The organism is Sivoneniella epilithica UHCC 1019, assembly GCF_040830845.1.
In the GTDB taxonomy this organism is placed as follows: domain Bacteria; phylum Cyanobacteriota; class Cyanobacteriia; order Leptolyngbyales; family Leptolyngbyaceae; genus ULC077BIN1.
Genome location: NZ_JBFPDP010000016.1, coordinates 1 through 112076, shown reverse-complemented (window position 1 = coordinate 112076; position 112076 = coordinate 1). Strand labels below are relative to the sequence as shown.

Annotated in this window: 102 protein-coding genes, 2 tRNA genes and 1 pseudogene; 62 read left to right on the top strand and 43 right to left on the bottom strand. The window is 48.4% G+C overall.

Annotation, left to right across the window (positions count from 1 at the left end; all coding sequences use genetic code 11):
• Positions 1–43: 43 nt before the first annotated feature.
• From AB3R30_RS12260 to AB3R30_RS12230, 7 genes and pseudogenes are all read right to left on the bottom strand, one after another.
• Positions 44–163: a MerR family DNA-binding transcriptional regulator gene (locus AB3R30_RS12260; protein WP_458649472.1), complete on the bottom strand. Its 120-nt coding sequence runs from the start codon at positions 161–163 to the stop codon at positions 44–46.
• Between the two features lie 83 nt (positions 164–246).
• Positions 247–1188 (bottom strand): cupredoxin domain-containing protein, encoded by a 942-nt coding sequence (locus AB3R30_RS12255; protein ID WP_458649471.1) that lies wholly within the window; start codon positions 1186–1188, stop codon positions 247–249.
• A gap of 14 nt (positions 1189–1202) precedes the next feature.
• Positions 1203–3473, bottom strand: a complete 2271-nt coding sequence (locus tag AB3R30_RS12250; RefSeq protein ID WP_458649470.1) for a heavy metal translocating P-type ATPase — start codon at positions 3471–3473, stop codon at positions 1203–1205.
• 112 nt (positions 3474–3585) lie between these two features.
• Entirely contained in the window at positions 3586–4080 is a 495-nt protein-coding gene (locus tag AB3R30_RS12245) for a hypothetical protein (protein ID WP_458649469.1), read from the bottom strand.
• A 7-nt stretch (positions 4081–4087) separates the two neighbouring features.
• Positions 4088–4282 carry a heavy-metal-associated domain-containing protein gene (locus AB3R30_RS12240; RefSeq protein ID WP_458649468.1) on the bottom strand — a complete coding sequence of 65 codons (195 nt, stop codon included), beginning with the start codon at positions 4280–4282 and terminating at the stop codon, positions 4088–4090.
• Between the two features lie 256 nt (positions 4283–4538).
• Positions 4539–5027, bottom strand: a pseudogene (locus tag AB3R30_RS12235) (DUF305 domain-containing protein).
• 296 nt (positions 5028–5323) lie between these two features.
• Positions 5324–5677, bottom strand: coding sequence for a four-helix bundle copper-binding protein (locus AB3R30_RS12230; protein WP_458649467.1), 354 nt, complete (start codon positions 5675–5677; stop codon positions 5324–5326).
• A 390-nt stretch (positions 5678–6067) separates the two neighbouring features.
• On the opposite strand from AB3R30_RS12230, the gene AB3R30_RS12225 reads away from it, so the two are divergent.
• From AB3R30_RS12225 to AB3R30_RS12190, 8 genes are all read left to right on the top strand, one after another.
• Positions 6068–6793 carry a DUF305 domain-containing protein gene (locus tag AB3R30_RS12225; RefSeq protein ID WP_458649466.1) on the top strand — a complete coding sequence of 242 codons (726 nt, stop codon included), beginning with the start codon at positions 6068–6070 and terminating at the stop codon, positions 6791–6793.
• A gap of 155 nt (positions 6794–6948) precedes the next feature.
• Positions 6949–8619 (top strand): efflux RND transporter periplasmic adaptor subunit, encoded by a 1671-nt coding sequence (locus tag AB3R30_RS12220; RefSeq protein WP_458649465.1) that lies wholly within the window; start codon positions 6949–6951, stop codon positions 8617–8619.
• Positions 8620–8629: 10 nt separating this feature from the next.
• Positions 8630–11764: an efflux RND transporter permease subunit gene (locus tag AB3R30_RS12215; RefSeq protein ID WP_458649464.1), complete on the top strand. Its 3135-nt coding sequence runs from the start codon at positions 8630–8632 to the stop codon at positions 11762–11764.
• A gap of 32 nt (positions 11765–11796) precedes the next feature.
• Complete coding sequence (locus AB3R30_RS12210) at positions 11797–12285, top strand: hypothetical protein (RefSeq protein WP_458649463.1); 489 nt, start codon at positions 11797–11799, stop codon at positions 12283–12285.
• Positions 12286–12376: 91 nt separating this feature from the next.
• Complete coding sequence (locus tag AB3R30_RS12205) at positions 12377–12889, top strand: hypothetical protein (RefSeq protein ID WP_458649462.1); 513 nt, start codon at positions 12377–12379, stop codon at positions 12887–12889.
• A gap of 111 nt (positions 12890–13000) precedes the next feature.
• Positions 13001–13231, top strand: a complete 231-nt coding sequence (locus tag AB3R30_RS12200; RefSeq protein WP_458649461.1) for a hypothetical protein — start codon at positions 13001–13003, stop codon at positions 13229–13231.
• Positions 13232–13523: 292 nt separating this feature from the next.
• Positions 13524–13688, top strand: a complete 165-nt coding sequence (locus tag AB3R30_RS12195; RefSeq protein WP_458649460.1) for a hypothetical protein — start codon at positions 13524–13526, stop codon at positions 13686–13688.
• 141 nt (positions 13689–13829) lie between these two features.
• The gene (locus AB3R30_RS12190) at positions 13830–14462 is read left to right on the top strand and encodes a hypothetical protein (RefSeq protein WP_458649459.1); all 633 of its coding nucleotides are present in this window, start codon (positions 13830–13832) and stop codon (positions 14460–14462) included.
• A gap of 265 nt (positions 14463–14727) precedes the next feature.
• Here the strand turns inward: AB3R30_RS12190 and AB3R30_RS12185 are convergent, their stop codons facing one another.
• A complete protein-coding gene (locus AB3R30_RS12185; RefSeq protein ID WP_458649458.1) occupies positions 14728–14985 on the bottom strand; it encodes a hypothetical protein in 258 nt (85 codons plus the stop codon).
• A gap of 278 nt (positions 14986–15263) precedes the next feature.
• Between AB3R30_RS12185 and AB3R30_RS12180 the strand changes: the two genes are divergently transcribed.
• From AB3R30_RS12180 to rppB, 4 genes are all read left to right on the top strand, one after another.
• Positions 15264–15662, top strand: coding sequence for a hypothetical protein (locus tag AB3R30_RS12180; RefSeq protein ID WP_458649457.1), 399 nt, complete (start codon positions 15264–15266; stop codon positions 15660–15662).
• Positions 15663–15816: 154 nt separating this feature from the next.
• Positions 15817–16080, top strand: coding sequence for a hypothetical protein (locus tag AB3R30_RS12175; protein ID WP_458649456.1), 264 nt, complete (start codon positions 15817–15819; stop codon positions 16078–16080).
• A 243-nt stretch (positions 16081–16323) separates the two neighbouring features.
• On the top strand, positions 16324–17028 hold the full coding sequence (gene rppA / locus AB3R30_RS12170) for a two-component system response regulator RppA (RefSeq protein ID WP_458649455.1): 705 nt from the start codon (positions 16324–16326) through the stop codon (positions 17026–17028).
• The gene (rppB, locus tag AB3R30_RS12165) at positions 17015–18352 is read left to right on the top strand and encodes a two-component system sensor histidine kinase RppB (protein WP_458649454.1); all 1338 of its coding nucleotides are present in this window, start codon (positions 17015–17017) and stop codon (positions 18350–18352) included. Before rppA ends, rppB begins: the two co-directional genes overlap by 14 nt.
• Positions 18353–19095: 743 nt before the next feature.
• On the opposite strand, the gene AB3R30_RS12160 is transcribed toward rppB, so the two are convergent.
• Positions 19096–19257 carry a hypothetical protein gene (locus AB3R30_RS12160; RefSeq protein WP_458649453.1) on the bottom strand — a complete coding sequence of 54 codons (162 nt, stop codon included), beginning with the start codon at positions 19255–19257 and terminating at the stop codon, positions 19096–19098.
• 265 nt (positions 19258–19522) lie between these two features.
• Between AB3R30_RS12160 and AB3R30_RS12155 the strand changes: the two genes are divergently transcribed.
• Positions 19523–19723 carry a hypothetical protein gene (locus tag AB3R30_RS12155; protein WP_458649452.1) on the top strand — a complete coding sequence of 67 codons (201 nt, stop codon included), beginning with the start codon at positions 19523–19525 and terminating at the stop codon, positions 19721–19723.
• Positions 19724–19779: 56 nt separating this feature from the next.
• On the opposite strand, the gene AB3R30_RS12150 is transcribed toward AB3R30_RS12155, so the two are convergent.
• Positions 19780–20439 carry a hypothetical protein gene (locus tag AB3R30_RS12150; protein ID WP_458649451.1) on the bottom strand — a complete coding sequence of 220 codons (660 nt, stop codon included), beginning with the start codon at positions 20437–20439 and terminating at the stop codon, positions 19780–19782.
• A 400-nt stretch (positions 20440–20839) separates the two neighbouring features.
• On the opposite strand from AB3R30_RS12150, the gene AB3R30_RS12145 reads away from it, so the two are divergent.
• Together AB3R30_RS12145 and AB3R30_RS12140 are read left to right on the top strand one after the other, a co-directional pair.
• A complete protein-coding gene (locus tag AB3R30_RS12145) occupies positions 20840–23014 on the top strand; it encodes a hypothetical protein (RefSeq protein WP_458649450.1) in 2175 nt (724 codons plus the stop codon).
• 48 nt (positions 23015–23062) lie between these two features.
• A complete protein-coding gene (locus tag AB3R30_RS12140; RefSeq protein WP_458649449.1) occupies positions 23063–25480 on the top strand; it encodes a ShlB/FhaC/HecB family hemolysin secretion/activation protein in 2418 nt (805 codons plus the stop codon).
• 55 nt (positions 25481–25535) lie between these two features.
• On the opposite strand, the gene AB3R30_RS12135 is transcribed toward AB3R30_RS12140, so the two are convergent.
• Positions 25536–27464, bottom strand: coding sequence for an ATP-binding protein (locus tag AB3R30_RS12135; protein ID WP_458649448.1), 1929 nt, complete (start codon positions 27462–27464; stop codon positions 25536–25538).
• A gap of 528 nt (positions 27465–27992) precedes the next feature.
• On the opposite strand from AB3R30_RS12135, the gene thrB reads away from it, so the two are divergent.
• The 3 genes from thrB to AB3R30_RS12120 all read left to right on the top strand — a co-directional run bounded on the left by thrB (position 27993) and on the right by AB3R30_RS12120 (position 31054).
• Positions 27993–28919, top strand: a complete 927-nt coding sequence (thrB, locus tag AB3R30_RS12130; protein WP_458649447.1) for a homoserine kinase — start codon at positions 27993–27995, stop codon at positions 28917–28919.
• Between the two features lie 289 nt (positions 28920–29208).
• On the top strand, positions 29209–29943 hold the full coding sequence (locus AB3R30_RS12125; RefSeq protein ID WP_458649446.1) for a C40 family peptidase: 735 nt from the start codon (positions 29209–29211) through the stop codon (positions 29941–29943).
• Between the two features lie 103 nt (positions 29944–30046).
• The gene (locus tag AB3R30_RS12120) at positions 30047–31054 is read left to right on the top strand and encodes a glycosyltransferase family 2 protein (protein ID WP_458649445.1); all 1008 of its coding nucleotides are present in this window, start codon (positions 30047–30049) and stop codon (positions 31052–31054) included.
• A gap of 133 nt (positions 31055–31187) precedes the next feature.
• Here AB3R30_RS12120 and AB3R30_RS12115 read toward each other — a convergent pair whose 3' ends face one another.
• Positions 31188–31430: a hypothetical protein gene (locus AB3R30_RS12115; protein ID WP_458649444.1), complete on the bottom strand. Its 243-nt coding sequence runs from the start codon at positions 31428–31430 to the stop codon at positions 31188–31190.
• A 191-nt stretch (positions 31431–31621) separates the two neighbouring features.
• Here AB3R30_RS12115 and AB3R30_RS12110 point away from each other — a divergent pair, with 191 nt between their 5' ends.
• From AB3R30_RS12110 to dnaN, 10 genes are all read left to right on the top strand, one after another.
• Complete coding sequence (locus AB3R30_RS12110) at positions 31622–31972, top strand: hypothetical protein (protein WP_458649443.1); 351 nt, start codon at positions 31622–31624, stop codon at positions 31970–31972.
• Between the two features lie 8 nt (positions 31973–31980).
• Positions 31981–32454 carry an adenylate/guanylate cyclase domain-containing protein gene (locus tag AB3R30_RS12105; RefSeq protein ID WP_458649442.1) on the top strand — a complete coding sequence of 158 codons (474 nt, stop codon included), beginning with the start codon at positions 31981–31983 and terminating at the stop codon, positions 32452–32454.
• Between the two features lie 90 nt (positions 32455–32544).
• Positions 32545–33396, top strand: a complete 852-nt coding sequence (locus tag AB3R30_RS12100) for a FecR family protein (RefSeq protein ID WP_458649441.1) — start codon at positions 32545–32547, stop codon at positions 33394–33396.
• Entirely contained in the window at positions 33377–35029 is a 1653-nt protein-coding gene (locus tag AB3R30_RS12095) for a CHASE2 domain-containing protein (RefSeq protein WP_458649440.1), read from the top strand. The genes AB3R30_RS12100 and AB3R30_RS12095 overlap by 20 nt, the downstream gene beginning before the upstream one ends.
• 264 nt (positions 35030–35293) lie before the next feature.
• Positions 35294–36205, top strand: coding sequence for a GDSL-type esterase/lipase family protein (locus AB3R30_RS12090; RefSeq protein WP_458649439.1), 912 nt, complete (start codon positions 35294–35296; stop codon positions 36203–36205).
• A 44-nt stretch (positions 36206–36249) separates the two neighbouring features.
• Positions 36250–36930: a chromophore lyase CpcT/CpeT gene (locus tag AB3R30_RS12085; protein ID WP_458649438.1), complete on the top strand. Its 681-nt coding sequence runs from the start codon at positions 36250–36252 to the stop codon at positions 36928–36930.
• A gap of 184 nt (positions 36931–37114) precedes the next feature.
• On the top strand, positions 37115–38797 hold the full coding sequence (locus tag AB3R30_RS12080) for a SpoIIE family protein phosphatase (RefSeq protein ID WP_458649437.1): 1683 nt from the start codon (positions 37115–37117) through the stop codon (positions 38795–38797).
• 3 nt (positions 38798–38800) lie between these two features.
• The gene (locus tag AB3R30_RS12075; RefSeq protein WP_458649436.1) at positions 38801–39277 is read left to right on the top strand and encodes an ATP-binding protein; all 477 of its coding nucleotides are present in this window, start codon (positions 38801–38803) and stop codon (positions 39275–39277) included.
• Between the two features lie 418 nt (positions 39278–39695).
• Positions 39696–41117 carry a chromosomal replication initiator protein DnaA gene (gene dnaA, locus AB3R30_RS12070; RefSeq protein WP_458649435.1) on the top strand — a complete coding sequence of 474 codons (1422 nt, stop codon included), beginning with the start codon at positions 39696–39698 and terminating at the stop codon, positions 41115–41117.
• Positions 41118–41697: 580 nt separating this feature from the next.
• The gene (gene dnaN / locus AB3R30_RS12065; RefSeq protein ID WP_458649434.1) at positions 41698–42864 is read left to right on the top strand and encodes a DNA polymerase III subunit beta; all 1167 of its coding nucleotides are present in this window, start codon (positions 41698–41700) and stop codon (positions 42862–42864) included.
• A 50-nt stretch (positions 42865–42914) separates the two neighbouring features.
• Here dnaN and AB3R30_RS12060 read toward each other — a convergent pair whose 3' ends face one another.
• From AB3R30_RS12060 to AB3R30_RS12040, 5 genes are all read right to left on the bottom strand, one after another.
• Positions 42915–44495 carry a hypothetical protein gene (locus AB3R30_RS12060; protein WP_458649433.1) on the bottom strand — a complete coding sequence of 527 codons (1581 nt, stop codon included), beginning with the start codon at positions 44493–44495 and terminating at the stop codon, positions 42915–42917.
• 103 nt (positions 44496–44598) lie between these two features.
• Positions 44599–45924 carry a DNA cytosine methyltransferase gene (locus AB3R30_RS12055; protein WP_458649432.1) on the bottom strand — a complete coding sequence of 442 codons (1326 nt, stop codon included), beginning with the start codon at positions 45922–45924 and terminating at the stop codon, positions 44599–44601.
• Between the two features lie 409 nt (positions 45925–46333).
• Positions 46334–46924: a GNAT family N-acetyltransferase gene (locus AB3R30_RS12050; protein ID WP_458649431.1), complete on the bottom strand. Its 591-nt coding sequence runs from the start codon at positions 46922–46924 to the stop codon at positions 46334–46336.
• 29 nt (positions 46925–46953) lie between these two features.
• Positions 46954–47790 carry a PD-(D/E)XK nuclease family protein gene (locus AB3R30_RS12045; protein WP_458649430.1) on the bottom strand — a complete coding sequence of 279 codons (837 nt, stop codon included), beginning with the start codon at positions 47788–47790 and terminating at the stop codon, positions 46954–46956.
• Positions 47787–48365 carry a PAP/fibrillin family protein gene (locus AB3R30_RS12040; RefSeq protein WP_458649429.1) on the bottom strand — a complete coding sequence of 193 codons (579 nt, stop codon included), beginning with the start codon at positions 48363–48365 and terminating at the stop codon, positions 47787–47789. The genes AB3R30_RS12045 and AB3R30_RS12040 overlap by 4 nt, the downstream gene beginning before the upstream one ends.
• A gap of 211 nt (positions 48366–48576) precedes the next feature.
• Between AB3R30_RS12040 and AB3R30_RS12035 the strand changes: the two genes are divergently transcribed.
• The 4 genes from AB3R30_RS12035 to AB3R30_RS12020 all read left to right on the top strand — a co-directional run bounded on the left by AB3R30_RS12035 (position 48577) and on the right by AB3R30_RS12020 (position 51782).
• The gene (locus AB3R30_RS12035) at positions 48577–48816 is read left to right on the top strand and encodes a DUF3134 domain-containing protein (protein ID WP_458649428.1); all 240 of its coding nucleotides are present in this window, start codon (positions 48577–48579) and stop codon (positions 48814–48816) included.
• A gap of 118 nt (positions 48817–48934) precedes the next feature.
• On the top strand, positions 48935–50047 hold the full coding sequence (mraY, locus tag AB3R30_RS12030) for a phospho-N-acetylmuramoyl-pentapeptide-transferase (protein ID WP_458649427.1): 1113 nt from the start codon (positions 48935–48937) through the stop codon (positions 50045–50047).
• Between the two features lie 123 nt (positions 50048–50170).
• Positions 50171–50262 (top strand) — tRNA-Ser (locus AB3R30_RS12025).
• Positions 50263–50453: 191 nt separating this feature from the next.
• The gene (locus AB3R30_RS12020; protein ID WP_458649426.1) at positions 50454–51782 is read left to right on the top strand and encodes an ABC transporter substrate-binding protein; all 1329 of its coding nucleotides are present in this window, start codon (positions 50454–50456) and stop codon (positions 51780–51782) included.
• Between the two features lie 141 nt (positions 51783–51923).
• Here AB3R30_RS12020 and AB3R30_RS12015 read toward each other — a convergent pair whose 3' ends face one another.
• On the bottom strand, positions 51924–52862 hold the full coding sequence (locus AB3R30_RS12015; protein ID WP_458649425.1) for a serine hydrolase: 939 nt from the start codon (positions 52860–52862) through the stop codon (positions 51924–51926).
• A 92-nt stretch (positions 52863–52954) separates the two neighbouring features.
• Complete coding sequence (thrC, locus tag AB3R30_RS12010) at positions 52955–54109, bottom strand: threonine synthase (RefSeq protein WP_458649424.1); 1155 nt, start codon at positions 54107–54109, stop codon at positions 52955–52957.
• A gap of 179 nt (positions 54110–54288) precedes the next feature.
• Here thrC and AB3R30_RS12005 point away from each other — a divergent pair, with 179 nt between their 5' ends.
• The 4 genes from AB3R30_RS12005 to AB3R30_RS11990 all read left to right on the top strand — a co-directional run bounded on the left by AB3R30_RS12005 (position 54289) and on the right by AB3R30_RS11990 (position 59908).
• Positions 54289–54522: a hypothetical protein gene (locus tag AB3R30_RS12005; RefSeq protein WP_458649423.1), complete on the top strand. Its 234-nt coding sequence runs from the start codon at positions 54289–54291 to the stop codon at positions 54520–54522.
• 171 nt (positions 54523–54693) lie between these two features.
• The gene (locus AB3R30_RS12000; RefSeq protein ID WP_458649422.1) at positions 54694–55794 is read left to right on the top strand and encodes a low-complexity tail membrane protein; all 1101 of its coding nucleotides are present in this window, start codon (positions 54694–54696) and stop codon (positions 55792–55794) included.
• A 66-nt stretch (positions 55795–55860) separates the two neighbouring features.
• The gene (locus AB3R30_RS11995) at positions 55861–57963 is read left to right on the top strand and encodes a protein kinase domain-containing protein (RefSeq protein ID WP_458649421.1); all 2103 of its coding nucleotides are present in this window, start codon (positions 55861–55863) and stop codon (positions 57961–57963) included.
• A gap of 241 nt (positions 57964–58204) precedes the next feature.
• On the top strand, positions 58205–59908 hold the full coding sequence (locus AB3R30_RS11990; RefSeq protein ID WP_458649420.1) for a serine/threonine protein kinase: 1704 nt from the start codon (positions 58205–58207) through the stop codon (positions 59906–59908).
• Between the two features lie 152 nt (positions 59909–60060).
• Here AB3R30_RS11990 and AB3R30_RS11985 read toward each other — a convergent pair whose 3' ends face one another.
• On the bottom strand, positions 60061–60630 hold the full coding sequence (locus AB3R30_RS11985; RefSeq protein WP_458649419.1) for a DUF2721 domain-containing protein: 570 nt from the start codon (positions 60628–60630) through the stop codon (positions 60061–60063).
• Between the two features lie 217 nt (positions 60631–60847).
• Here AB3R30_RS11985 and murJ point away from each other — a divergent pair, with 217 nt between their 5' ends.
• A complete protein-coding gene (murJ, locus tag AB3R30_RS11980; protein WP_458649418.1) occupies positions 60848–62524 on the top strand; it encodes a murein biosynthesis integral membrane protein MurJ in 1677 nt (558 codons plus the stop codon).
• 8 nt (positions 62525–62532) lie between these two features.
• Here murJ and AB3R30_RS11975 read toward each other — a convergent pair whose 3' ends face one another.
• Complete coding sequence (locus tag AB3R30_RS11975) at positions 62533–62829, bottom strand: DUF3181 family protein (protein ID WP_458649417.1); 297 nt, start codon at positions 62827–62829, stop codon at positions 62533–62535.
• Between the two features lie 33 nt (positions 62830–62862).
• Complete coding sequence (locus AB3R30_RS11970; RefSeq protein ID WP_458649416.1) at positions 62863–63171, bottom strand: 2TM domain-containing protein; 309 nt, start codon at positions 63169–63171, stop codon at positions 62863–62865.
• A gap of 272 nt (positions 63172–63443) precedes the next feature.
• Here AB3R30_RS11970 and AB3R30_RS11965 point away from each other — a divergent pair, with 272 nt between their 5' ends.
• Positions 63444–63959, top strand: a complete 516-nt coding sequence (locus tag AB3R30_RS11965) for a hypothetical protein (protein ID WP_458649415.1) — start codon at positions 63444–63446, stop codon at positions 63957–63959.
• A gap of 11 nt (positions 63960–63970) precedes the next feature.
• Here AB3R30_RS11965 and AB3R30_RS11960 read toward each other — a convergent pair whose 3' ends face one another.
• From AB3R30_RS11960 to AB3R30_RS11930, 7 genes are all read right to left on the bottom strand, one after another.
• On the bottom strand, positions 63971–64330 hold the full coding sequence (locus tag AB3R30_RS11960) for a Spx/MgsR family RNA polymerase-binding regulatory protein (RefSeq protein WP_458649414.1): 360 nt from the start codon (positions 64328–64330) through the stop codon (positions 63971–63973).
• Between the two features lie 5 nt (positions 64331–64335).
• Complete coding sequence (locus tag AB3R30_RS11955; RefSeq protein WP_458649413.1) at positions 64336–65052, bottom strand: 2-phosphosulfolactate phosphatase; 717 nt, start codon at positions 65050–65052, stop codon at positions 64336–64338.
• On the bottom strand, positions 65049–67493 hold the full coding sequence (locus AB3R30_RS11950; RefSeq protein ID WP_458649412.1) for a ligase-associated DNA damage response DEXH box helicase: 2445 nt from the start codon (positions 67491–67493) through the stop codon (positions 65049–65051). The genes AB3R30_RS11955 and AB3R30_RS11950 overlap by 4 nt, the downstream gene beginning before the upstream one ends.
• Positions 67494–67593: 100 nt before the next feature.
• Entirely contained in the window at positions 67594–68673 is a 1080-nt protein-coding gene (gene fba, locus AB3R30_RS11945; RefSeq protein ID WP_458649411.1) for a class II fructose-bisphosphate aldolase, read from the bottom strand.
• Between the two features lie 328 nt (positions 68674–69001).
• On the bottom strand, positions 69002–70894 hold the full coding sequence (gene ftsH2, locus AB3R30_RS11940) for an ATP-dependent zinc metalloprotease FtsH2 (RefSeq protein ID WP_458649410.1): 1893 nt from the start codon (positions 70892–70894) through the stop codon (positions 69002–69004).
• Positions 70895–71157: 263 nt separating this feature from the next.
• On the bottom strand, positions 71158–74370 hold the full coding sequence (locus tag AB3R30_RS11935; RefSeq protein WP_458649409.1) for an amino acid permease: 3213 nt from the start codon (positions 74368–74370) through the stop codon (positions 71158–71160).
• Between the two features lie 305 nt (positions 74371–74675).
• Positions 74676–75626 (bottom strand): alpha/beta fold hydrolase, encoded by a 951-nt coding sequence (locus AB3R30_RS11930; protein ID WP_458649473.1) that lies wholly within the window; start codon positions 75624–75626, stop codon positions 74676–74678.
• Between the two features lie 119 nt (positions 75627–75745).
• Between AB3R30_RS11930 and AB3R30_RS11925 the strand changes: the two genes are divergently transcribed.
• Together AB3R30_RS11925 and AB3R30_RS11920 are read left to right on the top strand one after the other, a co-directional pair.
• Positions 75746–77386 carry an ATP-binding protein gene (locus tag AB3R30_RS11925; RefSeq protein ID WP_458649408.1) on the top strand — a complete coding sequence of 547 codons (1641 nt, stop codon included), beginning with the start codon at positions 75746–75748 and terminating at the stop codon, positions 77384–77386.
• Positions 77387–77819: 433 nt separating this feature from the next.
• Positions 77820–79781 carry an FAD-dependent oxidoreductase gene (locus tag AB3R30_RS11920; RefSeq protein ID WP_458649407.1) on the top strand — a complete coding sequence of 654 codons (1962 nt, stop codon included), beginning with the start codon at positions 77820–77822 and terminating at the stop codon, positions 79779–79781.
• A gap of 30 nt (positions 79782–79811) precedes the next feature.
• Here AB3R30_RS11920 and AB3R30_RS11915 read toward each other — a convergent pair whose 3' ends face one another.
• Positions 79812–80897, bottom strand: coding sequence for a glycosyltransferase family 4 protein (locus AB3R30_RS11915; RefSeq protein ID WP_458649406.1), 1086 nt, complete (start codon positions 80895–80897; stop codon positions 79812–79814).
• An 82-nt stretch (positions 80898–80979) separates the two neighbouring features.
• Positions 80980–82053, bottom strand: a complete 1074-nt coding sequence (locus AB3R30_RS11910; RefSeq protein WP_458649405.1) for a DMT family transporter — start codon at positions 82051–82053, stop codon at positions 80980–80982.
• Between the two features lie 108 nt (positions 82054–82161).
• On the opposite strand from AB3R30_RS11910, the gene sppA reads away from it, so the two are divergent.
• Positions 82162–83001, top strand: a complete 840-nt coding sequence (gene sppA, locus AB3R30_RS11905; protein WP_458649404.1) for a signal peptide peptidase SppA — start codon at positions 82162–82164, stop codon at positions 82999–83001.
• Positions 83002–83130: 129 nt separating this feature from the next.
• Positions 83131–83211: transfer RNA gene (locus tag AB3R30_RS11900), tRNA-Leu, on the top strand.
• Positions 83212–83283: 72 nt separating this feature from the next.
• Here AB3R30_RS11900 and petG read toward each other — a convergent pair.
• Positions 83284–83397, bottom strand: coding sequence for a cytochrome b6-f complex subunit V (gene petG / locus AB3R30_RS11895; RefSeq protein ID WP_171572052.1), 114 nt, complete (start codon positions 83395–83397; stop codon positions 83284–83286).
• A 270-nt stretch (positions 83398–83667) separates the two neighbouring features.
• On the opposite strand from petG, the gene AB3R30_RS11890 reads away from it, so the two are divergent.
• Genes AB3R30_RS11890 through AB3R30_RS11880 form a run of 3 tightly spaced genes read left to right on the top strand, consistent with a single transcriptional unit; the run spans position 83668 to position 85471 of the window.
• Positions 83668–84042 (top strand): c-type cytochrome, encoded by a 375-nt coding sequence (locus AB3R30_RS11890; RefSeq protein ID WP_458649403.1) that lies wholly within the window; start codon positions 83668–83670, stop codon positions 84040–84042.
• A 1-nt stretch (position 84043) separates the two neighbouring features.
• On the top strand, positions 84044–85222 hold the full coding sequence (locus tag AB3R30_RS11885; RefSeq protein WP_458649402.1) for an NAD(P)/FAD-dependent oxidoreductase: 1179 nt from the start codon (positions 84044–84046) through the stop codon (positions 85220–85222).
• A 30-nt stretch (positions 85223–85252) separates the two neighbouring features.
• Positions 85253–85471, top strand: coding sequence for a hypothetical protein (locus AB3R30_RS11880; protein WP_458649401.1), 219 nt, complete (start codon positions 85253–85255; stop codon positions 85469–85471).
• A 247-nt stretch (positions 85472–85718) separates the two neighbouring features.
• Here the strand turns inward: AB3R30_RS11880 and AB3R30_RS11875 are convergent, their stop codons facing one another.
• Positions 85719–87599, bottom strand: a complete 1881-nt coding sequence (locus AB3R30_RS11875) for an iron uptake porin (protein ID WP_458649400.1) — start codon at positions 87597–87599, stop codon at positions 85719–85721.
• A gap of 227 nt (positions 87600–87826) precedes the next feature.
• Here AB3R30_RS11875 and AB3R30_RS11870 point away from each other — a divergent pair, with 227 nt between their 5' ends.
• Together AB3R30_RS11870 and AB3R30_RS11865 are read left to right on the top strand one after the other, a co-directional pair.
• Positions 87827–87952 (top strand): hypothetical protein, encoded by a 126-nt coding sequence (locus AB3R30_RS11870; protein WP_458649399.1) that lies wholly within the window; start codon positions 87827–87829, stop codon positions 87950–87952.
• Positions 87953–88130: 178 nt separating this feature from the next.
• Positions 88131–88997, top strand: coding sequence for a methyltransferase domain-containing protein (locus tag AB3R30_RS11865; RefSeq protein WP_458649398.1), 867 nt, complete (start codon positions 88131–88133; stop codon positions 88995–88997).
• A gap of 44 nt (positions 88998–89041) precedes the next feature.
• Here AB3R30_RS11865 and AB3R30_RS11860 read toward each other — a convergent pair whose 3' ends face one another.
• Together AB3R30_RS11860 and thrS are read right to left on the bottom strand one after the other, a co-directional pair.
• On the bottom strand, positions 89042–89260 hold the full coding sequence (locus AB3R30_RS11860) for a type II toxin-antitoxin system HicB family antitoxin (protein ID WP_458649397.1): 219 nt from the start codon (positions 89258–89260) through the stop codon (positions 89042–89044).
• A gap of 13 nt (positions 89261–89273) precedes the next feature.
• On the bottom strand, positions 89274–91085 hold the full coding sequence (gene thrS, locus AB3R30_RS11855) for a threonine--tRNA ligase (protein ID WP_458649396.1): 1812 nt from the start codon (positions 91083–91085) through the stop codon (positions 89274–89276).
• Positions 91086–91464: 379 nt separating this feature from the next.
• Here thrS and AB3R30_RS11850 point away from each other — a divergent pair, with 379 nt between their 5' ends.
• The 3 genes from AB3R30_RS11850 to AB3R30_RS11840 all read left to right on the top strand — a co-directional run bounded on the left by AB3R30_RS11850 (position 91465) and on the right by AB3R30_RS11840 (position 93637).
• The gene (locus AB3R30_RS11850) at positions 91465–91809 is read left to right on the top strand and encodes a DUF2605 domain-containing protein (protein ID WP_458649395.1); all 345 of its coding nucleotides are present in this window, start codon (positions 91465–91467) and stop codon (positions 91807–91809) included.
• Positions 91810–91914: 105 nt separating this feature from the next.
• A complete protein-coding gene (locus tag AB3R30_RS11845) occupies positions 91915–92244 on the top strand; it encodes a DUF2973 domain-containing protein (RefSeq protein WP_458649394.1) in 330 nt (109 codons plus the stop codon).
• Positions 92245–92308: 64 nt separating this feature from the next.
• A complete protein-coding gene (locus AB3R30_RS11840; RefSeq protein WP_458649393.1) occupies positions 92309–93637 on the top strand; it encodes a YcjF family protein in 1329 nt (442 codons plus the stop codon).
• A gap of 136 nt (positions 93638–93773) precedes the next feature.
• Here the strand turns inward: AB3R30_RS11840 and AB3R30_RS11835 are convergent, their stop codons facing one another.
• Together AB3R30_RS11835 and AB3R30_RS11830 are read right to left on the bottom strand one after the other, a co-directional pair.
• On the bottom strand, positions 93774–94991 hold the full coding sequence (locus tag AB3R30_RS11835; RefSeq protein WP_458649392.1) for a homospermidine biosynthesis protein: 1218 nt from the start codon (positions 94989–94991) through the stop codon (positions 93774–93776).
• 511 nt (positions 94992–95502) lie between these two features.
• Positions 95503–95628, bottom strand: a complete 126-nt coding sequence (locus AB3R30_RS11830; protein WP_458649391.1) for a hypothetical protein — start codon at positions 95626–95628, stop codon at positions 95503–95505.
• Between the two features lie 261 nt (positions 95629–95889).
• On the opposite strand from AB3R30_RS11830, the gene cobO reads away from it, so the two are divergent.
• Both cobO and pyrR read left to right on the top strand, forming a co-directional pair.
• On the top strand, positions 95890–96546 hold the full coding sequence (gene cobO, locus AB3R30_RS11825; RefSeq protein ID WP_458649390.1) for a cob(I)yrinic acid a,c-diamide adenosyltransferase: 657 nt from the start codon (positions 95890–95892) through the stop codon (positions 96544–96546).
• Between the two features lie 76 nt (positions 96547–96622).
• A complete protein-coding gene (pyrR, locus tag AB3R30_RS11820; protein WP_458649389.1) occupies positions 96623–97159 on the top strand; it encodes a bifunctional pyr operon transcriptional regulator/uracil phosphoribosyltransferase PyrR in 537 nt (178 codons plus the stop codon).
• A gap of 26 nt (positions 97160–97185) precedes the next feature.
• Here pyrR and AB3R30_RS11815 read toward each other — a convergent pair whose 3' ends face one another.
• Positions 97186–97857, bottom strand: coding sequence for a response regulator (locus tag AB3R30_RS11815; protein WP_458649388.1), 672 nt, complete (start codon positions 97855–97857; stop codon positions 97186–97188).
• Between the two features lie 56 nt (positions 97858–97913).
• Positions 97914–99074, bottom strand: a complete 1161-nt coding sequence (locus tag AB3R30_RS11810) for a hybrid sensor histidine kinase/response regulator (protein ID WP_458649387.1) — start codon at positions 99072–99074, stop codon at positions 97914–97916.
• A 136-nt stretch (positions 99075–99210) separates the two neighbouring features.
• On the opposite strand from AB3R30_RS11810, the gene AB3R30_RS11805 reads away from it, so the two are divergent.
• The 5 genes from AB3R30_RS11805 to AB3R30_RS11785 all read left to right on the top strand — a co-directional run bounded on the left by AB3R30_RS11805 (position 99211) and on the right by AB3R30_RS11785 (position 102541).
• Positions 99211–99543: a ribbon-helix-helix domain-containing protein gene (locus AB3R30_RS11805; RefSeq protein ID WP_458649386.1), complete on the top strand. Its 333-nt coding sequence runs from the start codon at positions 99211–99213 to the stop codon at positions 99541–99543.
• 266 nt (positions 99544–99809) lie between these two features.
• The gene (locus tag AB3R30_RS11800; RefSeq protein WP_458649385.1) at positions 99810–100829 is read left to right on the top strand and encodes an ABC transporter ATP-binding protein; all 1020 of its coding nucleotides are present in this window, start codon (positions 99810–99812) and stop codon (positions 100827–100829) included.
• A 16-nt stretch (positions 100830–100845) separates the two neighbouring features.
• Positions 100846–101211 (top strand): papain fold toxin domain-containing protein, encoded by a 366-nt coding sequence (locus AB3R30_RS11795; RefSeq protein WP_458649384.1) that lies wholly within the window; start codon positions 100846–100848, stop codon positions 101209–101211.
• Between the two features lie 12 nt (positions 101212–101223).
• On the top strand, positions 101224–101634 hold the full coding sequence (locus tag AB3R30_RS11790) for a hypothetical protein (RefSeq protein ID WP_458649383.1): 411 nt from the start codon (positions 101224–101226) through the stop codon (positions 101632–101634).
• 31 nt (positions 101635–101665) lie between these two features.
• Complete coding sequence (locus tag AB3R30_RS11785) at positions 101666–102541, top strand: ABC transporter permease (protein WP_458649382.1); 876 nt, start codon at positions 101666–101668, stop codon at positions 102539–102541.
• A gap of 1 nt (position 102542) precedes the next feature.
• On the opposite strand, the gene AB3R30_RS11780 is transcribed toward AB3R30_RS11785, so the two are convergent.
• On the bottom strand, positions 102543–103049 hold the full coding sequence (locus AB3R30_RS11780; RefSeq protein WP_458649381.1) for an SH3 domain-containing protein: 507 nt from the start codon (positions 103047–103049) through the stop codon (positions 102543–102545).
• 154 nt (positions 103050–103203) lie between these two features.
• Positions 103204–104484 (bottom strand): S41 family peptidase, encoded by a 1281-nt coding sequence (locus AB3R30_RS11775; RefSeq protein ID WP_458649380.1) that lies wholly within the window; start codon positions 104482–104484, stop codon positions 103204–103206.
• A 55-nt stretch (positions 104485–104539) separates the two neighbouring features.
• Between AB3R30_RS11775 and AB3R30_RS11770 the strand changes: the two genes are divergently transcribed.
• Positions 104540–105628, top strand: coding sequence for a dipeptide epimerase (locus AB3R30_RS11770; RefSeq protein WP_458649379.1), 1089 nt, complete (start codon positions 104540–104542; stop codon positions 105626–105628).
• Between the two features lie 27 nt (positions 105629–105655).
• A complete protein-coding gene (locus tag AB3R30_RS11765; protein WP_458649378.1) occupies positions 105656–106702 on the top strand; it encodes a DUF1611 domain-containing protein in 1047 nt (348 codons plus the stop codon).
• A 153-nt stretch (positions 106703–106855) separates the two neighbouring features.
• Here the strand turns inward: AB3R30_RS11765 and AB3R30_RS11760 are convergent, their stop codons facing one another.
• Positions 106856–107341, bottom strand: a complete 486-nt coding sequence (locus tag AB3R30_RS11760; RefSeq protein WP_458649377.1) for a hypothetical protein — start codon at positions 107339–107341, stop codon at positions 106856–106858.
• Between the two features lie 632 nt (positions 107342–107973).
• Here AB3R30_RS11760 and AB3R30_RS11755 point away from each other — a divergent pair.
• The gene (locus AB3R30_RS11755) at positions 107974–108774 is read left to right on the top strand and encodes an FHA domain-containing protein (RefSeq protein WP_458649376.1); all 801 of its coding nucleotides are present in this window, start codon (positions 107974–107976) and stop codon (positions 108772–108774) included.
• A gap of 176 nt (positions 108775–108950) precedes the next feature.
• On the opposite strand, the gene recA is transcribed toward AB3R30_RS11755, so the two are convergent.
• The gene (gene recA / locus AB3R30_RS11750; RefSeq protein ID WP_458649375.1) at positions 108951–110048 is read right to left on the bottom strand and encodes a recombinase RecA; all 1098 of its coding nucleotides are present in this window, start codon (positions 110046–110048) and stop codon (positions 108951–108953) included.
• A 274-nt stretch (positions 110049–110322) separates the two neighbouring features.
• Here recA and xseA point away from each other — a divergent pair, with 274 nt between their 5' ends.
• Complete coding sequence (gene xseA, locus AB3R30_RS11745; protein WP_458649374.1) at positions 110323–111564, top strand: exodeoxyribonuclease VII large subunit; 1242 nt, start codon at positions 110323–110325, stop codon at positions 111562–111564.
• Between the two features lie 81 nt (positions 111565–111645).
• On the top strand, positions 111646–111933 hold the full coding sequence (xseB, locus tag AB3R30_RS11740) for an exodeoxyribonuclease VII small subunit (RefSeq protein WP_458649373.1): 288 nt from the start codon (positions 111646–111648) through the stop codon (positions 111931–111933).
• Positions 111934–112076: the final 143 nt, after the last annotated feature.

The following is a 112076-nucleotide window of genomic DNA, read 5'->3' as shown; positions in this document are numbered from 1 at the left end:
GCATGATTGGTTCAGAGGTAGCTGCCGCTCTATTCTCTCCCATCTATCCACCAAAATAAAGTTGACAGCCTACTAGTTCCTCGTAATACCGAATGGTTTTAATTGGTACACCACTTTTTTTCGCCACTGGACCAATCTGTTTAGGCTGTTCTTGAGCTAACATCGCTAACCTCCAACGTGCAATGCAACGGCTTACTCTTACTTTAGGGTCTCCAGTGAGGTGGAGAGTCAAGCAAACAAATATCGTTAAGAGTGAATGTGGGTCTGCGACTGAACATGATTCACAGAATAAATCTGCTGGCTTGGTCGCACTTCAATCACCCCATGATTCATTTTCATGCCGCACATGAATTCATATTCACCAGACTGCTCAGGCGTAAATTCTACTGTTGTGATCTGCTCAGGAGTGAGAGCCGTCTCGATACCAAACGCTGGAATCAATAGTTGGTCATAGCACTCACTAAGATTCTTGCGATCGAACTGTAACCGAACAGGTTTTCCGGCTTCAACAATTACACGCTTGGGTTGATACCCCTTTTCAACGGCGATCGCAGCTTCTTGAATGCCCTCTGGCGTTACCGTTGCTTGCACACTAGAGGGAGCAACTTCGGAATTAGCAGGTTGAGAAGTTGGTTCTGGATGTGCCGTTGTCGGTGCATCTGCCGCTTGAGCTTCAACGACTCCGCGAAACATATTCATGCCGCAGGAAAACTCGTAACGACCGGGTTTATCAGGGGTAAATTCAATCGGGGTGACTTGATTCAGCATCAACTCTTGAGCAATCCGAAAATCAGGAAACCGAACTTCCTCTAAGCAACTGCTGGGGTCTTTGCGATCGAAATTCAAGCGCACAGGTTGTCCCGTCTGCACCACAATATGACTCGGTTCGTACCCGCCATCCACGGTAACGGTAACTTCCTGAATGCCTCCCTGAGTAGTCGCTTGGCGAGACTTCGGTTTACTCAGCAAGAACCACCAGAGTTCTAAGCCAATCAGACCTAATCCCCCCAATGTGACAGCAACTTTGGTACTTAATGGTTGTTCGATTCGCTCAAACTGACCTGAGCCGGACGATCGTGGCATCGATTCCATTGAGTGTCCTGGCACCTCAGCGGCAATCGCGCCTGAAATTGCGCCCAGTAGGAAGCCGAACCCTGCCAATGTTCCCCAAAAAATGGTTTTCTTCATTGTGAAAAATCTCCTTAAGCGTGTACCTTGGGCTTGAAGTTTCTGAGCCGTAAAGCGTTAGTGACAACGGAAACTGAACTAAATGCCATCGCGGCTCCGGCAATAACTGGGCTGAGTAACCAACCGAAAATGGGATAGAGAATGCCTGCTGCAATTGGAATCCCTGCCACGTTGTAAATGAAGGCAAAGAAGAGATTCTGCCGAATGTTCCGCATGGTGGCGCGAGATAGTTGAATGGCGGTGACAATGCCATTTAAGTCACCTGAAATCAATGTAATGTCGCTAGCCGCGATCGCCACATCGGTGCCCGTGCCGATCGCAATGCCCACATCGGCTTGAGCTAGAGCCGGAGCATCATTGATCCCATCTCCCACCATCGCCACACTCTTGCCTTCCGCCTGAAGTGATGCGATCGTTTCGGCTTTCTGGTCGGGACGAACTTCTGCCAAAACTCGCTGGATGCCCACTTCACGGGCAATCACTTCAGCCGTGCGGCGATTATCTCCCGTCAGCATCACCACTTCTAAGCCCATGCGCTGTAGGGCACGAATCGCATCAACAGAAGCAGGCTTAACCGCATCCGCAATTCCCATAAGCCCCGCCGCTGTCCCGTCTACTGCAATCCAAACTGCCGTTCTACCAAGGTCTTCCAGCCGATTCCATTGGTCTTGCAAGGGGCTGGTATCAACTCCCAGTTCTACCATCCAGCGATGGGTGCCAATTTGTACCCAATGTATTTGCTGATGATCAGATACTTTTCCCTGCACACCACTGCCAGCGATCGCTTCAAACTGCTGAGCATCGGCGATCTCTACTCCTTGCGATCGCGCATATTGCACGACTGCTTCTGCCAACGGATGCTCTGAGTTCCGTTCAACCGATGCCGCGAGCCGCAATAGCTTTTGTTCGTTCTGATCGGCGGTGCCGTTGACTGTGATGTAATCCGTCACCGTCGGTTTTCCTTGGGTAATTGTGCCTGTTTTATCCAGCACAATGGTTTGCAGCTTGTGTGCCATTTCCAGGCTTTCGGCTCCTTTGATCAAGATGCCGTTTTCCGCCCCTTTGCCGGTGCCAACCATAATCGAGGTCGGTGTTGCCAAACCCAAGGCACAAGGACAAGCAATAATCAACACGCCCACCGTGGTAATTAGGGCGATCGTCACATTGCCCATGATGTTAAACCAGATGACAAAGGTGAGAATAGCGATCGCAATCACCACTGGCACAAACCAGCCCGTCACCTGGTCAGCAAGCCGTTGGATTGGAGCTTTCGAGCCTTGAGCTTGCTGCACCAGTTTGACAATCTGCGCCAGAAACGTATCCTTTCCCACTCGCGTCACCCGAAACGTAAAGCTACCCGTTTTGTTGATCGTGGCTCCAACCACTTCATCCCCAGGCTGCTTTTTCACGGGCACACTTTCCCCAGTCACCATCGCTTCATCAATGGTTGAAATGCCGTCCACAATCTCGCCATCAACAGGAATTTTTTCGCCTGGACGAACCAGGATCACATCGCCTAAAACAACGTCAGCAATGGGAATATCGACATCGCGACCCTCGCGGATGACTCGTGCCGTTTTTGCCTGCAACCCCATCAGTTTACGCATTGCTTCTGAGGTTTGTCCCTTTGCCCGGTTCTCAAACAATCGCCCTAGCAAAATTAATGCAATCACGATGGCAGCCACTTCAAAGTACACATCTGGGCTGAGACCTTGAGCAATGAACCACTGCGGGAAGAACGTCGGAAACAGTGAGTAAAGATAAGCAGCGCCCGTTCCCACTGCCACCAGCGTGTCCATTGTGGCAGTACGGCGTTTGAAGGCTTTCCAAGCGTTGATGAAAAACGAGCTGCCTGCCCAAAATAGCACTGGAGTCGTTAGCACCAGTTGCAACCAGGGATTGTGTAACCACATGGGGATGAACGGAATCGACAAGCCCGTCATCATCGGCAATGAACCGATTACCAGAATGGCACTAATGATGCCGCTCACCCAAACCTTCCGGGTTAATTTTCGCTCCTCAGTTTGTCGCGATCGCCGCTCGACATCATCTTCAGGAATAAGCACATCTTCTTGCATGGGTTGAGCCGCATAGCCTGCTGCATCCACCGCTTTCTGAATCGTGGCTATATCTGTTTGAGTAGAGTCGTAGGTCACACTCGCTTGCTCAGCCCCAAAGTTGACGTTTGCTTGAGTCACTCCTGGAACAGAACAAATTGCAGTCTCGATATTGTTTGCACAGGAAGCACAACTCATGCCTCGCAGTTTTAAGATCGTCGTGTCCATAAGATTTGTAGTGTCTATAGTGAAAAGTTAATTAAGGATGTAGTCCGATGCAGCGATCGCTGCTGAAACATCAAGAGCTTGAAGAGGAGTTTTCTAATCAATCCTGAATCAATCACAGTTGCTCTGAGCTTTTAGGATGGACGTGAGAAAGCTGACGTTGGACGAACCAAATTGTTAAGGGCGGCATCAGCAACCACATTGCGAATGGGACTAATCCAGTGCCCAAGAACGGAATTGTGGGCATGATCTCAGCGTATGCCCATCGATTAAGGGATCCAGTTGCCAAAGCTTCAAAAACAACTGTGATCACCACTCCTACAAACGTATAAATGATGATTTGTCTGCGGCTTGGTCGCCGCACCCATTGACGCGACTTTGCTAGAACTGCAACTACCCAAAAAGCAGTCAGCGAAATTCCCACATCTCCAACGGTCGCAAGGGTACAGTTTCTAGTGCGATCAAAGCAAGAGAACTCACTAGGAACTTGATAAAACGGCATTTGCTGAATTTCCCAAAAGAAAGATAAGAGAAATGAGAATATTGCCACATTCCATTCAGGAGAATTCAGCCAGCGCCAAGAGCCAATGATGTTCTGATAATTTGCCATAGGATTACTATTCCACGGTGTAACCTGCGGCAGCGATCGCCTCTTTGATCACGGCTTCAGATGCTTGAGTTTCGATATTGACAAGTTTGGTTTTCGGGTCGGCTTGCACGTTAGCACTAGAGTCAACTGCGGTCACTGCCTTGGTGATTGTCTCGCTACAAGCCGAACACGCCATATTAGGAACTGTGAATTGTAGTGTCATTGAATTAACCTGCTTCGTTTTGATAGGACTCAAAAAAGAACTTAACTTGTTCTAAAAGCTATTCTGAACTCTCTAGAAGACTGGAGAGTCAAGGGGGTTAATAAATCTTTCTACTCAGGATGAATGTTTTCATAACAGACGATCCCTCTTCGCTTTTCCTAACTTCAGCCAATTCGTTGACATCAGGAGTAAAACGAGAGAGGGACGAAGTTTAAAGCACCAAATTTAAATGGAAGTGACCTAGCGATCGCGTAAACTACTGTGTTCTAGCTTGTCGGCGGACTTGCTGAATTTGAGCAATCTCGTCAGTCTGACTTTTAATTGTCTCCTCTGCTAACCTGCGAGTTTCAGGATTGCTAGCACTGTTGACAACCATGCCAGCCATCATCGCTCCCATCCGATGGTGCCGCGTCATCTGCTGAAGAAACGCTTCATCGAAATTGGGTGAATTTTGAAGAGATTACTTCATCTCCTGAGTCATCATCGCTTGCTGCTGCATTGACATCATCCTGCCTTGTCCCATCCCACCTTGCATATTCATGCTCGACCTGGGAACTTGAGTACCATACAACTTCTGGTACAAGCTTTGAAATTCCTGGATCTCACGAGTTTGGTCTTGAGCAATGCGTTGAGCCAGTTGCTTTACTGCTGGACTTTTAGCTTTGCTGACTGCCATTTCAGCCATTTCTTTAGCTGCCTGATGGTGGGGAACAATCATTTCAATAAATGATTTATCGATCGCCATCTGGCTACCCATGTTCTGCTGCATTTGGGTTGAGGTGGCTGGGCGTTGTGTGGGTGCCTGACTACGATCGTTCGCAATCGCGCGATCGCTGATAACAACTGCCGATAAAGTACTACCAGTAAGCAAAGCAACCAGAGTATAGACTGCAAATTTTGTGTTCATAGGTTTCCGAGAACTGTCCGAACCATTACTGTGAAACATTGAATTTCCTTTAGATTGTTAGTGTGCGATCGCAAGTTACCAAGGAGGTAATGCAAATCGCACTACCCACTTGGCAGTTATGAGCTAGGGATGAATTACGCCATTGCCGATGCCATCTGGCGGCAGGATTCAGCACAGCGACGGCAGGCTTGAGCACACTTTTTGCAATGCTCGTGATCGTGCTTTTCACATTCAGCCGCACAGCGATCGCACGCTTCCGCACACACTGCACACAGTTGAGCATGAAGATCCGAGTTACGAGCCATGAACCGAGCGCAAATGTCGCAGGTATCGGCACAGTCGCGGCACAGTTTGATACACTGAGCCATCATCTGCACCATGTCACTGTCTAAACAAGCGGTCGCGCAGTTTTCGCACTCACGCAAACAGTCAAGACAGTTTTGAATGCAAGTTTCAAGCAGAGATTGATGAGATTGAGTAACTGTCATAATCTAGCTCCTAGTAATTTAACAACAAGAGAACCCATTGGCTCTCAGGCTTCACACTAAAGGGGCATTCAAATAATTGCCTCTATCCTCCGAAAGGAGGATAGTTCACACCTTGGAACGACAATGATTTCATTCTGATTTCATAACTGTGTGCTTTGTTTAGGAGCTGCTCAACGAAAGATGTGCAATTTCACCTACGGATATACATGAATTTCATCTTGATTTCATAACTGTGTGTAAGGCTGAAAAAGATTACTAACGATTCAACAGTTTCAGCCTTAGAGTTTTCTTTCTGTAGAGTTTATCGATCCATTGACTCTCCACCCAACTGGAGAACTCAAAATAGCAACAGATACCTTTTGTTCCTTCTATCTAAATTGCACCGAAGCTATGCCACTCAATTATTTTACAAAAACAGGTTTCCTTGCCCTAACGTTAGGAGCGATCGCCACGAGCAGCGTCCTGAATGCTTGCTCATCATCGGCTCAAAACCAAGCACAAACCCCCAGTGCAACAGCAACGGATGCTGGAACCAAGCAAATGGATCACAGCAACATGGGTGGGATGAATCATGGTGACAGGTCAAAAGGCGGCATGATGGATCACAGCATGATGGATTTAGGTCCGGCTGATGCCGAACTTGATTTGCGCTTTATCGACAGCATGATTCCGCACCACCAAGGTGCCGTTGTTATGGCGAGGGAAGTGTTGCAAAAATCGAAGCGTCCTGAACTTAAAAAGCTAGCCCAGGATATCATCAAGGCTCAGGAGAAAGAGATTAACCAAATGAAGCAGTGGCGAACTGTTTGGTATCCCAAAGCACCCAGCACCCCTGTGGCGTGGCACAAAGGGATGAACCACTCAATGGCGATGTCTGATGACCAAATCAAAGCCATGCGGATGGATATGGATTTGGGTGCAGCCGATGCCGACTTTGACAAACGGTTCATTGATGCCATGATTCCGCACCATGAAGGGGCTGTCGTAATGGCAAATGACGCATGGCAAAAATCAAAGCGTCCCGAAATTCAGAAGTTAGCTCAGGGCATCATTGGGTCGCAGAAAGATGAGATCGAGCAGATGCAGCAGTGGCGCAAGGCCTGGTATGGAAAATAAGGTCGATTAGCATTTCATCCAAGCTGTGAGCGAATCCCATCTTGGAAACTAGAACTAACGATGGCATGAAATTTCATGTTCATTTCATATCTGTTTGAGACACTAGTGTTTAGTGACATGTCAAGTGTTTCGTTATGTACTCAAAGGGCTAGCCGATGACTTCAACCCCTCAATCCCGTAAACATGCGATCGCCTCCCGCTATCTCTCTGGTACGTTCCTCACGCTGCTCCTGCTGACTCCAACAACCAGAGTTGTGGCACATGCTGGACATGGCGACGAGTTTCAAGGAGGTGGTCAAGCTCAATCGGCAGGATCAATTCAGGTTGATCCTGCTACAACAAAGCAATTAGGGCTAAAGGTCGAACCTGTGACTCGTCAACGGTTAGCTTTTGGAGTCAAAACCACTGGGCAGATTGAAACGCTACCCAATCAGCAAGTCGAAGTTACCACACCTGTAGGCGGGACAGTGATTCGACTGCTGGTGAAGCCTGGAGACTCAGTTCAAGCGGGACAACCCGTGGCAATGATGACCAGTCCAGAGTTGGCGGCACTACAGACAACCGCGTTAGACCGAAGAGCAGAAGCGGTTGGCAGTGTTCAACAAGGTCAAGCCGATTTGCGATTGGCGCAGCAAAACCTGACGCAGCAAAAGCGAATTGTTGCTACTGACATTCAGCAAGCTCGAACCGAAGCAAACTTTTCTCAGGAGCGCTATGACAAGGACAAAGTACTGCTGGAACGGGGAGCCATCTCTCGGCGGCAGTTTTTAGAATCTGAAAGCAAATTAGCCGAAGCAAGGGCGGCGCTTGCCAAAGCGGAAAGTGGCTTGCCGGTTGCGGAAGCGCAGGCACAACTCCAGCGTGCTCAATCGGCATTGGAAGTGGCGCGATCTCGCGTTGGGTTAAGTGGTCAAGCCTATGAAACCCGTTTACGACAACTCGGAGCCAACTCAAATGAGGACGGTACTATTACAATTACGTCTCCCATCTCTGGAGTGGTGGCAGATCGGGAAGCGACGAAAGGCGAGTCAGGTCAGGACGCAGGCAAGCGGATTATGACCATTGTCAACGGCAGCAGCGTTCAAGCTTCCGGCAACATCTTCGAGAGAAATCTGGAAAGCATTGCGGTAGGACAAAGCGTCCGAGTGAGAGCCAATGGAATGCCCAATCGCACCTTCAATGGACGAATTAATGTCGTGGGTGCAGTGGTGAACGGAGAAAGCCGTGTCGTTCCTGTAAAAGCGGAACTAGATAATTCAGGCGGACTTTTAAAGCCTGGAATGTTTGTGGAGTTAGAAGTGCTAACTGACCGTACACCCGCATCTGTACTAACCATTCCTAAGTCTGCACTGGTGACAACCAACGACAAAAAGCAGGTTGTCTTTGTACAAAATGGCAATGCATTTCAACCCACTGAGGTCACACTGGGTCGAGCATCCGGCAACTTCGTAGAGGTCAAGAGTGGGTTGTTTGATGGCGATATGATTGTGACCCAACGCGCTAACCAGTTGTACGCTCAATCACTACGGGGTGACAGCAAGCCAGCCGATGATCACGCAGAAACGAATTCTACAGCCGCTTCTAAACCACAGCCTGCAATTCCCTGGTGGGCAATAATTCCTGCGGGAGGAGCGATCGCGGCTGGAACCTTCGCGGCTGGAATGCTCTGGGCAAATCGTGGCAACCGCAAGGCGTTTGTTCCATCACCTCATGGTCACACACACCGTGAATCCTTTGATGATTTGAGCTTGACTCACGCTGATGCTCACACCTTGGTAACACCGCCCTCCTTAGAGTCAGCGTCCGATCGTCATCAACCGCGCTAGGTAAATCATCATGCTGAGTTCCATTATTCAATGGGCGATCGCCCGTCGCTGGCTGGTGATTTTGGGCGCAATGATCCTGACTATTTGGATCTTTCGCACTATCATCCAAATGCCGCTGGATGTATTTCCTGCGTTTGCACCACCCCAGGTCGAAATTCAAACGGAAGCACCAGGTTTGGCTCCAGAAGAAGTCGAGTCACTGGTGACGCTGCCGATTGAGAGCGCCATCAATGGCACACCGGGCATTTCGGCAGTCCGATCTTCCAGTGCGGCAAGTATTTCAGTCGTGCGCGTCGTGTTCAACTGGGGCACCGATATTTATCAGGCAAGACAGCTTGTGACAGAGCGGCTACAGTCGGCTCAAAGCAAACTGCCAGCCGGAGTTGAGACTCCACAAATTGCGCCGATTAGTTCGCCCATCGGCACGATCGTCACCTACGCCTTCACCTCCCAAATTACTGATTTAATGGATGTGCGGCGGATTGTCGATTGGCAAGTCACCAACCGCCTGCTAGCAGTGCCAGGAGTGACGCAAGTGATCGTGTTTGGCGGCGATGTCCGGCAGTATCAAGTGTTGGTCGCTCCCGAAAAACTTCAGGCGTTCAATGTCTCGCTGCAAGAGGTATCAGATGCAGTGGCGGCGGCAAACGTGAATGCACCGGGTGGTTATTTAATTACGCCTGACCGCGAAAAATTGATCCGAGGCATCGGGCGCATCGAAGATATTGAAGCCTTGAAGCAATCGGTGATTGTTGCCCGGAATGGCACGCCCGTTAGGATTACCGATGTAGCCGAGGTGAGAATTGGTGCAGCCGTGAAACGGGGGGATGCCAGCATCGACTCTCAAAAAGCGGTTGTGGCGGTCGTCAACAAACAGCCTCAAGCGGACACGCCCACCGTGACTCGTGCTGTGGAAACGGCAATGGCAGAAGTGAAAGCCGGACTACCAGAAGGGATTCAGGTGGCGACGACATTTCGCCAGGAAACTTATATCGATGCGTCAATCGAAAATGTGCGGGAAGCCCTCATCGAAGGCAGCATCATTGTTGCCCTGATCCTGATTCCGTTTTTGATGAATTGGCGCAATTTAGCCGTGTGTTTGGCAGCTTTACCACTGTCTCTGTTGGTTGGAGTGCTGGCGCTCAATTGGCTCGGACAAGGTTTAAACACCATGACTTTGGGCGGGTTGGCGGTGGCGATCGGGTCTGCGGTAGATGATGCGATCGTCGATGCCGAGAACGTGTATCGGTGCTTGCGGGAAAACAAGTATTCGCCGAACCCTAAACCCGTTCTAGACGTAGTGTTTGAGGGCTGTCAAGAAGTGCGCGATTCCGTATTTGGAGCGACGATCATTACGGTTGTCGTCTTCTCGCCCATCTTTGCGCTCACGGGTGTAGAAGGCAGTATTTTCATCCCAATGGGCTTGGGCTATCTAGCGGCGGTATTGGCTTCCAGCGTTGTTGCCCTGACCGTCACGCCTGCCCTCTGCGCGATTTTGCTGCCTTACGGTCGCCTGCCGGAACGAGAACCCTGGGTCGCTCGGTTCTTCAAAGGACTCTATTTACCGCTGCTGAACTTTTCGATGCGGCGATCGCTCGTTATTTTTGGCATTGCAGCCGCAAGTTTAGTCGCAGCGGCGATCGTGTTGCCCTCGTTTGGACGCATCTTTCTGCCAGAGTTTCAGGAACAGTCTTTGGTCAACACGTTGCTGCTTTACCCCGGCTCATCGTTGGAAGCGACCAACAGCGCTGCATCGGTGCTAGAACATAAGCTCAAAGATAACCCCAGTTTTCAAAGCGTTCAGGTGCGATCGGGTCGGGCGGCGGGTGATGCCGATGCCGCAGGCGTGAACCTTGCCCACCTAGATGTGGAATTGAGCGAGACGGGGATGAACGATCGCAAAGCCAGCGTGGAGTTGTTGCGCCAAGAATTTGCCAAAGTGCCGGGAGCAGCACCGAATGTGGGCGGCTTTATCTCTCACCGCATGGATGAAGTGTTGTCGGGAGTGAGAAGCGCGATCGCCGTCAAAATCTTCGGTCCTGAACTGGAGCAACTCCGTACTTTGGGACAGCAGGTAAATGATGCCATGCGATCGGTTGAGGGCATTGTCGATCTTCAACTTGAACCGCAAATTCCAGTCGAGCAGATTCAGATTCAATTCGATCGCGCTGCCGCTGCAAGGTACGGATTAACCATTGGTCAGTTGTCAGAAACGATTGAGACGGCGCTGAATGGGCGAGTGGTGTCGCAAGTGCTAGAGCAGCAGCAAACCTTTGATCTTGTAGTGTGGTTAAAACCAGAAGCCCGTCAAAGTTTAGACACGATTGGGAATCTTTTAGTCGATACGCCTAGTGGCAACAAGATCCCGTTAGCGCAGGTGGCAACGGTTCAAGACGGTACAGGTCCGAACACAATCAGCCGTGAAAATGTCTCTCGGTTGCTGGTGGTGGCTGCCAACGCGCAGGGGCGAGATTTGCGTTCAGTCGTGAATGATATTCAGACAAAGGTCAAGCAGCAAGTTCAAACTCCACCCGGTTATTACATTCAGTACGCCGGACAGTTTGAAGCCGAAGAACGCGCCAGCCAGAATATTCTGATTTTTAGCGCGATCGCCTTTGTTGTCATCACCATCATCATGTATCTCTCGGTGAAATCGATCGCGTCCACCATCATGATTATGATTAACCTACCGTTGGCATTGGTGGGTGGCGTGATTGCGGTAGCGCTCACCGGAGGAATTCTCTCGATCGCCTCGCTGGTAGGGTTTGTCACCCTATTTGGGGTTGCTACCCGAAACGGTTTATTGCTGGTGGATAACTACAACACCAAATTTGCCGCCGGAATGCCGTTGAAAGATCTGCTAATTCAAGGATCGATGGAACGCCTTAACGCGATTCTGATGACGGCGTTTACCTCTGCGTTAGGACTAGCACCCCTAGTCATCGCAGGTGGACCCGGAAAAGAACTACTGCAACCGTTATCAATCGTCGTGCTGGGTGGACTTTTCACCTCGACTGCCCTGACGCTGCTGATCTTACCTGCGTTCTATGCCAGATTCGGCAAGTACCTGTTTCCGAAGCGATCGATAGTTGAAAACGGTAAAGTCTCTCAACCAGAGAGGGAGCGAATTCACGGAAACGTTTAACAGTTTTTGTTCACTAACTAAGGAGAAAAATCATGCAATTTCTTAAAGCCAGTTCAGTTCTTTTCAGCCTGGTAGGAACCACATTGTTGATCACGACTGCGGGCAGCACTGGGGCAAATACCTGGGTAAGCAGCGTTAATGCTCAATCACCGCTGCAACGTATGGGCGAAACAGCGATCGCATCCAAGCCCAAAGGAGAAGGTCACGGTGGACAAGGCGGTCAAGTGATTGAATCTGGACCATACCACCTGGAACTGGTGACTGGGAAAGAAGCAAATGCCACTCACATTGACTTCTACTTGCAAAATGGCAGCAATCATCAAGCGATTTCCAATGCCAAAGTAACAGGTCAAGTGCAGATGCCGAATGGAACTCAAAAATCCCTCAACTTTAAGTACGATGCGTCTGGCAAGCACTACACTGCTATCCTTCCTGGTAAAGCCAGTGGAGCTTACAAGGTAACTGTCTTATCCGACATCAACGGTAAGAAAGTGAATGGGCGCTTCAGTTTTAGTCGATAACTCTCTAGCTAAGCGATCGCTCACTGTGCATCTCTACCTTGATATCGACTATCGACTTCTGTTTTGACTCAATTGACGTAAAGCAAATTTCATGAAATTCAACAAATCCAACGTAATCTTTTTGGCAAGCATTGGGCTTCTGTTCTTGGGCGCTTGCAGCAGTGGCGATCAGGCGAACAATCCAGCTAGTAGCCCTGCGGCTTCTGCACCAACTGAAATCCAGCCCTTAGTAACAACTTCTCCAGCCATGAGCGGAGACAAAATGGCATCTGAAAAGGCTGACTCTCATGGGGGACAAGGGGGGCAGGTGATTGAATCGGGTCCTTATCATCTGGAACTTGTAACCGGGAAGGAAGCAACCGGAACTCACATCGATTTTTTTCTACAAAAAGGCGATAACCATGAACCGATTCCCAACGCGAAGGTCACGGCTCAGGTTCAATTGCCCGATGGTAGCCAGAAGATCCTGGACATGAAGTACAGTGCAGACGATAAGCATTACACTGCAATCTTGCCTGGAACAGCCACAGGAGACTACAAGCTTGCCATCCTGTCGGACATCAGCGGCGAAAAAGTAAACGGACGCTTTAGCTTCTCACGATAGTGTTCTTGAGTTCAATTTCATCCTAATTTCATCTCTAAGCCTTAATCTGGAGGTAAGGCTGTCGGATCAATGTATTTGTCAGCCTGTTGGATCACCCTATTCGAGGTCAACATGAACAAGTTGAATGGAGTCAAGCTTTTTACGACTGGCGCGATCGCCTTCTTATCCATTTCAGCAATGGCAGTCAGCAATGCCAGCGCTCAAGAGAATCAGAAACCCGCTCCTCAAACTGAGCAGATGAGCGGCTGTAGTTGTTGCAAGAAAATGATGGAGAAAAAGAATGATGACATGAACAAAATGCCTGGAATGAATCCCTCAACCTCAACCCCAACAAGTAAGTAGTCAGAGCTAGTGCTTTATAGCTAACTACTTAAGAATTTCAGAGGTGTTACTACACTCAGATAACACCTCTGGATCTGATTATTAATGAATAAATTATAGATCTATTTTTTAAGTATTTCTCAAGTTTATTACTTCTAATAAGTTTTATTTTTAATGACTAATTTAGAGTTATTAGCGCAATTTCATTTCAGTTTCATTTTACCATCCTAATCTGGAGATAGAGCCATCCAATGAATGATGCTATGGCTCAACTTCTAATGCAACACCTTAATAGAAAAAGGATGCTTGAACAATGAAACCAGAAATGAAACTAGACGAAAAAATAATGTTTGCAGCATTTTTTGGGCTAGTTGCAGTCGGTGCCATTTTTGCTAAATCTGTGAGAATGTCCAAAACTATTGAATCGGATGCAGCACAGAATCATTCTACAACCGTGATGAGCAGTTCTAAGGGATAACATTCCATCCATCAGACATCTACAGTCCATAATGACTCTCATGGAGGGCACTCGCCAGGAAAACCATCGAACACATCTGCTGTTATCCAAGCTAAACTGACGACTTCAGACACATCTACGCTGAATAAGTCAACGCTTCTGATGATTGACGTTCAGGATTCAAAAGGGAAGGCGATCGCTCAATTCGACACCTTCCAAGAAAAGCTAATGCACTTGATTGTCGTCAGTGATGATCTGCAAATCTTTCAGCATCTGCATCCAACCTACAAAGGAAATGGACGTTTTGAAGTTACGACAACATTAACCCAGGCTGGCAACTACACACTGGTGAGTGACTTCAAGCCTGCTGGCAAGGAAGAAGAAGTTGCGATCTTAAAGACCCTCGTACCGGGAACATCTTCCGCTGCATCCGTAGTGGACTCAGCCAAAACAAAAACTATTGATACCACAAACGTTACATTAACCCTTTCTGAGCTAGCAGTTAAAGCCAAACAAGAAGTAACGCTGACGTTTGATTTGAAAGATTCAGTCAGCAATCAATCCATTTCAAACTTGCAACCCTACTTGGGCGAGGAGGGTCATTTAGTGATTCTCAAGCAGTCTGCTTCACTCACCCGTGCCGATTACGTTCATGCTCATGCGATGAAGGGAGCAGCCGATGGAAAAGTCGAGTTTATGACTGCATTTCCCCAACCTGGAAACTATAAGCTCTGGGGACAGTTCAATCGCAATGGCAAAATCGTCGTCGCTGATTTTTGGGTGAATGTTCTTTAGTTAGTCAAACCTGAAGAACTCCCTCAATTTTGGGGTGCCTGAGCATCAACTGGCATAGCAGAAGAGTTTAAGCGACCAATTTCGGCAGACTCGAATTTGAGCAGTCCCAGAAAATAGGGGTTTGAGCTTCCTTCAAATTTAGGGATTCTCCCAGAATTTGCAAGGGTTTGCACGGTTTCTTGCGATTTCTAACCACTCTTTTGGGGCTAAAAGCCTGCCCTGAAAGGGCTCGTTAGGTTTTTCAGGGACGACTAGTTATTGGTTTCTAGCTTAACCGCACATGCCGCAGTAGCATCGCCTTAATCGACACAACAACCGTGGAAACGCTCATCAAAATAGCGCCCATAGTAGGTGAAAGCAAAATCCCTAATGGCGCAGCAACACCAGCCGCTAGCGAATGCCTGTCTAACGTGCGCTCCAGGACTGAAAGAACGCTCCTGACATGGCTGCTCGTGATAGTGATGCCGCATTGCTCATATTTCCATTGAAGTAGATTTCGATCGCCATATGGGTAGCTTTGCACACTCCTATGAAATCAGGATGAAATTTTGAGGCGATCGCGCAGTTCTTTAAGCATTGCAATGAGTGAGTTGAATTAAACACTGTCAAACAATGCTCATTAATTTCTACTAACACTAGATTTAACTTAATTAAGTCATTTGAGTTAACAAGCCATTTTAGTTAATAATCGGAAACTGTTTGCAAACTGAAATTTCATCGGGTCTTCATCTCTATCTGACACGATAGTAAATATCAGATAAAACCTGATTAGCACTGAGAGTTTCATCAAGGAGAATCATCATGGGAAAAAAGAATTACTCATCAATCGATCCAAGGAGAACCGTTATGAAACGCAGCTTCTATACCGCTACATTGTCTCTTGCATTTCTCGCCGCAGTTCCTGCCATTCGAGCATATGCAAACTCTATAGAAACATCGGGCGGAGCAGTTAGAACGCATCTAGAAGCTCAATCTAAATTGAAAAATCCATCATTTCCTAAAGCGCAAGTCCCAACAAAAGCACCCGGCGATGAGGCACTTAATAAGAGAAACACTAAGTTAGAAAAAACAGATCAAGCAGACAAACCAGATTCAAAGTTGGATGATTCTTATCCAGCTTACTGCGAAACGCTTCCATCCTGGGTGAAGCCGGGAGATTTTGAGTACAACGAAGCCCTATACAAGTGCAAGTACGGCTAAATTCTCACCTGAGATTTTGCTAGTCGGTAAGCTCTTGCACGGCTGAATCAACAGATGAAAATCATCTTTCAACCTTACCTTCCATCAGTTTTTGCAAGAAGCTTACCCATGTTTGAAATCAATCTAAGAGTCTTCAAAGCCAAGGAATAAAATCATGAAGAAGCTAATCATTGCTGCTGCTTTCGTTCTAACATTCACATCTTTTGTTCCTGCTGCTAACGCAAATCAAAACAAGTGTAAAGGAGATGCGGCTCATGCAACTCCACCTGTCGTAAACCATCCGACTCATATTCGGAATGTGGTTTGGCGTAATACGAGAGCAATGTGTCTGCAACAACTTTCTAACAGTTCTAAAACTCCTGAGAAAGTCAGCCAACTAAAAACTTCTGATACTTCACAGTCAGCAAGCCTGCTATGAACCGTTCTAATTTTAGGTAAGCTTGTGGAACTGAAATCACCATAAAGCCTTGTATGAATGCAGTACAAGTAATTTCATCCAATCCGACCTATTTTTTCCCAAATCACGCTGTCTGAAGTCCTTTATTTGGGTGGCTTCAGACTTTCCTAATGTTGAATCGTGCTTGGTATTAGGAGGATGAATTTCATCTTGATTTCATTTTGAGGTGTCAAACTATGAAATGAGGAGATGGTTGAAACTTGCATGAAAATTTTGCTTGTGGAAGATGAGCCAGATTTAGGAGCCGCGATTCATCGAGTCCTACATCGGGAACGGTACATCGTGGATTGGGTACAGGATGGCACAGAGGCATGGCATTATCTCGATCGCTCTCAGGTTGAGTACAAGTTAGCCATCTTAGATTGGATGGTGCCGGGAACCACAGGGATTGAACTTTGTAAGCGATTGCGATCGCGTAACAATCCATTGCCCATTTTGATGCTGACCGCTCGCGATCGCATGGAGGATAAAGTCGCCGGACTCGATGCTGGAGCCGATGATTATCTAGTCAAGCCGTTTGGCATGGCAGAGTTACTGGCTCGGATTCGCGCCCTCCAACGGCGATCGCCCCAAATTCAGCCAGCGCAAATTCAGTCCGGCAACCTAGTTCTAGACTGTGGGACTCGCACAGTGTTCAACCGAACGCAGAGTCAAATTGACCAAAGTATTACGCTCACTGCCAAAGAATTTCAAACTCTGGAATATTTGATGAAACGCTGTGGGCAGGTAGTCACCAGTGAGCAACTGATGAACCAACTTTGGGAATCTGGGGCAGAACCAACCAGTAATGTGGTTGCCGCCCAGATTCGACTCCTACGACGTAAACTGGCAGAAACAGGATATGAAGGACTGATCGAAACTGTTCACGGCATGGGATACCGCTTTAAAGCACCAGATGCATCAGAATAAGCTATTCAATCAAACACGCGGACGATTGGCAGGCTGGTACGCCGGGGTCATGGGTGTGATTTTGAGTTTGAGTGGGTTAGTCACCTATCAAATGGTTGCTTATTCCCACTGGCATGCGGTGGAACAGGAGTTAGAGTCTGTTTCTGGCACATTACACGACAACCTGGAGTCAAAGCTAAGACAGCCTGGAAAACTCGAACCAAGTGTGGAAGCCGCCTTACCAGGTTTGTGTGCGGCAAATCAAAGTTGTATCAGCCAATCAGATAACGCTGGACGGCATATTTTAGGCATTGTGCAACAAAACGGCTACTACCTGCGTTTTTTGGAACAATCTGGGCAAGCGATCGCCCTATTAGGGCAATATCCCAATGAAGCTTCAGCAGACATCCAAGAAGGTTGGCAGACCGTGAAAGGGAGCGACGGCACTCGTTATCAGCAAATCTCCTTGTTGCTCAAAACAGCAGATGGAACATCGTGGGGATATATGCAAGTGGGGCGATCGCTCAAAGAATATGATGACCATCTCACAACGCTGCGGTGGCTGTTTTTGATTGGGTTGCCAGCAGGTATCGTCCTGGTCGGAGGAACGGGTTGGTGGCTGGCTGGAATGTCAATGAGACCAATTTATCAATCCTATGAGCGGATGCAACAATTTACAGCGGATGCTGCCCATGAATTACGCACTCCTGTAGCAGCCATTCGTGCAACAGTCGAAGCGGCACAAGACATACACCCACTCTCTGAAGCAGAAGTCCAAGATACGCTAGCGGTCGTTGCCCGCCAAAACAAACGATTGGCTCAGTTAGTTCAAGACTTGCTGTTGCTCTCGCGAATGGATCAACAAACGCATCCGATCAAGCACTCTGCCTGCTGTTTGAATGATCTTGTGGTTGACCTGGTTGAAGAGTTGTTTGTGTTAGAAATTGCCAAGGCGATTAAACTGACTCATCAAATTCGGGTGAACGAGCCGCTGTTTGTGATGGGGGACGAAGCTCAGTTGAGCCGTTTAATTTCTAACTTGATCACGAATGCGTTGCAATACACACCGGATGGAGGCAAAGTTACCGTCATTTTAGAGCGAGACGATCACCATGCTTTGATTCATGTTCAAGATACAGGAATTGGCATTGCTCCAGCAAATCAAACTCGAATTTTTGATCGGTTCTACCGAGTCAACAGCGATCGCTCCCGACATACAGGTGGCTCTGGACTAGGATTGGCAATTGCGAGGGCGATCGCTCGTTCCCATCAGGGCGATCTAAAGGTACAAAGCAGAGTCAACGAGGGAAGTACTTTTATAGTTCGATTACCGCTCAAAGATTAAGAAGTATTAATGACCGACTCTACACTCTCAAAATGCTAATTTAAAGCTTCATTCTCCCAAACATGCTAGTTCTAAATTATGCACTTTCAATGCAAGACTTTAGTTACTACACATTTCTGGGCTGAACAGTTCCTTGGACTAGAATTCACTATTTAGTAATTACAAACCTAGTGACGCATTTAACGAAGCACCAAACTTGGGCTTTAGCCCTTAAAGAACCTATGCCCTTTCAGTGAATAGTGGTTTAGTTTCTGTCAACTTTGCAAGTCGTTCGATCCTTTGCCAGATTGAGATAAAATTCTTCGAGATGCAAATCGTAATGGCTAAAGTTTATACCTAGAAGGGTTTAAAGAATAGAGGGTACTCGATTCGTAAGTAAGTATCCTTAAAAAGGTGCTTTAAGGGACAGTCCTAAGGACGGCTCTCAAATTTACTCCTTGCAAGTAACATATTTTGTGTAATTCCCCAATACCAAACATAGCTCTCAGAACTAAGCCTTGTAGTTATCTTTCACCAAAAGATACAACAATTGCCTGAAGCTTAAATTTGTGCAAGGTATATGTTTGCTGTTACAAATAAGCCTTATGAGGCAGGAGCGTTACTCTTTTGAATTCATGCCAAAAATAGCATATTTGCACAATTCAATTTGACCCAACTTGACCTAAAAGTAACCAAGTTTTTAGTATTGAGGTAAAGATTGGGGTAATTTTTTCAAATGCCATGATCGAGTTAGACTAAAACCTCTATGCAGAAGGAGTTTTGTAAAATGCTATTCTTCCTTCACACAGAGTAGGGCAAGCAATGGCTGTGCCATCCCGAAAGCCAAAGCGAATTCGATTAGGTGTGGGTTGCCCGACAGTTGATCCATATTTGCCGAATCGTACTAGCTGTGTTCCAGAAATCATTCTCCCCCTAAAAAAGTCCTAAAGCCCCTTCATTATGAAACTTGAAGCGATATTGACGGCAAGCAATTCAGCTTAGGCAGGAGTGGAACTGTCATGACGGAGCTAGGAGATTGTCCGTAAAGGTCTGTACTTATACTAAATCCCAATCTAATCCGTTCAGCAGTACCGTTTTGTGAAGCGCATAAGGCATTCAAGGTGAAGGCTTCGTTAGAGATCGGCTCTTCTCAAACTGAGCGATTAACTCTGTGCGTGAAAGTGATGGTAATTGCAACAACAGTTGAGCGCGATCGCGCTTGGGCAGTTGGACGATTTTGACAGCGATCGCAGCCAGTGGCATCTAATTCGCCAAATCGGACTTCCAGTAAATCAGCTATTTCTTCTTGTAGAGCTTCCTGCTTACATTCTTGTCTGCCTTTTTGAAGCGTTTGTTGTCACCATTGCTCGTATACGACATCTAAATTCATAATTAGCTCTTTTTTCTCCCTATTCGGATTTTGACAGCTTCGTAGATTTCCCCCAATGTCAGATTTCCGCAAGGAGTTCGCTGGCTTGCTCAGGATCTACTTTCGGTAATCGATTCGTAAGGTAGGCATCGGTTAAGCCGACAGCTTCGCCTAAGTTGGGGTCGATGCCGTCGAGTAGCTGGGGATTGATGGCAGTGATTTGCCAATCACGATCCCAGAAGATACGGTTCATCAGTCCTTCGATGATGTCTTTCCACATCTTCAAGTCGATTGAGTGAACGTGATGGATAATCGGTTCGTACTCATCACCTTCGTCCTCAAATTCAGACTCCTGCCAACCCTCAAGCAGATAGGCGGAAAAGGGTTGCCAAACTAGTTCGCGGTAGGCGTAGGTGAAGGGTTTTGGTTCTTCATCGGCTTCAAACTCTTCGCATTCAATTTCTTCCACAATTTGCATTCGGACGTAGGCAAAAGGAAAATAGGCAGCGGCTTCAAGAGTGTTGGTGAGGGCAGGAGCTTCTACGGTTGGGACAAGGAGAGGAGTTAGGGCGCGATGGAGGAGAAACACCTTCTGTTCAAAGCTTGCAGAGTCGAAGATGCGATCGTAGGTACAAAGGTTGAGTTCTACCTCTGCTTCGCTATATTGCTGCAGTTCGTCAAGGGCGAGTTGCATTGCCTCCAGGTAAAATTCTGCTTCGACTCCCTCAAGGGTTCGCACTCCCAGAATAGTGTTCCACCTCGATAAATTCTTTCGCAAGATCAATCTGTGTAGATCTTACGCTCCCAAACTTATCCAACATGACCTAAAAATACCCAAACTTTTAGGGATTGGGGGAAAATTGGGGGAATTTCTGAAATCGCAGCCTGAAACCTTTATGCAGCAAGCTGCGAGAGAGGACTGAAAATCCTCGTGTCACCGGTTCAAGTCCGGTTCCTGGCATTCAATCAAATCAAGCGAAAAGCTCTGAATTCAACCGATTTAGAGCTTTTTCATTTAATGCATCATTACTTGTAGCACTACCGACTACTGAAGGAGTTGCTCAAAATGGCAATATCTACATTCGGATGAGCAGCAATTTGCGTTACTAACTTCTGTCTAGTTCCAGAAAGCCTGACGGGTGCTTTACTCTACAGACAGCGATCGCACCGATGCCATGAAGAACGTTGTCGAGATTTTACTACGAACCTCTCTACGTCGATATCCAATGCCGACGCGGATTAGTGTGTTTGGCTACTTGGGGCGATATGCATGGCTGAAAGATGTGTTGGAAGAACTGCGCCCTGAGTTGTTTCCAGCCCCGCCTGAAGTTAGGGAGATTGCCAGCCATGAGGCGATCGCTGCCAAACCCAGCGCCACTATCCTGGGGATTTTGGATCGGTCTGAAATTTATGGGCGATTGGGACGCTACAAGGTAGAAACGTATTTGGGGCAACGAGGCAATGGGCATTTATTTGGGGCGATCGACCTTGCTTCTAAACGTCCGGTGACGGTCAAAGAATTTTGGTTGGCGGCTGATCGGTTTACTAAAACGGAGGCACTGCAACGACAAAGTGCTTTTCAACAATTGGCGGGGTTCCAGCTAGCCGATGGGCGATCGCAAGATTTTCGAGTGATGCAGCCGATTGAAGCCATTGCCGACACCGAATCTCAAGAGCTTTGTTTTTTAATCACCGATCGCCAAGATCAGTCTCCGTCATTGCGGCAATATCTCAAAGAACGGGGAATTTTGCCCCTGCCTCAAGTGCGGGAAGTGTTGAGCCAAATTCTGCAAACTCTCGATTTTTTGCATCAACAAAAGTTTAGTTTTTCGACCGGAGCGATTCAAAACGGTTTGGTTCACGGGAATCTCAGCCTGGATAGTGTGCTGTGGACAGAATCCCAAGCCCAGTTTTTCGTCTATCTCTGCGATTTGCGATTGTGGGAGCAATGTTTCGATCCTGCCGCGTTACCGGGGCAATCCACTCAAGTCACCCCCGATTTGCTTCAGCAGGATCTTGATGCTGTCGGGGAGATTGGAATTTCGTTGCTGCAAGGACTCGATCGCGATGCCACGATCGAGATTGAACCCCATCTGGCTCAAGTGCTGGAGTCTCTCCAAACTGCCAGGTTTGATAGTGCGGAAACGGCTCGGCGGCACCTGTTGAAGCTGGTTCCACCATCGCCTGATGCGATCGCACCGCTATCAACCAGCAGCGCTCAGCCCACTGCTTCCCAGACATTACCGCTGCTTGGTTTATCACTTTTAGCGTTGCTGATTGGGGCTTGGGCACTGCTGTCGCAAGGGCGATCCACGGAATCGCGATCGCTTGCCTCGCCCCCAGTGTCAACGTGCTGCTTGGCAGAAGTCAGCGCCATGCCAGCAGGCTCATTTACCTATACCGGAGTGAAAGACGGAACTTGGTGGTTTGTGCTGCAACAGCGCAATTTAGTCCAACGCGGTCAGGGGCTGAAGGAGGCTCTGGCATTCGCGCAGCCGAAACTTCAGCTACAGTTTGCGCCCGTGGCTCAGATGGATCAGGTGTTGGCGCAGGTGCGATCTGGTGCCGCAGATTTTGCCGTATTGCCACTGCTTGAGGATCTGCCCAAAGACATGATGGCGGAGACTATTGCCTATGACGGTTTGGCGGTGGTGGTGGCTTTTAGCTATGCAGAACGACAAAAAGGACTTCCCACTGCTCTAAAAGGAAGGCTTAGTCTCGATCAAATTCGACAACTGTATGCAGGACGGGTTGACCAGTGGCAGGCACTCAATGGCCCCCCGTTAGACGTGCGGCTGTATGTCTCCAGCAATCCAGAGGCGATCGCCGTATTTGAGCAGAAAATCCTCGACTCTCAAAAACTGCAAACCGTCGCCAGGATTCAACAAAAATCTTCGATCAACCTGTCGCGGCAGGTGATCCGCGATTTTGAGGACAAAGATATTGGCAGTATTGGGATTGCGCCCCTAAGCGAAATTTTGGGGCAATGTTCGGTCTATCCGTTGGCGGTGAGTTGGGCTGGACAAGCACCCGTTCAGCCGATTATATTAACCAATCGGCAAAACATTAATCCTGAAACGGATCTCTGCAACCGTAAAGGAGCTTATGCCGCTGATCCGGATCTCTTCCAACAGGGCAACTATCCCTTGAGCTATCCGATCGCAGTCCTCTATCCCCGCGATAATCGCCGCTCAGCGATCGGCAAAAAATTTGTTGAACTGATGCGAACTCTAGAAGGGCAACGATTGCTAAGAGCGGCAGGACTGGTTCCCCTGGGGCAAATGAAATCGCCCACACCAACCAATCAACGTTAAGCACGGGGTGCATTTGAGACTGAGCCTACTGAAGGAGCAAGACAGCCGATGTCAACATCTAACACTCAAGAATTCAAAACGATACCAGCTATTCCCGGCACGGTTAGCAGTTGGAATGGTGGAAACTGGGTTGATCAGCCGATGTCGTCTTCAATCCCGCTATTGGATCGGCTCAAAGCGATCGGGTTAGTTGCTGTCGTCGGTACATCGGCAGTGGGAACCGTTCTGCTCGGTCACGCCATCTGGAACCTCGATCGCGAAGAAACGCTATTACCAATTTCCGAAACGAGCAGCGGTTCTACTCCGCCGTTGCGCGATCGCATGACCGTGATTACGCCCAATCGTGTAGAGGTCAGCCCACCGGAAGCCGTTCTGCCGGATGCAACCTCTCCCACCCTGCGATCGCGCCAGTCCGACCAAGCCTCCCTGCCTCGCCAGAATCATGGATTTGGCGATCGCAGTCAGCCATCATCCATTTCATCTGACTCAATCACCATTAATCAAGATGCAACCAGCCCGAAAACATCTGTTGCCAACGGAACTAGCCCGACTTTTCCAACAATTACGTCTCCAGCCAAGTCTGCCAGCGCTGCCCCTGCCGCCCGTCCCAAAACGCCCCCCGCCCCGTTTCCGCTAACGGTGATCGCAGTTTTGCTACAACCGCCTCAAAAATCGTTCCCAGCGATCGCCACGACTCCAATGCCACCCGTTATGGCTCAGCCTGGTTTTGGGGCTAGCCAACCTGCGGGCATCCCCGCCGCAACAGCCTTTCCTCCCAGTCCTCCAGAATCCATTTCTCCAGACACTTCAAACGCTAGCCAACCCCCTGCTGCACCCCCAGTCGTGGCTCCCGCCCAAGCTCCGCCAGCCGTGGCGATCGGGCAACCTCCCCCGCGCAAAGATGGGGTTTATGTCGAGCGCCTCACCATTACTGGCAGCACTCGATTTTCGCCTAAAGAACTGGCACAAACGGCACAGCGAGCGATCGCGCCCAATGCAAATCCAGCCAAGGGTAGCACTGATCCGACCTTTTTAAATCGGCGGCTTTCCCCAGCCGAATTAGTTCAGGCAAGTGAAGCGATTACCAAGCTGTATACCGGAAAAGGCTACATCAACTCTGGAGCCTACGTGCCAGCCGAGGTTCTGAGTGGCAGCGCTCCTGAAATTCGAGTGGTAGAAGGCAAGTTGGAAGCGATTAATGTGACCGTGCAGCCTCCTGGCTTTCTCTGGCTTGCCCGTCCTCTGTCTCCTAACTACGTGCGGCGACGGCTCGCAAAGGGCATTCAAACCCCACTCCAGATCGATCAACTCGTGGATGTTGTCAAATTGCTAGAGCAAGATCCCTTAATCGCGGGTATTTCAACCGAATTGGCACCGGGAGCGACTACGGGTCAAAGTATTTTGAATGTCAAAGTACGACAAGCAACGCCGCTTCGACTCAGCGCCTCAATCGACAACAGCCGATCGCCCAGTGTCGGACGGTTACAGCAGCAGGCGACGCTGAGCCATGCCAATCTACTTGGACTGGGCGATCGCTTACAGGTTGGGTTTAATCGCACCGAAGGCAGTCAGGGCTTCAATGTCGGCTACGCCCTGCCGATCAATTCCAAAAATGGCACGTTGAGTTTTAGCTATGGCAACAGTCGCGGACAAGTGATTGAAGAACCTTTTCAAGATCTCGATATCAAATCGCGATCGCAAACCTACGAAATCGCCTTCCGGCAACCCATCAAGCAAACCTCTACAGAGCTTTTTGCCCTATCACTGCGCGGCACTCACTACCGCAGCAGAGGCGTGTTTCTCGAATCTTTCAACGATGGCGTGGCTATCCCTTTTCCAGCCCAGGGATCAGATGAAAACGGTGAAACTCGCGTCACAGCCCTGCGGTTTGGGCAAGAATGGACGAAGCGCAGCGAAAAAAATGTGTTCTCGCTGCAATCCGAATTCAGTTTCGGGCTAAATGCGCTGAATGCAACCATATCCGATGAGCCACCCGATGGTCGCTTTTTCTCATGGCAAGGACGCGGCTTTTGGGTTCATGCCTTTGCTCCCGATACGCTGTTTGCCCTCAAAGGTCAGGTACAACTGGCAAACCGTCCCCTCGTTCCCGTCGAACAAATCAGCATTGGAGGTCTGGATACGGTGCGGGGATATCGCACCAGTACACTGCTGGCAGATAGCGGCTGGCTGGCTTCTGCCGAGGTGTATCTACCGATTCTACGAATTCCCAAATGGCAGGGTGTATTGCAGGTGATTCCGTTTTTAGATGCGGGTCAGGGGAAAAATCGCGGCGATTTTCAACCCAGCCCTAGCAAGCTGTTGAGTACAGGGTTAGGTTTGCAGTGGAAAATGGGCGATCGCTTTCGGGCGCGACTCGATTGGGGCATCCCGTTAATTAACGACACGGCAGAGAATGGGCGATCGCTGCGCGAAAACTTCTTTTTCTCAGTTATTTTCACCCCTTAAAGCGGCGCTATTCAGCCTTGGGGTCGTGTTCTAGACCTGTGGAAATGAAGAAGAATTAGATAAGCGTTTCTTCTGCATAAAGCGGTGATGGGGATGTCTTTAGCCCAAGCGTCGTATATTTCATCATCAGGTTTGCCAGCGCATCGAGATCAATCGGCTTAGACATATAATCATCGGCTCCAGATTCTAGACAAACTGCGCGATCGCCCTTCATTGCCATTGCCGTTTGCACAATCACCGGAATGGTTTGATAGCGAGCATGCTGCTTCAGTTGCCGAGTTAGGATCAGCCCATCGGCATTAGGTAAATTCACATCCATCAAAATTACCGCAGGCAGCGATCGCTCCAGCGCAACCCACATTTCCGGGGCATCTTTTGCCCAGGTGACTTCATAACCCAAACGACTCAAATAAGTCAGCATCAGTTTCGCATTCGGAAAATTGTCTTCCACCACCAGCACTCGGTTACATGCAACATCTGGTATACCTGTCATCTCACTCGCAAACAAAGCTGCTGGCGTTGGATTAAGATCATCTAGCGAGATCGCGCTGGCTCTATCTTGGGCTTGTACAGTTTCACAAGCGACTTGTTTAGCGACAATTCCCTGACGAACCGATTGCGGTGGGGCGATCGCCTGAGTCAGTTGAGGCGTGGTGTTCTCTGCCTCATTACCCTCACAATCTTTGGTTAACTCAAACGGCAGCACTACCGTAAACCGAGATCCCTCATTCAGTTCCGAACGCACCTCAACGCATCCCCCGTGAAGCTCCGCTAGCTTTTGAGTCAGCACCAATCCCAACCCGGTTCCTTCACTGCGCTCCACGGCAACGTTAGTAATCTGCGAGTAAGGTTTGAACAGAAGCGCCTGCTGTTTGGGTGAAATTCCAGTGCCGCTATCCCACACGGTAAAGTGAATCTGACCTTCCGTCGATCGCACTTGCAGCCCAACGGTGCCCCGCAACGTAAACTTAATCGCATTCGACAACAGATTAAACAGCATTTGCTTAAGACGTAAGCCATCTGCTGCCACCGTTTTCAGATTGGGCTGCAAGTCTAACTGCACACTTAGTCCTTTATCGCTGGCTTTTTCGCGTACCAAGGTCAAGCAAACGTTGCAGAGTTCCTCAATATCAACCGTTTCCCATTGCAAGGTCATCTGATTCGCTTCGATTTTAGACAAATCCAAAATGTCGTTAATCAACGCCAGTAGGTGCCGACCACTACTCAAAATAATTCTGAGATATTCCTGGTGGCGCAGATTCAACGGGTCAAAGCCCTGTTGCTGCAACAGATGGGTAAACCCCAGAATGGAGCTTAAGGGTGTGCGAATTTCATGGCTAGTATTGGCAAGAAACTCACTTTTTAGCTGATTAGTTTGCTCAAGTTCTTGATTTTTTGCTAGTAGCGCTTGATGATTCTGACGCTGGTTCGCCATTAGCCGAATCTGATGTAATGCAGCCACGCACTGTTGAGCAATTCGCTCTAGGGTTTGAGCGTCACAGGGCAACTGAAGCGAATCATCAGAATTACTGGAATCATCGGTTGCATGACCCATCAACAGCCATGCTTCACACTGCTCTCCACGAATTTCACAAACGCGATATCGGTTTTGCCCAGATGACTCAACCTGCTGCAACTTGGCGATGTTAGCGCGGCTGATCGGCTGTCCTTGTTTTAGAGTAATCGGCTTGCCTTTAGGTAACTTCCACAAGAAAGACGATCGCCCACATCCGGCAACACAGGAGACCACAAATTCAGTTTTAGAAGATTGGGTCGCTGGCAGCGCGATCGCGACAGTTGTATCTTCCAACAAACGGCTCAACTCAGAGGTAACCCGTTGAAAAAGCAGCAGTTCAGCTTCTTTAACACTTTCCGGTGTGGTTGCCTTTTCATTCTGCAAATAAGCAGTCACTGACTCAGATATCTGCTGCCCTAACAATGCGACACAGCGTTCATTCCAAAGCTGAAACTCTAATGACTGCATAGAGCCTTTTGATTGCATAGAGACTTTGGCTTGAGAAAATTTAGACGAAGCGCGAGGCATAAAAGAAGTTTGTTTTAATCGATTCGATCGCCGCCAATGTCCATCAACAGGAAAATCTCTATCAATAGGGATTTTAAGCTTAAGGGTTTCAGGAGTTCAACAATAGAGACCCTGTGACACTTCAGTCACCCCATCAATCTAGCCTTCAATCTAATTCAGACGCAATATACGTCCAGATTGCAATGCATAGTTCAGAAAAAGAACTAAAACAAACGCTTTATTATCTTACGTAAACTCGGTATATTTTCGTATATCAAACCTCTAACCTTATCAAACGCTTCATCTAACCTGATTGCGGCTTCATATAGATAAGAAGACATCCGTGAGGTTTCGGGAATTCAGGTACAAAAGTGCAGAATTTGCACTCGCCACTCGCCATTCACTACTTACCATTCGTCATTCCCACTCGCCACTCGCTTGCTATATCATTAGCAATGCCTCACCCTCTGCTAGATTGGGCTTTTTTTGATGTCTCATCCTACTTCTGTTGCGATCGCGGTTCCTGCCACCACCGCCAATATCGGACCTGGTTTTGACTGTCTGGGAGCAGCTTTATCTCTCCATAACTCCTTCACATTTTCGCAATTAGACTCTAGCTCCGAGACAGTTGTAATTACGGCAACGGGAACGGAAGCAGCAAGGGTTTCAACCGATACATCTAACTTGGCATACCAAGCCTTTGCTAGGCTCTATCAGCAGTTGGGTCAGCCTGTGCCTTCAGTCAAAATTGATATTCAACTGGGAGTGCCCCTAGCGAGAGGTTTAGGAAGTTCGGCAACCGCGATCGCGGCAGGGATAATGGGCGCAAATAGTTTGGCAGGCTCGCCGCTGAGCCTAGAAGCTGTGGTGAAATTAGCCGTGGAGATTGAAGGACATCCCGATAATGTCGTGCCTGCGCTGATGGGCGGTTGTCGGTTGGCAGCCACGGGAGTGAATGGCGAGTGGCAAATTTGTGAGATTCCTTGGCATCCCAGCATTGCCGCGATCGCTGCCATTCCAAACTTTGAGCTATCTACCACAGAAGCACGCCGCGTTCTCCCTGCTAGCTATAGTCGCGCCGATGCCATCTTCAACGCCGCCCATTTAGGTTTATTGCTGCGTGGCTTAGAAACAGGCAACGCCGACTGGCTACAAGCCGCTTTGCACGATCGCATCCATCAACCCTATCGACAAACACTGATTCCGGGGTATGAGGCAGTGCAGCAGGCAGCGATCGCCGCCGGTGCCTATGGACTAGTGATCAGCGGTGCAGGACCGACTCTTTTAGCGCTGGCGGAAGTGACCCAAGCCGACCCAGTCCGAGCCGCGATCGCCACTGCCTGGAAACATCACAATATCGACGCGATCGTCCAGGTGCTGCAAATTGATCGTCAAGGCGCGATCGCCCAATTTTAATGAAACTCAAAACTCAAAACTCTAATCGCCCCAACAAAAAGCCCCCAGCTTGAGGCTGAGGGCGACAATCAGGGTGCATCTACCACTCTACTCTTCCAAGTTCCCACCCCTTATCCGGAAAGCTCTGAGAAATTTCTAAAAACTCGTTTTCCTCCTTGCTGATATAGCAGTACGAGGAAAGGTCAAGACAACAACCATCCGTTATTCTTATTTTTCAAGGATTTTTGTGTCCTAACCAATTCATCCGTTACTGATATGATGTGCCCTGTGAGATGACGAGGAGTGTTTTATGGTCAGTGCTTCGCAAACGCTTCAGGTTCAAAAGAATAGAGTTCAGACAGAATACATTTGTCGCCAAGCTTTAAATTTGTTTGATTCATCAGCATTAGAGCGATTAGCCACTCAGTCAGAAGTTGGTCGCCATTTACGAACTTCCACAGTGCTGGAACAATTGGAGGCTGCCAAAAATCCAACCGCAATCGCCGTTTATCTATGTGAAGATGACTATCCCGGCTGGATTTCAGTCAAAGATCTGGCGTATTTAGAGGAAGCGGCTCAACCCTATCAGCCGATATTCCTATCTGCAACCGAGATTCAAGCGAGAATGACCGCCGCGATCGCCTTTACTCATGCGGCAAAAAATCAGCCCAATTCTTATCTTTGGGGCGGCACCGTAGCCCCAAACTACGACTGCTCTGGTTTGATCCAAGCCGCCTTTGCATCCGTCGGCGTGTGGCTACCCAGAGATGCTTACCAGCAAGAAGCGTTTACTCAAGCGATCGCGATTTCAGAGTTGCAGCCCGGCGATCTAATTTTTTTTGGCACTCCCCAAAAAGCGACCCACGTTGGACTTTCCCTCGGCAACAATCACTATATTCACAGTTCCGGCAAAGATCAGGGGCACAATGGCATCGCGATCGATGTCTTATCGGATCAAGGCAGCCGCGTCAGTCAAACCTACTACGCCCAGTTGCGGGGAGCCGGACGGATTTTTACCAGCTACCAGCCAACTCAAACCCTATAGAATCAGATTGCATCATTCACCATTTCTTCCTATCGCCTCTTGCCTCTAATAGAATCAGATCGCATCTTCTCACCATCCTTGAACCCTACCTTTTCCCTTCCGCATGACATCCTTCACCGTTGAAAGCAGCAAACTGTGGGCATCTTCCCTACAACCTCAAGTCTCCGTCGTTGTGCCGATTCACAATGAATATGAAAATTTGCCTCGTTTATTGGAGGCAATTTCTGCCACGCTGATTGCTGCCAACATCCACTACGAAATTTTGTGTGTCGATGATGGCTCAACGGATGGGTCTGGCGATCTGCTGAAGCAAATTGCTAGCGATCGCGCCGATCTCCGCAGTGTGATCTTGCGGCGGAACTATGGGCAAACCGCCGCCATGGCAGCCGGATTTAGCTATGCCAAAGGGCAAATCATCGTAACCATGGATGGTGATATGCAAAATGATCCAGCAGATATTCCCATCCTGCTCGACAAGTTAAATGAAGGCTATGACCTGGTGAGCGGTTGGCGCAAAAATCGCCAGGATGCCACGATCACCCGATTAATTCCGTCCCAGATTGCCAACTGGCTGATTGCCCAAGTGACCGGGGTGAAGGTTCATGACTATGGTTGCTCACTCAAAGCCTATCGTGCGGAACTGATCGCCGATATGAACCTGTATGGTGAGTTGCACCGCTTTTTGCCTGCTCTCGCGTTTATTGAAGGAGCGCGCATTGCCGAAATGCCCGTGCGCCATCATCCCCGACAGTTTGGCAAAAGCAAATATGGACTCGATCGCACCATTCGCGTCGTCATGGATCTGATGACCGTCTTCTTTATGCGTAAGTTTTTGACACGCCCCATGCATGTATTCGGCTCCATGGGAGTGTTGTCCATCTTTCTAGGAACCGTGATTGGGCTATATCTCACCTCCCTCAAACTCAGCTTTGGGGAAAGCATTAACCGTCCCCTGCTCATCTTAGTCGTCGTCTTGATTTTGACCGGAGTGCAATTATTCAGCTTTGGACTGTTGGCAGAACTACTGATGCGAACCTATCACGAATCGCAAGGGCGACCGATTTATCGGGTGCGGGAAGTGATTGAACCAAGACAGGCAAATGACGAGTGACAAAGGGCGAATGTCGAGTGGCAAGTGGCAAGTGGCAAGTGGCAAGTGGCAAAGGATAAATGTCGAATGATGAGTGTCGAATATCGAATGAGACATGAGTTCTACAATTCGCAATTCGCAATTCGTCATTCTCTTAGTCTTCTGGCAAAATCCACTTTGGTGGCTCCATCATTTTTTTCATGCGGGCTACCTCGGCAATTTCCAGCATTTTATCGAGCGGCGTGTCCTTCACAAAACTCACGGCTTTCGATTTGTATTCCATGTTGGGGCACTTGTCGCCCAATACACAGCCGTTAATACAGGCTTCGGCACAGTTAATTGCGGTGTTCTCCATCTCAAAACTCGGCTTATTAAAAATTGAGTGTTCAGCTGCCATTTTACCGCGCTCGTTTTCAACTTTTGCGTGGGGTTCTTTTGCGTGGGGTTAGATCGCAAAACGCTTACTACTCTCACTGAATCACTACAGCGTTTTCGTTTGTTGCTGCTGCTTACTCATTCAATTACCCACTATTATCGTTGGTATATTTACAGTATCTTTAGATAGAAATGAGCTAAAGAAAATTTGTCATGAATAGGTGGCTTTCTGGCGCTATCGGAATTTGGTTAGTAGCGACGATACCATCTGAGGAAAATGCTCAACCCTGCCTACTTTTCAGCGATCGCATTCAGCCTAATACGCAGGGAAACGTAATCATTGTCGGACGAACAAAGCAGAACCCCCATATCGTGGTAGTGCCTGCTACGAGTTCCACCACTTTAGATGCGGTGCGGCAATGCGTTCCAGCCGCCTTTCTAACCAACTCTCGCCGAGGAAACTACATTCACGCAGGCGCATTTGCTGACTATAACCGGGCTGCAAGCGTGTCTGCCATGCTGCGATCTCGCGGTTTAGATGCCAGAGTCGTCTACTTTCCATAAGGATTCTTATGATAGTTCGTCAATGGGTGCAGCGCCTCAAAAGCTCAAACTCTAAAGCTCGCCGATTGTATTATGCAATTTATTATCAATGGCTTCCGATCGCCGCTCCGCTGGCAATCATTATCCTGACTGGGGTTGGCATGGAACTTCGAGAACAACGTGAAAAGCTACGGCTGATGGATTTGTTTTCTAAGTATGTTGGCATTCATACGGGCATGGTGATTGCAGGCAGCATGGGCGGTGCCCGCCGCATGAACTACTCCGTTTTGGAAGATGTGATCAATATTGCCGCTCGGCTAGAAGCGCTGAATAAAGATGTGGTGACAGACAATCTTTATCGCCTGTTGATTACAGAGGAAACCCTGTCTTGCTTAGGCGATCGCTATACCGTTAAACCCGCAGGCACAATTCAGTTACGAGGACGAAAACAACCTACTACTTTTTTCACAATTATGGGAGAAAAAATAAAGGCGAGATCGTAGGAAAAACTTTCGGTCAAGTTTTGGAGATAACTAGGGAATGATTGATGTAGTCAAAAACAGTTCAACCACCGCATTCGCATCTATTCGCTGATGAAGATTCAATTAAAACTTCCTTATGTATTACTAAGCATTGGCTTGGGAGTCGGTCTTACTAGCCTGCTCAATCGCCCTTCTGCCAATGCTTTACAAGTTAAGGTCGATCGCTGGTTGGCAATCCGCCAAACCTCCGGCAGCGCATGGTATCAAACCAAGCAACAGGCTGTTCTGCCTGCAAAAACAGGGATGCGGCTGCAAGCGGTGGGCGATCGCATTAAAACGGGCGATCGCTCCACTATGGTACTAGAAGTAGACACAGGTGTAGGCTTCGTTCATGTGGCTGAAAAAACAAATCTCATCATTCAAAAAATGCAGAGAACTAGCAGCGGTGGGCAAATTACCCAACTACAAGTTGCCAGCGGTCAGGTACGCCTGCAAGTCCGCCCCTTCACCAACCCATCTTCTCGTCTAGAAATTCAAACCCCAGGAGGCATCAGCGGTGTTCGCGGCACCGAGTTTGGCATTAGTGTGCAACCCAACGGCAAAACAGGAGTTGCCACCCTCAAAGGCGGCGTTGCCACTGCTGCCCAAGGAAAAAGTGTTTTAGTCAAAGGTGGCTTTCAAAGCCTCGTGATTCCAGGGGAAGCGCCATCGCCTGCAACGCCACTCAAAGACGACCCTCGTTTAGATATTCGCCAGCTAAGTTCCCTGGGAAACCAGCGGGTACGCATTGTAGGTCAAGTTGACTCAGTTAACCTGCTTGCGATCGCTAACCTTCCTCAAGGGACTGATCGACAAGGAAATTTTGATATCACGATTCCCTTGCCGGGTCAAAATCAACGCATTACTGCACTGGTGACGACTCCCCTAGGAAAGCAGCAAATCTATGAACTTTCGCTCCCCTAATTCAGCCGCCGCACCACAAGTTCAGTTAAAGACTGCATTACCAGCCTTAACTGACCCACTCATTCCGCTGCTAAAACGGTTAATCCCTGGTAGCCTTGCGGCTGTCGCCATGACAGCTTCACTTCAACTGGAAGTTTGGCAACCGCTGGAACGAGCAGCCTATGGCGCATTGTTTCGGTTACGCGGCTCGACGGGCTGGGATAGTCGAGTCGTCGTCGTAGATATTAATGATGCCAGTTTAAGTAAACTTGGTCGCTTTCCGTTACCTCGTCGGCACTACGCTACTCTGTTGAATCAACTGACTCAAGCAGAGCCAAATATCGTGGTGATGGATCTGATATTTTCTGAGCAAAGCCCTGACGATGCCCAATTTATTGCGGCAATGAAGCGTCACGGCAGTGTGGTTTTAGCGCAAGCCTGGGACCGCGAGGGCAGACCTTGGATTCCACTTTCTAGCCTGAAACAGGTCGCGATCGCCACAGGCAACATCTTAAAAATTGAAGATACCGATGGCATTGTCCGCACCATTCAATCTCAAGTTCAGACAGTACCAGCGTTAGGAATTGCCGCCATCCAAAGCTATGGCATGATCTGGCACCCCATCCTACTTCCTGCACCTGATCAACCGCTGTGGATCAACTGGTCAGGGGCTACCCAGCAGATTCCTCGCTATTCGTTTACAGATGTAATTACCGGGCGAGTGCCTGCTCAAACCTTTAAAGATAAAGTGGTAGTCGTAGGAGTCAGTGCGCTGGGAGTTGATTCACTGATTACCCCGTTTCATCGAAATCCTCCCACTAGCGGTGTTTACCTACACGCTACTGTGATCAATAACTTGCTTCAACAAAACTTTTTACGACTGCCCGATCGCCGATGGCTAGCGCTATTCATGCTGATAGGAGGGATTGGGTTTAGTGTTACCCTAACTGGGCGAAAACCAATTCATCAACTTGTCCTGTGGCTGGGAATGTGTTTAAGCTGGGCGATCGCCTGTGTCCTTGCGTTTCAGATCGGCGTCTGGCTTCCGGTAGCATCTCCAATTGTGTTCTTGAGTTTTACTACGATCGCAGTGATTTTAAGGGATCGCCAGACTTTAGAAACCAAAAATCAGGCATTGCAAACGCTGGCAACAGTGGATGGATTGACGCAAATTGCTAATCGTCGTCATTTTGATGAATACCTGAATGGCGAATGGAAACGACTGGCACGGGAACAGTTGCCTCTGTCGGTGATTTTGTGTGACGTAGATTTTTTCAAAAGATACAATGATGCCTACGGTCATCCGGCAGGAGATCGCTGCTTACAGCAAGTTGCCCAGGCGCTCCGTCAAGCGGTTCAACGTCCTGCCGATTTAGTGGCTCGTTACGGCGGTGAAGAATTTGCGGTAATTTTACCCAACACGAGAGTGGCTGGAGCCGTGGAAGTAGCAGAAGAAATCAAGCTTCACCTCAAAGCAATGGAAATCGTCCATGAAACCTCTGAAGCCAGTGCTTATGTGACCTTGAGCTTGGGTATTTCTACCACGATTCCAATCCCTGACTTAACTCCGGCAATCCTAGTCGCCACTGCCGATCTAGCGCTTTATGATGCAAAAAAACAGGGACGCGATCGCTATTACGTGCGGGTGTTTTAATAAGTTTTGAGTTTTGTTCGCGTTCGCGCAGCGTGTGCCTTGCACTCAGCGTCTCCGTTGCTTTTGCTTCCCGCAGGGTAGGAGATATTTTGAGTTTTGAATCGTAGAAACTTTGCCCAGTAATGGTCTTAACCTAAGATCTATTACTCCTTTATTTAAATTGGCATGGGTACGAGGTAAATAGAGTTGAAGTTTAGTCGCAACTTTCCTGAAATGAAACAGTGGTGAGTGTGAATAGTAAGCAGAGTTTGCTGCCATTTCACCATGCTTGATTCGCTGATCCTTGCTTCTACTCAGCTTCCTGACAAAACCAATCGCCTTGTTCCAAAAAATGAACTCCGTACCGTCCGCAGTCAAGCAGTGCAAGCTGAAAAGCAGCGGTTGAATCAACTCTTGCTCAAGCTCAGATTGTCAGGTCGCCCCGAGATGATAAATTCCACCGAGTTTTCTCCAGCGTCAAATGTCCCCAAGTCAGGTAGCCAGCTTTATTCTCAGCGGGTTGCCGCAGCTAGCACAGGTCATCTTTACACTCGCCTGCCAACCAACAGCTTTCAATCGGTTTGGAGCAATGCCACCCAACAACCTACTTATGAGCAGTGGCGCACTCTAATGAAACGGGAAGCTGCGATCGCTGCCAAAGCAACGACTCAACGCACTAGCGTATTGTTGGGCGACTCTTTGAGCCTTTGGTTTCCGAGCGATCGCCTGCCCCAACCGCAAACTTGGCTCAACCAATCGATCTCAGGGGACACTACCAATGGCATTCTTCGCCGCCTGTCTGATTTTGCAGCAACCCGTCCCCGCGTCATTTATCTAATGGCAGGGATTAATGACTTGAAGCAGGGAGCCACCACCAACGAAATTTTGTGGAATATGCGCCAAATTATTACCCGCCTTCAGCAAACTCAGCCCCAAGCGAACTTGATCGTCCAGTCAGTGCTGCCGACCCGGTCTGTGATTGCATCAAGTGATCGCATTGCCCACCTGAATCATCAACTTAAGGCGCTTGCCACCCGCAACGGTGCCTATTTTCTCGATCTTTCTTCCCAAATGGCAGATACCGCTGGCAACTTGCGCCCAGATCTCACGACCGACGGTTTGCACCTCAACGCCCAAGGATATGCAGTCTGGCAAGCAATTTTGTTGAAAACCGAGGTCGCGATCGCAACTCGGTAAAGACACGCTACGATGCTTTCATTGCGTTTTCGCGTCAAGATTTTATGAACACGCTATCACTTCAAGTAAGTTGGGCAATCGCGATCGGCTTTTTATTCAGTCCATTATCTATCCAAGCAGAACCAGCCACCAAACCTGCTAACACTTTGGCACAACAGGCAAAAGAAGTTGCGACGCTGCTAATAGGCAAAATGGACACCTCCGCCCAAGCGATCGCCAATTCCAAAGCGCCCAACGTACAAATGACCACCTGCCGGATTGGATTGTTTACCAACGCCGAACCGCAGTCTATTTTTTTATATCAAGAGCAGGCAATGTCCACGTCTCTTGATAAACCATACCGTCAGCGATTTTTGCAAATTTCGCCTAGTCCACTCAGCCAAAGCGTGCGATCGCGATCCTTCAAGCCAACCGATCCAACGCGCTGGTCGGGATTTTGCAATGTCACGCCCAGCCTAGAGCGAACCGTCAACCTAAGCGATTTAGGCACTCCTATTTGCAACGTCTTCCTAAAACAGGTTGGCACTGGCTACCTAGGTAACACTCCCCCTGATGGCTGCCCCGCCAACATTCGCGGAGCCATTCGTATCACCAATCACATTGAGCTTTCTCTTGCTGGCATGAACACCTGGGATCGCGGCTTCGATGCCCAAGGCAAACAAGTCTGGGGAGCGAAAACTGAATCCTACCAATTTCGTCGAAAAGAGGTGAGAGATAAGTTTTGAGTTTTGAGTTTTGAGTTTTGAATTCGCCCCTCGCCCCTTACCACTCATAACTCGTAATTCGTAATTCGTAATTCGCTTTGCCTGTTAGCTTGCGTAGTATCTAGGGTATTTTGAATTAGACGGGCACAGGGCATAATGGCGATAAAACTGCAATTTGCCATGATGTACAAGGTTGGGGTATCGCATGGCTGAGGAAATCGATCGCAAGCTGAAATTGATGGTCGTTGATGACGAACCAGATAACTTGGCGCTGCTATACCGGACTTTTCGGCGAGATTTTGAAGTTGTTAAGGCAGAAAGCGCGATCGCGGCGCTGAAAATTTTAGATGAGCAGGGCGAGATGGCAATCATCATCTCCGACCAACGAATGCCGGAAATGCTGGGAACTGAGTTTCTGAGTAAAACCGTCGATCGCTATCCCGATACGATTCGGATTGTGCTAACCGGCTACACCGATGTGGAAGATTTGGTGGAAGCGATTAATGCAGGCAAGGTGTTTAAGTACATCACCAAGCCATGGGTTCCCGATCAACTTAAGGTCGTGATTCAGCAAGCAGGCGAAACCTATCGCATTGTCAAACAGCGCACCAATGAACTGAGGCGCGCCCTGCGGCGAGAGTCGTTATTCAACGCTGTCACCACTGCCATTCGAGAATCGCTCGATTATGACAGTATGCTGCAAACGATCGCCGCGACTTTAGGGCAAACCTTTAATGCCAGTGAATGTATTCTGCAACCTGTCGAGGGCGATCGCCTGACGACTGAGGTTTTTTATCACTCCGCGATCGAGATCGAACATAGTAGCCCCGTCCCACACTCCCTATCTGTCGATGATCCCCAAATTCAAAATGTCCTAAGTACTCGCCAAATTCAAACCGATCACACCCCTAACCCGCATCGATTAATTGTTCCCATCACCTATCAGCAAGATTTTCTCGCTGTTTTTGCCATATATCGGACAGGAGATGCCGCGCCCTGGTCTAGCGAAGACATTGCTCTCATTCAAGAAGTTGCAGAACAGGCTGCTCTCGCCATTTCTCAAGCAAAGCTTTACCTGCAAACTCAAACGCAAGCCGAGCAAATGCGCGCAGAGTTGGAAGTTGCCCGTCAAATTCAGGGCAATTTATTACGACAAACGTTGCCAGAATTGAAGGGCATGAAAGTTCAAGCGTGTTGCTATCCAGCGCGAGAAGTGGGCGGAGACTTTTTTGAAGTCTATGCTCATCCTCAAGGCAACGTGTGGCTAGCTGTGGGAGATGTGTCTGGAAAAGGCGTTCCGGCTGCCCTATTTATGGCTAGTGCAATTTCCGTCTTGCGCCGAGAACTTTCGCAAGAAATGCCGCCAGAGCCTCATATCGTCATGCAAAACTTAAATCGCAGCCTGTCTGAAGATTTAGTCAGCACCAACTGTTTTATCACTATGGTTCTAGCCTGCTACACCCCGTCTACTCACACGCTAATTTATGCCAATGCAGGGCACATTTACCCCATGGTTTGGTCTAGGGAAACAGTTTCAGCCCATCTCGCCCAAGGACAACCCTTGACGATTGAACCGAATTATCTAAAAGTGCGGGGGGTGCCCCTTGGCATCTTGCCCCATTGGAAGGCTGCATCTGGCAGCACGGCGCTCAATGCAGGTGAGGTTCTATTGCTGACCAGCGATGGGATTACTGAAGCAACGATCCACAATGCAGAACCTGCGAATGGCAGTAATCAAGCCAATGCTATGCTGCAACAAACTGGGCTATGGCAATTATTGATTCAAGAGCCATTATCCTTGGATTTGAATGACTTGCTTGCCCAGATTCGATCGCACAATGATATACAAGAAGACGACCAAACTATTCTCTCTTTGGAGGTTCTGTAGCGAATGAGAACTGAACTTCACATCCCCAGCGACCTACAGTTTTTGAGCATCGTCGAAAACTGGCTGTTGGGCAGTTTAGAGGTTGAGCTAGGCGACCATGTAGATTGGCCCCGACAATCCAATCGGCTCCGCTTAGTGTTGGTAGAAGCCTATTCTAATGTGGTGCGCCATGCTCACAAAGATCAGCCCAATCTACCTGTTTTAATTCGTTTGGAGCTACAGGATCGCGATATCGCCCTAGAAATTTGGGATCACGGACAAGGGTTTGACCTGTCTACTTATCTGCCACCCACTCCAGAAGCGAAACAGGAAAGCGGTTATGGTTGGCTGATTTTAAATCGACTGATGGATCGGGTGGAATATCGGTTGCAGGTGAATGGCAAGAACTGTTTGAAGTTAGAAGCAAGCATTCCCGAAGCAAATCCCGCGATCGTGGAAAAGGTTGAAGCCGCACCGACTTTTACAGGCAAAGAAGGATAGATGAAAGGCGAGGGACGAGGGGCGAGAGGGGAAGACGAATATAAACAACTCAAAACTTAAAACTCCCTTCCCATCATCTTTAAATATCTCCAGTGTTAACCTCCCTTTAAAGAGGTGAGTGCTGTAAACTGCGGTAGCTGTTATCTAGTTAAAAGAGTTTTAGGGGCGTTTAGTATCTGCCTCCACTTTGTTATAGCTTTATGCTTGCTACTCTATTAGTGGAGTAATCAAGATATTTAAACGCTACTGCTAGAGTTTTACCTTATGTTAAAGTGACTGTCTATCAAACCATAACTCTCCAAGCTACTCGCTCTCCAGACTACAAGCCAGCAAAAATGATTTGAGGAACTATTTGACAGGTTTTCTTTAATAGAGTTTGCTAATTCTCTCTGCCGTCCGCGAAAACATGAGGTCAGTTGTGGAAGCAACGACAATTGAAAATTTTTGGACAGAAGCCCTAGACCGCCTTCAGCTTTTGCTGAGTCGCCCTACGTTTGAGGCATGGATTAAAACGGCGATCGTAGAAGAGTTGACAGAGGAGCGCCTCATTCTGCGAACGCCCAATCCCTTTGCCCGGAAGTGGTTGCAAAAGTATTACATTAAAACGTTGACAGAAGTCGTTCAGGAAATTTTGGAGCGACCGATCGAAATTCAAATGACGGTTGCCTGTGATGATGAGGGCAATCCAGTAGATTCTGATTTTTTTTGGGCGCTGCCGATGGAACCTAATCTTGCCGATCTGACTAGCCCGCTGGAGGTTCCAACTGTGACCGTTTCACCTGAGCCAACCGATCGCCCTCGATCTAGCGACCTAAATTCAAAATATGTTTTTTCTCGGTTGGTCGTTGGGTCGAATAACCGGATGGCTCATGCGGCATCGCTGGCAGTGGCAGAATCGCCCGGTCGAGAGTTTAACCCTTTGTTTTTGTGTGGTGGCGTTGGATTGGGTAAAACCCATTTGATGCAGGCGATCGGGCATTGTCGTCTAGAAATTTGCCGCAACTCACGGGTGTTCTATGTCTCCACCGAGCAATTTACAAACGACCTGATCACTGCCATTCGACGCGACAGTATGCAAAGCTTCCGGGAACACTATCGAGCGGCAGACGTGCTGCTCGTGGATGACATCCAATTCATTGAAGGAAAGGAATATACCCAAGAAGAGTTTTTTCATACCTTTAACACCTTGCATGAGGCAGGGAAACAGGTTGTGTTGGCATCCGATCGCCCCCCCAATCAGATTCCTCGGCTACAAGAGCGGCTTTGCTCCCGGTTTTCCATGGGCTTGATTGCCGACATTCAATCGCCCGACTTGGAAACCCGCATGGCGATTCTGCAAAAAAAAGCCGAGTATGAAAATATGCGGCTGCCGCGCGATGTGATTGAATATATCGCCTCCAGCTACACCTCCAACATTCGAGAGCTAGAAGGCGCACTCATTCGGGCAGTTGCCTACATTTCGATCTCCGGTCTGCCCATGACCGTCGCCAATATTTCGCCCGTGCTGAATCCACCCGTGGAGCAAGTGGAAGCATCTCCTTCAGAAGTGCTGACCATCATTGCCGAGAACTTCAATGTGCCCATCGAGGAGTTGAAAGGTCATTCTCGCCGACGGGAGGTGAGTACAGCGCGACAGATTGGTATGTATCTGATGCGCCACCACACGGGGCTTAGTCTGCCTAAAATTGGGGAAGTGTTTGGCGGCAAAGACCACACAACCGTCATGTATAGCTGCGATAAGATTGCCCAACTCAAGGAAGCTGATACTTCAGTGGCACAAACCCTGCGTCAGTTGAGCGATCGCATTAACCAAGCAAGTCAATCCCGCAACAAACCCTAAAATATTTCTGCTCAAATAATCTGCCTAATCCAATAGTCTGCAATCGTCCTGATTCAGACTATTTTGTGCTGTGGATTATTCTGCTGATTGATCAGGTTGACTTATCAGCAAAGATTTGGAGTTTTCCCCAGAAAATCAAACTTATGTGTTTAAATAATTGAGGTTCTCCAAATCAAATCGAATTAGCTCAGTAAATTTTTACGTTTAAAGAATGTAAACATCTGTAAAGTGGGCGATCGCCTGTGGAAAAACCCCCTATTTTCTGTGGATAACTCTGGGGAAAATCGGTTTATAACGATCTAGCGATCGTGGAAAGACTCACTAAGTATAAATACTCTGTGGAAATACCCCATTTTTTTCCACAAGTTATCCACAGGCGAAAACGGGGGTGATCCCTAACACACGTTGATCTGACGATCTTTTCCACAGTTTCCACAGCCCCTACTACTACTGTTTAAATAAGTTTTTCTTAAGTCCGGATTGATCTTAGCAACGCCAAAATATCTCAAAACAGGCTCAGGTGGATCGTTTCGAGCAACAGTGGTAGGATCTCCAGACAACGACTTCAGAGCGTCCTCAAATGAAACTGGTCTGCACCCAAAACAGCCTTAGCACAAGCCTTTCTCTCGTTAGCCGCGCTGTTTCCACCCGCCCCACGCATCCAGTTTTAGCCAACGTGCTGCTTGTTGCCAACGCAGAAACCCAGCAAGTTAGCCTCAGTGCTTTTGATCTAAGCCTCGGCATTCAAACCACTTTTGCCGCTACTGTTGAAGCCGAAGGAAAATTAACCCTGCCTGCCAAACTGCTTACCGACATTGTGTCTCGCTTGCCCGAAGGAGATATCACCCTGGAAAGCGGCTCGGATGACGACGCTAGTTTTCTCACCACGCTGACCTGTTCTTCTGGTCGCTATCAGGTGCGGGGCATGAGTGCCGAAGAATTTCCGGAACTGCCCACCGTCACCGATGGCGAAAGCTTGCACCTCCCTTCCGAAGCAATGCTAGACGGCTTGAGAGGCGCACTGTTTGCGGCTAGCGCCGATGAAACGAAGCAGGTTCTCACCGGGGTTCACCTGACGTTGGCGGCGGAAGAACTGGAGTTTGCCGCTACCGACGGACATCGCTTATCGGTCGTGCAAACGACGAATGTGGATGATGAAGGCAACCGAGCCAAAAATAGCACGTCTGACGATGCCGAAGCCTTGGATGTGACGATTCCAGCAAAGGCACTGCAAGAGCTTGCCAAGATGCTGGAGCGGCAAACAGGTAGTTCGGTGGCGGTGAAGCTCGATCGTAATCAAGTAATTTTTGAATGGGTGGATCAGCGCCTCACCAGCCGATTACTGGAAGGACAATATCCCAACTATCGCCAACTGATTCCCCGTCAGTTTACCCACCAAGTTACTGTCGATCGCCGCCTATTCCTCAGTTCTTTGGAGCGAATTGCAGTCTTAGCAGACCAGAAAAACAACATCGTTAAGCTGAATGTGGATACGGCTAATCAGGCAATGTCGCTGTCGGTGGATGCGCCGGATGTGGGCAGCGGTGAAGAAACTATCCCGGCTCAAATCACTGGGGAAGATATGGCGATCGCCTTCAACGTCAAATACCTGCTCGATGGCTTAAAAGCCCTTAACACGACTGACATCCAGCTTCAGTTCAACACGCCCACCAGCCCCGCCATCCTGACTCCCCTCGGCGGCTTGAAGATGACCTACCTCGTCATGCCTGTCCAGGTTCGTAGTTGAATCAAATTAGAGTAACTAAACGTAAATGAGTAGTGTAAATGAAGGGTGCTTTAACTTGCTATCAGTGGATCAAGGATTGGACGACATTCATCAAAGCAGTCGAAAGAGTCATTGCCTTGAAACCAACAGACTGAAATATAACGGTCATTTAGTAAATATTCCTTTAGCCAGGGAATGCTAGTGGGTGGACTTTGCAGCACAATGGCAAGAATACAATCTTCATGGATTTGCTCATTCTTGCGATGTAAGTAACGGTATTCATAAAGCTGGCTTACTGCCTTTCTAACCTGCTCTCCTAGAATTGAATCGTCACTACTTTTCATCTCAAAAATGAAGGTTAATTGATGAGAATTTTGTGGATTGAAATAGGCTAAATTAGCATCCTCCAAATAAGTTCCTCGATTTGGTATTCCATTCGGATAAAGCTGAGCCGTATTATCAATATCTACTCCTAAATCAATGAGTTCCGTTTCCCATGAGGTAAAACCTGATGCCTCGATTCGAGTTCGCATTTTTTCTACTAAAAGTTCATGCCATGCATTACGCCGTTCCATCAGAACTTTAGTGTTTTCAGGATTTGCTCGTTGAGGTTGCCTTTGTAAAAATGTCTTTGAAGATGGCTTATTGGAGGGATTCCGTTTTGCCAGTCGTGAGATCGGCTGTGGTTGCGATTGGAATGTTCTCGTTAACGGTTCTGTTGTGACTGCAATCAAAACTTCTCCTGCTATTGCTTGAACCTCAATTGATGTCAGTGTTTTACAAGCATCAAAATACTCTGACCATTTTCCCTCTTCTAAAACCTCGTATACTTCTTCAATGTCAATACAGTGATTAAAGCCCTCAAAGAAATATTCCAGTGATTTGATGGCTTCTATTTGCCTATTTCTTTGAGCATTCAGTTCAGGATTTCTATAGGGATATAAGCTGAGGTTGTTGTTATGGTCTACTATCAAAAGCCCGGTTGCCTCTAAAAAAGGGAACCTTCTTTCACCCTGAATTATGGGTAACGCACCGTTGTAAAAATCATTTAAAGCTTCTCTAATATCGCGTATTGATGGAGATGGATTGCTTTTGAGAGACGGAGCATTTGCTAAGGTATAAACTTCTTCTGGCGTAACTCGAATGGAATCTTGCAATTCATTCAAGTGTTTAGCCTTAGCTTCAAATATTTTTAGAATCAGACGGAGTGGACAAATTTTATAATTTTGATGAATTATAGCAAGTGTTTTTGCTTGACTTTGATGTTCGAGAAAGGCTCCTGCTTGTTTGTACTGCTGCCCTCTTCCATCCGGACGTTGATAGAGAGCAAGTTGTAAACGGCAGAACGCTTCTACATTAGGTTCTGCTCCGGTTAAATAATGTCTCGCTGTTTCGGTAAGACGACATATCCATAAATCTTGCTCTCGAACGATATGCCCGACTCCTAGAATTGACATGTATATCGAATAAATGTCCCGAAAAGGCGATCGAGCAGTCGTTGGAGAAAGAAATTTTAAGGCTGTATCAAACTGCTGGCGATTAAAAGGTTGACCATCAAAAGTTTCAAAAACCTGTGCAAGTTTGACTAATTTTCTCTTCCAATTCTCTAAATCGGATGCGTGAATCTTATGGCTGAATAAATCATTTAGCATTTGTGCGTTAGAACCCTACGGTCAGAAACTTGAGAGCGTGAGCTTTCCTAGTTCTCCCTACATAGATTCTTGAGTATCAATTGCGAGCCTTGCAAGGTTAGGTCTATCTGGAAAGGTAGTCTAATCCCAAATAATGAGTCGCATCCTCATAGGTTAAAGAAATTGGGTCATCAAATATGTATTTTCGGATATGGGCAGCGATTAGAGCAGCAAATAAAGGAGGCACTGCATTACCCACTTGGCGAATTGGGTGTCTACTGGTGCCGCTAAATCCCCAAAAGTCAGGGAATGTTTGCATTCTTGCAGATTCTCTTGGTGTGACTTCACGCGGCTGTGAAGGATGGACATGACCTTTTCCGCCGCCTTTATTTGACCCGACAATAATGGTGTAGCTGGGGCGATTAGGGGCAAGCCTATTAATCCGTGTTTTAGGATCACGCTCACCGAAAGCCAAGGAATTGTAACGATTTTGAATGTCTAGACCATGTACTCGTCCTACATGATTAGGGAGAATCGTCTCACCGGGTTCTCCAAGCCCTTCTAACACTTCGCCCACGGTTCGATAGGGTTTCTGAAAAGTATTGATTAAATCAGGTAATCCATGAGTGGTCTGCATCGGAGGGACGCTTTTACCCGATAAACTTCCAATGATGAAGATGCGTTTTCTAAATTGAGGAACTCCAAAGTCTGCTAGTTCGTATGTATGCAATGAGATAGTGTACCGTCCCCCAAAGCTTAGTCTTTCACACAATTCATTTAGCACTGACGATTGATTGTAAGACTTTAATCCTTCAACGTTTTCCAAAACAAAGCATTCAGGTTCTAAGTCGTTCACAGTTTGCACAAAATCCCAAAGAAGAGTTCCGCGCTCATCTTCGAGTCCCTTTCGCTTGCCGAAAACTGAGTAAGCTTGGCAGGGAGGACCTCCATGCAGTAAGCCCAACTTACCCTTCTTAACGTTCGCTAGGTTTAATATCCTGGCTGGGGTAACTTTTCTAATGTCATCACAAATGATGAAGGCTTCTCTTAAAAAGGAGTGAAGTCCTGTCCTCAACCCAAAACTTTTGTTGAGGTCTAAGGTCAAACAAGAATACTCATCGATCTCAACACAGCATTGAGTCGAAAATCCTGCGACTTCAAATCCCAGATCGATGCCTCCGGCGCCTGTGAAAAGGCTAATAGTAGGGATAGGTTCAAAGGGTGATGTAGGCAGCGGCTTACCTTGACCCATTAGGTTGATAAGATCAGGTAAATAAACAGCGCGATCGCTTCTACAATCACGATGAGTGCGTAGCTGAGCAGGTTGTTTGCCTGAAGGTTTGCTGTCAGTTCTACAGTTTCCGTTTGTACTTGTGTCTAGCCTAATAAAGTTTTCCTTCGATTCATGTAAAAACTCTGTTTCAATCTGTTCACAATAAAGTTTGACCATTGGAGTTAAATGAATTCACACACTACCGCTAGAGGAGGAAGCTTTAGAAAGAGAATTATAAACCTACTGATAGTTCTAAAGACTCATGATAAGAATAGACTTCTTTAGAATATCTATCGACTATAGAATATCTATCGACTATCGTAATAGTTTCATACTACAGTGCATCTGTTCTTTTTCAGAATATGAAAGGTTAGCCTGTAAAGTGGTCGTCTTTCCTGAACTTTTTAACTGCTGCGATTAAACTGGATCGCAGTGAGACGGACACAGTAGCAAATACCCGCCTGCCCCTTGAACTAAGCTCGTTTGAGCAGCGTTTTCTGTATCCAGCAGAATTGAGGCAAGACAAAGGGGCGATCGCCCTCCTCCAAATTCCTACTCACGTCCACAGATACTTGAGCCGCAATAGCTAGGATTTTGCAGGGCGGCGGGGGCGTTTCCAAACTTTACGTTCGGCTTTTTCGCGTTCGTAGGCAATCAGCTTGCCGTAATAGTCATGCTCACTCAAATCCATCGATAGGAAGACATGTTTGCGAATATTGCCAAAGCCTTTACGGGTAAAAAAGTTGACGGCTGGAATATTTTCTGGGTCAGTGTCCATCATCATGAACCGGGCACCATCATCAATCATTCGTTCAACGAGCCTATCCACCAAGGTGTCAGCAATCCCGCGCCGCTGAAAGGTAGGATTCACACCCAGCCAAAGGATATAACCATAGGCTAAAGAGGCTTTGGTAATAATGGTGCCAAGAATGAATCCTGCAAGTTGGTCTTCAATTTCGGCAACGAGACAATATTCTGGGTCAGTATTGTATAACCCAATCACTTCCCATTGATCCCAAGTGCGGTAGATATAAGGATAGAGGTCGCTGGTAAACAGAGTGTCGCCTAGGTGATAGACCGAGGCAATATCATCAATATCCATATCTCGCACCATGCCTGGTAGCGGCTCATAGTCTTTCAGTTTATCGGTCATGAAATTGGGAATGTTATTACTCATGGAGATTTATATCTAAGAGTTTCATACTTTTAAAGAGGAACTTCTTGAATCTCCAAAATTTCAGGGAGTGTCAGTGGGTTAGATGGCTCAGCGCGGGATTGGTCGGGCTGGTCGAAATCGCTGCTGAAACAGTGTGGAAAAAAGTGACAGCGATCGCATTCTCGGTTGGGAGGCAGACTTTCTCCAGCAGCATAGTGATTCAGCCACTCGGTCAACTGCTGTAAAAGCTGCGTTAAGTCTTGGTGAGTGCGATCGTGCTGGGTGCGATCGTAGGAAAAACTGAGGCTTTGGGGGGTAGAAGACTCTTGATCTGCTTGAAAAAACCAGTACGCCATCGAGACTTGTTCTGGTTCATAGGGGCTGGTTTCTACCAAACCGTAGAGATAGAGTCGGGTTTGCCAATTGTCTGCTAGATAATGGGCGTTTTGAGGACGGGGATAGGTCTTCCAGTCCAAAATTTTGGCATGGCGATCGCCCGATAACAGCAAGTCATAGCGCATTGTTAGCAGATATCCCTGAAGTTCTAAGGTGCGCTCGTGTTCTGCTTGCTGAATTGGGTCGGAATCGTTACCCGGAAGCGTTAAAATTTCAGGCGAGGCGGCTTCAAAAGCAGTAAACCATTGATTAAGCTGCGGATCGGCTTGGGTCAGGGGGGCGATCGGTAAGCCAAGCTGCCATTGCTGCAATAACAAATGAAACTGTGCGCCTTGGGTTTGGCGTTCTTGTTGCTCGATTGAGTTAGGAGAACTCAGTTGGTCGAGAAAAGTATACTGGAATTTGCGCGGACAGACAGTCAACAGGTTCAAATGTCCCTGAGATAGCCGAATGGCAGCAGATAGAGGTTGCGGGAAGGTCGCGGAAATCATTTTGTCAGCACAAATACACTGCCTTCATTGCCCCGTCCAACGCGCAAATTCTCATCTAAATAGGTGATATCTAGCCAGCCGCTTTGGTCGCGATTAATCGTGAAATCGATCGCGGCAAACTTTTGACCCGACTCCATCTGTTGAATAAATGCGCTGGGCGACTGATAGCCGATGAGTCGCTGCAACCCCAGCACCGATCGCTCAAAATTCACATTTACCCGGCGCTCAGACACGGGTTCAAATCGGGCTGCCACGCTAACAATGCCCTCCGCCCAAGGCACTCCCGCAACTTCCGCAATGTTATACAGCTTTGCGTCTTTGACCCGAATGCATTGATAAACCTGACCTAGCTTAATCAACGGAAATTGATCAATGCCTAAAATACCGCGACTAGTGGTGTATAGTAACCGCCAATCCCCATCTAACAGGTCGGCAGCTTCCACAGGACGAAGCGTTGGGTTGCGGTCTTCCAATTGGGCAATAGTTGCCAGAATCTCTTGTTTTTGAGCTTCAGTTGCCAATAAACCGCGATTAGTGCCCGCGATCGTGTTTAAAAGTTCAGATTTACCAAGCATCTTGTAGAATTCCCGTAATGAGAACAATAACCTTGTGGAATACTGTATGGATAGGACAAAATCTTGCAATTTCATCGAAGAGTGATAAACTCTTTGTGTCTTTTTCGCATTAAACATCAGTCTCAAGCGAAATCGGGTCAATTGGCTTGCTAGATTCAGTGTTCCTTAGTCTTCAGTATACTGACAGCGATTTTTTAGAACAAACGAGCGTATGATTTACAATCCTTCTCTGCATGAAGAACCTCGGAGTCAACGGGCACGGGTTTTACCTCAACGACAATCTTCTTCAATTTTGGGTTGGCTCGAAGCCAGCGGTCGCCTACTAGCTCGTGAAAGCACTGACTTTGATTATGGGGACAACGAAGAGGAAATTAATGCATTGATGGCAGGCGATGACAATACGAATGATTTTGATGATGATGACGACGAAGAACTGGAATTGGATGATTAACCCTTGAATTTCAATTCAAGTCATCCTTAGATTCAGAAATCTTTGAATCGGTGTGAGTTTTTGATCCTAAAAGCAGCTACTTATAAAGCTTTTAGTCCTGTCAAACGGTACATAGTGTGTGGTGTGGAGTGAAACGCTTGTGGATGCCAAAGTCTTTTATAGACCCCTTTTTCGACTATCGGGAACGCTATTGTTAGGGACGCTAACAGCCAGTTTGAGTATAGCGGCGTTGTATTTAGATTGGGTGGCAGGGCGATCGCCCTTTCAAATTCAGTCCTTAACCTTGCCATTATGGATTTGCGCTTTGGCAACCGCAGCCCTGGGATTTTCAGCCGTGCCAATGCTCCAGGCAATCAAAGCCGGACAAAGCATCCGTGAAGATGGACCTCAGTCTCACCTGAAGAAAGCCGGAACTCCAACGATGGGCGGCATCTTTTTTATTCCAGTGGCGTTGTTGGCAGCCCTTGCCTGGTCAGAGTTTTCACCTACTGTGGTCGCTGTGGTGGCGCTGACGCTTTCCTATGCCTTCATCGGCTGGCTAGATGATTGGCAAATCATTCGACACCAATCCAACAAGGGAATTTCTCCCCGGCTGAAGCTAGCCCTGCAAATTGGCTTTGGTGGGGCATTTTGTTTGTGGGTCGTCCTGACTCAACCTGCTAGTGTTGCGACTTTGATTCTACCTTTTGGCAATTTGCTACCGTTGGGGTTACTCATGGTTCCGCTCGGTTGGTTTGCCCTCGTTGCAGAAAGTAACGCAACAAATTTGACCGATGGTCTGGATGGTCTAGCCGCAGGAACCGTGGCGATCGCTGCTTTAGCATTGGGCGCGCTGGTGTCTGCTACTCCCGACTTAATGATGTTTTGCGCTTGCCTCGGTGGGGCTTGTTTAGGATTTTTAGCCCACAACCGTAACCCGGCGCATGTCTTCATGGGTGATACAGGGTCGTTGGCGTTGGGTGGCGCTTTGGCAGCCGTGGCGATTCTGAGCGGAAATTTGCTAGCGCTGTTCATTTTGGGTGGCTTGTTTCTCGTAGAAACTCTGTCGGTGATCGCCCAGGTAAGTTACTTTAAAGCAACCAAAGGATCGGATGGGGTTGGCAAACGCTTGTTCAAAATGTCGCCATATCATAACCATTTGGAGCTTTCAGGTTGGGCGGAAACGAACATTGTGGGCATCTTTTATCTGATCGGCGGCTTGCTAGCCTGTTTAACATTGACAATTTTTTGATGGTTTTAAGAGGAAATAAGCTGGCGAAAAGGAGAATCGGCGATCGCGCTCCTTTTTCGTTTAAAACATTCATCTCCTCTAAATTCTGAGATTAAAATCTGCTATTATTGTTTCTCGACAGTTGGAGAGATGGCTGAGTGGTCGAAAGCGGCAGATTGCTAATCTGTTGTACGAATCGTAAGACCGTACCGAGGGTTCGAATCCCTCTCTCTCCGTTTATTGACTGCATGTTGGTTAGCTGAATTTAGGGTAATGAAGGGCGATCTTTAATAGGTTGCCTTTCCTGTTTTTACCCTATACGCAGGAATATTCAACCACTTTTAGTCTTTTTGATAATTTTTAGAAAAAATCATCCATTTCTCGATATTCTGAATGGACGTGGAATCCTGAGAAATTTGGCACTGCAATGAGTAAATTGGCATCAACACATCGCTTCAATCTTCGCAAAGCCTGGATCGCAACAATAATCTTGGCTGCTGGCATGATCATGGCTGCCTGCCAAGAGCAAAGCACCCCTCCCTCTGGCTCCCAAACTAGCTCGACCACGGCGCAATCTCCAGCAGCCGGAGCCTTAAAAATTGGATCTCTGCTCCCTGCCACAGGAGATTTATCTTCCGTAGGTCAACCTATGTTGGCAGCGGTTCCTCTCCTTGTAGACAAGGTGAATCAGTGTGGCGGTGTGAATGGAGCCGCGATCGCCCTGGTGCCTAACACCGATGATCAAACCGACCCTACCGCTGGCGCAGATGGCATGACGAAGCTAGCGGAAGTCGATAAAGTGGCTGGTGTCGTAGGTTCTTTTGCCAGTGGGGTCTCTTCTGCTGCCGCACCGATCGCAGTTCGCAACAAGGTCATGCTAATCTCTCCGGGCAGCACTAGCCCCATATTTACCGAGCGTGCTAAGAAAGGCGACTTTCAAGGATTTTGGGCGCGCACCGCACCACCCGACACCTACCAAGCCCAAGCACTCGCAAAATTAGCGTTTGACAAAGGGGTTAAAAAAGTTGCCACAGTCGTGATCAACAATGATTATGGCGTGGGTTTTGAGAAAGAATTTGTGCTGGCATTCAAAAAACTAGGCGGCACTATTACGAACGAAGCCAAGCCCACCCGTTACGATCCTAAAGCCACCACTTTTGAAACGGAAGTGCAGGCAACCTTTGGCAGCAAACCGGAAGCAGTCGCCGCGATCGCCTACGCTGAAACGGGCGCTCTGCTGCTTAAAACCGCTTACGAGCAAGGTTTAAGCAAAGACGTACAAATTTTGCTGACCGACGGGTCGAAATCAGAACAGTTTCCAGAGCAAGTTGGCAAAACCAGCGATGGTAAATTTATTTTGACTGGAGCTTTGGGCACTGTGCCCGGTGCTGATGGCAAAGCCTTAGAGCAGTTCGTCACGCTGTGGCAAGCAAAATTCAACAAGCCTCCCGTGGAATATGCTGCCCAAGCTTGGGATGCAGCAGCACTACTCGCACTTTCTGCTCAAGCTGCTAAAACAAACACTGGTGAAGGCATTAAAAGTAAGCTGCGTGAGGTTGCTAATGCGCCGGGGGTAGAGGTGTCTGATGTCTGCGAAGGTTTGAAACTGCTGAAGGAAGGCAAGGATATTAACTATCAAGGGGCTAGCGGCAACGTGGATGTAGACGAAAATGGCGATGTCGTTGGCGTATACGATGTGTGGCGGGTGGAAGCCGATGGCACACTCAAAACCATAGGCAAAGTGAAGCCTCAGTAATCGGGTGCGGGTAGACCTTAGGCGATTTCCAAGAAAAAATATTCCCTTATGCTTGGGGCAGGTTTCGTCAAAGTCCTTGCTATCAGCCGATAATTCTTTGCTAAACCTGCCCGTACAGGTATTTTGTTTTCTAGAAATTCTTTATACAGACAGCGATCGCATTGCCTCAGCTACTTGACTGGAGACAAAGGGAAGAATCGCTTCATTACCGCTGTGTTCTTTGCCCTCTGTAAATACCACGAGTAAGTAAGGAGTGCAGTCGGGTAGTTCAATATAAGCGGCATCATGACGAACGCGGCTCATCAATCCTGCCTTGGAATAAATGCCAGCGTTGAGCGGCAATCCAGCCCCTAAAAATCCTGTTACCTGATTCTCTGGGTCTGCCAGCAGATCGTCGGGGTGCAGCGATCGCCGGAGTAAGGTCAACATCGCCTGCGATCGCGCCGCAGATACTGCTACGCCGCCCACAATACTGTGGAGCAATCGGGCTGTGGCGATCGTGGTGAGCAGGTTGCGGTTTTCCATGATCTCGCCATAAAAAGCGCGTTCCCGCCCATAGGGTCCATCGCACCAGGTTTTTTGGCAGACATTGATGGTGTTTAATTCTTCCCAGCCAAAAGATTGAAAGTAGCGATTGATTAAATGGCGCTGCTGCTGCCATGCGTTAAAGGGTCCTGGAGTTAGCTCTGGTCCGCTGGTGGTTCCTGTCAACACGTCTACAATCAAGCCAGTGGCATCATTGCTGGAATCGACAATCATGTCGCGAATGGCGCGATCGAGTTCGGCTGAAGGCTGAGTCATCCCCCGCTCTAGCCATTCGTGGATCGCCACTAGATAAAATAACTTAACCACGCTGGCTGGATAAATTGTCTCCACACCGCGATAGCTGTAGCCACGGGGTGAATATTTCCAAAACTCTTCTGGGGTGAGTGCGCCTCCAGTATTGATTGGGGCAGGCAGGTCATACACCAGCCAGGTCAGCGCAATTTGGTTTTGCGCCAGTGTTGGAAATGCTTCCCAGGTTGTTTCTAGGATGCGATCGCTAATTTCTTCTAAATGTTCATCCTTATGAAAAAACATGCCCATAACTCATCGCATCAACTTCATTTTCTAGGATTGATGCGTTATGGCTAGTGCCTAACACATCCTATTGTTGCTTACCGATTGCAACTTTAAAATCCCATAGCGATCGCGACAGCTTCGATATCTGGCTCAATGCATTGTTTTAAAGGATTATTGCTGTGAGCGATCGCGGCATCGGGATCTTTCAACCCGTTACCGGTCAGTACACAGACCACTGTAGCGCCCGTGGGCACCTGGTCTTTTACCTTCAGCAATCCTGCAACAGAGGCAGCGCTGGCGGGTTCACAGAAAATGCCTTCTTGGGATGCCAGCAGGCGGTAAGCAGCAAGAATTTCCTCATCGGTGACGGCATTGAAAGCGCCTTGGCTAGCATCCCGAACGGCGATCGCTTTTTTCCAATTTGCTGGGTTGCCAATTCGGATTGCAGTTGCCAAGGTTTCTGGATTTTCCACAGGCTGCCCAGAAATCAGCGGTGCGGCTCCGGCAGCTTGGAAGCCCATCATGCGAGGAAGTTGGGTGCAGCGATCGGCTTGATGATATTGACAAAAACCCATCCAGTAGGCAGAGATATTACCCGCGTTGCCTACTGGAATACAGAGCCAATCCGGTGCATCGCCTAACACATCCACAATTTCAAAGGCAGCCGTCTTTTGTCCTTCTAACCGATAGGGATTGACCGAGTTCACCAGCGTCACGGGATACTGTTCAGACATCTCTCGAACAATTTTCAACGCTTGGTCAAAGTTTCCCTTAATCGATAGAACTTCAGCCCCATAAATCAGCGCTTGACTCAGCTTACCCAATGCCACGTATCCGTCAGGGATCACCACAAAAGCTCGGATTCCTGCCCGACGAGCGTAAGCTGCCGCTGCCGCAGACGTGTTACCAGTACTAGCGCAAATCACCGCTTTTGCTCCGGCTTCTTTTGCCTTCGAGATTGCCATGGTCATTCCCCGGTCTTTGAAGCTACCCGTGGGGTTTAAGCCATCATATTTTACCCACACCTGCACTTGCCGACCAATTTCGGCAGCGATCGCGGGGGCAGGAATCAAGGGCGTATTGCCTTCTCGCAAGGTGACTACTGGGGTTTGCTCAGTCACAGGCAAAAAGGGACGATACATTTCAATCAGTCCGCGCCATCCTCCGGGCTGAGTGGCGGTGTGAGATTCGGTAGAAGGGTAGGAACCAACAGAAAAACTCAAAGTCACTGAAGTAATGCGGCGATCGCGGTAAAGGAATGACAAACTAAATATAGTTTGTTTGAATCCTAAGCTTACCTCGATTACATCGTTACTTCAGCCAATCTCAACAATCTTTCAAACCAAATTTCTAGCAAAACTCATGTTGCGTCTGCTATCTTTTTGTAAAGTTTGGGTTAAGATGATTAACACGGTGTTGATGAGTACAAATAACTAGAGTAGTCATGATGTTAATGACTGATAATTCTGTCGATATGAACAATTCGGCGATCGCGGTTTGTGAGCCACCTGTTAGCCATGAACCTGCTGACGCAGAGTATCAGGCTCGGCTTTTAAAAGTGATGAAGAGCCTATACCAAGTGGATCAGCAAGCAAAGTTTCTCCATCTTCAAGCAGAAACTGATTCTCTTTTAGGACAACTACAAGCCTTAAAAGGACAACGGGATTCTTCAATTTAGCTCTAGCTAGCAAACCGTCTGTAGGGGTCGGTATTACGCTGTCCTCTGAGGTTAAAGTGACCCATGAGCAGTGCCCCTATAGAGGTTAGATCTCTTGATTGCCAATTTAATTAGGGAAAGGGCAGGCAAGTTCTATACTTGGGCATAATGTCGATCTGTCCCATTATCGCTATGCGCTCTTTTTGGTCTGACCCTTATCTTTGGATTCACTTGGCTGGCTTAGCTGCCTTACCAATCTGGCTAGAGCTATGTTTTCTAGGGCTGGCAGTGGGAGATCCCATTTTTCCAGTTTGGCTAGAGTTAGCGTTCGTCGCGATCTCAGGCATTGCACCGATTTTATGGATGCAGTGGCAGCGCCCATTTTACATTTTTAGTCTGTTAGCGATCGCGCTCAAGCCCGAAAAATTAACGCTCTCCCAGCGGCAACTGCTGACCCGATTCAAATCACCCCAAAATCGGTTGTTGGCAGTTGCGGTCGCTGTCTCGTTCGCGATCGTGCTGCGGCAACTTTATATTTTCGCGCCTATTGGAGCCGCCGCAGTCCCGTTTTCGCTCGAATCGCGTGGGCTGGGCTTGTTGGTCGCCGCGATCGCGTTTTTAGGGTGCAACTTATTTCTTCAGGTGCCGATCAGTGTTGCCAGCGTCATGCTAACCAGCGACGCTGCGTTTGCCAGCACTGAACCGTATCCACTAGAGCAGATTTCTCAACACTTTACATCCCTAGGATTGCCAGTTAGTCAGCTTTTGCCCGAATTTTTGGAGAATCGGGCGATCGCGTCACCCGTGATCCCCAGTCCTACTAAATCTGAGTCAGCAGTGGAAGCAGTCGATCTTTGGGCGGACGATGTGGTGCCCCCGATTGAAGAGGTTACCCCATCTCCGACTTTAGAATTGGTAGCAGCCGAAAGCGTCGTAGAAGAATCAACCGAGGCAATCAGTGAAGTGAATGGTATCGCACTGGAAGAACTGGTTGTTGAACAGGAAGCACTTGAAATCGAAGCTGAAACAACAGTCGAAGCGATCGAAGCACTTGAAATCGAAGCTGAAACAACAGTCGAAGCGATCGCCGATATCAGTACTGAAGTCGTCGATCTGCCAGAAGTGAATACAGTCACAGAATCAGACAGTGAAGTGGAACAAGCCCCATCTGAAGACTTAAGGGCGATCGCTAGAATAGATCAGCAGTCCGTAGATAAAGTATCCTCAGCCGAAAGCTCTGTAATTGAGATTGAATCTGAGGAACCTGAAACGACTTCAGATTCTCTTGGATAATATTGCCTTTAGATGCGGCGATGCGCTGCTGTCTAGCTACTGCTTTCATTGCGCCCGTGCCGATCTATGACATTTTCCTGTAGCCAAAACCACTTCAATGCAGCAGATAGTCGATTTTGTCGTATCTGTGGTGAGCCGTTGCCCGTGCAAGCCTCTCAAGAACCAAAGGCAAGAGAGCTTTTGGGGTGGCGTTATCAAGTATTAAGCGAACTGGGACAGGGTGGTTTTGGGCGGACTTATCTCGCGCAAGATTCCAATCGGTTTAACGAGCCGTGCGTCTTAAAAGAGTTTGCGCCCCAAGTAGAAGGTGAAGCCGCCCTCCAAAAGGCAGAAGAACTGTTTGCGCGGGAAGCTGGAACGCTGTATCAACTTCAACATCCTCAAATTCCTCGGTTTCGAGAATTGTTTCGGGCTGAGTGGCAGGGACGCGATCGCCTATTTCTGGTGCAAGATTATGTGGAAGGGCAAACCTACCAAGAGATTTTGCAAACTCGCCAACCGCAAGGACAGAGCTTTTCAGAAGCAGAAATCACGGAGCTTTTACTTCAGCTTCTGCCCGTGCTGGATTATATTCACACGTTTGGAGTGATTCACCGCGATATTTCTCCTGACAACTTAATTTTGCGCCAAAGCGATCGCCTACCTGTTTTGATTGATTACGGCGGCGTGAAACAGGTTGCCGCAAGAGTGGCATCGATTAGCCAGCGCGTGGCGGTTCCGGTGGTGCAGCCTGGATCGATTACTCGCTTAGGCAAAGTTGGCTATGCTCCGGCAGAACAGCTAGACCATGGCGAAGTGCATCCTCACAGCGACTTGTATGCATTGGCGGTTACCAGTTTAGTATTGCTAACCGGGCAAGAACCCCAAGCATTGTTTACAGCCAAAGGCGATCGCACTCGTTGGCAGCGATCGCTTAAGCTTAGCCCCAGTTTCACCAACGTGCTGACCAAAATGCTTGACCCTTATCCCGGTCGGCGCTATCAATCCGCCCCGGAAGTGATGCAGGCATTGGGAAAGGAGATCGAATTTCAACCGAGCGGTCAGCCTCATAAATCTATCCCCGCCTTCACCCCCGATCCGGCAACGCGGGTTGTGTCTCCTGCCCGTGCCCAAACCAGTCCAGTGTTACCCGCCGCCCAGCCCAATACGCCAAAATCCGCTGCCAAGCCTACTGTTAGAAAGCAATCTGGTGTGGGGCGATCGCTTGCTGGATTGGCACTATTGATCGCCATGGTGGGAGTCGGCTGGTGGGCTGGAGTGAAATGGCTTGCCCCCGCATTGCGATCGAAACTACCAGAGATTATCCGTTCTACTGGAAATCAAGTAAAGCCACCCGTCAAAGCAATCGCCCAAACTCAATCACCCGATTTTTCCAAATCAGAGCAGTCCCGCAAACAGCAGATCCAAAAGGAACGGGAACAGTTGGGCATTGATAGTCCCTTTTTGGTCAACTTGGTCAATCAAGCGTTTTATACTCAATATCCCGAATTGAAGGGTCAAAAGCTGGGGATGGGTGCCGCAGATGCCCAGTTGAGAACGCAATGGGATCAGTTAGCACTGCAATATTTAGAGCAGCTGCAAGGGTTGAGTTCAGAGGCGCGATCGCGGTTAGGGCAATACACCGACGGAGACGTGCGCGATCGCCAAGCCGCCGCCGCACAGCTAAACCTCAGTAGTCGTGCTTTAAATGATTTAACCGATGCTCAGTTTTTTCATTGGTTTCCCACGGTGTCGCGCCAAGGAAACCTCTTAAGTCAACCGATGGGTCAAGTGTGGCAAGCGATCGCGGTGGATAAATTGCAGGCGCTGCGATCGGGGGATGCATTGGAGCGAATCGAGTTTCCCGCCGACCAATTTAGCCATCAAGTCAACGGCACATTAAAGCCAGGGCAAAGCAAAGCCTACCTCGCCAATTTTACCCAAAACCAAGCGCTGCAATTAAAGCTTCAGGCAGCAGGGTCTACCCGGCTTTCGGTGTATCCGCCCAGCAGCAAAACCGATGCTCTATTAGAAGATTCTGCCAATACAAATTGGTCAGGTAAATTGCCAGACACCGGACTTTATGAAATCACGATCGCCTCAGACAGCCAAAATTCAGTGAGCTACACGCTCGATCTAGCCGCCGCCGAGGATATGACTGTAAACCCAAGTGCAGTTCCAGAAAATTGAGCCACCTCCCGCAGAATTCTTGTAAAAGTCTGCGCTAATCAAAACTCAAAACTCAAAACTCAAAACTCAAAACTCAAAACTCAAAACTCAAAACTCAAAACTCAAAACTCAAAACGGTATTAACCGATTCATCCATTGCCATAATGCGTCAAAAATCTGCTAGAGTGTACTGACACTTTAGTACATATGTCCTATACTTTTGCTATTCATGGATTGATGACCATGACCTATTGGCTGATTTATGCACGATCCCTTGCCCCCTGGAAGCCTTCTGTTTAACCGCTACTGCATTGCAGGCTTAGCGGGACAAGGACATTTTGGCTTAACTTATCTCGCGCAAGATCAAAAGCGCTTTGAGGAACGGTGCATTGTCAAAGAGTTTGTACCCCCTGATCAAAACCCTGATTTGCTAGAAATGCGGCGGCAGTCTTTTCATCAATCAGCCGCGATTCTCTATGAATTACAGCATCCTCAAATTCCTCGCTTCAACATTCTATTTGCTCAAGGAAATCGGCTCTACTTGGTGCGAGATTATATTGTCGGCAAAAGCTATGGGGCACTGTTGACCGAGCGCCAAGCAGAAGGGCAAAGCTTTTCTCAAGCAGAAGTGATGCAGTTGATGCTGCGATCGCTGCCCGTTTTCACCTATCTCCATCGTTCCGGGCTGATTCATCAAAATATTTCGCCCCACAGCCTGATCTTGCGGCATCACGATCAACTGCCTGTTTTGATGGATTTTGGGCTGGTTAAGCAACTCGTGATCCAGTTACACCTGCATCCCTTGCCGTCTGATGGGGTGATCGGCGACGGCTATGAAGCACCAGAATTCCATAACGGCGGCAAACCTTCTCCCAGTGCGGATTTGTATTCTTTAGCGGCAACCGCGATCGCCCTGCTGACAGGCAAAGAACCGCAGGAGCTATACAACCGCCGCACCCGAACTTTAGATTGGGATGCTGAGGTTGATTTGCAGCCCGATTTTGCGCGCATCTTGAAGCAAATGCTTCATGCCAATCCACAAAAGCGCTTTGGGTCAGCCGTTCAAGTGGCTAGGGCATTAGAGCCGATCGCCACCGCCATTATTCATTCTAGTCAATCATTCCCGGCGGCAACCGTGGCACCTATGCCTCAGCGATCGCTCCAATCTCCGCTGCAAGGCTGGGGAATGCCCACTGCTCCCCAATTTCCTGCCTCGGCTCCAGCTAGCGATTTGCCGTTTGCTCGTTCAGCATCACCGCCCTCTTTTCGCGCTGCTGAGTCGCCTCAGTCTTTGAAGTCGCCCAATCCCTATCGCAAAAAGTCGAAAGGAAAGCAATTGACCGAAGACTTGCGAGCTTCTGCTTTACTGGTGGGTGGTGTGGCAGTGTTGGCGATCGCGGTTTCTCTTCGCACCCTTAATTGGGTACAAACCCAGCCATTGCCTCCAAAAACTCCCGCCACAAATGCTAGCAGCGCTGTTCCAAAAGGGTCTACCCATTCGACTCAGCCCACTCGCGACTCTAGTTCTCCTGAAAAAGCCAGCTTGGATTCACTTAAAGACCGCCAAAAGCAGTTGGGGGTAGATTTTCAGTTTGTCATAGGTTTGACCGATGAGGTTTTCTATACTAAGCATCCCGACTTGAAGGGAAAACAAATCAGTGAAGACTCTAGCCAACTGGATCTCCAAAATGAATGGGCAAGCATGGGAACAGATCTCCTCAGCAAGCTAGAATCGCTTAGCCCAGAAGTGCGCGGTAAGCTTGGCACCTATCAGCGATCGGACTATGACAAGTGGCTGGCTCCAGGAAACGGGGCTAGCCTGAATGCGCGGGAGTTGAATGTGCTGGTGAATAAGCGGTTTGGTGATCTGTTTCCTGATCAGAAAGGTAAAACTTTGAGTCCCAAAACCTTTGGGCAAGTATGGTATGCGATCGCTCAAGAAGAACTGAGAAACCTCAAGCCTTAAATTAAAGGGAAAAGATCGGCGTTGCTGAATGCAAGTATGATTTTTGACTGTAGGGGTAAGTCTTGTGCCTACCCTGCCGAAGATAGAGGGCAGCCACAAGGGATTGCCCCTATCAATTTCATCCCCAGATTCAGCAATGCCGAAAAATCCTACTATCCCAGTTTGACCCGTTGACCCAGTGCATTCAACGATTTTTTGGCAGGGCGACGAGAGGATGCACGAATACGCGGCGGGTTTCCTAAATATTCTATATTGCTGGCTTCACCCAGTGGAGGGCGATCCTTCATGGAAATTGATTTTACAGAATCGCTGAGGTGAATCTCAATTAGCGTCAAGCCAATGGCAACCAGTAGGGCAGCAATGCCAAATACAAAAACTCCAAGGGCGACTGAGATCAGCCAGTTCCAGTCTAAAATGCCCCGCAGAGCCAAAGCGAAACAGCTTAAGCCGGAAAACAGTAGGGCGTAATACGCAGTTAAAACACTATAGCGACTGATGCTATAGCGCTGTTGCAATCGGCGCAATTGCCGTCTCCTAATGGGATGATTGCGGATTATATCAAGAGTAGTGTTTAGCCGATCCTCTGGCTGAATATCTTCCAAGCGATCGCCGATCGCAGCATGACGCTCTGTTAAACCACACAACACCACAGCGCAAGCAACACTCATCAATACGGAATTGAGAATTAACTGGATCAATTGAGTGGTTTGCTCGACGCTCATGGCGTTTCCTAGTAGGTCAGGTGACAAAACAAGTTGGATGGTCGTTATCCTACGCGATCGCGCTCAGAAAACAAAGATCTTTAAAGGAATAGAACACTTAAAAATACAATACCCCAATATAGTACTAACGCTCTATTCTATCCTCTATTCTCCGCTGATCTGCAAGTGCGCCTCAATTCACGCTTAAATAGGGGATGCTCTTTCCTATTGTATTTGTGTGACCGATTCTAAAAAGCCCACTCGCTCTCTCGCAGGCATTGCCGGAATTGTGGCGATCGCCACGATCATTAGTAAGGTGGTGGGTTTGTTGCGTCAGCAGGCGATCGCCGCTGCCTTTGGTGCGGGAGTGGTGGCAGGTGCCTATAATTTTGCCTATATTATCCCTGGTTTTCTGCTGATTTTGCTGGGCGGCATTAATGGTCCATTCCATAGCGCGATCGTCAGCGCCGTTTCCAAACGTAAGCGGGAAGAAATTGCGCCCATCGTCGAGTCAATTACGACCCTCGTGGTTGGGTTGCTGCTGCTTGTCACGATAGGATTAGTGATTTTTGCCGATCCGTTGATGCATCTCGTCGCGCCAGGATTGTTTGCCACCGCCGAACAAGCTGCTGCAAGAGGGGTCACGCCTGCTGGCTATCAAAATTTAGTCCTAACCCGCGAACTTGCCATCCAGCAGTTCAAAATTATGGCTCCAATGGCGATGCTAGCAGGGCTGATTGGTATTGGCTTTGGCACCCTCAACGCCGCTGATATCTACTGGCTTCCTTCTATTAGCCCCTTGCTGTCGAGCGTGACGGTGCTGATTGGGCTGGGTGGGCTTGCCTGGATGCTAGGAGCGCAGATCACCTCACCTGAGTATGCGGTAATAGGCGCAGCCGTTCTCGCTTGGTCAACTGTGGCGGGGGCATTGTTGCAGTGGTTGGTGCAACTTCCGGTGCAGTGGAAAGAGGGGCTGGGCGGATTTCGCCCCCGGTTTGATTTTCGCCGCCCCGAAGTGCAGGATGTCCTCAAGATTATGGGTCCTGCTACCTTCTCTTCTGGAATGCTGCAAATTAACGTGTGGACGAGTATGTTCTTTGCGTCTTTTCTGCCGAATGCAGAAGCGGCGGTTTCGGCGATGGGCTATGCGGGTTTGCTGGCAATGACTCCCCTGGGGATTTTATCCAACATGATTTTAGTGCCACTAATGCCCGTGTTTTCCCGGCTATCAGATCCCGAAAACTGGGCTGAACTAAAGCAATGGATTCGTCAAGGGTTGATGATGACCGCGATCGCCATGTTGCCGCTGAGCGCGTTGATGGTGGTGTTAGCATTGCCAATCGTGCGAATTGTCTACGAACGGTATGCCTTTGATTTGGAAGCCTCTTACTTGACTGCTTCGATTCTGATTGCTTACTCAGTCGGCATGTTCTTTTATTTGGGACGAGATGTATTGGTACGAGTTTTCTATGGATTAGGCGATGGCGATACGCCCTTTCGCATCAGCGTTGTCAATATTTTTCTCAACGCACTTTTATGCTTCTTGCTGATTAATCTGTTTGGTGCCCCCGGTTTAGTTTTGGCAACTGTGGGAGTCAACATTGTCTCTATGGGTGCGATGCTGTGGATTCTGAATCGACGATTGCATGGGTTGCCCCTGAGAGAATGGATGACCCCGATCGCCGGACTCATAGCAGCTAGCGCGATCGCGGGTCTTACCGCTTGGGGCACTCTCCAAGGGTTAGAGTCGCTTTGGGGCACCTCTGGGCTATTGATTCTGCTTGCCCAACTCTGCATCGCCGGAGCAGCCGGACTGATCGTCTACATTGGACTTGCCCTGCAACTGCGCTTACCGGAAGTGAATCAGTTTGGCGATCGCATCCGCCAAAAGTTGGGTCGAGGTAGAAGTCAATAATCCCTCGTTTACATCTTCCGCTGAAATTCTTCTAGCAAATCCATCAAATTAACTTGGCACTGCATGGGCAGCAAATCAGCCAAGGGAACTTCTCGCTTGCCGCCGCCGAGCTTGACTGGAATTCCTTGCAGCAGTTTTAGCACCTTGTCTTCTGAAAGCTCATTGTTTGCTAACAGTGGATAAAGCTGCTCTGCTAGAACGGTATGCAGATGGGCGTTGGAAAGATAAAGATGCCACTTCGCCACATCAATATAAACATTTTCCCCAATCTCAGCGGCAAGAGCATCGATCGCTTGACTAGCCATAGCGCACTCCTTAAAAAAGAACAGTAAATACGGTCATGAACTACGACCAAAGCCCGTTCCCGATTTTGTGGGTGGGGTTGGGTCGGGATATTGGGCGATCGCAAAAATAAACACGCCATGCGCTAACAATGCCAACGCCCAGACAGCCGTAATCCAGGGAGTCCCCGGCACCCCACCCGGTAGCGCCAGTTCAGATGTTTTTTCACCAAAAATTCGGAAAAACCATAGCCCTGAATTAATTGCGCCAAATGCTGCCACATGAGTAGCAAAATTCATCCGATCGTCTAAACGGCGAAATTCCGGATCTTTGCGATCGGGCTTACGAGACCAACGAGGAGGCATAACGTTGAGTGATAAAAATTAATTCCATGCTTCTTCTAAAGTACCGAATAACGAGCAGAAATAATGACAATCATTAGGTAGAAGTTTTGGATACGGAGGCAAATAATTGAATTCGCGACAATCCAAATAGCTTTATGAGTGTTTAGCATCGATATTGACCTGGGATGCTAAGAGATCTTTAAATGACCTCTATAGATACCCCGACCGAGTAATAAGTGAGGTTAGAATGCAAGCAGGTCGCTTTAATTCACCCTCACACCACCCTATTTCTTGTGTCCATCTTACGATTTTTTCGGAAATCCGCGTTGGGGCATCGTTCTTCTCACTTAATCATTGTGGTTTTCCCCGATGAAGGAATGGTGTTTCAAGCCTATCGGCTGCTGCATTGTCACGGCATCTCACCAGAACATTTAGCCATTGTCGGTCAAGGGTATAGCAGCCCTGATCGGGTTGGGTTAATCAATCCTTTCAAAATTGTGATTCGTAAGGTTGTGATGACCGCGATCGCAGCCGCAGGCGTAGGTGTACTAATTGGCTTAGCGATCGCCCTGTTTAAGGATTTGCATCATGATCTGCCCTTAATTTTGCCAGCATTTGGGCTGCTCAGCGGTGTTTGCGGGGGCATAATTGGCGCGATCTTTGGCATGGTGGGGGAAGGATCAACCGCCAGCGTCTATCGTCATCACCTTCGGCAGGGGCGATACTTGCTGATGATGGAAGGTTCCGAAAAACTCGTTCGCTGGGGACAGGAAGTGTTGAGCTATTATTCCGCCCTCAGCCCCCATTAAACTTGCTGATGTTAAGCGATCCCTAATTTCTGGCGAATCACGACCTCTTGATCTCGAAAACCCACCAATACTGCTGCGCCATCCTTCACAAAGAGCGGACGTTTGAGCAGCATTGCATCTTTGGCAAAGGCAGCGACCCATTGATCTTCTGTCCAGCTATCTTTTTCAGCACCCAGCGATCGATAGGATTGCCCCGACGTATTCCGCATCGGTTTAACTCCCAACGCTTCAACCCATGCTTGAATCGTTTCTTGATTAGGCGGCTGTTCTTTGGTGTCAATAAATTCGTATTCCACACCCTGATTCTTCAGCCAGGTAAAGGCTTTTTTGCAAGTGCCACAGTTGGGAATTCCATAAACTTGAATAGACATAGTTTCTAATCTCTTGTATTGATATAGGCTCCATCTGTTAACCAGGGGATGCAGTCACTCACGTTCAAATCACTGGAGATCGCAACATCATTGGCAAACCCTCTGGCGATTAATTCTTTGCCGGAACTGCACTGTCTTATTTTAGTTTTGATGGTGTCCTTGACGTGGTGAAACAGCGCGATCGCCGCTTCTGCCTCTGGGGAACAGGAACCGCTTAACTGACTGAGAATAGCACCTGCACCGACCCAATCTTCCCACGCCGGACGCAGACTGCCATCGTGCCATCGTTCACCCGCAGGAATCACGGCAATCTTGCAGCCAACCCGTTGAGCCGATCGAGCGATCGCCCCATAGTTTCGCAAACAGCCTGCCAAGGTTGGCGTTTTTTGGGTGCCCAATGACAGCATGGAGCCGTTGGGTGAGGGCAAAACCAGCCGAGTTCCAGCCACAATTTGCAGGAGTGAAGTAGGAGAGAGAGAATATTTGGAAGCGCGGTCACGTTCTGCTAATTCAGCATTGATCGACTTGGCGTAGGTAGCCGCCGATTGATCACACCAGCGATAGGGAAACACCGTTGCGCCCCTGTAAGTGGCAATTTCCACCGAGGTAGAAAACGAAAGCACGTCCACAATTACGACCACATCGCTAATTGCAGACAGTTGGGCAACACCCGGTTCACCCCACTCGCAGCGCAAATCAAACTCAGCTTGATCAAACATCATTTGGTGTTCCACTGCTGTTTCATTCGTTCGATGCGATCGAGCAAGCTTTCGTTGGACATACGAGAATTGAGCCGTTCGACTAGCAGCGGAAAGGCGAATGGGGACGGGCGTTTGGTGTTGTGCCACGCGATCGCCAGATGAGACAGGCGATCGAGGGTTTTGGCTAATCGATGCACGTCTAACTGATCTGCCAGCACTTCATTTTCGGCTTGTTTGAGCAACAAATTATCTGGCTCATATTTGGTAAACACCTCATAGAGCAGCGATGAACTGACTTGCAGTTGGCTAGAGGTTTTTTTGGAAGAAGGATAGCCCTTAAACACCAAGCCTGCCACTTGAGCAATGCCGCGAAACTTGCGCCCGGTTAATTCTGAAAGATTCAGCCCCGCTTTAATGTCTTTATACAGTGACTCTTGACTAAAGAATTCGTGAGAAAACAATTTCTGAAACGGGTAATCTTTAGGAGCCAAAATTTCAAAGCCATAGTCATTTACAGAAATGGTAAAGGTTGCTGGGTGTTGATGGGCAAAGCGATAGCCCCACAAAAAGCCCAGTCCTTCATGAACAAACCGCCCTTCAAACGGAAACACATAGAGGTGCTGTCCTTCGCGAGTTTTGCAGCATTCAATCAGTAGCTCATTTGAGGACGGCAGATGAGAAATATGCTCTTGAGCAGAAAGGATTGGTTGCAGGCAAGTTAGCTCAGCATTTACGGTAGGATTTGTGCGGCTTTGCTCAATTTCTTGCCGTAAATGATGGCTGAGGGAATCAGAAATTGCCAAATTTCCGCCTGCCCAAGTTGGCGTAATGGTTGACTTTTTCTTTGCCGATTTCACATAAACAATCATGTCTTTGATTTGAAAGAATTCCAGTTGCTTCCCTGCAAAGAAAAAGACATCACCAGGTTGCAGTTTGGAAACGAAGCTTTCCTCAACGGTGCCGATTTTGCTTTGGTTTAAGTATCGAACTGCGATCGCCTGATTTGACGTAATCGTACCAATGCCCATCCGGTGCATCCGCGCAATCTGAGCATTGGCAACCTTGTAAACGCCATCTGTTTGAATCACCTTTTTGTAGCGGGGATAGGCGCTTAACGATTTGCCGCCCTGCTCGATAAATTCCAGCATCCAATCAAATTCTGTTTGAGTCAGTGTGGCGTAGGAAGCGGTTTTTTTGACCGTGTTAAAAATCTCGTTTGGCTTGAACCCTTCTCCGCAAGCGAGAGTCACGAGATGCTGGATCAGCACATCGTAAGGCTTGCTCAGCGGACGGCGAGACTCGATAGCCCCAGCCGCTAATCCATTCCGAAACGCAGAAATCTCCAGCAGTTCTAGGGCATTGGTGGGCAAAAAGAAAATCTCGGAGGTGCCTTGCGGGACATGCTGCGATCGCCCCGCCCGCTGCAACAATCGCGCCAGATTTTTGGCACTGCCAATCTGCACCACGCGCTCCACAGGCTGAAAATCTACGCCTAAATCAAGAGAAGAGGTACAGACGACCCATTTAATGATTCCGGCTTTGACCCCAGCCTCGATCGACTCCCGCTCTTTGATTGCAATGGAACCGTGATGCAGCGCAATCTGATCGGCGTGATTCGGCATGGCAAACAAAACCGCCTGATACCAACGCTCAGCCTGCGATCGCGTGTTGGTAAAAATCAGCGTCGATCGCCCAATATCCAGCGCCTCCACCAATTCCTCAAATAGGTGCAAACCTAAATGTCCTGCCCAGGGAAAGGTATCGATCGAGTCTGGCAAGATGCTTTTGATCACGGTTGGGCGCTGAAGATTGGTGCGGATAATCATAGGCTCAACATCTACGCCCACCGCCACCTGTGCCGCTTCTTCCACGTTGCCTAGCGTTGCTGAAATTGCCCAGGTTTGTAAATCGGGGCGCACACTACGTAAGAAAGAAAGACATAGCTCGGTCTGGGTGCCGCGCTTAGAACTGAGCAACTCATGCCACTCATCTAAAATGATGCCGCGCAGAGATTTGAAAAACTCTTTTGCCCCAGCATAGGACAGCATCAGCGCCAAAGATTCGGGCGTGGTAATCAAGATTTCGGGCAAGTTCTTGAGTTGGCGAGTCTTTTTGGCAGAACTGGTATCGCCCGTGCGAGATTCTACCCGCAGGTTCCAGCCCATCTCGGCGATCGGGCGCTGAATGGACTGTTCAATGTCGCGAGACAATGCTCGTAGCGGGGTGAGGTAAAGTAATCGCAGCCCTGGTTCTGGGTTTGCTAGTCTGTCGGCGAGCGCGCCCATCACTGCCGCGTAGGTTTTGCCAGACCCAGTAGGTACTTGAATCAAGCCGCTACGCCCTGCCAAATATGCCTGCCAGGTTTCTTGCTGAAACGCTAAAGGTTCCCAGCCTTGTTTTGCAAACCAGCTACAGATAGGCTGTAGGTGTTCATCAGCGGTTTGTGCTTTTCTTGAAGCCATAGGGTGTTTTACAACTCTTTGAATGCAAAAACCGGATAGCTTAACACTACCCGGCACTTTGGCGAGTATTCAGTTTGAATCACACGCTCAAATCACTAAGCTACACGCCGACTGCTGTCTTTGCCTTGGCGATTAGCTCACCTTTGGCATACTTAACCGCGTAGATTTCAACACCCACCTGTTTGATCTTGCTAGCGTTACCGGCTGCCCAAAACTCACGGTAGCGATCGGCACATACTTTTTGCATGTACTGAATCGATGGCTTCAGGAAATGACGGGGATCAAATTCCTTGGGATTTGCAAACAGTGCTTCCCGTACAGCCGCCGTGATCGCCAAGCGGTTATCGGTATCAATGTTCACTTTACGCACACCGCTTTTAATGCCCTTTTGGATTTCTTCCACAGGTACACCATAGGTTTCAGGAATTGCGCCACCGTTTTGGTTAATCAGCGCCAGCAAATCTTCAGGAACGGAAGAAGAGCCGTGCATGACCAAGTGAGTGTTTGGCAAACGACTATGAATTTCTTCAATCCGGCTGATTGCCAAAATTTCGCCCGTTGGTTTGCGAGTAAATTTGTATGCGCCGTGGCTGGTGCCGATCGCGACTGCCAAAGCATCCACTTGGCTCCGAGTCACAAACTCAACCGCTTCATCAGGATCGGTCAAAAGTTGGTCATGAGACAGCACACCTTCCGCGCCATGTCCATCTTCCGCTTCGCCCATGCCCGTTTCCAAAGAACCTAGGCAGCCTAGTTCACCTTCCACAGAAGCGCCGATCGCATGAGCCACCTTAACGACTTCAGCCGTAGTGTTGACGTTGTACTCAAAGCTAGCGGGTGTTTTGGCATCCGCTTCCAGGGAGCCATCCATCATGACGCTAGTAAAGCCATTTTTGATGGCTGTGTAGCAAGTGGCAGGCTCATTCCCATGATCTTGGTGCATCACGATGGGAATGTGGGGGTAAGTTTCCACCGCAGCCAAAATCAGGTGACGGAGGAAGTTTTCGCCAGCGTACTTACGAGCGCCGCGAGAGGCTTGTAGAATTACAGGGCTATCGGTTTCGGCAGCAGCCTGCATAATTGCCTGGATCTGCTCCATGTTGTTCACGTTAAAGGCAGGAATGCCGTAGCCATTTTCAGCCGCATGATCCAGCAATAGCCGCATTGGTACGAGCGCCATAGAAAGTCCTCCTGGGTGGTTGGGGTCAGCTTCTTAGAAAAGCTCAAACGTTACGATAATCTTAAGACACTTTTCACCGCATCGAAAGACTCATCTCTCATATCTGACACTCTAATTAAGCAAAAATAACTATTAAATTTACTTATCTGCCAATTTCCTATAATTTAATTCCGGAAATGTTGCTAGACCAGGAAACAATTCTCAGAAAATATTGAGTCATTCCATATGGGTCGATAGAGCGTTCTATAAAGCCAAATAAAAAAAGCCAAATAAAAACGGGGATGATGTGCCGTCATCCCCGTTCGTCTACTTACTGAGAGTTTCGAGATTACATTACTGGAGTGTACTGCTCTTTCTCAGGTATATCTGTATACTCAGCAACGATTTGACGGAACTCGTCGCCATCAATGGTTTCTTTTTCGATTAGCAAATCCACCAAGCGATCGACGACGATGCGATTTTCTCGCACAATCCGTCGCGCATCGTTGTAGCAATGTTCAACAATGGAACGCACTTGAGCATCAATCCGCGACGAAATTTCTTCAGAATATTCCGATCGCGTCATCAAATCTCGTCCCAAAAACACCTCACCAGACTGGCTTTCTAGGGAAAGCGGACCCAAATCAGACATGCCGAAGCGGGTAACCATCTGACGCGCCATAGACGTGACCTGCTGTAAGTCGTTGCCTGCGCCTGTGGTAATTTCTGAATCGCCAAACACCACTTCCTCGGCGGCACGACCACCCAAAGCACCCGTGATCCGCGCCAAGATCTGCGCTCTGGAAATCAAGCTTTGCTCATCGCTGGGCGAGAACCAGGTTAAACCCCGCGCTTGACCCCGGGGAACCAAGGTGACTTTTTGAACCGGATCGTGTCCTTTTACCAAAGTGCCAATGATGGCATGACCAATTTCGTGATAACCAATCAGTCGTTTGCTCTTGCCATCGGTCAAAGGCACGCCTTCCATTCCGGCAATGACGCGATCGACGGCATCATCAATTTCCAACATCGTGACGGCATCCTTGCGGCGACGAGCAGTAAGGATAGCGGCTTCATTCAACAGGTTTGCCAAGTCAGCCCCAGAGAACCCCGGAGTGCGACGGGCGATCGCATCCAACGAAACCTCATCTGCGATTTTCTTGTCACGAGCGTGAACTTCTAGCACCTCTAACCGCCCCTTAATATCGGGCACATCCACCTGGATTTGGCGGTCAAATCGACCTGGTCGCAGCAGTGCAGAATCCAATACATCCGGACGGTTGGTTGCTGCGATGATGATCACCCCAGTGTTGCCTTCAAACCCATCCATTTCGGTGAGTAATTGGTTGAGGGTTTGCTCCCGTTCATCGTTGCCGCCGCCAATGCCTGCACCCCGTTGCCGACCGACCGCATCAATTTCATCAATGAACACAATGCAAGGAGCGTTTTCTTTCGCTTTCTTAAACAAGTCGCGAACGCGAGAAGCACCCACGCCCACAAACATTTCCACAAATTCCGAGCCAGAGATGCTGAAGAACGGAACTCCCGCTTCCCCTGCGATCGCTTTTGCAAGTAATGTTTTACCAGTTCCAGGAGGACCGATCAGTAAAACACCCTTCGGAATTTTTGCGCCAACTGCGGTGAAACGCTCTGGTTTTTTGAGGAAGGTAACCACCTCTTGCAATTCTTCTTTCGCTTCTTCAATGCCCGCTACATCATCAAACATGACCCCAGTTTTAGCGTCCATTTGAAAACGAGCCTTCGACTTCCCAAAGCTCATTGCCTGACCTGGACCACCGGGCACATTTCCGGAGCGACGAAACAGAAAAAACAAACCCCCGATCAGCAGTACTGGGAAAATTAGGTTACCCAACAAGCTCCAAATGGCAGTGCCATCGTTGCGAGTCGGATGAACATCTAAGTTGATGTTTTCTTTTCTTAAGCGAGAAACTAATTCCGGCGAGTTTCCAGGTAAATCAACCCGTAACCGTTGTATCCGGTTGTCTAGTTCTGAATCTACTGCTTCTATAATCGCCGTGCGACCCTCATCATACAAATCAACACTGACCACCCGTGACGCATCCAAATATTCCAGGAAACGCCCATAGGTCATCCGGGTACTTGCCGTATTCTTGTTATTCATGCTTGCCGGGGGAGTTGCAAACGAACTCTGCCACAAGAAAAAACCAACTATCAAAGCTGGTAATGTCCACAGTAGAGCCGTTCTCCAAGAAAATTTCATAAATCGCGCCCTTTAACTACAGCCGTAACCAACCGCTACCCATAACAGCATATCTATCCACCAACATGAGAGCCGCACCCACTGCCTTAAACTCACTCTACCTATTGTCGGCAATGTCTATTACTAGGATCGCTTAATCAATAAACAACAGACTACTCTGTTACCGTTGAACTCGAATTGTTAACTAAATTTAACTTATTTTTCATTAAAGGATCAACTGCTTCTCTCATCGTGAGGGCTATATTTTGCCTCATTTTTGCTGCTCACGTTGCGTTGTAGACGGCTTGTCGCTTGGGAATTTCAATGGCAAACTCGGTTCCCGTTTCTAAGGAAGAATGGCAGGATAGCTGTCCGCCGTGCTTATCGGTGATGATGTCGTAACTGATGGAAAGCCCTAAACCAGTGCCTTTGCCAACGGGTTTTGTGGTGAAAAATGGTTCAAATAGTCGCTGTTGGATTCTTTCAGGAATGACAGGTCCATTGTTCGCAATGCGAATGCTGATGAGTTCGGCTGAGTGAGTCTCGGTGGTGATGTGAATGGTTGGAACAAAGTCTGAATCTTGGTTGGGTGCTTGATAATTTTTTGCGATCGCGTCATCCAACGCATCAATGCCGTTGCTCAAAATATTCATAAATACCTGGTTTAACTGTCCGGCATAGCAGTCTACTAGGGGAAGGGCGCTATAGTCTTTGATCACCTGAATACCGGGATGATCGCCCCGCGCTTTGATCCGATTTTGCAAAATCATTAAGGTGCTATCGATGCCGTCGTGAATATCAACGGTTTTCATGTCGGCTTCATCCATGCGGGAGAAGTTTCGCAATGACACCACAATCTGACGGATGCGATCGGCTCCCACTTTCATCGAATGCAGCAGCTTGGGTAAATCTTCCCTCAAAAAATCTAAATCAATATCATCGGTTAAGTCATGAATAGGCGCACTAGGGTTGGGATACTCTTGCTGGTAAAGCTGAAGCAAATTGAGCAAATCTTGGGAATATTCATTGGCATGACTCAAATTGCCATAAATGAAATTCACAGGGTTATTAATTTCGTGGGCAACCCCTGCCACCAGTTGACCTAAACTAGACATCTTCTCGCTTTGCACCAGTTTTGCCTGAGTCGATCGCAGAGTTTGTAACGTCTGTTCCAATTCTTGTTTTTGCTGGCGCAATTGAGCTTCCGCCTGTTCTCGCTCCGTCACTTCCATAACCAAAGATGCCATGCCAATCACGTCGCCAGAGGAATCAACCAAGGGCGTGTTGTGCCATTCGCAGATAATAGTTTGCCCCTCTTTGGTGAGATTGCTATTGGTGTTGTAAATTGTGTGCTTTTGGGTCACTAAGGTTTGGAGCGTCTGGTGAACTCGTTCTTGGAGAGACTCTGGCACGATAAAGCTACATGTTGTATGTCCAATAATTTCTGCCGCCTCATAGCCAAAAATTTTGGTGGCAGCCGGATTCCAGGCAGTGACTTGAAACGCGAGATTGCGTTCAATCACCCCAATTGGGCTTTGTTGAACGAGCAGCGATAATTTTTGCTGGGATTCTCGCATCTGGGTTTCTGCTTGTTTGCGCTCAGTGATGTCTCGCAAAATGACAACATACTCTCGGAAATCGTGAATCAGATGGGCAGAAATGGATACCTCTAGGATTTTGAGACTGTCGCCTTTTTGAAAGGGTTGTTCACTACGTTTTTGCCACTCTGGGGGATGTTCGGGTAGTTCTGAAAGGTAATGGTTGAGGCGTTGCCCTTTGAGGGATTTTTCTTTGCCAAATACGGTTCTAACAGCGGGGTTGGTGCGCTGAATGATACCCGATTCATCTACGACGACGATCGCATCTTGCACCACGTTAAACAAATGTTCTGCTGCTTCTCGTGCTTCTACAACAGCGGCAACTTGGGGCAAACTTGTCCAACAGGCGATCGCTACTCCCACAAAGGCGATCGCCAGCAGCAGCACCACAAATAAGTTGGCATGATTGTTGAGGGCAAATCCATCTAGCAGGGCGCGGGTTCCCCAGCCAATCACCGTGGCTCCACACACTAGAAAAATCAACACGCAGACTTGCACCAACATCAAGTCAGAAATTTTGACTGGAGGCGCTTGATAGCGGTGCAGCCACCAGCCAGCTTGAAAGACCATGACTCGGCTATGGGCGATCGCGGCATTGGCAAACAGCACAGCGATCGGCAACATTAATCCGATTAGCCAGTCCTGCCAACTCCACGCCAACCCCCCCACTACAAGCACCACAAGTTCTACGAGACAAAATCCTAGCGACCAACGCGACCACAACGCTTCCGGGCGATGACGACGAACCCACATGCCCCAATGAATGCCAATCATAGAAGCCAGGTAGCTAGTGCCCGTAATCATCACCACCCGCGTCACATCGCCCCAAGCCAAACAAAGTAGACTTAACAAACCCGTCACCGCAAGGCTCGGTCCCAATACTCCCCGCCGCGACACCACGCCAAAAACTGGTGCCAAGTAGCCATCCAACGCCAGTTGATACAGCACTCTAGGAGCATTGGATACGGCAGTAGCAGAACTCAACAGACAGCCGGAGGCAATTAAAAAGGTGATCAACACCGGAGCCAAGCCGCCCCAAAAAGGCGTTGCAGCAATCACCATTTCCGTAAAAGCATTGGTGTCAGAGGCGTTGGCTAAGCGCGCTATTACCCAGGAGCCGCCCACATAAACAATCGGCAACAAAATCGCTGCAAACGAAAGGCTTTTTAAGGTGGCGATCGGCTTGCGGCTGTCTGCCACAAAAGAAGAAGCGGTTTCACAGCCATAGACCGCATACACCGCCATAAAAAACCACTTCGCCCATTTAGAAAATGAGAGTGTAACCAAGGGTTGAGAGGGCATAGACTGGGGCGGAAAAAAGCCAGGACTTTGAGGCGAGAGCGCCAGCCAGCCTAGTCCCTGCAAACAGAAAGCCAGCAAAAACCCGATCGCCGGCACAATAAAAAACAGATGCAAAATTCCAAGGGCACGGGTGCCGCTAAAGGCAACAATAAACGGAAGTAGAGTGAACCCAATTTTAAGCAGCAGTTCTGGACAGACAATACCGAGGGGTTCTAAGTTCGCTTTAATCAAATCCGCCAAAATGATTGCGTTAATCGCGGGGACTGATACCCAGCCCAACCAATAGCCGATCGCCACATAGGTTGCCAAACTCGACTGATTTTTCAGCAAACGAGTGGTGTAATTAGGCGTTCCACCCGACATATCCTGCCACTGCGTTCCTAAATGCCGAACTTGCAGGTTAAGCAGCACACCCACAATCGCACCGGGTATCCACACCCAAATTGCCTGAGTTTTCAGATCAACATGCATCGCGGGAGCGGTTCCCAACCAGAGCAACAAGCCACTTAGCCCAAATCCCCAAGTTTCCAAGGCGCTGAGGCTGCGAGAGAGGCGAGGCAGGGACGATAAATTCAGGATCTTAGAACCATTAGTCATCGGTAGGAATACTTAATGTATCAAAGAGGATATTCTATTGTTCCCTGTGCCATTTTTTAGTTCACGATTAGAGGAAAAATGAGTTATGCCAAGCTGATTTATAGATTTGCAGAATTATTGGGTTTGGTTATCTCACATCTTGCACCTATCGCAGCAATCGCCCTGGAATGAATTCTGGGCTAATATCTCAAGTCCATTGAAATGGACTCAACCCTTTTCCCAGTCTTCTTTAGAAGACTTTTGCTATGAGCCACGAAATTAATTTTGTGGCGGGATAAACTTGCAATTGAGATTGGTGCAAGATCTCAGTTATAGACAATGAAGCCCGCGATCGCGTCTAGCAATGCCTCTGGCTCATCCGCTCGAATGCTGTGCCCACTGTGTTCAAAAATTCGCAGATCCGCTTTGGGAATAAGTTGAGCAATCTCTTCCGAAAATTCGGGAGGGCAGATCCAGTCGTGTCGCCCCGCAATCACCAACGTTGGTGCAGTGATCCGATGCAGTTGATCGCGGATATCGTAGGTTCGCAACCAGCCGCCAAATGCCACATTAATCGCATCCGCAGAAAGAATAGCGCGGTGTAAGGTGGGTTGAAGGGCAGTGGAATCATGGGTAATGGAATAGAGCGGTGCCATGATGCGGAAATACTCTTGCAAATGGGCTTCATCTCGAAAGGTGCCGTTCCAGAGATGCTGGGCGATCGCCTGTTGTTCTACCGTTCCCCGCTCTGCCAAAATCTCCTGCGCCTGCTGCAAAAACCGCGAATCTGCCACGGTCACCATTGCGATCAGATGAGACACATTTTCTGGATAGCGACTGGCATAGGTTAACGCCACCATGCCCCCATAGGAGGCACCAATCACCACAATTTTGTCCAGACCCAAGTGCTGGCGCAGCGCTTCCATATCTTCCACGTTGTTGTCGAGCGTGTAGGTTGCTGGATTCCCTCGCTGCGATCGCCCTTGTCCCCGATGGTCAAAATACACCAGTTGCATTTTTCGGCTTAGCGGCGTGAAAGTCGGCTTAAACGACGTGTGATCGGCTCCCGGTCCTCCATGCACCACAAAGGCGATCGGTTTTTCCTTCATGCGATCGCCATCTGGCACCAATCCCGCTCCTTCCACATCAAAATAAATTTCTGTATCTCGAATCTTTGCTCGCATGTGATCTCGCGTTCCTGCTTTATCCTTTTTATAAGGACTTCTTGTTAAGATAAGCCCTAACGCATTGGCTTGATACGATCTGATGGGTAGGATTAATCGAAGCGCATTTACTGAATAAAACTACTTACTGCGATCGCCAGATGGCTGTCTTGCCAAATATTGCAGATTCTGTTGCGTTTCATTGAACTCATCCCCAGTTCTTCCTAGAATCTATGAATTCAGATTCAGAAATGTCTTTATATGAGTATGCGTTGGCGCAAGGCGAGTCCCCGCCCCCTGCACTCCAGCTTAGCCCTACGTCGTTTAAATCTATTAGTGATGCTCTGATTCATCTATTAATTGAGCAAAAAATTCCAGCCTTAGTTTGGACAAAACTTCCGACCGGAGAAACGTGGCACACAGCGCTTGAGCAATATTCCCAGTTAGAAGGAATTTCTAAAACAATCTATAGCTTTGCTCATCAGCGAGAGGAGCATATGGAGAATAGCACTGCTGATTCAGAGGTTTTGAATGCCGCGATCGCCCAGCCAAATTCATTGCCCACTCTCTTAGGGATGATCCAGCGTGCTGAACAGGTGAATACCACGCCGATTTTTACAGTGCAACTAGCTCCAGGAAATGCCTTGCGACGAGAGTATTTTCTAATCATCTGGTCAGCCCAATTGACCATTGCCCTGTTTGCCCATCGTCCCCGATCTGTTCAGTCTTCTAAAATTGCTGATTCTCTTGCGGCTTTAGACACGATGAGTAGCTACGGACAGGTTTCTCAGTTGTTAGGCAACCCTCGCGATCGTAAACAGTTACTCTTAGCCCACTGTTCATTAAATTCACCGTTGGTCGAACGTGCCTTACAGAAGCTTGAACAGATGCTTGCGGATCTCATACAACCGGATAAGCAGGGGCTGTCATCTGAGCAACGGGCATCTGAGCAACGGGCGACAGTGCAAATGTTTACGTCCGAATTAGTAGCTCATTGGACGAGTCAACGACTGGCTCTAGCAACCCGTGAACTCGATCTCAGTTTAATCGAACGCTTGTTGAGTCAAAGTGTGCAGCAGCAAGAAGACCTGTGGCAACGGAATAATGCCTATCGCAAACAGGCGGAAGGAGCCGATACGCTGCGGTTGCAAAATGAAGAATTAATCAACACGCTGCGATTAAAAGATGAATTCTTAAATACGGTGGGGCAGGAATTGCGAACCCCATTAACCACGATTAAAACAGCATTATCGCTCTTAGGATCGCCCACAATTAAGTTGCCGCAGCGCCAGCGATATATGGAGTTGATTGCCAAAGAGTGCGATCGCCAAAGTTCTTTAATCACCAGCTTACTCAACCTCGTTCATCTTGATCAAGTCGTCGATCAATCCGCGCTACCCGCCTTACGGTTAAGTGAAGTGGTGCCGGGTGTGGTCAGCACCTATCAGCCCGTTGCAGAAGAAAAAGGAATTCGGCTGACCTACACCGTCCCAGAAGACTTGTTGCCAGTCGCTTGCATGAGTAATTGGCTGAAGCAAATTGTGATTAATCTGCTGCACAATGCCATTAAGTTCACGGTTTCCGGCGGAAATGTTTGGGTGCGGGCAAAACAACAAGGCGACTATGTTCAGCTAGAAATTCGGGATACGGGCGTGGGGATTGCTCCTAGAGAAATTCCTAAGATTTTCGATCGCTTTTATCGGGTGCGTCAATCTGCCGATGACTCCAGCGGTGCTGGCTTAGGGCTAACGATTGTCCAGCAATTACTGTTGCACTGCGGCGGCTCAATTTCAGTAAAAAGTAAAGTGGGAGAAGGCACCACGTTTAATGTGCTGCTGCCTGTTTATAAATCCTCGTCGGATTATGATTTGTAAGTTCAGCCGCTTCAGAATCTTGTGTAAGGGCGTGGCATTCGGCAGTCGATCTCCGATTGAATCGTTAAAACGATGCCCGAATGCTACGCCCCTACGGAAATCTGTTTCGTATTTCCGTAGAAAGTACAAAATTTGCTTTGTTTCCGATGAATTTAGATTATCAATACTTGAGATGACGGCTATTTATCCGATGGGGTCATTTTTAAAACCTTGATTAGGCTAAATCGCGTATTACCGATTATGAAACTGAATCGCTCTTTAAATGCGCCAACTACACCATTTTCAGCCTGACCGTATGATTGCAATGATAGGCAGAGAAACTATTGCAAGAATTCCTGCAAAAGGGCTGTAAGATGCGATACGACTTATTTCATTCGCCTCACCCTATCGTCTTGACCTTAATGTTTGCCTCGACAGGTTTTGTACATTTCACATGAAGTCATTGTTTGATTCTTCTTTTCAGCGTCAGATCTCTCGGCGCGCATTACTGAAACTAGCTGGTGTTGGCACTTTGGGCGGGTTCGTTGGCTATTCTCGCTTTTCCAAACCGCAGCCAAGCATTTTTCAACCCGCTGTTCTTTCTTTGCCTTATCACGCCAGTCAACCCAAGAGCGTTGTTGTAGTGGGGGGCGGTTTGGCGGGTCTGGCGGCAGCTTACGAATTGAGCCAACGGGGTTTTCAGGTAACCTTGCTGGAGCGATCGCCCCAATTAGGCGGCAAAGTTGCTAGTTGGCAAATTAACGTCAATGGCGAATCCATGAGAATGGAACATGGGTTTCATGGCTTCTTCCCGCAATACTACAATCTCTGGAGTTTGGTAGAAGAGATCAACATTCGGGATAATTTCAAGTCGCTCAACTATTACTCGGTGGTTTATAAGGGCGATCGCTATCAACCAGAAGTGTTTCGCCCCAGCCATTCTGCCTTTCCCTGGAACATCGTTGATTTGGCGGTCTCTTCTACCAATCGTCTGCGCTGGGGCTTAAACCTAACCAGTCCCCAGCATTGGCAAGTCTTTCGCGAAATTACCGGGTTCAATGCTGCCCATAGCTACGAGCGTTTGGACAATATGTCGGTTACAGAATGGGTCAACAAGGGAATTCCCCGTGGCTTATATGACCTCTATTTTTTACCCTTTGCTAAATCTAGCCTCAACTCGCCGGATGTGCTGAGTGCTGGAGAGTTGATGCAATTTTTCCACTTTTACTTTTTCGGCAATCCAGAGGGTTTGGCGTTTAATGGCACCCGGCAAGACATGGGGCGCAGTTTGGTAGACCCGATCGCGCGATCGATTGTGAATCAGGGCGGCAAGATTTTAACGGAGGTTTCTGTTCGTAATATTCATTGGAGTAACGGCAAGATTGAATCGCTAACCTATCAAAAGGGCAATGAAGCCGCTACTGTTCCTTTTTGGGTCAAAGCAAACCCTGCTTTAGAGGCATCCACTTCAAGCGAACTGACGTTTTATGGGGCGGGCGATCGCGTTTATGCCGTTAACCCAACGACCCAAGCGGCGATTTCTCTTACTTGCACTCACCAAGGTTGCACCGTTCATCCTCAAGATAACGGCGAATTTCATTGTCCGTGCCATGGTGCTGTGTTTGATCAAACTGGCAAAGTCGTGAGTGGACCTGCCCAACGAGATCTGCCGCAGTTCAAGGTGATGGACAAAGCAGAAGACACGGTGCAACTTGTGGCAAAGGTCACCGCAACCGAATCGCATCCGCCGGAAACCTTGCAAGCTGACTATTACGTGATTGCGGCAGATATTCCAGGGGTGCAAAATCTTTTTTCTGGGATGACGGGTGAAGTGCCTGCTCCAATGAAACAGCAGGTAAAACAGCTTGCCGTTGCCGATCCGTTTGCGGTCTGTCGCTTTTGGTTCGATCGCGACTTTTCTTGGGATCAAAGCTGGTTTACGTCCCTTTCTGGCTATCGTCTCACCGACAGCATCACGCTGTATCACCGCATTCAGGACGACTACATTGCTTGGGCAGAGAAGACGGGCGGCAGCGTGGTGGAACTCCATGCTTATTGCTATAAGGAAAAAGAATTTCCAAATCAAGCCGCGCTGTTGAGTACATTTGAGCAAGAGCTATATGAAATTGTGCCCGATCTGAAAAATGCTGTGATGCTCCATCGCGAATTGGTCAATCAAAAGAATTTTGCTGGATTTCCACCGGGCAGCTATCGCGATCGCCCCTCTACTCAAACTCCTGCCACTAATCTTCTGTTTGCGGGGGACTGGGTAAAAATGCCTTTCCCCTGTGGATTGATGGAACGCGCCGTTAGCAGTGGTTTACTGGCTAGCAATGCCATTTTGGAGCAAGAAGGTTTGCAGGGGCGCACGTTGCTGACTGTCAAACCCAAAGGAATGCTGTCTTTCTTGGCATAAAAATTCGTCGACTCCTGAATCGGTGATCGCTTATGCAGCTTTTCTCGCTAGGATTGTAGCGAACCACTGCTCCATGCGATCGCCCATTGCCGCTAACGAATAATCTTGTTCTGCTTGTTCTCGACAGGTACGGCGATCGATTTGGTCAATTTTAGCGATCGCGTCAACCAATCCCTTAACGCGATCGGGCGGCACTAGCCAACCTGTTTTACCGTTTTGAACAATTTCTGCGGGACCGCCGCGATCATAGGCAATCACCGGAACGCCACAGGCAAGCGCTTCGATCGCCACATTGCCAAAGGCTTCGACCCAGCGTGGAGTCATCAGCAACGCTCGGCATTTGCCCAATTCTTGCTGCAATGCCGCCGTTGGTAAAAAGCCTTCATAGGTGACTGGCGCATCGGGATACTGGTCGCAAATATCGTGCCAATAAGGGACATCCTGCAATACGCCCCAAATTTTCAAAGGAATTCCAGCCGCTTGCGCCGCAGCCACCGCATCTTCTAAGCCTTTTTCGGGGGCAAGCCGACCCACCCACGCCAGCGCATTCTTAGGCTCAGCGCAAAACTGATATTGGGACAGATCAAAGCCGTTGCCTACCACACGGCAGCGATCGCCAAACTCAAAAGTGGCAGCTTGGGCGCGGCTATGAAGGGCGATCGCGCTAGGAAAATCTGTAATCACTTGCCCAATACTGTGATCGATGGCATCGGTTAATGAACCCATACTAACTAGATGAGCGATCGGAGTTTGAAAAAACGGAGTCAGGTAAAAGGGTAGCCAGTCGTAAGCAAAGTTGAGAATCAAATCGTAGTTTGCCTGCACCTGTCGCGCATAGTTCCACATATTCGCCAGCACCGACTCCGATGGCATCGCTACCCAAGCCTCTCGCCCTTCGCTTTGTGCTGTGCTTTGCAACCGACCCGAAATCTCAATCACCGGAAAGCTTGGCAGAAGCGAGCCTGATGGGGCAACGATGGTGATCGTGTGATGGCGATCGCCCAGCGCTTGAGCAATATTTTTCAGCGTTAGCTCCACACCGCCGCCCATCCCCGATCCTAATGGACCTACCGAAGTCGAGAGAAATAGCAGCTTAAGCGGCGAAATAGAATTCATTGTGAGTAGTTAGTGATCTAGCAATTTCAATTTGATCGGTTAACTTCCTATTACTCCGCCCTTCGCCCTTCGCCCTTCATTCTCAGTCCTGCTCTGCAATTTGCACAGGCAGTTGAGCCGTTTCTTGAATCGGAGGAGTTTCTAATGAATCAAGCTGCAAAACTTCCGACATTGGAACGGGTCGCATCGCTTGAACTTTCTGAGATAGGACATCGCGCTGATTGATCAGATAAATGCTGATCAGCGTTAACCCTACGCCGACCCACTGAATTTGGCTGAGCATTTCCCCTAGAAAGAGATTACCAAAGAAAAGGGCAAACACAGGCGTGAGGAAGGTTAGGGAACTGAGGCTAGTCAGGCTACCGCTGGCGGCAAAGTAGAAAAATACGCCATAGGCGATCGCGCTGCCAAACACAGTGGAATAGCCCATTGCCAACCAGTTTGATGCGTCTAAATGAACAAATTGCTCCGTTTCAAATCGAGCCGAGAGAGCAAACAGCGGCAATCCACCCAAAATCATGTGCCAACCAGTCGCCGCGATCGGATCAGCATGGCGGCTCACATACCGCATCAGCACTGTTCCCACTGCCATCGATAGCGATGCTAACAGCATCAACCACTGCCCATTTTGAAATAAATCACTCACTAAATTAACGCCCAATTGAGCGCTATCTGGTGACACCTGCCCTTGAAGCAAATGCATAATCCACTCATCGGGCAATCCCAACAAGCTAATTCCCGCAATGCCAAAACCTAGACCCAGCAGACCCCACAGCCCAATCGTTTCGCCAAACAATAGCCACGCCATCAGCGCTACGGCTAAGGGTTGAGAATCGATCATGACCGAGCCTAATCCTGCCCCAGTTCTCACTAAACCTTCTGCTAAAAATCCCTGAAACATGGCTCCGTCAACCAAGGCGAAGAGCGCAATCCATAGCCAAGCTTGCCACCCTTTGGGCTGCGGCTTACCGCTAATCAGTGCGGTTGCCAGCACCAAAACCCCTGCTGGAACCAGTCTCACACCTGCCATGAAGAGCGGAGTGGTGTTTGGCATGACTCCTTTCATGGCAACCATCGCCGTTCCCCAAAAGAAAAAAGGAGAAATCAATAGCAACGGATAAAGGGGGAAATTAGGCTTAGTGGATTCGGTGTTCATAACTTCTATCCCTTCATCTGATCGTAACTAATTCTATACTTATGTTAAGGGCTGGGCGTGTTTAGCGATACGTCTAGTCTCGAATCCTTTTAGTGAATGATACGCATCATGGTTTGGCCATTTAAGCCTCGATTTAAAAAACAAATTGCTCGGATTGAAATCAATGGCGCGATCGCCGGAGCAACTCGTAAACATGTATTAGAAGCATTGAAAACTGTTGAAGAACGCAAATTTCCAGCACTGCTGCTGCGAATTGATAGTCCTGGCGGGACGGTAGGCGACTCTCAAGAAATCTATGCTGCCCTCAAACGCCTTCAGGAAAAAATCAAAATTGTTGCGAGTTTTGGCAATATCTCAGCATCGGGTGGCGTGTATATCGGCATGGGTGCTCAGCACATCATGGCAAACCCTGGCACGATTACTGGCAGCATTGGGGTGATTTTGCGGGGAAATAATTTAGAGCGGTTATTAGATCGGGTCGGGGTGTCTTTTAAGGTAGTCAAATCAGGACCTTACAAAGATATTTTGGCGTTCGATCGCGAAATGACCGAACCAGAACGCCACATTTTGCAAGAACTGATCGATATCAGCTATCAGCAGTTTGTGCAAACCATCGCCGATGCTCGTCACCTTGCCGTGGATACTGTCAAAACCTTTGCGGATGGGCGAGTATTCACGGGACAGCAGGCTTTGGAACTTGGGGTGGTCGATCGCTTAGGCTCCGAGGAAGACGCTCGACGGTGGACAGCCGAATTAGTCGGGCTAGATCCTGAGAAAACTCGCTGCTTCACACTAGAAGAACGCAAGCCCTTTGTCAGTCGGCTGCTCTCGCGTGAATCAAGTCAGCTTCGCTCAATCAACAATCTGCCTGGTCTGGCGGCTGGGGCACAATGGCTAGAGTTTGAGCTATCGACTAATGGCTTACCGCTATGGCTTTATCGTCCCTAATGGCTTGAGTGTAAGTTGTGCAATTGCGATCGCTTCGTACCCAAAGTCCGCGCTTTTTTTAGGGTGACAAAGCTTAGAGTAAACACTCTGCTTAAGGCGATAGAGCGTGATAAACTAAGGATTCCTTATGCGGGTGTGGCGGAATTGGTATACGCGCACGCTTGAGGTGCGTGTGGCTTTGCCTTGCGAGTTCGAGTCTCGCCATCCGCATAGGATCTCAATCAAAAAGCCCAGTCGGTGACTGGGCTTTCTGTATATAGGCTTTTTAGCCAGATCCGTGACTTACAGACCTAGTTCATTGCCACGACGATATTGCAAGTAAGCTGCAACAAATAAGCCCGCCAACGTGATTGGAATTAAACCCAACACAATACCCAGAAGAATTGGTTCGATCACTATAAAACTCCCTCTAGTCCTTATTCAATCCAACAAAGTAGCTTCTTTCTTATGGTACTGGGTTCAGTCTCAAAAATCGAAGAGCAGCAAAACTGATCTTGATTAAGGCAGGTGAATTGAGAAATACAAATCGACATAAGATTTTTAATACATATTAAAGTTCACAATTTAAGCTTATATTTTTGCGAAGTTATCTGAAGAGGCTTTAAACTAAGAGAAGCTGTAGGCAGTCAACTGTTTACATCTTTAAAAATATTTCTTAAAAAACTGTTGGACAATCAAGTTCTTAGAAAAGCAAGTTTTCCTTATCAAGTTGTGCTGGGCATCTTGGCAGCGATCGCGATCGCCTTTTTGGGGCTACTAGGGTTCCATCAGTTTCGTACCTCTGATCCTTATATTCAGAGCGTTTTAGTCCTTCACGGAGATGTTGCTCAGGGAAATGCTATTTTTCAAATGAATTGCGCTGGTTGTCATGGCACCTTTGCAGATGGATTGGTGGGACCTAGCCTTCGAGATGTTTCTTCTCGTAAATCTGAAGTCAGTATGATTCATCAAGTGACTAGCGGTCGTACTCCTCCAATGCCGCAATTCCAGCCATCCCCTCAAGAAATGGCAGATTTGCTTCGCTATCTCAAAAGTCTTTGACATGACGCAATCAGTTGATTGGATTGTGGTGGGTGCTGGAATCACCGGTGCCGCGATCGCCTATGAGCTTGTGCGGCAAGGATGTTCAGTTTTAAGACTAGAGCAACATGCAACGCTGCAAGGCTCCTCTCGCTATGGCTATGGCGGAATTGCCTACTGGGCAGGAACTACAGACTTAACTCGCCAACTGTGTGCCGAAGCCCGCGCCATGCATCCAATCTTGTCTGATGAACTAGAAGCAGATACTCAGTTTCGAGAATTGGATTTGGTGCTAACGATCGCAGCAGATACCGATCCACGGGCGATCGCCCAATCCTATGCGGATGTTGTAGTTCCACCTCGGTTAGTGAGTGTAGAAGAAGCCTGTGACTTGGAACCGTTGCTCAATCCCGCTGCGATCACGGGTGCATTGACCGTCAAGCATGGGCATCTCCATTTAGGTAAAACGGTTGATGCCTACACTCATGCATTCACTCGCTTGGGCGGTCAGGTTCAAATGGGGCAGGTCACCGGGTTGCTGCACCAGGCAAGAAAAGTGACTGGTGTAATCTGTGGACAGGAATCTTTTCCGGGGGCAAATGTGGTCGTTTGTGCGGGAGCTATGAGCCGTGCGTTATTGCAGTCGGCTGGAATTTCAGTGCGGCAATATTTTACCCATGCGGAACTGATTGAAACGCCGCCTGTTGATATCAAGCTGCGATCGCTGATCATGCCTGCTGCTGCTCAACGGTTCAAATTAGAGGCAACTTCCAGCACTGTGGAACTTGACCCGCTGTGGGATGAACCCGGACACGAACCGATTCCGCCAATTTTGGATGCAGGCGCGATTCAATTGCTGGATGGTACTTTACGAATTGGGCAAGTGAGCCGCACCTTAACTGACCCCAATGCCGCGATCGACAAGGTTGCCAGCGAACGAGCCATGCGAACCCAAGTGGGGGAAATTCTCCCAGCGCTGAAAGACTTACCTGGCACCTGGCACCATTGCCTCATTGCTTTTAGCCGTGACTCTTTGCCACTAGTGGGCAGCATTGCAGAGGTGGAAAACGTTTATCTATTTTCGGGCTTTAGCAATCCATTGGCGATCGTGCCGCCCCTCGCCCGACGTTTTGCCCAAGCCGCGATCGCCACCACAGAAGATCCACTCCTTGCCCAACTGTCCCCCAATCGCTTTATATAAAAGTCGCATACAGCAATTGGAGTAAGTCCCATGCAAGCCCAAACAGAACACCTCTCCACTACAGCGGCTCATGCGTTTCTGGATGCCCTTCCAGAAAAAATTCAACGGGCATTGATCACGTATGTAGAAGAAATTGATTACCCGCTAGAAGCGGTATTGGAGTCTGCGATCGCGGGCTTCCTTGATCCTGACTCGATCAGCTTTATGGACTGCAAGCCGATGACAGGCAGCGAACGAATGGCGAGTTAGTCGCTTTGATGACATTGCTGAAGGCAGACATGATTTTCATTGGTAGGGGTAGCGCCTTGTGCCTACCCTTGATGGGATAAGGGCAACCACAAGGGATTGCCCCTACGAATTTCATATCTAGATTCAGCAATGCCGCTTTGATTTGCTCACTTCAGAAAATATGCACCTTTAATTTACGCCTCTGAGCCAAAAAAAGAGCCTTGCATTATTGCAAAGCTCCTAGAGTAGATGTTGAGGATGAAACTTGTTAGAAACTGAACTGTGTTCTTAAATTGAACACATAAATATTGGGGTTACTGTCAAAATTGTTGGCGTTAAAGATCGCATAGAACGCCGGAACCAATGAAATATTGTCGGTAATCGGGTAGTAGTAGGATGCTTCCAACTCATACATCGTGCCACCATCGCCACCTCCCGCCGCAAAAAAACGCCGTCCCTGTTGAATGTCCATCGGCATCAAGAAGGTGACTACGGCTAATGAACCCTTTTTGATGAGGTCAGGAAATCCAAGTCCTGCTTGGAATGCTTGAGTGCGAACCAACTTATCAACCGGCTGAAGCGTTGTCCAACCCAAGCCATAGCGCCCAAAGATGCCAAACTTTGGTGTAATTGCCCAGTCAGCACTAATCCCCATATGGTGAGACGTGGCAGATTTCAGTCCGCCGTTAATTGCCCCTGTTACTGGATCGATGGTTGAAAAACCAGGACCCGCATCTAGATATCCATAGGGAATGGGTTCACCCGTTGCGCCGCCAACCTGTCCATTGCCATAAGCGATCTGACGAGTGTAGGTATACAGGGCGCGAACGTTGATATTGCGGGTTGGAGAGAAGGTTAACTCGGCAGTGGAAGTATTGGTGCCACCAAATAAGCCAAATTGAGGGTTGCTAGAGGTGTTGAAACCAAATCTAGCGGGTAAAAATTCTGTGTTTTCACCTAAGTAGGCAGCCGCAAACCGCAGTTTGGGGCTAATGTTCCACTCAATTACCGCACCTGAACCGCGATCGATCGCGTTTGAAAGCGTACTGCCAATAGAATCAAAGCTACTGGCACCCGTGATGAAGAAAGTGTAACGGTTAAAGTCAAAGTAGCGATACCAGTTGACTCGTGGACCGACAGTTACGGTAACTTTTTCGCCCAGAGGAAACGTATAAAACAGGTCATGAATCACCACATCGGCTCTGCCATTTGTGTCTCCGCCCGTTTGGTCAGTAAACGGAACACCGAAGGAGTTGAAGAAACCTGCCGATGCAAACTGGTTCGCAGGAGAAATGCCGCTCCCTGCTGCCAACTGAATCAGCAAACTATCGCGTCCAGTGAACGAGGTATTAAAGTTGAGCCACGTCAGGAAACTAGCAGTAGGTTGAGCTTTGTCTGTTGTTAAAACGACTGGAGTTCCATTGGCATTCCTAGCAGCCCGGAATCGAGCATCTGCTGGGTCTCCAGAGAATCCTTCATAGCGAATATTTTTGTCAAAGCTAGTTGCGCCACTGTAGTTAAACCAAACATTGCCACTGAGTTTAGTGGTGGTAGAAAACTGTTGTTTTTCCAGTGTTGCAGTCCGCACTTCCAGAGCATCCACTCGACCGCGCAGGGCACCCAGTTCAGCCGCAAATCCTTCTTGAAGTCTTTTAACAACTTCTAGATCTTCTTTTCTAACAAAATCAGCGGTGGCAGCGGCGATTAATTCTTGAATCTTGTCGAGACAGGCATTCAAACCAGCCGCAAACTCGTAGCGCGTTAGTGCCCGATTGCCTCGGAAGGTTTTATCGGGATAGCCGACAATGCAACCGTACCGCTCGACTAGAGACTGAAGTGCTTGAAATGCCCAATCGGTAGGTCTGACATCGGTTAGCTGTGATACGGAAGTAACTTGATCTTGCTCCGCTTCGTTGACTGGATCTCCGCCCTCTAGACTGTTGGCAGTGGAGATGACTTGATCGATGTTAGAAGAAGTTGTTGCCGCCTCTGCTATTAGCATTGGAGAGGCATCTGGTTGAGCAGTTTGGGGTTCTACTGCGATCGCGCTAGAACTCATCAAACCAATAGCACTAGAAGCAAACAACGCCGACCAAACTATAGCTGGCAATTTTACTTTTGCCTTATAAAACAGTTGAATGAATACCATCGAACCTCACACCTCAAAAGTGACTACATGAATAGTCTGGATGTCCATCATCCTTTAGACACAGGATGTTATCAGAGCGATCAGGGTTAGTTATGTAACGCTTGCCACATTCGGTAGCCGCTCATGCAAATTATGGATTGCTCATAACCTTATACCGTTTTGAGTTTTGAGTTTTGAGTTTTGAATTTTAGAGAGTTGAATCGGGCGCGCTCAAAGCACCTCTTAATATGCCGAAGGACAACGACACGATCCAATGGCTGGTGAGTGGATTGAAAGCATTGTGCGATCGCTGGGCGGATCAGCAAGGACGAGTGTGTTTGGCTTACACCACCCAAGTTTTTTTTAGCCGATAGATCTAGTTAAGGATTTTTCCGGGCAAATTCTGCCTAAATAGTTCAAGTTTTATTAAACTGTGAGAGTAGCCAAAGAAACCGGGCTTCTCCAGGAATACATGCCATTTCAACATCTAGGTGCGTCTAGAAACCCGGTTTCTTCTATAGCTTCTGCAATCACTTATTCTGAAGTACCTTCATGGCAACCCGTACAGACACCATTTTTGAGCGCTTTCTGGCTCCGATTGCAAAGCTCGTGATCAATCAGGATGAGTTGAAACGGTTTCATGAAAGCATCGATTGGGAAGCAGCAAGCGATCGCCTGAGTAACCCAACTGTCGCCTATCCGACTTACTACAGGAGCCAAAACTTTCATGGCATCGAAGGCGGCTATTTGACGATTGGTGCTGCCGTTTCCTACGATCCGATTACACAATATGCCCTGCCGCCTAACGAACAGTGGGTACGTCAGGCATTGATCGATGCCATCCAAAGCAAACCCCGCCGCATTTTAGATTTGGGCTGTGGCACGGGATCAACCACGATTCTGTTAAAAAAAGCATTTCCTGAAGCAGAGGTGATTGGGCTAGATCTATCGCCTTATATGCTGGTGCCGGCAGAACACAAAGCCGCTCAAGCAGGGCTGGAGATTCAATGGAAACATGGCTTAGCCGAGCAAACTGGGTTTCCCGATGCGTCGTTTGATTTGGTTACAGCCTCGCTGCTGTTTCATGAGACTCCTACCGCGATCGCCAAAGACATTTTGCGCGAATGCCATCGCCTGCTAACCGTGGGTGGCGAAGTGCTGATTTTGGATGGCAATCAAAAATCGCTGCGGCAAACTGAATGGCTGACCGACATTTTTGAAGAACCCTACATTCGCGAGTATGCCCAAGGCAGCACGGATGCCTGGATGGGCGCAGCCGGATTTGGCAAAGTGCAAACCCAAGATTTTTGGTTGCTCCATCAAGTCACCCACGGCGTAAAAGCGATCGCGGCTCAATCCGTTGAGTTCTCCACGCCCAATTTTGAAACAGCAGACGGAAAACAGTGGGCAATGGGTTAAATTTTGCCGTGGGTTTGGTTGGCGGTGTTGAGGTGATCGCCTTTTTACGCGGCTTTACAGACAGTCGGTTCTGGCAAGGATTCACCTGTCGCTTCATAAGCCATGATCAGCGACTCTAATGCTTCAATTCCATTGCTGACGGCTAGCTCATAGGTGTCGCCATGAGTGCGCCATTGCTGCCCTGGAAAGTCGGGAAACCCCACTAAAAAGCAATCGTCTTCATCAGACCATTGAATTACCATTGAGTACTTTAGTTGAGTCATCGCTACAACTAGCCTAAAAATTGCCGTGGGTTTGATTGGCAATGTTGAGGCGATCGCAGACTTCGGCGACAGGCAAAGCTCCCAATTCACCATCGGCACGGGTACGAATGCTGAGGGCGTTAGCTTCCACCTCTTTTGCACCAATCACTGCCATGACGGGAATTTTGGATTTCTCAGCATTGCGGATCAGTTTGCCCAAGCGATCGCCGCTGGTGTCGGCTTCTGCCCGAATTCCCAATAGCTGCATCTCCAGCGCCACCTGTTTGGCAAAGGGCAATTGCTCCTCACCCACCGCTAGCAAGCGCACCTGAATTGGAGCCAGCCACAGCGGAAAATCTCCGGCATATTCTTCAATCAAAATGCCGATCAGCCGTTCCAACGAGCCAAAAGGCGCACGATGGATCATTACCGGGCGTTTGCGGGTGCCATCTTCCGCCACATATTCCAGTTCAAATCGCTCTGGTAAGTTGTAATCCACCTGCACGGTTCCAAGCTGCCATTCCCGCTCCAGCGCATCCTGAAAAATAAAATCCAGCTTAGGACCGTAGAACGCCGCTTCCCCAATGCCTTCAAAGTGATCCATGCCGAGCTTTTCCACGGCACGCCGGATCGCTCCTTCCGCTTTTTCCCAGGCTTCATCAGAGCCAATGTATTTATCCGAGGTGCGATCGCGAAAACTGAGACGGGCGCGGAAATTTTTAAGCTGGAGGCTTTTGAAAACTTCCAGGATCAAATCCACGACGCTGAGAAATTCGGAGTCCAATTGTTCTGGGGTGACGAAGAGGTGCGAATCATCCACGGTGAAGCCGCGCACACGGGTTAAGCCGCCCAACTCACCGGATTGTTCATAGCGATAAACCGTGCCAAATTCCGCCAGTCGCATCGGCAATTCGCGGTAAGAGCGCAGTTCACTTTTATAGATCTGAATGTGAAACGGGCAGTTCATTGGCTTCATCACAAAGCCTTGTTCTTGGGCGCGATCGCCGTCATTATCCGCCATCATCGGAAACATGTCTTCGCTATACTTCTGCCAGTGCCCCGATAGTTTGAACAAGTCCACACGGGCAATATGGGGTGTAACAACGGGCAAATAGCCGCGCTTCACCTGCTCCTTTTTCAAAAAGTCTTCCAGGATCGATCGCAGAATGGTTCCTTTGGGAGTCCACAGGGGCAAGCCGGGACCCACAGGATCGGCAAAGATGAATAGACCCAGTTCTTTGCCCAGCTTGCGGTGATCGCGTCTGAGGGCTTCTTCCTTGCGGCGTTGATATTCTGCCAGTTGCTCGGGCGTTTCCCAAGCGGTGCCATAGATGCGTTGCAGTTGGGCTTTGGTTTCGTCGCCGCGCCAATAGGCTCCCGCCACACTTTCTAGGGCGATCGCGTCTGGGTTCAATTCTGCGGTCGTGTCTACATGAGGTCCGGCGCACAAATCCCACCATTCCTCACCCAAGTGATAGACCGTGATTGGCTCTTGCAGCCCCTCCAAAATCTCTAGTTTGTATGGCTCATTGATCGATCGAATCCGGCGATCGGCTTCCTCCCGACTGACTTCTTCTCGGCTAACGGGCAACTTCCGCCGCATGATCTTCGCCATCTCTTTTTTAATGGCTTTCAAATCCTTATCGGTAAACGGTTCTGGACTGTCAAAGTCGTAGTAAAACCCGTTTTCAATAAAAGGACCGATCGTCACCTGTGCTTTAGGAAATAGCTTTTGTACCGCCATCGCCATCACATGGGATGCCGTATGCCGAATCTTTTTAAGCTGCTCCGATTCGCTGGTTTTGGGCAGATGAATTTTTTCAGGTTGAGATTCTATTGCAGACATGGGAATTGCTCCAAATTTCTAAGGCATTGAAGGAATGGCAGGCTAAGTGACGCTAGGTAGCTCATTGGGGCTGTAAATTTTGCCCCTAGCTAGTTCGCCCGGTTCCAGTTGCACTGAGAAAGGAGACAAACTGAATTTGGAGTTCCCAAAAAATCATGGTTTTGCTGACTTCTGCACAGGTATTCAGTCTAACCTAAGTCTACCAAGGCATACAGCAAATCGAACTAGAGATAGCCTTGAGCAGCATACCAACCTAATTTCTCTGCTCTATGGCTTAACATTTTAGGAAGGGTCAACAGGCTTATATAAAGTAAAGAAAGTTTAAGAAGCTTAAAAAGCGCTAAGATACTCTCATAAATATATCCCTTTTGCTTGTTCAATGTCTTCCTCTAATTCGTCTGAGTCTGAGTTGCTCAAGTCCCTGCTAGAGCCACTGTTAGAAGATTTTCAGTATTGGTTTGGGCGATCGCGCACGTTTTTAGAAACCACCGAAGTCTTATTTTTGACCGCAGAGCAACAGGCGGACTTGCTTGCAAGGGTTGCCCAATCTCAGTTAGAAGTGAGTGCTGCCCAGTCTTTGTTTAAGGCAATTGGGGGGCAGGCTGGGATCGAAACCTCGGTACTGGCACCTTGGCATCAGCTAATTTCTGAATGCTGGCAGGTTTTTCATCGCCATCGTCTTGCTGGAGCTTCACCCTCCACTCAGAGAGAGGCTCAAGAATAAGGCACAATTAAATCTACAGACTTGCTACAGTTTTTGTTCATAATTCTCCTTAAATTAGCCGATTCTCTCTTGACAGTTAGAGCCTTTTAGAGTTAAAAAAGCGCCATGATATTACACTTTATTTACATTATTGCTTTTACCGTACTGGCTGTTTTGGCGATCGCCAATATGTTTCGCAATTTGATGACACTAGGGATAGAGTCTCAGCGCTCTTACTCACCCGCTAACTCCCCGTATGGGCGATCGCCCTACGGAGATTCAAAACAGGCTGTCCCTCATCCTGAATTGCTTGATGAGTTTGGCAATATTGTCAATGAGCCGCTGCTGATCATGCGCTCTATTACAGTTGAGGATGCCCGTGAGCAGCTTGATGCCCTTTATGACGCTTCCCCAGGGTCTAGCAATGTGCGTAGTGAGCCTCGCGAAGAGCTTTAGTGAATGGTAAGAGTTAACGGTAAAATCAGTCCGAACCATTTGCCTTGAACTGAATAGATTGCAAATGACTAAACGAACGGACGTTGATTCAAATTTCAAAGATGCCTCTGAAAACATAGAACCAGTGGATGCAGGTGATGCGCCCTCTGGTTTTTTCTCGTTTCGGCACCAAATCAAAAATAGTTTAGGCGCAGTGGGCGATCGCCTAAAGAAAACCTTGCCCGTTGAACAGCTTGCTCAAACGGTGAGTCAATGGTTTGGGGTGAGTGAAGCTCAAGTGGCAGAAATCTTAGAAACGGTTCGAGCAGAACTACCCACCACGGAAGCCATTCTAATTGGGAAACCCCAAGCCGGGAAAAGCTCGATTGTACGCGGTTTGACAGGTGTTTCTGCTGAAGTTGTAGGTCAAGGGTTCCGTCCCCACACTCAGCACACTCAGCGCTATGCCTACCCGACCAATGATTTGCCGCTACTGATTTTTACCGATACCGTGGGTTTGGGAGACGTTAACCAAGCCACACAGCCCATTATTCAAGAGCTTACAGACGAGTTGCAGATCGATCGCCGTCGAGCGCGGGTGCTGATTTTAACCGTCAAAATTACCGATTTTGCGATCGATAGCCTCAAACAAATTGCCCAGCAGTTGCGGCAAGCACATCCCGAAGTACCCTGTCTCCTTGCGGTTACCTGTTTGCATGAAGTCTATCCACCTGGAACGGAAAACCATCCCGACTATCCACCCACCTTTGAAGCCATAAATCGGGCATTTACTGCTATTCAGCAAGCCTTTACAGGATTATGCGATCGCGCAGTTTTACTGGATTTCACCTTAGAAGAAGATGGCTACACGCCTGTTTTTTATGGGATTGAAGCGCTCCGAGATGGATTAACTGAACTATTGCCCGAAGCCGAATCTCGCACGATTCATCAATTGTTAGACGAGGAAGCGAGCAAAAAACTAGGTGATCTCTATCGCGATGCGGGCAGGCGATACATTCTGCCCTTTTCGGTGATGGCAGCAACCATTGCGGCGGTTCCACTTCCTTTTGCCACCATGCCCGTACTCACCGCGATGCAAGGTTCAATGGTGGTGCTGTTGGGACAACTCTATGGGCAAACATTGTCCCCCGCCCAAGCCGGAGGAATTGTTAGCGCGATCGCCGGGGGCTTTGCGGCACAAGCGATCGCGCGAGAACTGATTAAGTTTGTCCCTGGTTTTGGCAGCGTCATCGCCGCATCTTGGGCAGCCGCCTACACTTGGGCACTTGGAGAAGCAACCTGTGTTTACTTCGGCGATGTGATTGGTGGCAAAAAGCCCGATCCAAAACGGATTCAACAGGTCATGAAAGAATCTTTTGCTTCTGCTAAAGAGCGTTTCAGAAATATTAAATAAGGGAGAATCGGGTTCAGGTTCTAGGTACGGAGTTTTGAGTTTTAAGTTTTGAGTTTTGAGTTCTAGATTTTTTGTCGCCTCTGAAACCTCTTCCCTGAAACCTAGCCTCTGGTCACCCGGCACCTAATCCATTTCGTTAGCGATGACCATTAGCACTGCGAATAGGAGTGCCGCAGGGATAGGTTGCCACAACTGGTTTTCGGGCTGGGGTTTCTTCCAATGTCATTGCCACCGGAGAAGCCACAAAGCGATCGGGATCAGTCTTCGCCGCTAAATAATCCCGCTGAAGAGTTGCCACCATTTCCTCACGCCGATCATACAGCCGCTTTAAGGGACGGGGGGTACATTGGTTCACTACATACGCCGTGATGATTGGTAAGGCGATCGTGCTGTCGGTATAGCAAACAACCGTGTTCGGTAGTTCTTCAGGATCAACTTTGCCCCAACTCACCGCTTCATTGGGTGTTGCACCTGACAAACCACCCGTATCAGGACGGGCATCGGTCACTTGGATGAAGTAGTCATGCCCTCGCTCTTCCAGCCCTAAAACTTCATGAATTTGAGGTTGGGTTTGCAGCAAGAAGTTTTTAGGACTGCCGCCGCCAATAATCAGCGCCGCACTTTTTCCTTCTAGATCAGGATTGCCCGTATCACGAGCAGCATAGGCGATCGCGGCGGTTTCATTCACATCCAGCGATGGATCAATTATCAGCTTAGAGCCTTCTAAAGCGATCGCGGCGACATTCATGCCAATCGAGCTATCACCGGGCGAAGAGGTGTAAATCGGTACGCCACATTCATAGGCAGTCGCCAATAGGCAAGAGTTTTTCACCCCAACTTGCTTTTCCACTTCGTGTAGATATTTGCCCAACAGATAATGAAATTCTGCGGTACTCATGCGCCGTTGAAATGGCTCAGCCCACAAGATTTCACGGATAAAGGCATCCGTTTCCAGCAGCACATCGTAATCAAACACGATATCGTAAATCCGAATACGCCCCTCTTGGCGCAGCTTGACATCATCTAAAAATGGACTGCTTGCAAACAAATCCAGCCCTAATCCATAGTGAATATCGTGGTAAAGGTTGGCTCCGGTGCTAATAATCCAATCCACAAAGCCATGGCGCATCAGCGGTGCTAAAACCGACACTCCAAAACCAGCGGGAGTCATGGCACCCGATAGGCTGAGTGCGACCGTAACGCCCTCTTTCATCACTTCGCGAGTTAGCAGTTGACAGATTTCGCGCAGACGAGCCGAGTTATACGCTGTAAAGTAGCCATCAATTAAATCGACAACACTAATCTCCGCTGGCATGGGGGAGGGTGTAATTTTATGGCTGAGCAATTTTGACATTTTGATACTCCAAACGGTGTGAACGGCATAAAGAAGTCAGTAAATGAATAAACAGCACTCAATGGTGCTGATAACCTTGCAGAGAAACCTATCAGCAATGGAAAGCTTTGTAAGCCACAGTGCCAATTTGGCTGAGTGAGATCGCGAAGCGCTGACTTGGTTCGGTTCGCACATTCAATTCGCAAAAAAGTGCATCCAAGCTCTGTCCTGCTTGAGGTTATTTTCTGAAGTAGCACAAGAAGCCCAAGTTAATTTCAAACAGCTAAGTAAGCACTGTAATAGGCTCTTTGCTGTAGATCTTTTATCCAATAACCGCCTAACCTGCTTCGCAAGTAAACACTTGTTAGCCGAATACCAGATGTACGCCGCAAGGACTCAATGTGCTAATTCAGCACTAATTCAGTAAGATTCTCTGCAAAAGTTATGATCGACCCAGTTCATTGGGCTGGAGGTAGGAAAATAAGCATCATGCTTAACTCAACAGCGGACGAACTTTAACTTAACAGGTCGATCAGGTCATACTGGGTGCTTCACAGCGATCGACCCACGATAGGGCGGGGTCACACTGCCGCTTCCGTTTGAGTTTCATTTCTAGATACCAAAGCAGTCGGTATCCAGTTAAAGAAAAGAACTTCAACGCTTTTCGTCTATCCTTTCATGTTGGCTTCACTATTTTAACATCAATATTTTGGCTCTCTTGCTTCGGAAGAGTGATTTTAGCAGGAGGTATGGCAACGGATGAATAAATTAGGACATAAAAATCCTTGAGAAAGAAGGAATAGTTGTTATCTTGACCTTTCCTCGTATTTCTACATTAGGTTTGGGAGGGCAGGTTTTAGTGGGTCGGTTGAATTGTTTGTAGGATAGGTAGAGCAAAGCGAAACCCATGGGAACGGCTATGAATCAATCTATGGAAACGTCTCAAGCGACCAATCTGACGACTGAGCAATATAAACGCAAGATGGAGCGCCGTAAGGAGGTGCAAGATCAGCGATTGGCGGGGATGGTTGCTGAAAAAGGATTAGTGATTGTTCATACGGGAAACGGCAAGGGGAAAACAACCGCAGCGTTGGGAATGGTGCTGCGATCGCTGGGTCATGGCTATCGAGTGGCGATCATCCAGTTTATTAAAGGCGCTTGGGAGCCAGCGGAAAAAGCTGCTTTTGACCCTTGGACTAGGGCGATCGCAAATAAACCCGCTCAACTGGAATTTCATGCCATGGGTGAAGGCTTTACCTGGGAAACGCAAGATCGGCAGCGAGATACTCAACTGGCGCAGCAAGCTTGGGAAAAAGCTTTGACCTACATTGCCAATCCTGACTTCAGGCTAATCTTTTTAGATGAAATCAATATTGCCCTAAAACTAGGATATTTATCTGAAGCACAAGTGCTGGCAGGACTAGACCAAAAGCCAGAAAAGTCCCATATCATCCTAACGGGACGCGGTGCGACTCAAGGATTGATTGATCGCGCCGACCTTGTGACAGAAATGACCTTAGTGAAACATCCCTTTCGAGAGCAAGGGGTGAAAGCTCAGCCGGGAATTGAGTTTTGAGGTCATTAATTTGAGGTCATTAAGCGGAAGGGTTAACCTTTAGAGAAATTATTCATTGCTAAGGTGAATGCGGCGTATGTCTAGCGAAGTAATCGAGATTTTGTCTGCCGAAGATATCCGTCGCACGATGACGCGCCTTGCTTCGGAGGTAATTGAGCGATCGGGAGATCTCTCAAAACTGGTGCTGTTGGGGGTTTATACGCGCGGGGTGCCGTTGGCTCAATTGCTTGCCCGACAGATTGAAATGCTGGAACAGGTAGCCGTGCCGTTGGGGGCGATCGACATCACGTTTTATCGGGATGATCTGGATGTAATTGGCATTCGTACGCCTGCTAAGACTGAAATTCCGTTTGATTTATCGGGTAAAACGGTGTTGTTGGTGGATGATGTCATTTTTAAGGGGCGGACTGCACGGGCTGCGTTGGAAGCGGTAAAAGATTATGGTAGACCGGAGGTGGTGCGATTGGCGGTTTTGGTCGATCGCGGTCATCGACAGTTACCAATTCATCCTGACTTTACGGGCAAGTTGTTACCGACCGCTCGTGAAGAAGCGATCAAGGTGTATGTGCAAGATCTGGATGGCAGGGACAGCGTGGAACTGATAAAACCTTGATTTTTGTAGTCGTTTCGCAAGATCGCTTACACTAAACCGGCTCGGAGTGCCACGACTGCTGCTTGAACGCGATCGTCCACTGCTAGTTTATTCATAATCCCCCGAACATGGGTTTTGATAGTGTTTGGACTGAGATAAAGCGACTCTCCAATCTCAGTATTGTTTTGCCCTTCTACTAGCAGTTTCAATACATCCATTTCTCGGTCAGTCAGATGCCCCACATAAATATCCGGCGCAGGTGGCTTGAGGTTTTCTAATACCATACGGGCGATTTGCGGATCGAGATAAACTGCTCCAAGTTCAGCCGCAGAAATGGCAGTCATCATTTGCTCAATGCTTGCGCCCTTGACACAATATGCATCTGCGCCACTTGCCAAGGCTGCCATCACCTGGGTTTTGTCTGTATGTGAGGTCAGCATAACTACGCGCACCGCCGGTAGCTGCTGTTTAATGTCCTGGGTGGCAGCAATGCCGTCTTTACCAGGCAACCCAATATCCATAATAATTAAGTCAGGCTTGTGCTTCAGCGCTGATCTCACTCCCAAAAAGCCATCCTCCACAATTTCTATAATTTCAAACTGAGGATAGTCTGACAAAATTCGCTCTAACCCTAGCTGAATCATCGGGTCATCTTCCACTATCAAAATCCGTAAAGGCTTTGCACCAAAAGGTCTGGGTGATTCGGTGAGGTCTACCACGGTTAATTCTCCGCAAAAACGGGTAAGTACAGATGCTACTCCACACTCTATATTGCCTATTGCAACAGCGGTAGAGTAAACCAAAAAGTTGAGCCATTTCCAGGATGACTGGCGAGTCCAATTTGTCCGCCATGCGCCAGGATAATTTGACGACAAAGGTAAAGTCCTAACCCTAAACCCACCGTCCGACGGGCTTGGGTTCCGCGTTTGTAGAGTTCAAAAATGCTGGCGGATTGTTCAGGCGGAATGCCAATGCCATCGTCTTGAATGGTGCAGCGCATCATGGGGCTAGGCTGGGAGACGGGATCAAGTTCAGCGGTTATGGTAAGGGTTATCCCAGGAGGATTGTGTTTGAGGGCGTTTGCAATTAGGTTTTCATACACACGCCAAAGTTGGTTGGAGTCCACGCTAACCAGTGGACTATTAGAGGAAACTTGATTCTGCAAAACTGATTTGTCTTGCTCCAGCATCGGTTGCCACTCGATCGCAATTTGAGTAACCAACGCAAACAGATCCACGGGTTGACATTCTAAGGTGATCCCGCTCATCTCATTTCCATGGGTTTCTAATAGGGAATTAATTAGGGCAAGCTGGCGATCGTGGCTTTGAACCATCCGTTGCAAAATTGACCGAGAAACTGCAACTGTTCCGTTCTGTGCTTCTGCTTCTTTCTGCAAACTTTTCAGCACCATCAATCCACCAGTAACCGGATTTCGCAGATCGTGGGAAACGGCATGGAGGAAAACCTGCACGGCTTCTTGGGCTTTTTGGCGATCGCAAATTTCAGCTTGCAGTTGCTCCGTTTGAGTTTGAAGCTGATTTTGCAATTTCTGAATCGCCAAGTGCGTATTCACCCGGACTAGAGCCTCTTCTATTTCAAAGGGTTTGGTGATATAGTCCACAGCGCCCACTTGAAACCCTTTGACCTTATCGAAAACATCGGACAGCGCCGTCATAAAAATAACCGGAATGGCTTGAGTTTCGGGAGTAGCTTTCAGGCGGCGGCAGGTTTCAAAGCCATCCATTCCTGGCATCATTACGTCTAATAAAATCAGATCTGGCTTAGCGTAGGGAATTTGAGCGATCGCGCTTTCCCCATCTTGAGCCACCCGCACTTTATAGCCCGCCGCGCTCAATGATTGAACCAAAATGCTTAAATTAGTGGCATTATCATCCACTAACAAAATCACACTCGCCTCGCCCTTGTTGCTATTCATTCAACTTCCACCACTCGCAACAACAGCCTAACTTGCAACTTTGCCCTAAAAACAATCCACAGAAAAACTCTGAACCCAGGCGAGTCGTACTACAATTGTAATACGAAACATCTTAAAAACTTTGCGGAGGCACCCCATGCATACTCTCACCCGAACATCCACTACCGAAATGGAAGTCACCAGCATTCGTTTGGAACGAGAGCTAAAAGAGAAGTTAAAAGAATTGTCTGGCAATCAAGGCTATCAAGCGTTGATTCGGGACATTCTGTGGAACTATATTCAGCAAAAATCTGGTGACTATTACTCGGCTGTTTCCCTTCCAGAAATTCGCGCCACGATCGCCGCCACTGCCCAACAAGAAGAGCGATGTGCCCTCACTGGCAAGGCGATCCCCTTAAATTCGGCGATGCTTTTAGGCTTTACGCTCACAGGCGCGATGGTTCCCCTCAGTATGGATAGTTTGTCATAGGAAGCATCGGTCGCGATAAATAGGGGCGATCGCGTAACAACTATCTCAAAAAAACTCCTGTCAAATTATCGTGACCGCAGGTTTGGGTTGCTGTGATCCTCCTCTCTATCCTTGCAGGCGCTCGTGGGGGTTATCCATCCTCACTAAGGAAACTCCTACTAGTACGACGTTTCGTGTGTGCTAGTAGGAGTTTCAAGGGATCTCAACCTCAGATGGGTCTTTCCCCATTAAAATGAAGTTGAGATTTGTATCAAATCGGGGGGAGTATGGCTCCTGCGGTGTTAATCGAAAAGCTACAAAAAAACTATGGCGCAGTAGAGGCAGTTAAAGATGTCTCGTTGCACATTGAGCCAGGAGAAATTTTTGGGCTGCTGGGTCCAAATGGGGCTGGCAAAACGACTGTTTTACGGTGTTTGTGTACGCTGGCAGAACCGGATTCTGGCAGAGTGGAAGTGTCAGGAATTTCAGCTTTAGACCATCCCAAGTTGGCACGGCGAAAGCTGGGGTATGTGGCTCAAGAGGTGGCGATCGACAAAGTGTTGACCGGGCGAGAACTGCTACAACTGCAAGCTGCGCTCTATCATTTGCCTCGCGCTGTTTTGAGCGATCGCATTGAATGGGTCATCGATCGCCTAGGTCTACAAGACTACGCCGATAAAAAAAGCGGCACCTATTCCGGCGGCATGAAAAAGCGGCTCGATTTGGCGGCAGGTCTGCTGCATCAACCCGATGTGTTGGTGCTGGATGAACCCACGGTGGGCTTAGATATCGAAAGCCGTGTGGTTGTGTGGGGTTTTTTGCGGAAGATTCGCGAGGAAGGCACAACCGTGCTGATTACTAGCCACTATCTAGAAGAGATCGATAGGCTGGCGGATCGAGTGGCAATCATCGATAAAGGCGTGGTGATTGCCAGTGGCACCCCCTCGTCACTCAAGGATCAGGTAGGGGGCGATCGCATTACCCTGCGAATTCGCGAGTTTACGCCCCAAGCCGAAGCTGAAGCCGCAAAATCACTGCTGGAATCATTACCATCGGTTCAGGAAGTGATCATCAACACGGCGCAAAGCAACTCTCTTAACCTAGTGGTCACCCCCCAAAGTGATGCTCTTTCCACGGTGCAGCAAGCGCTTCAGCAAGCGGAACTACCAATTTTTGGCATTGCCCAATCACGCCCCAGCTTGGATGATGTCTATCTCGCTGCCACCGGACGCACCCTGCTGGATGCCGAAATTGCCGCCAGCAGCACCCGCGATGAAAAAGCCGAACGCAAAAAACAAATGCGGTAAGGGATTGTCTTGATTAATGGATGATCTTGAACTCCATCAGCAAATTACTAAGCTTGCCCAAGAGTTTCGCCTATTTGAATGTATTCAGTGTGCTGAAGCAATTAAACGGTTTTTGATCAGGCAAGGCATCAGCGGTCAACACATCAAGTTGTTTACAGGCAGCGTCGAAGATCCTTTTAGTAATATTTATGATGAGGTGCTTAAGCAAAACATTTCTACTAACGGGCGGCATGAGGCGATCGCGGTCACTATCAACAATGAAGAATTAATCTTTGATAACATTCACCCTGAAGGAATTTCAAGACAAGATTGGTTAAATAACCTGTATTCGCCAATAAATGATATGGGCAAGGATTTTCAGATTACAGAAGTTGACTTTTGAGAAAAGGGCATTATGAGTAATTTCTATCAACTCATCTCAAAAATTAAAAGAAGACCTTCTATGTACCTCGGAAAGCCTGCAATTAGCAATCTGCGGTCTTTCTTGTCAGGTTATATTTTGGCGCGGCGTGAGTTAGATATCCCTCAAACTCAGGAAGAAAAGGAGTTTTCAGAGTTTCAATTCTGGATCAAGTCAAAGTTGAAGATTTCATCAGACCAATCTTGGGACAAGACCATTCTTTTTTTCTCAGAAGATGAGCAAAGCGCGATCGCGTATTTTTTTAACTTGTTCGATGAATTTGTAGCCTCTAAGCACAACGAATTAGAGGGATTTCACCCCAATCCTGTTTCTGTAACAGCTACATTTACAGAAAGCAAACCAATTCAGCAAACCCCGCAGCCTCATTCTTCAAACTCTCTCTAGTTAGCACCTTAGCCCAATAATTGTTACATTTATGACGACTTTGACTCCCTCAACTTTAAATGGCAAAACGCCTGAAACTTCAGAGCTTTCCTCTAGTTCGTTTGCCGATTTTGTTCAAGAAACCACTGCCTTAACTCGGCGATTGTTTATCCAACTTCAGCGTCGCCCTTCAACATTGATTGCAGGCATTATTCAGCCTGTGATGTGGCTAATTTTGTTTGGGGCACTGTTTCAAAATGCACCCCAAGGATTTTTGGGCAGCAGTGTCAGCTATGGCAAGTTCATTGGTGCTGGAATTATTGTGTTCACTGCTTTTGGCGGCGCGTTGAATGCGGGTTTGCCAGTAATGTTCGATCGCGAGTTTGGCTTTCTCAATCGCCTGCTAGTAGCTCCGCTTGCCTCTCGTTTCTCCATCGTCATGGCTTCTGCGATTTTCATCACTACTTTAAGTGCCATTCAAACTGTGGCGATCGTGGCAGTGAGCGCTTTTTTAGGCGCTGGATTGCCCAATGCGTCCGGTTTAGCGTTGATGGCATTGATCATCTTGCTGTTGGTCTTGGGCGTAACCGCCATCAGTTTAGGCTTAGCCTTTACGCTTCCTGGACACATTGAACTGATCGCAGTGATTTTTGTGACGAACTTGCCCTTGCTGTTTGCCAGCACTGCCTTGGTGCCGCTTTCCTTCATGCCAACTTGGCTGCAATGGATCGCGTCGCTGAATCCCTTAAGCTATGCGATCGAGCCGATTCGCTATGTGTATTTGCATCAAAATTGGTCACTTAGTAGCGTGGTCATGCAAGCACCCTTTGGCAACGTTACCTTGGGTGCGGCTTTGCTGGTTTTGCTTGGCTTTACCACTGTCGCGCTGCTAAGTATTCAGCCCAGATTGCGGCGCGTATTTGTCTAACCTAGAACTGAATTTGGCTTTTGTGAATATAGCCCTTTGCGCCGCAAACATTAGTGCGATACCAGGAACCTGTGGGTTCAAACACTTCAATGCGAGTGCGTCCTAAAGAGCAAATGATTCTGCCATTGGGAGTAGCACGAACGTTGGAAGGTGGGTCAACGACTAGAGCAGTTCGGGCTGTGGTAGAAACATTTCGCGTTTTGTCACAGACAAAGTTAACCATACTTTGAGTAGCAACCGACTGAGGATATTGGGTCTTATTTTCGGGAAATGTCGTCCAGCTACGAGTATCACAGTGAGCTTGGGCAAAAATTCGTTCTTCTCCCAAGTAATAAACAAAATTGATGCTGCGGGCACTGGCGCGATTAATCGAATCAATATCAACGCGAACGGATTGACCATTGGAAGCAGTACCCGCAGAGAAGGAGCCAGCTTGGGCAGGAGCGATCGCGCCTAACCCAACGGTCAAAGTAGTAGCTACAGCGGTTAAAAAAGTATTGAATTTCATTAGGAGCATCCTTACAGGTAGGAATGAGCAAAGTTGGAGGCTTTATTGTTGCAGTCAGCCATTTGGCTTACAAATAAACAACAGTCTTTCTCGCCACTGTTTCGGATGCTGCCTCTCACCCCTAAAGGTGATTCCTACGATTAATTTGCCTTGACTATCTTTTAAGCTGCTGAACCAAAGTCGCGATCGCCTTTTCCTTCTGCGGGTCTTTGCCTTGAGCATATTCAATCGTCATCGGCACTTCAATATCAGGCGTTACGCCTTTTCCTTCGAGCCGCTGGTTGCCATCCAAATACACATCCGCGACTGCGACATACAGCAGGTTGCCATCTTGCATTAAGAAAGCCCGTCCAGCAACGACCGCACCGGGCGTTTTTGAACCAATCACGGTGCCGATTTTGTATTGCTGAAAGCCATAGGCAAGAATTTCCTTAGCACTACGACTACCTTCATTCACGATCATCACCACGGGTTTGTTCCACTGGGCTTTGATTAGATTGCGATCGCCACTGCGAGGAATGCTCGTCAAACTTGGACCGCGTGCTGTATAGATATTTAGCGCAGTCAATGGCGCACCACCCCAGCCATCCCGCAGATCCAGCACCAAACCGTCGGCTTCTCGCAGCTTTCCATAGATCAGATCTTCCTCAAGCTGCTCTTGATATTGGTCGCCTGCATAAGACCAAAGGTGAACATAGCCAATTTTTTTGCCCTCTTGCTGCACAATCCGAGTGCTGGCGCGTTGAACATCCAAAAACAGGGTCAGCGGGTCAAGCAACTTAGGCGTAACGGCAATATCTTGGGGAGCGCTAGTGGCTGACCGTTGCACTTGCAGCACTACTTTTTGACCCACTTTGCCTGCAAACGATCGCACTGGATGGAACGGGCGACCGTCTGCACTCAACAGTTCATCGCCCAGTTGCAAGCCTGCCTGCGCTGCCGGACTGCCTTCTAACACGCCGCTGATAAAGGTTTTGTTGGCGATCGCTTTCGTAAAAATGCCGATGCCATTATATTCCAGCTTGTTCTTTGGGAAAATTTCCTTGGGCAAGTTTTTCAGTTCCCGGCTGCGCGGTTGAAAAATTCCCAGCAGTTGGTAATATGCCGTTTCGTTGGGCGTATAAAAGCGGGTGTGTGAGGTTTTTAGCTCGGATAGCATGACATTCACTACCACCGCCAAGTCATCCGTCGACTGAGCCTGAGCCGCTTGAGGGGAATATTTTTCGCGCAGGGCTTGCCAATCTACGCCATTAAATTTGGGATCAAAAAAGCTGTCGTTGACAGTTTTCCAAGCTTGCTCAAAGGTCTTAGTTTGGGGAGAAGCCGCTTGAGAAATCATTGGAATTGTCAGCCAGCCCAGCAGCACGAGTGAGGCTGCCACAATGCCCGCAATCCAAGCGCGAGTTTTTGTGAATCGTTTGAAGGGAGAATGCATAGTCAATCCAGTGCTACTTTAATGAAATTGAAAGTGTCGTTTGAGGGTTTTGGTCATGCAGGTTCGGATCGCGACATTTACCGTACAGAAGCGGTTTGCGTTGACCATTAGCCGGGGGACGACCGCGCAAACAACCAACATTTGGGTTGAAATTGAGCATGAAGGCATTCAGGGTTGGGGGGAAGCATCGCCTTTTTCGGGTGGGGAAGCGCTTCAAACTACTGAGATGATTGCGCGATCGCTGCAAAAATTTGTGCCCTTGCTAAAATCCCTCAGTCCGTTGGAACAGCAGCGGATTGAGCGACTCATGCTGGATGCGCGTTTACCCTCCGCCGCACGAGCAGCCTTGGATATCGCGTTGCACGATTGGGTCGGCAAATACACCAATCTTCCCCTGTGGCAACTCTGGGGCTTGGAACGCGATCGCATTCCGCCTACCTCTGTCACCATCGGCATTAGCACACCTGAAGTTGCCCAGCAGCGGGTGAAAGACTGGCTGGGAAAGGGCAATACTGCGATTCCGTTTTATGGCATTCAAGCGCTAAAAGTCAAGCTGGGTAACCCATTAGGAATTGAAGCGGATCAGGCGATGCTGTTGGCAATCAAAGAAACTGCTCCTCACATTTCTCAGGTTAGCGTAGATGCGAATGGAGGGTGGAGTTTGGCAGAAGCGCTGCAAATGGCAGATTGGCTAGCCGAACAAGGCATTACTTACCTAGAGCAACCCCTCGCCAAGGGACAGGAAGGAGACTTGCCCGAACTGTTTGCGCGATCGCCCCTACCCATTTTTGTCGATGAAAGTTGCTTCACCAGTTATGACATTTTGCCCCTCGCCGATCGCGTCCACGGCATCAATATTAAGCTGATGAAATCTGGCGGCTTAACCGAAGCGCTACGGATGATTCACACAGCCAAAGCTTGCGGCTTGAAGGTGATGTTCGGCTGCTATTCCGACACCGCGTTGCTCAACACCGCTTTAGCTCACCTGTCGCCCCTAGCAGACTATATTGATCTGGATAGCCACCTCAATTTAATCAACGATCCGTTTGCAGGGGCATCTTTCCAAAATGGGCGGATTGTACCTACCGAGCAACCGGGCTTGGGCGTTCACCGATATTTGGACGAACCCAAGGGTGCGCTTTAGAATAACTTGTAGGCAATGGGTGCTTCTATGATTCAATCTCATCATCGGTTAGCCATTCTTTTGCATGAAGGCGTTCAAGGCGATCGCGGCAAAACTGGGCTGGCGTTGTTGCGATATACAGAATCGCCAGTAGTTGCCGTCATCGATCGCCAATCGCCCGGAGCCTCGCTTAATGATCTGACTGGAATTATGAGTTCTGCACCCATTGTGGCATCGGTTACAGAAGCGCTTGCCTATCAGCCCGATGTGTTGGTGCTAGGAACGGCTCCTACTGGGGGCGCATTACCTCACGAATGGCGACCAGAAATCAAACAGGCGATCGCTGCTGGATTGTCGATCGCTAACGGGCTACATACGCCGCTTGCCAATGATCCTGATTTTCAGCCAGTGCAACCCAATCAATGGATTTGGGATATGCGCCAAGAGCCACCCAATATCCCGATTGGCACGGGAAAAGCGCGATCGCTTGCCTGCCTGCGAGTGTTAACCGTGGGAACCGATATGGCGATCGGCAAAATGTCTACCAGTTTGCAGCTTCACCAGGCATCACTCAAGCGAGGACTGCGCTCAAAATTTGTGGCAACCGGGCAAGCCGGAATGATGATTGCCGGGGATGGCGTAGCGCTGGATGCCGTGCGGGTTGATTTTGCCTCCGGTGCTATGGAGCAGGTGGTGATGCGGTACGGCAATGACTATGACATTTTGCAGATCGAAGGGCAGGGTTCTCTGCTGAATCCGTCTTCTACTGCCACCCTGCCGCTGGTTCGAGGCAGCCAGCCGACTCACCTAATTCTGGTGCATCGCGCTGGACAAACTCACATCAACCGCATTCCTGAAGTGCCGATTCCGCCCTTACCCGAAGTTGTGCAGCTTTATGAAGCGGTTGCTAGAGCCGGGGGAGCCTTTGCCCCAGTGCCCGTTGCCGCGATCGCCCTCAACACCCGTTATTTAGATGAAGCTGCTGCCCATAGCGCGATCGCCCAAGTCGAAACCGAGACACACTTACCCTGTAATGATCCCGTCCGGTTTGGAGCCAACAAGCTACTGCAAGCCATCTTAGGAATTGGGAGTTAGAAGTTCGGAATACAAGGCACTTTTAGAGTAAAAAAATCTACTTAATAAAAGGAGTACGAGGAAAGGTCAAAACAACCATCCGTTACTCCTTATTTTTCAGGGATCTCTGTGTCCTAATCTATTCATCTGTTGCCATATTTTGCGCTCCGTACTTTAAAGAAAGTCCTGCAAAAATGCGAAGGGATCATCTTCCCAGCAGGGTTCTGGTTGCAGCCGAATCAGTAATTGAGCGATGTCGGCTTCAATAGTACTCATTTTATCGGTTAAAAATAATTCTGATAGCGCTCTTAAGTCTCGCTCTTTTAATGGAGAAAGCGGTGCAGCGAAGTTTCCTACAACCTGATCCCCATCTGGGAAAACGACCTCTTTCCGAATTGAACCATTGCGTCGCTTCTGCTGTTCGCCTAAATACGCAACCTGACGGAGGGCTTGCAGTTCAGAAATAGTCCCTTGCCGATCCACAGGCGATTCCCGTGAGGGATCCGCTTTGCGGAATCGCGAATGGGCTAACGGCGCTACTCGGCGATCGCTTACGGAAACAGATCGAAACTGAGTAGACGACCGAGCTAAATCTGCGGCACGTTGGATACTGCTTGTGTCAGCAAGGGGAGAACACTCGTTATTTGAATCAGTCAACATGGCGTACGTCAACGACTCTGCACTGTTGCAGAATTACCAAAAACTAGATTTTTTTAATGAGATCATGGATAGTCCAAAACCTCATAACTCAGTCGTAGACGCACACCCGTAATGACTATCCCCTCATTGTAGAAAACAGTTTTGCTATTCTGTATTCGAGCTTACAATACTCAACATTATTCTTTAAATGGAGATTGCCTCTTTAAATGGAGATTGCCTCAACTTCTCTCCTCATACTCCCTTGTCATGGCACCTGATCTTGGCACTCTTCGTCCCTTGCTATAGATAACCTTGCCGATACGTTAATTTTTAGTTGAGTAAACTTCTGAAAAATTAAATGAAAAGAACATTGCCAAAAGCTTTACTGTTTCCTCGGACAGTGAGTACCGTGTTTCCAAGTAGCAGGATTATCAGTAATCGTGCGGATATGTCTTCAGCTTATTCGCTTTATTTTAGGAAAGGGGGTGCGATCGCCCAGCAGATTGGCTGAATCAAACTATCCTCTTTCAATACTAAAATCCAATACTAAAAATAGATTGACTGCTTTGGTGAATTGCAGATATCAATGCAGGCTAATTAAAACGCTTTTAGAAAGATCAAATTTCACCTTGAATAGCTAAGTATTGTAGATTATGTTTGACCTAAACTCCATAGCAGACTTTTCACCCAATTTGCAAAGCCCTGCTGGTCATCCAACTGATTTAGAGCAGCGATTGGGACTCTATCAAGTTTTTCTCAAGTTATATGAGCATCATCGCGACCTATTAGATGAAATCATTGAATTGGAGAATACAGATAATCGCCATCGTGTGCGGGGGGTCTGGCAACATGTGCAGGCAGTGATCAACGGCAATCAAGCTTACCTGATCACTAATTTGCTTCAAGACCAGACTCAAATCGTGACTCAATCAGAAAACTTATGGGTCATTGGGCGCGATCGCAAAGCCACTTTGCCCATTTCAGATAAACGCCTGTCTCGTCGCCATGCGATCGTTCAGTATGTTGCGGATAAAGGATTTTTTCTAATTGATTTGAACAGCACAAATGGCACCTTTGTAAACGGCGAATCCATACGGCAACCTGTTTTATTAAAAGACGGCGATCGCATTCGCCTAGGAAGTTTATCGTTCGTTTTCTTTCTTTGCGAAAGTAGCCGTCATGCAGAAACTATTCCACCAGAAGTACTGTCTAGCATTCGCCTAGTTCCATCTAGCTCAAAAACTCGCCCTGCTGAAGAATCACCTGCAAGAGATGCAACTGAGCTAGAAGCCAATCAACCCGATTGGGAAGTGCCCCTACAGGGAAGCGAAAAAGAAACCTCCATGTTTCTTAAACCAGCTGCCCGTCAGCGAGATGAAGCCCCTCAACCCAGCAATCCTCACCTCAGCCCTTCTCAACAAGCCGATATACTCGATCGCTTCTTAAACCGTTGATTCATAGATGCCCCTGGGGGCGCGGCATTCGGTAGTCAGTCTTCGATGAAATCATCACCTATTGCCTGTAGCTCGCTTCCCGCAGGGTATGCTACGCCCTTACGCAAGATGTTCGATGAGATCCGTCAACCTGTTGCCCCAAATGCTACGCCCTTACGCAAGATGTTCGCCAAGCGCTATTCTTCCTCAAGCCCCTCTTCGTCTTGCTCGTCGTCTGCATCCGCATGTCCCACAGAATTAGCAGAAACCACTGCGCCTTTTTCTAGCTTCTGTCGTACTTCTAAATCAACCTTCTTGGCAAACTCAGGGTTTTCTTCCATATTTTTAATGGCATTATCCCGTCCTTGAGCAAGGTTCTCGCCGTTATAGCTATACCAAGCTCCTTTACGAATAATCACGCCTGTTTCCTCTGCCAAATCTACAAGGCAACCCAAACTAGAAATTCCCTTGCCAAAAATAATGTCAAACTCCGCAATCCGAAACGGGGGTGCTACTTTGTTTTTTGCTACCTTGACTTTGGCACGATTGCCATACTCATCCGTTCCTTTTTTCAACGTTTGAATCCGGCGAATGTCCAGCCGAACCGACGCATAAAACTTGAGTGCCTGACCACCAGTGGTGACCTCTGGATTGCCATAGGTGATCCCAATTTTCTGGCGTAACTGGTTCAGAAAAATCACTGTGCAGCCCGATCGCCCCATATTTCCCGTAATTTTTCGCAGGGCTTGGCTCATTAACCGAGCCTGTAACCCCACATGGGTATCTCCCATTTCTCCTTCAATCTCCGCACGGGGCACCAACGCCGCCACCGAGTCAATCACAATAATATCCACCGCAGTAGAGCGCACCAATTGATCCACAATTTCCAGCCCAGCTTCCCCTGTATCTGGCTGAGACACCAGCAAATTACCAATATCTACCCCCAGTGCCGCAGCATAGGTTGGGTCAAGGGCATGTTCCGCATCCACAAAAGCGGCAACCCCACCTGATTTTTGCACCTCAGCCACAGCATGGAGCGCCAGCGTTGTTTTCCCAGAACTTTCAGGACCGTAGATTTCAATAATTCTCCCTTTTGGCAATCCACCGCCAAGCGCCAGATCCAAAGTCAGGGCACCCGTGGGAATTGTTTCAACTTTCATGCGCGTGGCATCACCTAAACGCATGATGCTGCCCTTTCCAAAGTTGCGCTCAATTTGCGAGACGACAAGATCCAGAGCTTTTTTCTTCTCAGAAGCTTGCTTATCAGAAGCAGAGTTATCAGTTTTACTAGCCATGAGTACCTCAACGCAGAGTTTGGTCAAAAGGAGTGGAAAAATCGGGTTTAGAGGACTTCTATTCTATGCCTGTTGCTTCAAAGAAGGAAGGCAACAGCGTACTGTCAAATCTAGAGAAGTCTCGCTACCCTATAGGCAGTTGTTCGTTGTGACAGCAAATTTTTTGACGGCTGATCAATTAACTAGGGAAAACACAGGGTACTTGGAAAAATATAGGTGCATTTTTCGCAATCTTTAGCCGTCTACAGTTCATTTATTGTTAAGCACGCAGGCTATGACCTCCTATCTTTCTGACTTATTAATTCCCGATACAGCGTTGTCTGTTGCTGGCTTAACGACCTATATTCAAGCGCTGTTTGAGCAAGATACCGAGCTTCGGCAGGTTTGGGTGACGGGAGAAGTTTCGAGTGCGACTCAATACCGGAGTGGATTGTTTTTTACGCTGCAAGATCCGGCTGAGAAAGCGTCGATTAGCTGTGTGGTTTGGAATAGCCAGATCGATCGCCTCACCAATGTGCCAACCCAAGGAGAACAATTCATTATTTTGGGGCGGATTCAAGTCCATCCGCAGCGGGGGCAATATCAACTGATTGTGTGGCAGGTGTTGCCAGCAGGTGAGGGACTGCGGGCGTTGCGCTATCGACAGTTGCGGCATCGTCTCGAAACAGAGGGCTTGTTTGATTCAGGGCGGAAGCAGGCATTACCCACCCATCCTAGGGTTGTAGCAGTGGTCACTTCACCTCAAGCAGCGGCGTGGGGCGATATTCAACGGACGCTACGGCGACGGTATCCAGGTTTACATGTGTTGTTTTCTCCAGCATTAGTCCAAGGGGAGCAAGCGCCCGATTCGATCGCGAGGGCAATTCATCGGGTCATCTTAGATGATAGGGCGGATGTACTAATTCTATCACGCGGAGGCGGAGCGACTGAAGATATGGCGTGCTTTAATGATGAGCGCGTGGTGCGGGCGATCGCGGAGTGCCCGATTCCTATTATTGCGGGAATTGGACATCAGCGAGATGAGTCCTTGGCAGATCTAGTGGCAGATTGCTGTGCCCACACACCAACAGCGGCGGCTGAACAAGCAGTGCCTCAGCTAGCAGATTTGTATGCTGAGCATCGGGAACGGGTGCTGACCCTAAATGATGCTCTTCAGCATCGTCTGGAAGTTAACCGCGATCGCTTGCAACGAGTGCGGACTCGGCTACAGCAACTCAAATTAGACCGCAAATTAGCCCATGAAGCCCAAATGTTAGGCTGGATGCGGCAAAAACTCATTCAAAGTAATGGAGAGCAGTTGCAGCGGGCAACCCAATATGTCCAGTTATTGCAGCAAAAATTGAATACTCTTGATCCGAAAGCAGTATTAAAACGCGGCTATGCAGTGGTGAGAGCATCGAACGGTGACATCGTGCGATCGGCTGATACGTTAGCATTGGGGCAAGATCTTCTGGTTCAACTTGCCGAAGGACAGGCAACTATGACGGTTACAAAAATTTTGGACGCTTCATCCTAAGTTCTACACAATGCTGAAATAGTTGCGTAAAAATGTTGAGTAAAAATAACTTAAAAAATAGTTGCTTTTAAAAATAAGCCTGTGAACGACTTAACTAATTCCTCTGAAATCTACTCTCCTAATTATTCAGACGATGATCCTACACAGTCCCCTGTCTTTTTACCGAATGAATGGCGCTATGAGGCGACAGTGAAGAAAATTGAAGCCGCGATCGCTCGAATTGAATCAGGCGAACTCGATCTCGCCGATGTATTTGATCAGTTTTCAGAAGCCGTCGAAGACCTACGGCGCTGCGAAACCTTTTTAAGCGATCGCCAGCAACAAGTTGACCTATTAATTGAAACCCTAAATGATCAGTCAGAGTTTTAAGTCATGAGTTGTGAGGTTTAAATGCATACCCCAGAAATCTCTGAAAGCCCCTCTCCTTGGGGAGAGGCAGGGCGGTTTTATTGTGAGGGTAGGAAAGTGAGGATGGACTGAAATCCTATATCAGTATCAGTCCATGACCCTCA

What these genes read in the sequence shown, in the direction of transcription:
- AB3R30_RS12260 (WP_458649472.1), bottom strand. Translation starts at nt 163, where the DNA reads ATGTTAGCTCAAGAACAGCCTAAACAGATTGGTCCAGTGGCGAAAAAA.
- AB3R30_RS12255 (WP_458649471.1), bottom strand. Translation starts at nt 1,188, where the DNA reads ATGAAGAAAACCATTTTTTGGGGAACATTGGCAGGGTTCGGCTTCCTA.
- AB3R30_RS12250 (WP_458649470.1), bottom strand. Translation starts at nt 3,473, where the DNA reads ATGGACACGACGATCTTAAAACTGCGAGGCATGAGTTGTGCTTCCTGT.
- AB3R30_RS12245 (WP_458649469.1), bottom strand. Translation starts at nt 4,080, where the DNA reads ATGGCAAATTATCAGAACATCATTGGCTCTTGGCGCTGGCTGAATTCT.
- AB3R30_RS12240 (WP_458649468.1), bottom strand. Translation starts at nt 4,282, where the DNA reads ATGACACTACAATTCACAGTTCCTAATATGGCGTGTTCGGCTTGTAGC.
- AB3R30_RS12230 (WP_458649467.1), bottom strand. Translation starts at nt 5,677, where the DNA reads ATGACAGTTACTCAATCTCATCAATCTCTGCTTGAAACTTGCATTCAA.
- AB3R30_RS12225 (WP_458649466.1), top strand. Translation starts at nt 6,068, where the DNA reads ATGCCACTCAATTATTTTACAAAAACAGGTTTCCTTGCCCTAACGTTA.
- AB3R30_RS12220 (WP_458649465.1), top strand. Translation starts at nt 6,949, where the DNA reads ATGACTTCAACCCCTCAATCCCGTAAACATGCGATCGCCTCCCGCTAT.
- AB3R30_RS12215 (WP_458649464.1), top strand. Translation starts at nt 8,630, where the DNA reads ATGCTGAGTTCCATTATTCAATGGGCGATCGCCCGTCGCTGGCTGGTG.
- AB3R30_RS12210 (WP_458649463.1), top strand. Translation starts at nt 11,797, where the DNA reads ATGCAATTTCTTAAAGCCAGTTCAGTTCTTTTCAGCCTGGTAGGAACC.
- AB3R30_RS12205 (WP_458649462.1), top strand. Translation starts at nt 12,377, where the DNA reads ATGAAATTCAACAAATCCAACGTAATCTTTTTGGCAAGCATTGGGCTT.
- AB3R30_RS12200 (WP_458649461.1), top strand. Translation starts at nt 13,001, where the DNA reads ATGAACAAGTTGAATGGAGTCAAGCTTTTTACGACTGGCGCGATCGCC.
- AB3R30_RS12195 (WP_458649460.1), top strand. Translation starts at nt 13,524, where the DNA reads ATGAAACCAGAAATGAAACTAGACGAAAAAATAATGTTTGCAGCATTT.
- AB3R30_RS12190 (WP_458649459.1), top strand. Translation starts at nt 13,830, where the DNA reads ATGATTGACGTTCAGGATTCAAAAGGGAAGGCGATCGCTCAATTCGAC.
- AB3R30_RS12180 (WP_458649457.1), top strand. Translation starts at nt 15,264, where the DNA reads ATGGGAAAAAAGAATTACTCATCAATCGATCCAAGGAGAACCGTTATG.
- AB3R30_RS12175 (WP_458649456.1), top strand. Translation starts at nt 15,817, where the DNA reads ATGAAGAAGCTAATCATTGCTGCTGCTTTCGTTCTAACATTCACATCT.
- rppA (WP_458649455.1), top strand. Translation starts at nt 16,324, where the DNA reads ATGAAAATTTTGCTTGTGGAAGATGAGCCAGATTTAGGAGCCGCGATT.
- rppB (WP_458649454.1), top strand. Translation starts at nt 17,015, where the DNA reads ATGCATCAGAATAAGCTATTCAATCAAACACGCGGACGATTGGCAGGC.
- AB3R30_RS12160 (WP_458649453.1), bottom strand. Translation starts at nt 19,257, where the DNA reads ATGATTTCTGGAACACAGCTAGTACGATTCGGCAAATATGGATCAACT.
- AB3R30_RS12140 (WP_458649449.1), top strand. Translation starts at nt 23,063, where the DNA reads ATGTCAACATCTAACACTCAAGAATTCAAAACGATACCAGCTATTCCC.
- AB3R30_RS12135 (WP_458649448.1), bottom strand. Translation starts at nt 27,464, where the DNA reads ATGCAGTCATTAGAGTTTCAGCTTTGGAATGAACGCTGTGTCGCATTG.
- thrB (WP_458649447.1), top strand. Translation starts at nt 27,993, where the DNA reads ATGTCTCATCCTACTTCTGTTGCGATCGCGGTTCCTGCCACCACCGCC.
- AB3R30_RS12125 (WP_458649446.1), top strand. Translation starts at nt 29,209, where the DNA reads ATGGTCAGTGCTTCGCAAACGCTTCAGGTTCAAAAGAATAGAGTTCAG.
- AB3R30_RS12120 (WP_458649445.1), top strand. Translation starts at nt 30,047, where the DNA reads ATGACATCCTTCACCGTTGAAAGCAGCAAACTGTGGGCATCTTCCCTA.
- AB3R30_RS12115 (WP_458649444.1), bottom strand. Translation starts at nt 31,430, where the DNA reads ATGGCAGCTGAACACTCAATTTTTAATAAGCCGAGTTTTGAGATGGAG.
- AB3R30_RS12110 (WP_458649443.1), top strand. Translation starts at nt 31,622, where the DNA reads ATGAATAGGTGGCTTTCTGGCGCTATCGGAATTTGGTTAGTAGCGACG.
- AB3R30_RS12105 (WP_458649442.1), top strand. Translation starts at nt 31,981, where the DNA reads ATGATAGTTCGTCAATGGGTGCAGCGCCTCAAAAGCTCAAACTCTAAA.
- AB3R30_RS12100 (WP_458649441.1), top strand. Translation starts at nt 32,545, where the DNA reads ATGAAGATTCAATTAAAACTTCCTTATGTATTACTAAGCATTGGCTTG.
- AB3R30_RS12095 (WP_458649440.1), top strand. Translation starts at nt 33,377, where the DNA reads ATGAACTTTCGCTCCCCTAATTCAGCCGCCGCACCACAAGTTCAGTTA.
- AB3R30_RS12090 (WP_458649439.1), top strand. Translation starts at nt 35,294, where the DNA reads ATGCTTGATTCGCTGATCCTTGCTTCTACTCAGCTTCCTGACAAAACC.
- AB3R30_RS12085 (WP_458649438.1), top strand. Translation starts at nt 36,250, where the DNA reads ATGAACACGCTATCACTTCAAGTAAGTTGGGCAATCGCGATCGGCTTT.
- AB3R30_RS12080 (WP_458649437.1), top strand. Translation starts at nt 37,115, where the DNA reads ATGGCTGAGGAAATCGATCGCAAGCTGAAATTGATGGTCGTTGATGAC.
- AB3R30_RS12075 (WP_458649436.1), top strand. Translation starts at nt 38,801, where the DNA reads ATGAGAACTGAACTTCACATCCCCAGCGACCTACAGTTTTTGAGCATC.
- dnaN (WP_458649434.1), top strand. Translation starts at nt 41,698, where the DNA reads ATGAAACTGGTCTGCACCCAAAACAGCCTTAGCACAAGCCTTTCTCTC.
- AB3R30_RS12060 (WP_458649433.1), bottom strand. Translation starts at nt 44,495, where the DNA reads ATGCTAAATGATTTATTCAGCCATAAGATTCACGCATCCGATTTAGAG.
- AB3R30_RS12055 (WP_458649432.1), bottom strand. Translation starts at nt 45,924, where the DNA reads ATGGTCAAACTTTATTGTGAACAGATTGAAACAGAGTTTTTACATGAA.
- AB3R30_RS12050 (WP_458649431.1), bottom strand. Translation starts at nt 46,924, where the DNA reads ATGAGTAATAACATTCCCAATTTCATGACCGATAAACTGAAAGACTAT.
- AB3R30_RS12045 (WP_458649430.1), bottom strand. Translation starts at nt 47,790, where the DNA reads ATGATTTCCGCGACCTTCCCGCAACCTCTATCTGCTGCCATTCGGCTA.
- AB3R30_RS12040 (WP_458649429.1), bottom strand. Translation starts at nt 48,365, where the DNA reads ATGCTTGGTAAATCTGAACTTTTAAACACGATCGCGGGCACTAATCGC.
- AB3R30_RS12035 (WP_458649428.1), top strand. Translation starts at nt 48,577, where the DNA reads ATGATTTACAATCCTTCTCTGCATGAAGAACCTCGGAGTCAACGGGCA.
- AB3R30_RS12020 (WP_458649426.1), top strand. Translation starts at nt 50,454, where the DNA reads ATGAGTAAATTGGCATCAACACATCGCTTCAATCTTCGCAAAGCCTGG.
- AB3R30_RS12015 (WP_458649425.1), bottom strand. Translation starts at nt 52,862, where the DNA reads ATGTTTTTTCATAAGGATGAACATTTAGAAGAAATTAGCGATCGCATC.
- AB3R30_RS12005 (WP_458649423.1), top strand. Translation starts at nt 54,289, where the DNA reads ATGATGTTAATGACTGATAATTCTGTCGATATGAACAATTCGGCGATC.
- AB3R30_RS12000 (WP_458649422.1), top strand. Translation starts at nt 54,694, where the DNA reads ATGCGCTCTTTTTGGTCTGACCCTTATCTTTGGATTCACTTGGCTGGC.
- AB3R30_RS11995 (WP_458649421.1), top strand. Translation starts at nt 55,861, where the DNA reads ATGACATTTTCCTGTAGCCAAAACCACTTCAATGCAGCAGATAGTCGA.
- AB3R30_RS11990 (WP_458649420.1), top strand. Translation starts at nt 58,205, where the DNA reads ATGCACGATCCCTTGCCCCCTGGAAGCCTTCTGTTTAACCGCTACTGC.
- AB3R30_RS11985 (WP_458649419.1), bottom strand. Translation starts at nt 60,630, where the DNA reads ATGAGCGTCGAGCAAACCACTCAATTGATCCAGTTAATTCTCAATTCC.
- AB3R30_RS11975 (WP_458649417.1), bottom strand. Translation starts at nt 62,829, where the DNA reads ATGGCTAGTCAAGCGATCGATGCTCTTGCCGCTGAGATTGGGGAAAAT.
- AB3R30_RS11970 (WP_458649416.1), bottom strand. Translation starts at nt 63,171, where the DNA reads ATGCCTCCTCGTTGGTCTCGTAAGCCCGATCGCAAAGATCCGGAATTT.
- AB3R30_RS11960 (WP_458649414.1), bottom strand. Translation starts at nt 64,330, where the DNA reads ATGTCTATTCAAGTTTATGGAATTCCCAACTGTGGCACTTGCAAAAAA.
- AB3R30_RS11955 (WP_458649413.1), bottom strand. Translation starts at nt 65,052, where the DNA reads ATGATGTTTGATCAAGCTGAGTTTGATTTGCGCTGCGAGTGGGGTGAA.
- AB3R30_RS11950 (WP_458649412.1), bottom strand. Translation starts at nt 67,493, where the DNA reads ATGGCTTCAAGAAAAGCACAAACCGCTGATGAACACCTACAGCCTATC.
- fba (WP_458649411.1), bottom strand. Translation starts at nt 68,673, where the DNA reads ATGGCGCTCGTACCAATGCGGCTATTGCTGGATCATGCGGCTGAAAAT.
- ftsH2 (WP_458649410.1), bottom strand. Translation starts at nt 70,894, where the DNA reads ATGAAATTTTCTTGGAGAACGGCTCTACTGTGGACATTACCAGCTTTG.
- AB3R30_RS11935 (WP_458649409.1), bottom strand. Translation starts at nt 74,370, where the DNA reads ATGACTAATGGTTCTAAGATCCTGAATTTATCGTCCCTGCCTCGCCTC.
- AB3R30_RS11925 (WP_458649408.1), top strand. Translation starts at nt 75,746, where the DNA reads ATGAATTCAGATTCAGAAATGTCTTTATATGAGTATGCGTTGGCGCAA.
- AB3R30_RS11920 (WP_458649407.1), top strand. Translation starts at nt 77,820, where the DNA reads ATGAAGTCATTGTTTGATTCTTCTTTTCAGCGTCAGATCTCTCGGCGC.
- AB3R30_RS11915 (WP_458649406.1), bottom strand. Translation starts at nt 80,897, where the DNA reads ATGAATTCTATTTCGCCGCTTAAGCTGCTATTTCTCTCGACTTCGGTA.
- AB3R30_RS11910 (WP_458649405.1), bottom strand. Translation starts at nt 82,053, where the DNA reads ATGAACACCGAATCCACTAAGCCTAATTTCCCCCTTTATCCGTTGCTA.
- sppA (WP_458649404.1), top strand. Translation starts at nt 82,162, where the DNA reads ATGGTTTGGCCATTTAAGCCTCGATTTAAAAAACAAATTGCTCGGATT.
- AB3R30_RS11885 (WP_458649402.1), top strand. Translation starts at nt 84,044, where the DNA reads ATGACGCAATCAGTTGATTGGATTGTGGTGGGTGCTGGAATCACCGGT.
- AB3R30_RS11880 (WP_458649401.1), top strand. Translation starts at nt 85,253, where the DNA reads ATGCAAGCCCAAACAGAACACCTCTCCACTACAGCGGCTCATGCGTTT.
- AB3R30_RS11875 (WP_458649400.1), bottom strand. Translation starts at nt 87,599, where the DNA reads ATGGTATTCATTCAACTGTTTTATAAGGCAAAAGTAAAATTGCCAGCT.
- AB3R30_RS11870 (WP_458649399.1), top strand. Translation starts at nt 87,827, where the DNA reads ATGCCGAAGGACAACGACACGATCCAATGGCTGGTGAGTGGATTGAAA.
- AB3R30_RS11865 (WP_458649398.1), top strand. Translation starts at nt 88,131, where the DNA reads ATGGCAACCCGTACAGACACCATTTTTGAGCGCTTTCTGGCTCCGATT.
- AB3R30_RS11860 (WP_458649397.1), bottom strand. Translation starts at nt 89,260, where the DNA reads ATGACTCAACTAAAGTACTCAATGGTAATTCAATGGTCTGATGAAGAC.
- thrS (WP_458649396.1), bottom strand. Translation starts at nt 91,085, where the DNA reads ATGTCTGCAATAGAATCTCAACCTGAAAAAATTCATCTGCCCAAAACC.
- AB3R30_RS11850 (WP_458649395.1), top strand. Translation starts at nt 91,465, where the DNA reads ATGTCTTCCTCTAATTCGTCTGAGTCTGAGTTGCTCAAGTCCCTGCTA.
- AB3R30_RS11845 (WP_458649394.1), top strand. Translation starts at nt 91,915, where the DNA reads ATGATATTACACTTTATTTACATTATTGCTTTTACCGTACTGGCTGTT.
- AB3R30_RS11840 (WP_458649393.1), top strand. Translation starts at nt 92,309, where the DNA reads ATGACTAAACGAACGGACGTTGATTCAAATTTCAAAGATGCCTCTGAA.
- AB3R30_RS11835 (WP_458649392.1), bottom strand. Translation starts at nt 94,991, where the DNA reads ATGTCAAAATTGCTCAGCCATAAAATTACACCCTCCCCCATGCCAGCG.
- cobO (WP_458649390.1), top strand. Translation starts at nt 95,890, where the DNA reads ATGAATCAATCTATGGAAACGTCTCAAGCGACCAATCTGACGACTGAG.
- pyrR (WP_458649389.1), top strand. Translation starts at nt 96,623, where the DNA reads ATGTCTAGCGAAGTAATCGAGATTTTGTCTGCCGAAGATATCCGTCGC.
- AB3R30_RS11810 (WP_458649387.1), bottom strand. Translation starts at nt 99,074, where the DNA reads ATGAATAGCAACAAGGGCGAGGCGAGTGTGATTTTGTTAGTGGATGAT.
- AB3R30_RS11805 (WP_458649386.1), top strand. Translation starts at nt 99,211, where the DNA reads ATGCATACTCTCACCCGAACATCCACTACCGAAATGGAAGTCACCAGC.
- AB3R30_RS11800 (WP_458649385.1), top strand. Translation starts at nt 99,810, where the DNA reads ATGGCTCCTGCGGTGTTAATCGAAAAGCTACAAAAAAACTATGGCGCA.
- AB3R30_RS11795 (WP_458649384.1), top strand. Translation starts at nt 100,846, where the DNA reads ATGGATGATCTTGAACTCCATCAGCAAATTACTAAGCTTGCCCAAGAG.
- AB3R30_RS11790 (WP_458649383.1), top strand. Translation starts at nt 101,224, where the DNA reads ATGAGTAATTTCTATCAACTCATCTCAAAAATTAAAAGAAGACCTTCT.
- AB3R30_RS11785 (WP_458649382.1), top strand. Translation starts at nt 101,666, where the DNA reads ATGACGACTTTGACTCCCTCAACTTTAAATGGCAAAACGCCTGAAACT.
- AB3R30_RS11780 (WP_458649381.1), bottom strand. Translation starts at nt 103,049, where the DNA reads ATGAAATTCAATACTTTTTTAACCGCTGTAGCTACTACTTTGACCGTT.
- AB3R30_RS11775 (WP_458649380.1), bottom strand. Translation starts at nt 104,484, where the DNA reads ATGCATTCTCCCTTCAAACGATTCACAAAAACTCGCGCTTGGATTGCG.
- AB3R30_RS11770 (WP_458649379.1), top strand. Translation starts at nt 104,540, where the DNA reads ATGCAGGTTCGGATCGCGACATTTACCGTACAGAAGCGGTTTGCGTTG.
- AB3R30_RS11765 (WP_458649378.1), top strand. Translation starts at nt 105,656, where the DNA reads ATGATTCAATCTCATCATCGGTTAGCCATTCTTTTGCATGAAGGCGTT.
- AB3R30_RS11760 (WP_458649377.1), bottom strand. Translation starts at nt 107,341, where the DNA reads ATGTTGACTGATTCAAATAACGAGTGTTCTCCCCTTGCTGACACAAGC.
- AB3R30_RS11755 (WP_458649376.1), top strand. Translation starts at nt 107,974, where the DNA reads ATGTTTGACCTAAACTCCATAGCAGACTTTTCACCCAATTTGCAAAGC.
- recA (WP_458649375.1), bottom strand. Translation starts at nt 110,048, where the DNA reads ATGGCTAGTAAAACTGATAACTCTGCTTCTGATAAGCAAGCTTCTGAG.
- xseA (WP_458649374.1), top strand. Translation starts at nt 110,323, where the DNA reads ATGACCTCCTATCTTTCTGACTTATTAATTCCCGATACAGCGTTGTCT.